General features: G+C 73.6%; 100 protein-coding genes (2 of these 100 only partly in view). 41 read left to right on the top strand and 59 right to left on the bottom strand.

Annotated features, from left to right (window positions below; translation table 11 throughout):
- Positions 1-770: the 5' portion of a glucosamine-6-phosphate deaminase gene (gene nagB / locus AB0A69_RS12915; RefSeq protein ID WP_361419391.1), read on the bottom strand. Its footprint begins 16 nt before the window's first position; only the first 770 of its 786 coding nucleotides appear in the window; its start codon is at positions 768-770; its stop codon lies beyond the left edge, outside the window.
- Positions 771-881: 111 nt separating this feature from the next.
- On the opposite strand from nagB, the gene AB0A69_RS12910 reads away from it, so the two are divergent.
- Complete coding sequence (locus tag AB0A69_RS12910; protein WP_361419803.1) at positions 882-1,931, top strand: SIS domain-containing protein; 1,050 nt, start codon at positions 882-884, stop codon at positions 1,929-1,931.
- A gap of 18 nt (positions 1,932-1,949) precedes the next feature.
- Here AB0A69_RS12910 and AB0A69_RS12905 read toward each other — a convergent pair whose 3' ends face one another.
- Positions 1,950-2,702 carry an SDR family oxidoreductase gene (locus tag AB0A69_RS12905; protein ID WP_361419388.1) on the bottom strand — a complete coding sequence of 251 codons (753 nt, stop codon included), beginning with the start codon at positions 2,700-2,702 and terminating at the stop codon, positions 1,950-1,952.
- A gap of 83 nt (positions 2,703-2,785) precedes the next feature.
- On the opposite strand from AB0A69_RS12905, the gene AB0A69_RS12900 reads away from it, so the two are divergent.
- Complete coding sequence (locus tag AB0A69_RS12900; protein WP_361419385.1) at positions 2,786-3,379, top strand: TetR/AcrR family transcriptional regulator; 594 nt, start codon at positions 2,786-2,788, stop codon at positions 3,377-3,379.
- Positions 3,380-3,727: 348 nt separating this feature from the next.
- On the top strand, positions 3,728-5,197 hold the full coding sequence (locus tag AB0A69_RS12895; protein WP_361419800.1) for a PAS domain-containing sensor histidine kinase: 1,470 nt from the start codon (positions 3,728-3,730) through the stop codon (positions 5,195-5,197).
- A 160-nt stretch (positions 5,198-5,357) separates the two neighbouring features.
- On the opposite strand, the gene AB0A69_RS12890 is transcribed toward AB0A69_RS12895, so the two are convergent.
- On the bottom strand, positions 5,358-5,615 hold the full coding sequence (locus AB0A69_RS12890; RefSeq protein ID WP_003953983.1) for a WhiB family transcriptional regulator: 258 nt from the start codon (positions 5,613-5,615) through the stop codon (positions 5,358-5,360).
- Positions 5,616-5,932: 317 nt separating this feature from the next.
- Positions 5,933-6,901: a diacylglycerol kinase family protein gene (locus AB0A69_RS12885; RefSeq protein ID WP_361419382.1), complete on the bottom strand. Its 969-nt coding sequence runs from the start codon at positions 6,899-6,901 to the stop codon at positions 5,933-5,935.
- Positions 6,902-6,992: 91 nt separating this feature from the next.
- Between AB0A69_RS12885 and AB0A69_RS12880 the strand changes: the two genes are divergently transcribed.
- The gene (locus AB0A69_RS12880; protein WP_361419379.1) at positions 6,993-7,424 is read left to right on the top strand and encodes a hypothetical protein; all 432 of its coding nucleotides are present in this window, start codon (positions 6,993-6,995) and stop codon (positions 7,422-7,424) included.
- Positions 7,425-7,481: 57 nt separating this feature from the next.
- Here AB0A69_RS12880 and AB0A69_RS12875 read toward each other — a convergent pair whose 3' ends face one another.
- The 3 genes from AB0A69_RS12875 to AB0A69_RS12865 all read right to left on the bottom strand — a co-directional run bounded on the left by AB0A69_RS12875 (position 7,482) and on the right by AB0A69_RS12865 (position 9,434).
- Entirely contained in the window at positions 7,482-8,510 is a 1,029-nt protein-coding gene (locus tag AB0A69_RS12875) for an RNA polymerase sigma factor SigF (protein WP_361419376.1), read from the bottom strand.
- On the bottom strand, positions 8,507-8,920 hold the full coding sequence (locus AB0A69_RS12870; protein ID WP_031076871.1) for an anti-sigma regulatory factor: 414 nt from the start codon (positions 8,918-8,920) through the stop codon (positions 8,507-8,509). The genes AB0A69_RS12875 and AB0A69_RS12870 overlap by 4 nt, the downstream gene beginning before the upstream one ends.
- Before the next feature lie 253 nt (positions 8,921-9,173).
- The gene (locus tag AB0A69_RS12865) at positions 9,174-9,434 is read right to left on the bottom strand and encodes a UBP-type zinc finger domain-containing protein (RefSeq protein ID WP_361419373.1); all 261 of its coding nucleotides are present in this window, start codon (positions 9,432-9,434) and stop codon (positions 9,174-9,176) included.
- A gap of 108 nt (positions 9,435-9,542) precedes the next feature.
- On the opposite strand from AB0A69_RS12865, the gene AB0A69_RS12860 reads away from it, so the two are divergent.
- Positions 9,543-11,144, top strand: a complete 1,602-nt coding sequence (locus tag AB0A69_RS12860; protein WP_361419370.1) for a Na+/H+ antiporter — start codon at positions 9,543-9,545, stop codon at positions 11,142-11,144.
- On the opposite strand, the gene AB0A69_RS12855 is transcribed toward AB0A69_RS12860, so the two are convergent.
- Both AB0A69_RS12855 and AB0A69_RS12850 read right to left on the bottom strand, forming a co-directional pair.
- Entirely contained in the window at positions 11,117-12,058 is a 942-nt protein-coding gene (locus AB0A69_RS12855) for a pyridoxal-phosphate dependent enzyme (protein ID WP_361419367.1), read from the bottom strand. The two genes, AB0A69_RS12860 and AB0A69_RS12855, sit on opposite strands and share 28 nt — an antisense overlap.
- Positions 12,059-12,196: 138 nt before the next feature.
- The gene (locus tag AB0A69_RS12850; protein WP_361419364.1) at positions 12,197-12,787 is read right to left on the bottom strand and encodes an N-acetylmuramoyl-L-alanine amidase; all 591 of its coding nucleotides are present in this window, start codon (positions 12,785-12,787) and stop codon (positions 12,197-12,199) included.
- Positions 12,788-13,016: 229 nt separating this feature from the next.
- Here AB0A69_RS12850 and AB0A69_RS12845 point away from each other — a divergent pair, with 229 nt between their 5' ends.
- From AB0A69_RS12845 to AB0A69_RS12830, 4 genes are all read left to right on the top strand, one after another.
- Positions 13,017-14,432 carry a family 2B encapsulin nanocompartment shell protein gene (locus AB0A69_RS12845; protein WP_361419361.1) on the top strand — a complete coding sequence of 472 codons (1,416 nt, stop codon included), beginning with the start codon at positions 13,017-13,019 and terminating at the stop codon, positions 14,430-14,432.
- Positions 14,429-15,490: a family 2 encapsulin nanocompartment cargo protein polyprenyl transferase gene (locus tag AB0A69_RS12840; protein WP_361419358.1), complete on the top strand. Its 1,062-nt coding sequence runs from the start codon at positions 14,429-14,431 to the stop codon at positions 15,488-15,490. Before AB0A69_RS12845 ends, AB0A69_RS12840 begins: the two co-directional genes overlap by 4 nt.
- A gap of 131 nt (positions 15,491-15,621) precedes the next feature.
- Complete coding sequence (locus AB0A69_RS12835; RefSeq protein WP_361419355.1) at positions 15,622-15,855, top strand: hypothetical protein; 234 nt, start codon at positions 15,622-15,624, stop codon at positions 15,853-15,855.
- A gap of 62 nt (positions 15,856-15,917) precedes the next feature.
- Positions 15,918-16,364 (top strand): DUF6304 family protein, encoded by a 447-nt coding sequence (locus AB0A69_RS12830; RefSeq protein ID WP_361419352.1) that lies wholly within the window; start codon positions 15,918-15,920, stop codon positions 16,362-16,364.
- Between the two features lie 46 nt (positions 16,365-16,410).
- On the opposite strand, the gene snpA is transcribed toward AB0A69_RS12830, so the two are convergent.
- Entirely contained in the window at positions 16,411-17,055 is a 645-nt protein-coding gene (gene snpA / locus AB0A69_RS12825) for a snapalysin (RefSeq protein WP_361419348.1), read from the bottom strand.
- A gap of 219 nt (positions 17,056-17,274) precedes the next feature.
- Here snpA and AB0A69_RS12820 point away from each other — a divergent pair, with 219 nt between their 5' ends.
- Positions 17,275-18,228 carry a LysR family transcriptional regulator gene (locus AB0A69_RS12820; RefSeq protein ID WP_361419345.1) on the top strand — a complete coding sequence of 318 codons (954 nt, stop codon included), beginning with the start codon at positions 17,275-17,277 and terminating at the stop codon, positions 18,226-18,228.
- A gap of 31 nt (positions 18,229-18,259) precedes the next feature.
- Here the strand turns inward: AB0A69_RS12820 and AB0A69_RS12815 are convergent, their stop codons facing one another.
- The 5 genes from AB0A69_RS12815 to AB0A69_RS12795 all read right to left on the bottom strand — a co-directional run bounded on the left by AB0A69_RS12815 (position 18,260) and on the right by AB0A69_RS12795 (position 23,589).
- Positions 18,260-20,152 (bottom strand): KedN5 family methylcobalamin-dependent radical SAM C-methyltransferase, encoded by a 1,893-nt coding sequence (locus AB0A69_RS12815; RefSeq protein WP_361419342.1) that lies wholly within the window; start codon positions 20,150-20,152, stop codon positions 18,260-18,262.
- Positions 20,153-20,193: 41 nt separating this feature from the next.
- A complete protein-coding gene (locus AB0A69_RS12810; protein WP_361419339.1) occupies positions 20,194-20,802 on the bottom strand; it encodes a LysE family transporter in 609 nt (202 codons plus the stop codon).
- Between the two features lie 3 nt (positions 20,803-20,805).
- The gene (locus AB0A69_RS12805; RefSeq protein ID WP_361419336.1) at positions 20,806-21,567 is read right to left on the bottom strand and encodes a phenylalanine--tRNA ligase beta subunit-related protein; all 762 of its coding nucleotides are present in this window, start codon (positions 21,565-21,567) and stop codon (positions 20,806-20,808) included.
- A gap of 283 nt (positions 21,568-21,850) precedes the next feature.
- Positions 21,851-22,951 (bottom strand): hypothetical protein, encoded by a 1,101-nt coding sequence (locus AB0A69_RS12800; protein WP_361419333.1) that lies wholly within the window; start codon positions 22,949-22,951, stop codon positions 21,851-21,853.
- A 29-nt stretch (positions 22,952-22,980) separates the two neighbouring features.
- Complete coding sequence (locus tag AB0A69_RS12795) at positions 22,981-23,589, bottom strand: helix-turn-helix domain-containing protein (RefSeq protein WP_361419330.1); 609 nt, start codon at positions 23,587-23,589, stop codon at positions 22,981-22,983.
- Positions 23,590-23,681: 92 nt separating this feature from the next.
- Between AB0A69_RS12795 and AB0A69_RS12790 the strand changes: the two genes are divergently transcribed.
- Positions 23,682-24,152: a hypothetical protein gene (locus tag AB0A69_RS12790; RefSeq protein WP_361419327.1), complete on the top strand. Its 471-nt coding sequence runs from the start codon at positions 23,682-23,684 to the stop codon at positions 24,150-24,152.
- A 414-nt stretch (positions 24,153-24,566) separates the two neighbouring features.
- On the opposite strand, the gene AB0A69_RS12785 is transcribed toward AB0A69_RS12790, so the two are convergent.
- From AB0A69_RS12785 to AB0A69_RS12775, 3 genes are all read right to left on the bottom strand, one after another.
- Positions 24,567-24,947: a hypothetical protein gene (locus AB0A69_RS12785; RefSeq protein ID WP_361419324.1), complete on the bottom strand. Its 381-nt coding sequence runs from the start codon at positions 24,945-24,947 to the stop codon at positions 24,567-24,569.
- A 394-nt stretch (positions 24,948-25,341) separates the two neighbouring features.
- Complete coding sequence (locus AB0A69_RS12780; protein WP_361419321.1) at positions 25,342-25,872, bottom strand: NUDIX domain-containing protein; 531 nt, start codon at positions 25,870-25,872, stop codon at positions 25,342-25,344.
- A gap of 1 nt (position 25,873) precedes the next feature.
- The gene (locus tag AB0A69_RS12775) at positions 25,874-27,229 is read right to left on the bottom strand and encodes a tetratricopeptide repeat protein (RefSeq protein WP_361419319.1); all 1,356 of its coding nucleotides are present in this window, start codon (positions 27,227-27,229) and stop codon (positions 25,874-25,876) included.
- A 223-nt stretch (positions 27,230-27,452) separates the two neighbouring features.
- On the opposite strand from AB0A69_RS12775, the gene AB0A69_RS12770 reads away from it, so the two are divergent.
- The 4 genes from AB0A69_RS12770 (at position 27,453) to AB0A69_RS12755 (ending at position 30,501) form a co-directional block, all read left to right on the top strand.
- Positions 27,453-28,202, top strand: a complete 750-nt coding sequence (locus AB0A69_RS12770; RefSeq protein WP_361419316.1) for a hypothetical protein — start codon at positions 27,453-27,455, stop codon at positions 28,200-28,202.
- Positions 28,203-28,281: 79 nt separating this feature from the next.
- Positions 28,282-29,193 (top strand): aminoglycoside phosphotransferase family protein, encoded by a 912-nt coding sequence (locus AB0A69_RS12765; RefSeq protein ID WP_361419313.1) that lies wholly within the window; start codon positions 28,282-28,284, stop codon positions 29,191-29,193.
- 1 nt (position 29,194) lies between these two features.
- Complete coding sequence (locus tag AB0A69_RS12760; protein ID WP_361419310.1) at positions 29,195-29,887, top strand: class I SAM-dependent methyltransferase; 693 nt, start codon at positions 29,195-29,197, stop codon at positions 29,885-29,887.
- Between the two features lie 35 nt (positions 29,888-29,922).
- Positions 29,923-30,501, top strand: coding sequence for an HAD domain-containing protein (locus AB0A69_RS12755; protein ID WP_361419307.1), 579 nt, complete (start codon positions 29,923-29,925; stop codon positions 30,499-30,501).
- Between the two features lie 86 nt (positions 30,502-30,587).
- Here AB0A69_RS12755 and sodN read toward each other — a convergent pair whose 3' ends face one another.
- On the bottom strand, positions 30,588-30,983 hold the full coding sequence (sodN, locus tag AB0A69_RS12750) for a superoxide dismutase, Ni (RefSeq protein ID WP_020130742.1): 396 nt from the start codon (positions 30,981-30,983) through the stop codon (positions 30,588-30,590).
- A gap of 141 nt (positions 30,984-31,124) precedes the next feature.
- On the opposite strand from sodN, the gene sodX reads away from it, so the two are divergent.
- Positions 31,125-31,550 (top strand): nickel-type superoxide dismutase maturation protease, encoded by a 426-nt coding sequence (gene sodX, locus AB0A69_RS12745; RefSeq protein WP_361419302.1) that lies wholly within the window; start codon positions 31,125-31,127, stop codon positions 31,548-31,550.
- On the opposite strand, the gene AB0A69_RS12740 is transcribed toward sodX, so the two are convergent.
- Positions 31,454-32,083, bottom strand: coding sequence for a CGNR zinc finger domain-containing protein (locus tag AB0A69_RS12740; protein ID WP_361419299.1), 630 nt, complete (start codon positions 32,081-32,083; stop codon positions 31,454-31,456). The two genes, sodX and AB0A69_RS12740, sit on opposite strands and share 97 nt — an antisense overlap.
- A 73-nt stretch (positions 32,084-32,156) precedes the next feature.
- Here AB0A69_RS12740 and AB0A69_RS12735 point away from each other — a divergent pair, with 73 nt between their 5' ends.
- Positions 32,157-32,918 (top strand): class I SAM-dependent methyltransferase, encoded by a 762-nt coding sequence (locus tag AB0A69_RS12735; RefSeq protein ID WP_361419296.1) that lies wholly within the window; start codon positions 32,157-32,159, stop codon positions 32,916-32,918.
- A 54-nt stretch (positions 32,919-32,972) separates the two neighbouring features.
- Here AB0A69_RS12735 and AB0A69_RS12730 read toward each other — a convergent pair whose 3' ends face one another.
- Genes AB0A69_RS12730 through AB0A69_RS12720 form a run of 3 tightly spaced genes read right to left on the bottom strand, consistent with a single transcriptional unit; the run spans position 32,973 to position 35,702 of the window.
- Complete coding sequence (locus AB0A69_RS12730) at positions 32,973-33,734, bottom strand: amino acid ABC transporter ATP-binding protein (protein WP_361419293.1); 762 nt, start codon at positions 33,732-33,734, stop codon at positions 32,973-32,975.
- A complete protein-coding gene (locus AB0A69_RS12725; protein WP_361419290.1) occupies positions 33,731-34,663 on the bottom strand; it encodes an amino acid ABC transporter permease in 933 nt (310 codons plus the stop codon). Before AB0A69_RS12725 ends, AB0A69_RS12730 begins: the two co-directional genes overlap by 4 nt.
- A 46-nt stretch (positions 34,664-34,709) precedes the next feature.
- Positions 34,710-35,702: an ABC transporter substrate-binding protein gene (locus AB0A69_RS12720; protein WP_361419287.1), complete on the bottom strand. Its 993-nt coding sequence runs from the start codon at positions 35,700-35,702 to the stop codon at positions 34,710-34,712.
- 606 nt (positions 35,703-36,308) lie between these two features.
- Between AB0A69_RS12720 and AB0A69_RS12715 the strand changes: the two genes are divergently transcribed.
- The 7 genes from AB0A69_RS12715 (at position 36,309) to AB0A69_RS12685 (ending at position 43,553) form a co-directional block, all read left to right on the top strand.
- On the top strand, positions 36,309-37,538 hold the full coding sequence (locus AB0A69_RS12715; RefSeq protein ID WP_361419284.1) for an NADP-dependent malic enzyme: 1,230 nt from the start codon (positions 36,309-36,311) through the stop codon (positions 37,536-37,538).
- Positions 37,539-38,207: 669 nt separating this feature from the next.
- The gene (locus AB0A69_RS12710) at positions 38,208-38,780 is read left to right on the top strand and encodes a phosphoesterase (protein WP_361419281.1); all 573 of its coding nucleotides are present in this window, start codon (positions 38,208-38,210) and stop codon (positions 38,778-38,780) included.
- On the top strand, positions 38,777-40,330 hold the full coding sequence (locus AB0A69_RS12705) for an alkaline phosphatase D family protein (RefSeq protein ID WP_361419278.1): 1,554 nt from the start codon (positions 38,777-38,779) through the stop codon (positions 40,328-40,330). The genes AB0A69_RS12710 and AB0A69_RS12705 overlap by 4 nt, the downstream gene beginning before the upstream one ends.
- 54 nt (positions 40,331-40,384) lie before the next feature.
- Positions 40,385-41,350 (top strand): zinc-binding dehydrogenase, encoded by a 966-nt coding sequence (locus AB0A69_RS12700; protein ID WP_361419275.1) that lies wholly within the window; start codon positions 40,385-40,387, stop codon positions 41,348-41,350.
- A gap of 54 nt (positions 41,351-41,404) precedes the next feature.
- Positions 41,405-42,742 carry a cellulase family glycosylhydrolase gene (locus AB0A69_RS12695; protein ID WP_361419272.1) on the top strand — a complete coding sequence of 446 codons (1,338 nt, stop codon included), beginning with the start codon at positions 41,405-41,407 and terminating at the stop codon, positions 42,740-42,742.
- A 32-nt stretch (positions 42,743-42,774) separates the two neighbouring features.
- Positions 42,775-42,984, top strand: coding sequence for a helix-turn-helix domain-containing protein (locus AB0A69_RS12690; RefSeq protein WP_056794174.1), 210 nt, complete (start codon positions 42,775-42,777; stop codon positions 42,982-42,984).
- Complete coding sequence (locus tag AB0A69_RS12685; RefSeq protein WP_361419269.1) at positions 42,984-43,553, top strand: Clp protease N-terminal domain-containing protein; 570 nt, start codon at positions 42,984-42,986, stop codon at positions 43,551-43,553. The genes AB0A69_RS12690 and AB0A69_RS12685 overlap by 1 nt, the downstream gene beginning before the upstream one ends.
- A gap of 158 nt (positions 43,554-43,711) precedes the next feature.
- Here AB0A69_RS12685 and AB0A69_RS12680 read toward each other — a convergent pair whose 3' ends face one another.
- Both AB0A69_RS12680 and AB0A69_RS12675 read right to left on the bottom strand, forming a co-directional pair.
- Entirely contained in the window at positions 43,712-44,593 is an 882-nt protein-coding gene (locus AB0A69_RS12680) for a helix-turn-helix transcriptional regulator (RefSeq protein ID WP_361419266.1), read from the bottom strand.
- Position 44,594: 1 nt separating this feature from the next.
- Positions 44,595-45,434, bottom strand: coding sequence for a DUF4097 family beta strand repeat-containing protein (locus tag AB0A69_RS12675; protein ID WP_361419262.1), 840 nt, complete (start codon positions 45,432-45,434; stop codon positions 44,595-44,597).
- 154 nt (positions 45,435-45,588) lie between these two features.
- On the opposite strand from AB0A69_RS12675, the gene AB0A69_RS12670 reads away from it, so the two are divergent.
- The gene (locus tag AB0A69_RS12670; RefSeq protein ID WP_361419259.1) at positions 45,589-46,461 is read left to right on the top strand and encodes a hypothetical protein; all 873 of its coding nucleotides are present in this window, start codon (positions 45,589-45,591) and stop codon (positions 46,459-46,461) included.
- Here the strand turns inward: AB0A69_RS12670 and AB0A69_RS12665 are convergent.
- The 5 genes from AB0A69_RS12665 to AB0A69_RS12645 form a co-directional block, all read right to left on the bottom strand.
- Positions 46,379-46,564 (bottom strand): DUF6104 family protein, encoded by a 186-nt coding sequence (locus AB0A69_RS12665; RefSeq protein WP_031076920.1) that lies wholly within the window; start codon positions 46,562-46,564, stop codon positions 46,379-46,381. The genes AB0A69_RS12670 and AB0A69_RS12665 overlap by 83 nt on opposite strands.
- Positions 46,565-46,649: 85 nt before the next feature.
- Positions 46,650-50,540 (bottom strand): multifunctional oxoglutarate decarboxylase/oxoglutarate dehydrogenase thiamine pyrophosphate-binding subunit/dihydrolipoyllysine-residue succinyltransferase subunit, encoded by a 3,891-nt coding sequence (locus AB0A69_RS12660; RefSeq protein ID WP_361419256.1) that lies wholly within the window; start codon positions 50,538-50,540, stop codon positions 46,650-46,652.
- 269 nt (positions 50,541-50,809) lie between these two features.
- Entirely contained in the window at positions 50,810-52,000 is a 1,191-nt protein-coding gene (locus tag AB0A69_RS12655) for a HAMP domain-containing sensor histidine kinase (protein ID WP_361419253.1), read from the bottom strand.
- The gene (locus AB0A69_RS12650; RefSeq protein WP_355366417.1) at positions 51,997-52,734 is read right to left on the bottom strand and encodes a response regulator transcription factor; all 738 of its coding nucleotides are present in this window, start codon (positions 52,732-52,734) and stop codon (positions 51,997-51,999) included. The genes AB0A69_RS12655 and AB0A69_RS12650 overlap by 4 nt, the downstream gene beginning before the upstream one ends.
- Positions 52,735-52,831: 97 nt before the next feature.
- Positions 52,832-53,506 carry a spermidine synthase gene (locus AB0A69_RS12645; RefSeq protein ID WP_361419250.1) on the bottom strand — a complete coding sequence of 225 codons (675 nt, stop codon included), beginning with the start codon at positions 53,504-53,506 and terminating at the stop codon, positions 52,832-52,834.
- A gap of 193 nt (positions 53,507-53,699) precedes the next feature.
- Between AB0A69_RS12645 and AB0A69_RS12640 the strand changes: the two genes are divergently transcribed.
- Entirely contained in the window at positions 53,700-54,497 is a 798-nt protein-coding gene (locus AB0A69_RS12640; RefSeq protein WP_361419247.1) for a rhomboid-like protein, read from the top strand.
- A 63-nt stretch (positions 54,498-54,560) separates the two neighbouring features.
- Here the strand turns inward: AB0A69_RS12640 and AB0A69_RS12635 are convergent, their stop codons facing one another.
- Positions 54,561-55,046, bottom strand: a complete 486-nt coding sequence (locus AB0A69_RS12635) for a YfbM family protein (RefSeq protein WP_361419244.1) — start codon at positions 55,044-55,046, stop codon at positions 54,561-54,563.
- On the bottom strand, positions 55,043-55,492 hold the full coding sequence (locus AB0A69_RS12630) for a DUF4259 domain-containing protein (RefSeq protein ID WP_361419241.1): 450 nt from the start codon (positions 55,490-55,492) through the stop codon (positions 55,043-55,045). Before AB0A69_RS12630 ends, AB0A69_RS12635 begins: the two co-directional genes overlap by 4 nt.
- Positions 55,493-55,665: 173 nt before the next feature.
- Here AB0A69_RS12630 and lon point away from each other — a divergent pair, with 173 nt between their 5' ends.
- On the top strand, positions 55,666-58,086 hold the full coding sequence (gene lon / locus AB0A69_RS12625) for an endopeptidase La (protein ID WP_361419238.1): 2,421 nt from the start codon (positions 55,666-55,668) through the stop codon (positions 58,084-58,086).
- Positions 58,087-58,169: 83 nt separating this feature from the next.
- On the opposite strand, the gene AB0A69_RS12620 is transcribed toward lon, so the two are convergent.
- Together AB0A69_RS12620 and AB0A69_RS12615 are read right to left on the bottom strand one after the other, a co-directional pair.
- Positions 58,170-58,955, bottom strand: coding sequence for a GntR family transcriptional regulator (locus AB0A69_RS12620; protein ID WP_361419235.1), 786 nt, complete (start codon positions 58,953-58,955; stop codon positions 58,170-58,172).
- Entirely contained in the window at positions 58,952-59,494 is a 543-nt protein-coding gene (locus AB0A69_RS12615; RefSeq protein ID WP_361419232.1) for a UTRA domain-containing protein, read from the bottom strand. The genes AB0A69_RS12620 and AB0A69_RS12615 overlap by 4 nt, the downstream gene beginning before the upstream one ends.
- Before the next feature lie 164 nt (positions 59,495-59,658).
- Between AB0A69_RS12615 and AB0A69_RS12610 the strand changes: the two genes are divergently transcribed.
- Together AB0A69_RS12610 and AB0A69_RS12605 are read left to right on the top strand one after the other, a co-directional pair.
- Positions 59,659-60,057 (top strand): ATP-binding protein, encoded by a 399-nt coding sequence (locus AB0A69_RS12610; protein ID WP_361419229.1) that lies wholly within the window; start codon positions 59,659-59,661, stop codon positions 60,055-60,057.
- A gap of 199 nt (positions 60,058-60,256) precedes the next feature.
- Positions 60,257-60,727 (top strand): MarR family transcriptional regulator, encoded by a 471-nt coding sequence (locus tag AB0A69_RS12605; protein WP_361419226.1) that lies wholly within the window; start codon positions 60,257-60,259, stop codon positions 60,725-60,727.
- 19 nt (positions 60,728-60,746) lie between these two features.
- On the opposite strand, the gene AB0A69_RS12600 is transcribed toward AB0A69_RS12605, so the two are convergent.
- Positions 60,747-60,887, bottom strand: a complete 141-nt coding sequence (locus AB0A69_RS12600; RefSeq protein WP_361419223.1) for a hypothetical protein — start codon at positions 60,885-60,887, stop codon at positions 60,747-60,749.
- Between AB0A69_RS12600 and AB0A69_RS12595 the strand changes: the two genes are divergently transcribed.
- Both AB0A69_RS12595 and AB0A69_RS12590 read left to right on the top strand, forming a co-directional pair.
- On the top strand, positions 60,871-61,374 hold the full coding sequence (locus tag AB0A69_RS12595; RefSeq protein ID WP_361419220.1) for a phenylalanine--tRNA ligase beta subunit-related protein: 504 nt from the start codon (positions 60,871-60,873) through the stop codon (positions 61,372-61,374). The two genes, AB0A69_RS12600 and AB0A69_RS12595, sit on opposite strands and share 17 nt — an antisense overlap.
- Positions 61,375-61,439: 65 nt before the next feature.
- Positions 61,440-62,363, top strand: a complete 924-nt coding sequence (locus tag AB0A69_RS12590; protein WP_361419217.1) for a hypothetical protein — start codon at positions 61,440-61,442, stop codon at positions 62,361-62,363.
- Between the two features lie 55 nt (positions 62,364-62,418).
- On the opposite strand, the gene AB0A69_RS12585 is transcribed toward AB0A69_RS12590, so the two are convergent.
- Positions 62,419-63,207 carry a hypothetical protein gene (locus AB0A69_RS12585; RefSeq protein WP_361419214.1) on the bottom strand — a complete coding sequence of 263 codons (789 nt, stop codon included), beginning with the start codon at positions 63,205-63,207 and terminating at the stop codon, positions 62,419-62,421.
- Positions 63,208-63,612: 405 nt separating this feature from the next.
- Here AB0A69_RS12585 and AB0A69_RS12580 point away from each other — a divergent pair, with 405 nt between their 5' ends.
- Genes AB0A69_RS12580 through AB0A69_RS12560 form a run of 5 tightly spaced genes read left to right on the top strand, consistent with a single transcriptional unit; the run spans position 63,613 to position 69,122 of the window.
- On the top strand, positions 63,613-66,345 hold the full coding sequence (locus tag AB0A69_RS12580) for a nitrate- and nitrite sensing domain-containing protein (RefSeq protein WP_361419211.1): 2,733 nt from the start codon (positions 63,613-63,615) through the stop codon (positions 66,343-66,345).
- Entirely contained in the window at positions 66,342-66,830 is a 489-nt protein-coding gene (locus AB0A69_RS12575) for a roadblock/LC7 domain-containing protein (protein ID WP_361419208.1), read from the top strand. Before AB0A69_RS12580 ends, AB0A69_RS12575 begins: the two co-directional genes overlap by 4 nt.
- Entirely contained in the window at positions 66,830-67,246 is a 417-nt protein-coding gene (locus AB0A69_RS12570) for a DUF742 domain-containing protein (protein ID WP_361419205.1), read from the top strand. The genes AB0A69_RS12575 and AB0A69_RS12570 overlap by 1 nt, the downstream gene beginning before the upstream one ends.
- Positions 67,227-67,856, top strand: a complete 630-nt coding sequence (locus AB0A69_RS12565; protein WP_361419202.1) for an ATP/GTP-binding protein — start codon at positions 67,227-67,229, stop codon at positions 67,854-67,856. The genes AB0A69_RS12570 and AB0A69_RS12565 overlap by 20 nt, the downstream gene beginning before the upstream one ends.
- Positions 67,857-67,886: 30 nt before the next feature.
- Positions 67,887-69,122, top strand: coding sequence for a styrene monooxygenase/indole monooxygenase family protein (locus AB0A69_RS12560; protein ID WP_361419199.1), 1,236 nt, complete (start codon positions 67,887-67,889; stop codon positions 69,120-69,122).
- Here AB0A69_RS12560 and AB0A69_RS12555 read toward each other — a convergent pair.
- From AB0A69_RS12555 to AB0A69_RS12525, 7 genes are all read right to left on the bottom strand, one after another.
- Positions 69,109-70,296, bottom strand: coding sequence for an NlpC/P60 family protein (locus tag AB0A69_RS12555; RefSeq protein WP_361419196.1), 1,188 nt, complete (start codon positions 70,294-70,296; stop codon positions 69,109-69,111). The two genes, AB0A69_RS12560 and AB0A69_RS12555, sit on opposite strands and share 14 nt — an antisense overlap.
- 76 nt (positions 70,297-70,372) lie before the next feature.
- A complete protein-coding gene (locus AB0A69_RS12550) occupies positions 70,373-72,571 on the bottom strand; it encodes a PQQ-binding-like beta-propeller repeat protein (RefSeq protein ID WP_361419193.1) in 2,199 nt (732 codons plus the stop codon).
- 2 nt (positions 72,572-72,573) lie between these two features.
- A complete protein-coding gene (locus AB0A69_RS12545) occupies positions 72,574-74,820 on the bottom strand; it encodes a serine/threonine-protein kinase (protein WP_361419190.1) in 2,247 nt (748 codons plus the stop codon).
- Between the two features lie 73 nt (positions 74,821-74,893).
- Positions 74,894-76,945 carry a serine/threonine-protein kinase gene (locus tag AB0A69_RS12540; protein WP_361419187.1) on the bottom strand — a complete coding sequence of 684 codons (2,052 nt, stop codon included), beginning with the start codon at positions 76,943-76,945 and terminating at the stop codon, positions 74,894-74,896.
- 28 nt (positions 76,946-76,973) lie between these two features.
- Complete coding sequence (locus AB0A69_RS12535; protein ID WP_361419185.1) at positions 76,974-77,261, bottom strand: hypothetical protein; 288 nt, start codon at positions 77,259-77,261, stop codon at positions 76,974-76,976.
- A 10-nt stretch (positions 77,262-77,271) separates the two neighbouring features.
- Positions 77,272-78,015, bottom strand: a complete 744-nt coding sequence (locus AB0A69_RS12530) for a TetR/AcrR family transcriptional regulator (protein ID WP_361419182.1) — start codon at positions 78,013-78,015, stop codon at positions 77,272-77,274.
- A gap of 38 nt (positions 78,016-78,053) precedes the next feature.
- Positions 78,054-78,989: a diiron oxygenase gene (locus AB0A69_RS12525; protein ID WP_361419179.1), complete on the bottom strand. Its 936-nt coding sequence runs from the start codon at positions 78,987-78,989 to the stop codon at positions 78,054-78,056.
- Positions 78,990-79,148: 159 nt separating this feature from the next.
- Between AB0A69_RS12525 and AB0A69_RS12520 the strand changes: the two genes are divergently transcribed.
- Positions 79,149-80,276 carry a ferritin-like domain-containing protein gene (locus tag AB0A69_RS12520; protein WP_361419176.1) on the top strand — a complete coding sequence of 376 codons (1,128 nt, stop codon included), beginning with the start codon at positions 79,149-79,151 and terminating at the stop codon, positions 80,274-80,276.
- 121 nt (positions 80,277-80,397) lie between these two features.
- Positions 80,398-81,225: a hypothetical protein gene (locus AB0A69_RS12515; RefSeq protein WP_361419173.1), complete on the top strand. Its 828-nt coding sequence runs from the start codon at positions 80,398-80,400 to the stop codon at positions 81,223-81,225.
- A gap of 18 nt (positions 81,226-81,243) precedes the next feature.
- Here AB0A69_RS12515 and AB0A69_RS12510 read toward each other — a convergent pair whose 3' ends face one another.
- From AB0A69_RS12510 to AB0A69_RS12485, 6 genes are all read right to left on the bottom strand, one after another.
- On the bottom strand, positions 81,244-81,711 hold the full coding sequence (locus AB0A69_RS12510; RefSeq protein ID WP_361419170.1) for a DUF3291 domain-containing protein: 468 nt from the start codon (positions 81,709-81,711) through the stop codon (positions 81,244-81,246).
- Positions 81,712-81,724: 13 nt separating this feature from the next.
- Entirely contained in the window at positions 81,725-83,230 is a 1,506-nt protein-coding gene (locus AB0A69_RS12505; RefSeq protein WP_361419167.1) for a penicillin-binding transpeptidase domain-containing protein, read from the bottom strand.
- On the bottom strand, positions 83,227-84,627 hold the full coding sequence (locus tag AB0A69_RS12500) for an FtsW/RodA/SpoVE family cell cycle protein (RefSeq protein ID WP_361419164.1): 1,401 nt from the start codon (positions 84,625-84,627) through the stop codon (positions 83,227-83,229). Before AB0A69_RS12500 ends, AB0A69_RS12505 begins: the two co-directional genes overlap by 4 nt.
- A gap of 147 nt (positions 84,628-84,774) precedes the next feature.
- Positions 84,775-86,085 (bottom strand): HAMP domain-containing sensor histidine kinase, encoded by a 1,311-nt coding sequence (locus AB0A69_RS12495; RefSeq protein ID WP_361419161.1) that lies wholly within the window; start codon positions 86,083-86,085, stop codon positions 84,775-84,777.
- On the bottom strand, positions 86,082-86,774 hold the full coding sequence (locus tag AB0A69_RS12490) for a hypothetical protein (protein WP_361419797.1): 693 nt from the start codon (positions 86,772-86,774) through the stop codon (positions 86,082-86,084). Before AB0A69_RS12490 ends, AB0A69_RS12495 begins: the two co-directional genes overlap by 4 nt.
- A 150-nt stretch (positions 86,775-86,924) precedes the next feature.
- The gene (locus AB0A69_RS12485; RefSeq protein WP_361419158.1) at positions 86,925-89,135 is read right to left on the bottom strand and encodes a PBS lyase; all 2,211 of its coding nucleotides are present in this window, start codon (positions 89,133-89,135) and stop codon (positions 86,925-86,927) included.
- A 188-nt stretch (positions 89,136-89,323) separates the two neighbouring features.
- Here AB0A69_RS12485 and AB0A69_RS12480 point away from each other — a divergent pair, with 188 nt between their 5' ends.
- Entirely contained in the window at positions 89,324-90,130 is an 807-nt protein-coding gene (locus tag AB0A69_RS12480) for a nuclease-related domain-containing protein (RefSeq protein WP_361419155.1), read from the top strand.
- Here the strand turns inward: AB0A69_RS12480 and AB0A69_RS12475 are convergent.
- The gene (locus tag AB0A69_RS12475; RefSeq protein ID WP_361419153.1) at positions 90,127-91,029 is read right to left on the bottom strand and encodes an ATP-dependent DNA ligase; all 903 of its coding nucleotides are present in this window, start codon (positions 91,027-91,029) and stop codon (positions 90,127-90,129) included. The genes AB0A69_RS12480 and AB0A69_RS12475 overlap by 4 nt on opposite strands.
- Entirely contained in the window at positions 91,026-91,910 is an 885-nt protein-coding gene (gene ligD / locus AB0A69_RS12470) for a non-homologous end-joining DNA ligase (protein WP_361419151.1), read from the bottom strand. Before ligD ends, AB0A69_RS12475 begins: the two co-directional genes overlap by 4 nt.
- Positions 91,911-91,960: 50 nt before the next feature.
- Between ligD and AB0A69_RS12465 the strand changes: the two genes are divergently transcribed.
- Positions 91,961-92,989: a Ku protein gene (locus AB0A69_RS12465; RefSeq protein ID WP_361419149.1), complete on the top strand. Its 1,029-nt coding sequence runs from the start codon at positions 91,961-91,963 to the stop codon at positions 92,987-92,989.
- A gap of 34 nt (positions 92,990-93,023) precedes the next feature.
- Here AB0A69_RS12465 and AB0A69_RS12460 read toward each other — a convergent pair whose 3' ends face one another.
- A complete protein-coding gene (locus AB0A69_RS12460; protein ID WP_361419146.1) occupies positions 93,024-93,626 on the bottom strand; it encodes a TetR/AcrR family transcriptional regulator in 603 nt (200 codons plus the stop codon).
- A gap of 53 nt (positions 93,627-93,679) precedes the next feature.
- On the opposite strand from AB0A69_RS12460, the gene AB0A69_RS12455 reads away from it, so the two are divergent.
- Positions 93,680-94,573, top strand: a complete 894-nt coding sequence (locus AB0A69_RS12455) for a DUF2867 domain-containing protein (protein WP_361419143.1) — start codon at positions 93,680-93,682, stop codon at positions 94,571-94,573.
- Positions 94,574-94,583: 10 nt separating this feature from the next.
- On the opposite strand, the gene AB0A69_RS12450 is transcribed toward AB0A69_RS12455, so the two are convergent.
- The 7 genes in view from AB0A69_RS12450 to AB0A69_RS12420 are tightly spaced (at most 3 nt apart) and all read right to left on the bottom strand, a layout consistent with a single transcriptional unit that may run on beyond the window.
- On the bottom strand, positions 94,584-95,813 hold the full coding sequence (locus AB0A69_RS12450; protein ID WP_361419140.1) for a cytochrome P450: 1,230 nt from the start codon (positions 95,811-95,813) through the stop codon (positions 94,584-94,586).
- A complete protein-coding gene (locus AB0A69_RS12445; protein ID WP_361419137.1) occupies positions 95,810-97,768 on the bottom strand; it encodes a beta-ketoacyl synthase N-terminal-like domain-containing protein in 1,959 nt (652 codons plus the stop codon). The genes AB0A69_RS12450 and AB0A69_RS12445 overlap by 4 nt, the downstream gene beginning before the upstream one ends.
- Positions 97,769-97,771: 3 nt before the next feature.
- Positions 97,772-100,954, bottom strand: coding sequence for an amino acid adenylation domain-containing protein (locus AB0A69_RS12440; RefSeq protein ID WP_361419134.1), 3,183 nt, complete (start codon positions 100,952-100,954; stop codon positions 97,772-97,774).
- On the bottom strand, positions 100,951-105,000 hold the full coding sequence (locus AB0A69_RS12435; RefSeq protein WP_361419131.1) for an amino acid adenylation domain-containing protein: 4,050 nt from the start codon (positions 104,998-105,000) through the stop codon (positions 100,951-100,953). Before AB0A69_RS12435 ends, AB0A69_RS12440 begins: the two co-directional genes overlap by 4 nt.
- The gene (locus tag AB0A69_RS12430) at positions 104,997-109,547 is read right to left on the bottom strand and encodes an amino acid adenylation domain-containing protein (protein WP_361419128.1); all 4,551 of its coding nucleotides are present in this window, start codon (positions 109,545-109,547) and stop codon (positions 104,997-104,999) included. Before AB0A69_RS12430 ends, AB0A69_RS12435 begins: the two co-directional genes overlap by 4 nt.
- The gene (locus AB0A69_RS12425) at positions 109,548-110,834 is read right to left on the bottom strand and encodes a MupA/Atu3671 family FMN-dependent luciferase-like monooxygenase (protein WP_361419125.1); all 1,287 of its coding nucleotides are present in this window, start codon (positions 110,832-110,834) and stop codon (positions 109,548-109,550) included.
- A protein-coding gene (locus AB0A69_RS12420; RefSeq protein WP_361419122.1) for an amino acid adenylation domain-containing protein crosses the window boundary here: on the bottom strand, positions 110,825-114,157 show its 3' portion. It continues 165 nt past the right edge of the window; 3,333 of the gene's 3,498 nt are visible here — the last part of the coding sequence; its start codon lies beyond the right edge, outside the window; its stop codon occupies positions 110,825-110,827. The genes AB0A69_RS12425 and AB0A69_RS12420 overlap by 10 nt, the downstream gene beginning before the upstream one ends.

The following is a 114,157-nucleotide window of genomic DNA, read 5'->3' as shown; positions in this document are numbered from 1 at the left end:
GCGGGCTTGTTGGCGTAGGTGTGCCGGAAGTAGTCGGCGAGCTTCAGCTTGGACGCGGCGGCCTCGTCGACGACGACCGTGGCGTGCGGGTGCAGCTGCAGCGCGGAGGCGGGTACGAGCGCGGCGACCGGCCCCTCGACGGTCTGCGCGACCGCCTCCGCCTTGCCCTCGCCGGTGGCGAGGAGCACCAGGTGGCGGGCCTCCAGGATGGTGCCGATGCCCTGCGTGATGACGTGGTGCGGCACCTGGTCGATGTCACCGTCGAAGAAGCGCGCGTTGTCCACGCGGGTCTGCTCGGTGAGCGTCTTGATCCGGGTGCGGGACGCGAGCGAGGAGCACGGCTCGTTGAAGCCGATGTGCCCGTCGGTGCCGATGCCGAGGATCTGCAGGTCCACGCCGCCCGCCTCGGCGAGCGCCCTGTCGTACGCCTCGCAGGCGGCCTGGACGTCCTCGGCGGAGCCGTCGGGGCCCATGAAGGCGTCGGGGCTCAGCCCGAGCGGCTCGACGACCTGGCGCAGCACGGTCGAGCGGTACGACTCGGGGTGGCCCGCGGGCAGCCCCACGTACTCGTCCAGCTGGGCTATGCGGGCGCGCGAGGCGTCCACGGCCCCGGAGCGGACCTTGGCGATCAGCGCGTCGTAGATGGGCAGCGGGGTCGAGCCGGTGGCCACGCCGAGCAGAGCGTCGGGCTTGCGGCGCAGGAGGGCGGCGATGCCCTCGGCGATGAGCTCGCCGCCTGCCTTGGCGTCCTGGACGATGACAACTTCCACGCTGGGCCTGCCGATCTGATGGGTGACGGATGACAAGGTGGTATAGACCAATCTAGCAGAATGGCCCTCTCCGCTGGCGGCTTCTCGGCGGCCCGTGTTCGACTGGTGCGCATGAGCGAGCAGCCGGGGCGGATCATGGCGGGGGAGATGGCGGAGCAGCCCGCGGTGCTGCGACGGATCCTCGACCAGGGCGCGCCGCGGATCCGCGCCGTGGCCCAGGCGATCCGGGAGCGCCGTCCGCGCTTCGTCCTGCTGACGGCGCGCGGCACGTCGGACAACGCGGCGCTGTACGCCAAGTACCTGCTGGAGATCCGGCTGGGCATGCCCTGCGGCCTGACGTCCATGTCCACGACCACGGCGTACGGCGCCAAGCCCGACTACACCGACGTCCTGGTCGTCACCGTCAGTCAGTCCGGCGGCTCCCCGGACCTCGTCGCCTCCACGCGCGCGGCCCGGGAGGCGGGGGCGATCACCCTGGCGGTCACCAACAACCCGGACTCGTCGCTCGCGGCGGTCTCCGAGCACCACATCGACATCCTGGCGGGTCCGGAGAAGGCGCTGCCCGCCACCAAGACCTACACCGCCTCGCTCCTCTCGCTCTACCTCCTGGTCGAGGGCCTGGCCGGGGACGGCGGACCCAGCGCCGCCGCGCCCCTCCCGGACCGGGCGGCGTCCGTCCTGGACCGGCGCGATGAGGTCCGCGCCCTCGCGGCCCGCTACCGCTTCGCCGAGCGGATGGTCATCACCTCACGCGGTTACGGCTACCCCACCGCGAAGGAAGCGGCCCTGAAGCTGATGGAGACCAGCTACATCCCGGCTCTCTCCTACTCCGGCGCCGATCTGCTGCACGGCCCGCTCGCCATGGTCGACAACATCTCGCCCGTCATCGCGGTCGTCCCGGACGGCAAGGGCGGCGAGGCCCTCCAGCCGGTCCTCGACCGCCTCCGCGGCCGCGGCGCGGACCTGGTGGTCGTCGGCCCCCGCCCCCAGGTCGCGGCGGCCTCCGCGGGCTTCGTCCTCCCGACGGAGGGCATCCCCGAGGAGCTCCAGCCGATCCTGGAGATCCTCCCGCTCCAGCTCCTCGCCTACGAGGTCACCATCGCCCGCGGTCAGGACCCGGACGCCCCGCGCGCCCTGGCGAAGGTCACCGAGACCCGCTGAGCGGTCCGGTGAGCGCTTCTACGGCAGGGAGCCGTTGGTCGCGTCCAGCCAGTGCCCCGTTATCGCGCGGGCGTCGTCCGACGCCAGGAACGCCACCACGTCCGCGATGTCGGCGGGTGCGCCGACGCGCCCCAGGGCCGAGAAGGATTCCGCGCCCGCCCACGCCGCCTCATCGGCGCGCAGCCACGCCGCGTTCATGTCCGTGTCGACGATGCCGGGCGCCACCGTGTTGACGGTGATGCCCCGCGCGCCCACCACCTTCGCCAGGTACCGCGTGAAGGTGTCGAGCGCGCTCTTGCTCATCGCGTACGCGATCGCGTCCGGCATCACCGCCGCCTGGGTCAGACCCGTCGACACGTTGACGACCCGGCCGCCGTCCCGCATCCGCTCCAGGCCCAGCCGCGTCACGAAGAACGGCGCCTTCGTGTTGACCGCGAACACCCGGTCGTACTCGGCCTCACCGATCGCGCCGAACGGCTCGGACGGGCCGATGCCCGCGTTGTTGACGAGGATGTCCAGGCCATCGGCGTGCCGGTCGAAATCCGCCCACAGTGCTTCCGCGTCCCCCGGGACGCCGAGCTCCTGCCCGATCGCGAAGGCGGAGCCGCCGGCCGCCTCGATCGCGGTGACCGTCTCCTTCGCGACCACCTCGTTGGTGCCGTAGTGCACTGCGACCCGTGCCCCGTCGCGGCCGAGCCGCTCCGCGATGCCCCGCCCGATGCCCCGGCTCCCGCCCGTGACCAGCGCGGTCTTGCCCGTGAGTGCGCCCATGACGCCACCCCCCGAATTTCTATAGCGGTCGGTACAGAAAGACGGTACCAGACTTTCTTTAGTGTGCGCTATAGAATGAAGCCATGGCGACGAAACAGCGCGGCAGGCCCCGCTCCTTCGACCGTGCCACGGCGCTGGAGAAGGCGGTGATGGCCTTCTGGGAGCACGGGTACGAGACGACGTCGGTGGCCGACCTCACCCAGGTGATGGGGATCGGCGCGCCGAGCCTGTATGCCGCGTTCGGCGACAAGAAGACGCTGTTCGAAGAGGCCCTCGACGTGTACGTGGAGACGTACGGCTCCTTCGTGAGCCATGCCCTGGACGCCGAGCCCACCGCCCGCGCCGGCGTCGCGCGGATGCTGCGGGACGCGGCGAGCGAGTACACCGACCCGGCGCACCCGCGCGGCTGCCTGGTGATCTCGGCCGCGATCAACTGCTCGACGCCCGAGGTGGAGCAGGACCTCCGCGAGCGCCGCAACGCCAACCTGGCCGGCCTGGAGTCCCGCATACGCGCCGACGTCGCGGCGGGCCGCATCCCGGCCGACACGGACGCCGCCGCGCTGGCCCGCCTCAGCGGAGCCGTGCTGCAGGGCATGTCGCAGCAGGCGCGCGACGGCGCGACGAAGGAGGAGCTGGAGGCGGTGGCCGAAGCCGCGATGCGCGCCTGGCCGGCGTAGCGGCCTGCGCGCACCCTGGGCGCGTGAACACGGCCCCGAAAGCACCCGCGGGCCGCGGCGCCCGACGGGACCCTCAACCCGTCCGGCACCGCAGCCCGGAGTTGCCCGGCCGTCGGGTGTGCGGTCCCGCGGCCGTATGGGAGGTCCCGGGCGCAGTCAGGGCAGAGAGCGCCGGGTCCTCGATCCACCCTCCTGTGCGGGGAGGGCGGAGGTCGTGTGTCGCATTGTGGACTAGACCAATCGGGTCTGTCCATCGGTAAGCAGATGGTAATCCCGCGCCCATCCTCCCTCACCGGCCGACAGAACACCAGGCGCGGCCGCACGGGTACGCTCGCACACGTGCCCTCCATGAACGACCTCGTACGCCAGCACACCGCCCTGAGCGACTCCGACCTCGAGTGGCTCCACCTGCTGGTGTCGGAGTGGCAGCTGCTCTCCGACCTCTCCTTCGCCGACCTCGTCCTCTGGGTCCCCACCCTCGACGGCACCCGCTACGTCTCCGTCGCCCAGATGCGGCCCAACACCGGCCCCACCTCCTACCAGGACGACATGGTCGGCCACCTGGTCCCGCGCGGCCGCCGCCCCCTGCTCGACGCCGCCCTCGACGAGGGCCGCATCGTCCGCGAGGGCGACCCCGAATGGCGCGAGGAGGTCCCGGTCCGGGTCGAGTCCATCCCCGTACGCAGGGAGGGCCGCGTCCTCGGCGTCATCGCCCGCAACACCAACCTGCTCACCGTCCGCACGCCCAGCCGACTGGAGCTCACCTACCTCCAGTCCGCGTCCGACCTCGCCCAGATGATCGCGAACGGCACCTTCCCCTTCCCGGGGCAGCAGGTCGACATGGACGCCTCGCCCCGCGCCGGCGACGGGCTGATCAGGCTCGACGCGGACGGCGTCGTCCAGTACGCGTCACCCAACGCCCTCTCCGCGTACCACCGCCTGGGCCTCGCCGCCGACCTCGTCGGCCAGCACCTCGGCCAGATCACCGCCGAACTCGCCCCCTCCCGCGGCCCCGTCGACGAAGCGCTGGTCAAACTGGCCAGCGGGTACGCCCCGCGGGAGACGGAGGTCGAGGGCAGCGGCGGCGTCATCCAGTTGCGCGCCATCCCGCTCAAGCCCAAGGGAACCCGCATCGGTTCGCTCGTGCTGCTCCGGGACGTGACGGAACTGCGCCGCCGGGAGCGCGAGTTGATCACCAAGGACGCCACCATCCGGGAGATCCACCACCGGGTGAAGAACAACCTCCAGACGGTCGCCGCGCTCCTGCGCCTCCAGGCCCGCCGCATGGACTCCGACCGGGGCCGCGAGGCGCTCAACGAGGCGGTGCGGCGCGTCGGTTCGATCGCGATCGTGCACGAGACGCTCTCGCAGAACCTCGACGAGCGCGTCGAGTTCGACGACATCGCCGACCGGGTCATCTCGATGGTCGCGGAGATCTCACCCGGCAAGGTGACCTGCCGCCGCAACGGCCGCTTCGGCATCCTCGACGCCGAGGTCGCGACCCCGCTGTCGATGGTCCTCACCGAGATTCTTCAGAACGCCCTCGAACACGCCTTCGCCCCCGGCGAGCTCGGCACCGTCGAAGTCTCCGCGGTACGCGGCGACTCGCGCGCCGCCGACGCCCGCATCCTGATCACCGTTCAGGACGACGGGCGCGGGCTGCCGGAGGACTTCGATCCGCAGCGCGCCGGCAACCTCGGTCTGCAAATCGTACGGACGCTGGTGGAGGGGGAGTTGGGTGGCACGTTCGACATGCAGCCCGCACCGGGTCGCGGCACGCGCGTGGTGCTCGACGTCCCCGTAAAAGCGCAGAAGTAGAGGAAGTAGCGAGCGGGAACAGCAGCGAGCCCCGGACCGTGGGAACGGTCCGGGGCTCGAACGCTTTGGGGTTACTGCTGCGCGCTGCGGCTCGGGAGGCGGGTGGGTGCGTACTCGCTGTACGCGCCGCCGGGCCTCAGGCTCGTCGCGGTGGCGTCGCTCAGGCGCTGGCGTTGCGCGCCCGGTTGCGGGCGGCGCGGCGCTTCATCGCGCGGCGCTCGTCCTCGCTGAGGCCACCCCAGACGCCGGAGTCCTGGCCGGACTCGAGCGCCCACTGCAGGCACTGCTCCATGACGGGGCAGCGACGGCAGACAGCCTTGGCTTCCTCGATCTGCAGCAGCGCAGGACCGGTGTTGCCGATGGGGAAGAACAGCTCGGGGTCTTCCTCACGACAAACGGCGTTGTGACGCCAGTCCATGGCTGCTACCTCTCCTTGGTGTTGCATTCAGGTTGCTTGTGAATGTGAACGCTTTCACGAATCCCTCAACAAGTGAAGGGCCTACCGCCGGGTGGGCGTGTGGTCCTGTGATTTGAGGAGGGGTTCTGGCTTTCCCTGGAGGCCGGTTCTGCGGGCCGTCCCGATCGCCATGTAGAGATTCGCAAACCTCGGCTGCGGATACAACCCCTTCCGGGAAGTTTTTTTTGATTCCTCGGTGTCGGCTAGGTCACAGCCGTACTTCTATGGGGTGGATCCTGGCCCATACGTTCGAGATAAAGGGCCCGGGGCTCTTCCACTCACACAATCACACGCAGTGCACGACGAACGCCTGTGAACGTCACGCTCGTCCGCAGCCCCAGGTGGTCTCCGTCCATCTGGAACGGCAGCGGGACCTTCGAATGCAAGGTGAAGTCGGTCAGGTCGTGCAGGGAGACGGCGTGCTTGCCGCGCGGTCCGCGCTCCGGGGTCGAGGTGAGCAGCTGCGTCGCGTACCGCGCCACCGCGGCCGTCGACAGCCTGCTCAGACCGAGCACGTCGAGCCCCGTGTCGAAGGACGCCTCGGGCGCCGCGTACACCGGGCGATTGCCCAGGTAGGTCCAGGGGGCGGTGTTGCAGACTATCGACAGCGCCAGGTCGTGGACCGGGTCCGCGCCGGGGCGCTCCAGCGTGATCACGCCCTGTCGGCGGTGCGGCTCGTCCAGGAACTGGCGCATCGCCTGCCGGATGTACAGCGCGTGCGTCGATCTCCGGCCGCGCTCCCGCTGCTGCTCGACGCGGCCGATCACGCCCGCGTCGAAGCCGAAACCGGCACAGAACGTGAACCAGCGGGCCGGCACCGCCTCGTCCTCGGAGCCCGGGGTGCCGGAGGCCAGCCCGAGTCCCACGGTCCGCTCGCGCCGCTCGCCCAGCGCGTCCAGGATCGCGCCGGTCGCCTCCACGGCGTCGTTCGGCAGCCCCAGCGCGCGGGCGAAGACATTGGTGGAGCCTCCGGGCACCACCGCGAGGCGCGGCAGCCGGTCCGGATCCGGGCCGTGGTGCAGCAGCCCGTTGACCACCTCGTTGACCGTGCCGTCGCCGCCGAGCGCGACGACCAGGTCGATGTCGGCGGACTCGGCCGCCCGCCGCCCCACGTCGCGGGCGTGGCCCCGGTACTCGGTCGTCACCGCCTCCAGCTTCATCTCGCTGGCCAGCGCGTGGATCAGTACGTCACGGGTGCGGGCACTGGTGGTGGTGGCTGCCGGGTTGACCACGAGAAGTGCGCGCATGCCCGCCAGGTTACCTACCGCGCGGTACCGGGCACAGGCGCTCCCGACCCCTGTCCAGTACGTGGACGGGCCCGGCCGCTACCCTGCTGGGGTGAGCAGTACGGAGCCGAACCCCGCCCAGACCGCCGCCGACGCCCAGCGCCCCGCCCGGGTCACGGCCGCAGCGGCCGTCGCCGGGCTGGAGGCGCTCGCCCTGTTCGCGGGCGGCGCCTACCTGCTCGTGACGAGCCTCACGGGCAAGCCCGACGGCCTCACCCAGGCCCTGACCGGCGGTGTGACGCTCATCGCACTCGGCCTCATCCCGTTCTTCGCCGCCCGGGGCCTGCTGCACTGCCGCAGCTGGAGCCGCGGCCCGGCGATCATCACGCAGCTGATGGCCCTGCCCGTCGCCTGGACCCTGCTCCAGGCGGACAGCGCCGCCATCCCGGGCGGCATCGCCCTGGCCGCCGCCGCGGTCACCGGCCTGGTGCTGCTGCTCCACCCGGAGACCCCGAGGGCTCTCGGCATCCGCGGCCGGGCCTGACCACCTCCGCCGGGCCTGACCAGCTCCGCCGCGCCTGACCCCCGCCGGGCCCGGGTCCTACTCCTCCACCAGGAGCTTCTCCCGCAGCTGCGCCAGCGTGCGGGCCAGCAGCCGGGAGACGTGCATCTGCGAGATGCCGACCTCCTGCGCGATCTGCGACTGGGTCATGTTCCCGAAGAACCGCAGCAGCAGGATCCGCTTCTCGCGCGGAGGCAGGTCCTCCAGCAGCGGCTTGAGCGACTCGCGGTACTCGACGCCCTCCAGCGCCTCGTCCTCCGCGCCCAGCGTGTCCGCCACCGCCGGGGACTCGTCGTCCGTGTCCGGGACGTCCAGCGAGAGCGTCGAGTACGCGTTGGCGGACTCCAGGCCCTCCAGGACCTCCTCCTCCGAGATGCCGAGCCGCTCGGCCAGCTCGTGCACGGTCGGCGAGCGGCCGTGCAGCTGGGACAGCTCCGCCGTCGCGGTGGTCAGCGACAGCCGCAGCTCCTGGAGCCGGCGCGGCACCCGAACCGCCCACCCCTTGTCCCGGAAGTGGCGCTTGATCTCGCCGACCACCGTGGGGGTCGCGTACGTCGAGAACTCGACGCCCCGCTCCGGGTCGAACCGGTCCACCGACTTGATCAGGCCGATGGTGGCGACCTGCGTCAGGTCGTCCAGCGGTTCGCCGCGGTTGCGGAACCGGCGCGCCAGGTGCTCCACGAGCGGCAGGTGCATCCGGACGAGCTGGTTGCGCAGCTCGGCCCGCTCGGGGGAGCCGTCCGGCAGCTCACGCAGCCGGATGAACATCGCCCGTGCGCCGCTGCGGTCCTGCGGGTCGTGCTGCGCCGCCTGCCGGGGCCGCTCGGGCCGCTCGTGCGACTCCTGGGGCTCCTGTGGCTCGTGCTGCTCGCTCATCCGGTCCACCTGATCTGCCCGCGCCGTAGAGGCCCGGGCCGTCGTGGCCCGCGCCGTGGCGGCCCCCTCCGACGTCTCCACGAGACCGTCCACCGGGTGGGGCCGCGCCTGCTGTTCCGGGATGCCCTCCGGCGAGCTCAGCGCCCGGGGCCCGCGCTCCTCGTTTCGCACCGGACCGTCCCCGTTCCTCACGCCGGCCCGGGTCCCGCGCCGCGCTGTTTGTACAGGTTGATGGAGACCGTCCGGTCGTCGGCGACGGACGAGTCGACCTTGCCGGCCAGTGCCGAGAGCACCGTCCAGGCGAACGTGTCCCGCTCCGGGGCCCGGCCGTCGGTCGTGGGCGCCGAGACGGTCACGTCCAGGGAGTCGTCGACGAGGCGGAACACACAGCTCAGGACCGAGCCGGGCACGGCTTGCTGGAGCAGGATCGCGCAGGCCTCGTCGACAGCGATGCGCAAGTCCTCGATCTCGTCGAGGGTGAAGTCCAAGCGCGCCGCGAGGCCGGCCGTGGCCGTACGCAGCACGGACAGGTAGGCACCCGCAGCGGGCAGCCGGACTTCCACGAAGTCCTGGGTCCCGGGCTCGCCTGCGATCTGGGACACCCTCACCTCCAAGGTGGCACAAGCTCATTCGGGGCTCGGCTCGCGGAAGGAAGCTCCTCCCGGGGCCGGGCCGTGCGGTATACGCGGGTGTGCGTAGTCCGCCGTGACGCTATCGCGATTCCATCGTGCCGTGTCGCCGGGGCCTCCTGCTCCGACGCCTGTCACTCATGGTAAGCACATGAGTACGGACAGTGGCTAGGGGTTTGCGGCACCCAATCGCGAGAAACCGGCGGAGGGTTGACGTACCCAGGCCTCAGACGATCGAACCGTCGACAAAGCACCAACGCCATCTCTCGCCGGGTTCGAGGGTCCGCATCACCGGGTGGCCGGTGTCCTTGAAGTGCCGTGTGGCGTGCCGCCCCGCCGAGGAGTCGCAGCAGCCGACGTACCCGCACACCAGGCACAGCCGCAGCTGGACGGGGTGCGTACCGTCGGCCCGGCACTCCGGGCAGGTCTCGCTCAGCGGCACCGGCTCGGGGCGCGGCAGTTCGGCGACGTGGGGGCACTGGCTCACGATGGCCAGGTTACGACGGGGGCGCGCGTTCCGGCCGCGCACGGACGAGCCCCGGGTGACGGACGAGTCGGCACGAGCGAGAGCGGGGAGACGATGAGCGGTGGGGCGATGGACGTGCTGCCCCTGGTGGGGCTGGTCGCGGCGAGCGCCGCGATCGCCGGGGCGGCGCGCAGGACACCGGTCCCGGCGCCGCTGCTGCTGGTGGCGGCCGGGCTGGCCGCCGCGTACGTACCGGGGGTGCCGGACTACACGCTGGACCCGCACATCGTGCTGCCGCTGGTGCTGCCGCCCCTGCTGCACACGGCGGCGCTCGACTCCTCGTACCTCGACCTGCGCGCCAACGTCCGGCCCGTCGCGCTGCTGTCGGTCGGCTACGTGCTCTTCGCGACGCTGGCCGTGGGCTACCTCGCGCACCTGATGGTGCCGGACCTGCCGCTGACCGCCGCGCTCGTGCTCGGGGCGGTGATCGCGCCGCCGGACGCGGTGGCCGCCACCGCCGTCGCCCGGCGCCTCGGGCTGCCGGGCCGGATCACCACCATCCTCCAGGGCGAGTCCCTGGTGAACGACGCCACCGCCATCACCGCCTACAAGGTCGCGCTCGCGGCGGCGCTCGGCGCGTCCATCGGCTGGGCGGGCTCCCTCGCCGAGTTCGCCCTCGCCGCCATCGGCGGCATCGCGGCCGGGCTGGTCCTCATGGTGCCGATCCACTGGCTGCGCCGGTGCCTGCGCGCACCCCTCCTCCAGAACACCCTCTCCCTGCTGATCCCGTTCGTGGCGTACGCGGCGGCCGAGCGTGTCCACGCCTCCGGGGTCCTCGCGGTCGTCGTGGTGGCCCTGTACCTGGGGCACCGGTCCTGGCAGGTCGACTTCGCGACCCGCCTCCAGGAGGAGGCGGTGTGGAAGGTGGTCGCCTTCCTGCTGGAGTCGTCCGTCTTCGCGCTGATCGGACTCCAGCTGCCGCACGTGGTGCGGGGGCTCGATCCGTACGGCGCCGGGGAGGCCGTCTGGTACGCGCTGGGGGTCTTCGCCGCGGTCGTCGTCGTGCGGTTCGTGTGGGTGTTCCCGGCCACCTACCTGCCGCGGTGGCTGTCGCGGCGCGTGCGCGAACGGGAGCCGGGGGTCACCTGGACCTCGCCGGTGATCGTCGGCTGGGCGGGGATGCGCGGGGTGGTCTCGCTGGCCATCGCGTTCTCCATCCCGGTGGCCATGGACGGCGAGCCGTTCCCCGCGCGCGACCTGGTCCTCTTCCTCACCTTCACCACCGTGATCGGAACCCTGGTGGTGCAGGGCCTCACCCTGCCGCCGCTGATCCGCGCCCTGAAGCTGCCCGGGCGGGACGCCACCGCCGAGACCCTCGCCGAGGCGCAGGCCCAGAGCGAGGCGTCCCGGGCCGCCGAGCGGCGGCTGGAGGAGCTCCTCGCCGACGAGCGCAACGCGCTGCCGCAGCCCCTGGCCGACCGGCTCCGCACGGTCCTGGAGCGGCGGCGCAACGCCGTCTGGGAGCGGCTGGGCGCGGTCAATGCGCTCACCGGGGAGTCGGCGGACGACACGTACCGGCGTCTCGCGCGGGAGGTGATCGACGCCGAGCGCGAGGTCTTCGTACGGCTGCGGGACGCGCGGCGCATCGACGACGAGATGATGCGCACGCTGCTGCGCCGGCTCGACCTGGAGGAGGCGGCGGCCTACCGGGAGGGGACCTCGTCGGGTTGAGTGGGCTCGGGGCGGCCGGTGATCACGGCGGCGAGCGTGGTGCCGCGCGGGAAGGCGCCCTCCGCGGCCAAGGCGAAGAGTCCGTACAGCATTTTGGCGACATATATGCGCTCGATGGCGAGTCCATGCCGCTGGGCGAAGTCGTCGGCGAAGTCGTCCAGGTCGGGCGTTCCGCGGGCGTAACCACCGCAGTGGAACCGTTCGTCGAGGCTCCAGTCGCCCGAGGGGCCGCCGAACGCCCGCTCCTGTAGGGCCCGTATCTCCGCGCCGAGGAACCCGCCCTTGAGCACCGGTATGCCGAGCGCGCGCTGTCCGGGGCCCAGGCCGGCGGCCAGGCCGGCCAGCGTCCCGCCCGTGCCGCAGGCCACCGCCACCACGTCCACGTGCCCGTCCGCCCCGGCCGGTGCGCGCAGTTCGCGCCCGAGCTCCACGCAGCCCCGTACCGCGAGCGCGTTGCTGCCGCCCTCCGGTACGACGAAGCACCCCTCGGGCGCTCGCTCCAGCAGTCGCGCGAGCACCTCCGGGTCGTCCTTGGCGCGGTACGTCGCCCGGTCCACGAACAGCAGCCGCATCCCGTCCGCCGCGCACCGCGCGAGGGACGGGTTCAGCGGGCGGTCGGCGAGCTCCTCGCCCCGTACGACCCCGACGGTGGGGAAACCCAGCAGGCGGCCGGCGGCGGCCGTGGCCCGCAGGTGGTTGGAGTACGCGCCGCCGAAGGTGAGCACCGGGCGGCCGGCCGCGGCGTCCAGGTTCGGGGCGAGCTTGCGCCACTTGTTGCCGACGAGGTCCGGGTGGATCAGGTCGTCCCGCTTGAGCAGCAGCCGTACGCCGTGCCGGGCGAGGCGCTCGTCCTCGACGGCCCCCAGGGGGGAGGGGAGCAGCGGGCCGAGGGAGGGCAGGTCGAGCACGGTCACCCGGCCATTGTCACGCAGCCCCCGGCCCGGTCCATCGGCCCGGTCCATCGGCCTGGCCCATCGCCCGGCCCGGCCCGGCCCGGCTCCTGGCCTGGTACCCGGGCCCGGGCCACCAGCCCCGGCCACCGGCCCGTGCGCTCAGTTCAGCCGCTCCTGGATGCGCGTCCGCATGGTGTTCATCGAGAAACCGCGCGGATCGATCTTGCCCGGCTGCCACTCCTTGTGCCCGATGACCGAGCGGGCCGACCAGCCGTGGCGGCGGCAGATCGCGGCCGCGGCCTTCTCGATCGCCTCCAGCTGGACGGCGGGCCACGGGTCCTCGCCGTCGCCGAGGTTCTCGCACTCGAAGCCGTAGAAGTACCGGTTGCCGTCCCGGTTCCCCTCGTTGTCCCGGGGCAGCGGCCTCTCCGCGATCACGGCGCGCAGGACGTCGTCGTCGCCCTTGCCCGCGTGGTTGGCGCGGCCGTAGCCGACGAGATGGACACGGCCGTCCTTGGTGATCACACCGTGGCACAGCGGCCCGGGGAGCCCCGGGCGGCCCTCCCGGCAGACGCGGACGGTCTGTTCGCCGCCCTTGGAGGCGGTGTGGTGCAGCATCACGCCGTGCACCGGCCCCCACGGCCCCTTGTGGTTGCGGTTGTGGGTGCGCCAACCGCCGACCTCCACGACCGTGAGGCCTTCGTCGCGCAGTGCGTCGAGAAAACTGTTCGCGGACAGGGGTGTGGCCACTCCGCCTCCTTACGTGAGCGAGCCGTACCGGGGCTCCTGTCGGAGCCATCCCCAGCCGGCCCCGCCCCGCGGCGGCGTTCGGACGGCGTACGAACCGATCCGGACATGAAACGTGTGTCATGCCCCGTGACGGATGATTCAGTCTCGCTCATTTGTGTAATGGCGTGACTACGCCACGTGCTGAAAGGCTTTTCCTCGGAAGGTCGGACAATGATCGAGAGGGAAGTACATGTCGGTTGGTTCGGTTGGCGAGGACGTCCGCACCGAGCAGCAGGCGCCGCAGCAGAGTCTCGGCACCGCCGCCGCGCGGAACCTGGCGACCACCACCAAGTCGGTCCCGCAGATGCAGGAGATCACCTCCCGGTGGCTGCTGCGCATGCTGCCGTGGGTGCAGGTGCAGGGCGGTACGTACCGGGTGAACCGGCGCCTCAGTTACGCGGTCGGCGACGGACGGGTCACCTTCGTGCAGACCGGCGAGCGCGTCGCCGTGATCCCGAACGAGCTGCGGGAGCTGCCCGCCCTGCGCGGGTACGAGGACGACGCGGCGCTCGCAGAGCTGGCGCAGCGGTGCGTCCAGCGGGAGTTCGCGCCCGGTGACGTCATCGCCGAGGCGGGCGCGCCGACGGACCGGGTGTTCCTGCTGGCGCACGGCAGGATCGAGCAGATCGGCACCGGTCCGTACGGCGACGAGGCGATCCTCGGCGTCCTCGCCGACGGGGCGTACATCGGCGACGACTCCCTCACCGACCGGGACGCCACCTGGGAGTGGACGGCCCGCGCGGCGACCGCCTGCACCGTCCTCGAACTCAGCCGCGCGGACGTCACCAACCTCGCCGAACGGGCCGAGTCCCTGGCCGGACACCTCGCCGGCCTGGCGGCCCTGCCGCAGCAGCGGACCAACAAGTACGGCGAGAAGGCCATCGACCTCTCCGCCGGCCACGTCGGCGAGGCCGTCGTCCCGCACACGTACGTCGACTACGAGGCCTCGCCTCGCGAGTACGAACTGAGCGTCGCGCAGACCGTGCTGAAGGTCCACAGCCGTGTCGCCGACCTCTACAACCAGCCCATGAACCAGACCGAGCAGCAGCTGCGGCTCACCGTCGAGGCGCTGCGCGAGCGCCAGGAGTACGAGCTCCTCAACAACCGCGAGTTCGGCCTGCTCGCCAACTGCGACTACGGGCAGCGGCTCCAGCCGCACGACGGCGTACCCAGCCCCGACGACATGGACGAGCTGCTCTCCCGCCGCCGGGGCAACAAGCTCTTCCTCGCCCACCCGCGCGCCATCGCCGCCTTCGGGCGCGAGTGCAACAGGCGCGGGCTCGTCCCCGACACCGTCGACGTGGCGGGCCACCAGATTCCGGCCTGGCGCGGCGTGCCGATCTTCCCGTGCAACAAGATCCCGATCTCCGAGGCCCGCACCACCTCGATCCTCTGCATGCGTACGGGCGAGGCCGACCAGGGCGTCATCGGCCTGCACCAGACCGGCATCCCGGACGAGATCGAGCCGAGCCTCTCGGTGCGGTTCATGGGCATCGACGAGCAGGCGATCATCTCGTACCTGGTGACCGCCTACTACTCGGCGGCGATCCTGGTTCCGGACGCCCTCGGCGTGCTGGAGAACGTCGAAGTCAGCCGCTGGCGATGACCATGACGAGCACGGACAGGGGCGCCACCGCGGAGGCCGCGGAGGCCGCGGCGTCGCTCCTCGACCGCACCCGTACCGTCGTCCAGCCCCAGCTGCGCGCGACCGTGGAGTCGCTGCCCGGCCCCATACGGCGGGTGGCGATGTACCACTTCGGCTGGGAGCACGCCGACGGCAGCCCGGCCGCCGGGCAGCAGGGCGGCAAGGCGATCCGGCCCGCGCTGGTGCTCGCCGCCGCGCGGGCCCTGGGCGGCGACCCGTACGCCGCCGTCCGGGCGGCCGCCGCCGTGGAGCTCGCGCACAACTTCACGCTGCTCCACGACGACATCGTCGACGCGGACTCCACCCGCCGCTCCCGGCCGACCGCGTGGACCGTCTTCGGCATGCCGGACGCGCTGGTCGCCGGGGACGCCATGCTCGCCCTGGCGCTGCGGCTGCTCGCCGAGGACGGCCACCCGGCGGCCGCGCGGGCCTCGGCCCGGCTCGCCGCCTGCGTGATCGAGCTGTGCGCGGGCCAGCAGGCGGACTGCGCCTTCGAGGGGCGCGGGCCCCACGAGGTCTCGCTGGACGAGTGCCTCGCCATGGCGACCGCCAAGACGGGTGCGCTGCTCGGCTGCGCCTGCGCCCTGGGCGCGCTGTACGCGGGCGCGGCGGAGGAGGAGGTGGCGGCGCTGGACGCGTTCGGGCGGGAGGCCGGCCTGGCGTTCCAGCTGATCGACGACCTCATCGGCATCTGGGGCGACCCGGAGCGGACGGGGAAGCCCGCCGGGGCCGACCTCGCCGCGCACAAGAAGTCGCTGCCGGTGGTCGCCGCGCTCGGCTCCGGGACGCCGGCCGGGGCCGAGCTGGCCGAGCTGTACGGGCGGCCCGCCCTGGACGAGGACGGCGTACGGCGCGCCGCCGACGCCGTGGAACGGGCGGGCGGCCGCGACTGGGCCCAGGCGCAGGCCGCCGACCGGATGGCCCGGGCGGTGCACCAGCTGTCGCGGGCCGTGCCGGACCTGGCGGCGGCCGGGGACCTGCTGGCCCTGGCGGAGTTCGTCACCCGCCGTACGCGCTGAGGCGCCCCGGCGTGCCCGTCCGGAGCCTTCGGGCCCACCGGACGGGCACGCTCCCGCCCCTTCCGCGCGGATCTCGCCCGGCCGGCCGTACCGGCCTGTGCGGCCGGCGGAAACCGCCCTATCCTGAGTCCATGGGCAGCAGCGAAGGACGCCCCACCGTCCGCCGCCCCCGGGAAGGGCCCGAGCACGTGTGCCCCTCCTGTGGACAGCCTGTCGGTACGGCGCTCAAACGACGCAAGATCCTCGGTGTCTGGGCACCCGTGTGGCAGCCCCAGCCATGCCGCAACCCCGGCTGCGGCCTCTCCCGCGAGTCCCGCGAGGAGGGTTCCGCGGACGAGTCGGGCAAGACGGCGAAGACCGGCTGAAGTCCGGCTGAGGGGGTGTCCGGCCGCACGTCGGAGGCAGTCATACCGCTACAGTCCGCGCCATGTCATCGGAGTCGACGGAAGTCTGGACCGGCTGGTACCGGGACCGCCGGGGTGCGGAAGCCATCACCATCACGTCCGACGGGAAGCGCATCGCCACCCGTATCAGGGGCGTGGAGTACGCGGGCGCGAGCTGCGCCGCGCTGCGGGCAGCGGAGGAGAACGGCGGCCTGCCGTTGGCGGGTTGCGTGCTGGAGTGGGACCTGCCACTGCCCGTCGTCATCGACGGCACGCCCCAACAGTCCACGCTCAGCTGCCTGTTGGCGCTCGGTGAAGCCCTGTCCGACGGCTCACCCGAGCGGGTGGATCTTCAGCTGACCCTGCACTTCGGCGGCGCGGCGTACGAGTCCGGCCTGGCCGGCGGCGACTTCGACCTGGCGCTGGACCGCATCCTGCGTCAGCTGCCGCCCGGGGCGCGGTTCGACCGGCGGCTCCTGGAAGCCGCCTGACGGCGGACGGGGCGCCCCGCGAGGCCGCGGGGCGCCCACCGGAGGGTCAGGAGGCCTTCGCCGCCGCGACCGCCGCCGCGAGGCCGTTGCGCCACAGGTAGTCCACGCGGCTGCGCTCCTGCGCGTTCGGCTGCGCGTTCTGGCAGGACGGGCCGGGTCCGCCGCCCGACATCAGCTCGCTGCACGGACCCGAGTAGTGGTCCGGCAGGCCGAGGACGTGGCCGGTCTCGTGGGCGGTGACCCGGGTGGAGTTGTAGATCTGGTTCTGCCGGTAGTCGAGGAAGATGTAGCCGTTGCCGTGCCCGTCGGTCGACGCGTACGAACCGCGCGAGTCGTTGCCCTCGTAGTACCGGAAGTCCGGGTTGCTGCCCTCCTGCAGCTTCACGTTGCTGACGGAGCTGTTCCAGATCTGCGTGGAGCGGGCTATCTGGGTGCGGAAGCTCGGCGCGTTGGCCGCCGAGTAGACGACGGTGACGGCGAGCGCGCCGGGGTCGGCGGCGCGCTTCTCGGCGACCGAGCGCATCACGGCCTCGTAGAACGCCTTGTTGGCCTTGGCGTTCTCGGCCGACCCGGCGTACGCCGCGTAGCCGGGGGCCGGGGAGGGCGCGGCGGTGGCGGTCGTGGCGGGTACGGCCGCCAGAGCCGCGGTCAGGCTCAGGGCGGCGGCCAGTACGGCCTTGCGGTGTCTCATGGGGGGCTCCTACTCGCTCCCGAACGGTTGGGTGGACGCGTTCGGTCGGATGTCGGACCGACGCCGGCGGGACGTCGGTGGGACAGAGTGTCGAGGAGCCCACCGCGCGTACGGATGATGTCAACGGGCGATAGGACGAGCGCATCGCCCCTCAACAGGCCTTTTCCGCCCGGTCCTTGAGTCTGGTGTGACGCCAGGGGCCCGCCCTACCCTCGGGGCATGGAGCTGGAGGTGAGGCATCTGCGGGCGCTGTGCGCCATCGCCGACACGGGCAGCCTGCACAAGGCCGCCCGGCACCTGGGCATCAGCCAGCCGTCGCTGACGACCCAGTTGCGCCGCATCGAACACGCCCTTGGCGCCGAGCTCTTCGCCCGCGAGCGGACCGGCTGCCGGCCGACCCCGATCGGCCTCGCCGTACTGAGCCGCGCCCGCCCCCTGGTGGCGCAGCTGGACCGGCTCGTCAGCGAGACCCGTGCCGCGGCCGCGCGTGCCGACGGCACGGCCCGGCTCCGCATCGGCTCCACCGCCAGCCGGGCGCTCGCGGGCTGGCTGCGGCGGCTGCGCGGACGGCTGCCCGGCACGGACATCTCGCTGCACATGGACGTCTCGGCGGGCGCCCTGCTGCACGACCTCGCGGCCGGGCGGCTCGACGTGGCCTTCGTCCACGAGGTGGAGGGCTGTCCGCTGCGCGTGCCGGAGGGGCTGGAGCGGCGCGTGCTGGTCGAGCGGGAGCCGCAGTTCATCTCCCTGGCCCGGGACCACCCGGCGGCCGCCGCGCCCGTCGTGGACCTCGCCGACCTGGCCGGCGACCGGTGGATGGTCGACCCGACCGTGGACGGCGAGTGGGACGGGTTGCGGCGGGTGCTGTGGGCGGCCGGGATCGACCCGCCCGTGCTGCACGGCGACTACCACACGGCCGCGTCGCTCATCGTGGCCGGCGAGGTCGTGGCCCCGTGCCAGCCGACCTCGGGGCCGCGCGACGACATGGCGATCCGCCCGTTACGCGACGACCCCCTCGCCGTACGCCTGCTGCTGTACCACCGGCCGGGCGCCGAGGCCGCCGAGGCGGCGTACGCGGAGCTCGCGGCCGCCTACCGCGAGGCGGCCCTGCGCGCGGCCCCGTACCGGCAGTGGCTGCTGCGCCACGGGAACCCGCTCCCGCACGCCGCCTGAGAGCGCGGCTCGGCTGAGAGCGCGGCGCGGCTCAGGCCGGCACGGGAACGCGGGCGGCACGGGTGAAGTAGTGGGCGCCGGTCTCGTGGTTGTCGAGGTGCTGGTAGAAGCCGCGCAGGCCCCGGAACACATAGCGGGTCTCCTCCGCGCGCGGCGGCGTGAGGTCCCCGGCGGCGACGGCGTCCAGGAGCTCCGCCATGGGGTACGGGAAGGCGACCTCCTCGCTCTCGTACGTACCGTCCCCGGCCTCGCGCCATCCCGCCGGCAGCACGGCGCCCGGCGGCTGGTAGACGGGCCGGCTCCAGCGCTCGAAGGCGTACATGTACCGGCCCGCGTCCGCCCACTCCGCCGGGAAGCGCTCCACGACCGTCTCCGTCCACCACCGTTCGATCTCGCGGTCCAGCAGCGGGTCGCCGTAGAGCATGCGGTGGCCGGCCGCGACGGCCGGCGACTCGGCGATCACCGGGAAGCCGTCACGGAAGGCGGCGACGGAGGGGTGGTCGGAGGCGTCGATCCACTCCAGCAGCGAGTGGACGACCTGCGACTGCGTCATCCCGGCCAGCCGCCGCGCCGGGTGCCACAGCCGCTTGACGTACTGGTTCTCGCCGAGGATCCGCGCCAGGTACATGAAGCGCTGCATGCGGAAGTTCTCGTCGAGGGTGGAGCTGCGGTTGGCGAGCACGTACTCGAAGTCGTCCGACTGGCCGCGTACGGTCACGAAGCCGTGGAGGTCGCGCTGCTCGCTGTAGGCGGTGTTCGGCAGGAGCAGCAGCGGATAGACGGCGATCCGGGGGACCTTCTCGGCGAGCCGGTCGTACCCGTCGAAGAAGGACTCCGTCGTCTCGCCGGGGGCGCCCCAGATGAGCTCGACGAACGCCTCCATCTCCTCCTCCGCCAGCCAGTCGGTCAGCTCCTCCCACTGGTTCAGCTTCATGTTGCGGCGCTTCATGTCGGTGAGCGCCTCGTCGGAGAGGGTCTGGAGCGCCAGTGTGAAGGAGCTCTTGAAGCCGCGCTCCTTGAGAGTGCGGACGATGCGGTGGAAGCGCTCGGACTTGTTCTTCGCCCAGTTCGCCTCCAGGGCGGTGGGGAAGCCGTACTTCTCGTTCATCCGCAGGAGGTCCTCGGTGAACTCCTCGTCGGCCTGGAGCATGCCGAAGTTGGCGTCGCAGAGGAAGACGGTGGGGACCTCGTGGTACCCGAACAGGTCGAGTTCGGCGGCGAGCCGCTCGCGCGAGAAGGACCGGACGCGCTGGCCGGTGGCGCCGCCCCAGTAGCAGAAGGAGCACTTGTACGGGCAGCCACGGTTGGTCTCCAGGAGGGCGAACTCGTACGGGAAGTGCCCATCGCGGTCGAGGAGCGGGATCGCCCCGGTGAGGAACGGCGAGGGGATGACGTCCAGGTCGTCGATCCGGTCGCGGTCCGCCGTGGTCACGCAGCTCGTGCCGTCCTCCGGCGACCGGAAGGAGAGCCCGGCGACACCGGCGAGGTCCGGCCGGCGGCGGTCGGCGAGCAGGGCGGCGGTCAGGTCCCGGAAGGTCAGCTCGCCCTCGCCGTTGACGACGATGTCGACGGCCGGGCACTCGCGGAACACCTTGGTGCCCTGGTTGCTGACGTGGTTGCCGCCGAAGACGGTGACGCCGTCCGGCTTGAGCTGCTTGAACAGCTCGGCGAGGCAGGCGAAGTTGCGGTAGTTCCAGCCCAGTACGGAGAAGGCCAGGACATCCGGTATGTCGCCGTCGCCGAAGATGATGCGCGCCATCTGCGTGATGGACCAGCCGCCGCGCAGGTTGTGGATGCGCACGTCCGTCTCGGGTCCGAGGTCGGAGTCGGCGTCCAGCACGGCCTTCAGGTACCCGGCGGCGAGCGGCATGGAGTCGATGGGGAGGTCCCAGGCGCTCTGCTGCACTAAGCCGATCTTGAGCATGGCGAAATCCCTTCCGGTGCGTAAGTGCGTGGGTGCGTACGTCAGGAACGGAGGAGTTCGAGGGCGAAGAGCCCGGCGAAGAGCAGGAGCAGGGCTCCGGAGACCCGGTCGATCCACATCCGGCGGTACGGCGTCAGCCAGCGCCGGAGCGTGGCGGCGCCCAGGGCGAGGAGGGTGAACCAGACCCACGAGGCGCTCACGGTGCCGGCGGCGAAGACGGGGCGCAGGGCGGGGTCCTGGGCGGCGATGGCCACGCCGAGGATGCCGACGACGTCCAGCACCGAGTGGGGGTTGAGGATGGTGACCGAGGCGCACTGGGCGACCACCCGCCGCCAGCGCATCTCGGGGGCGGCGGACTGGTCGAAGTCCTCGGGCCGGACGCGGAACGACTTGACCGCCAGGTAGGTCAGGAAGACCACCCCGGCGGCCAGGAGGAACGTCTTGAGGCCCGGTATGCGGGTCAGGACCGCCGAGGTCCCGGCACCGCCGAGGGATATCAGCACGGTGTCGCAGACCCCGGCGGCCACGACCGCGACGAAGACGCGCGGCACGCCGAAGGTGAAGCCCTGGTTGATGAGGAAGATGTTCTGCGGCCCGATCGGTGTGATCATGGCCAGCCCGAGCAGCATCCCCGCGAAGTAGGTCTCCACGGGTCAGCGTGTGGGCGACCAGGCGACCGTCGTCTCCCGGGCCGGGTCGAAGGCGTGCAGGGTGACCGACGCGGCGTACGGGGCGACCCGGTCGGCGAGCTCCCGCTGCGCCCGCTCCAGCACCTCCGGCCCGATGGCGGGGGAGATGCCCTCCAGGAACAGCACGGCGTCGACGGTGGCCTCCGTGACCTTGGTGTTGTCGGCGTCCCGGTGGTTCCAGTGACGCGTGAGCACCTGGCCGCCGTCCGCGTACACGATCTCCCCGGGCAGCGGGGTCTCGCGCACGTCCGGCTGCCCCAGGGGGATGTGTACGTCGCCGGGGCGGGCGTAGCGCAGTGTGAAGCCGTGGCGGATGTGGTCCAGGTCGTAGCCGCCGGTGGGCAGGGTGTACCGCAGGGAGACGAGGTTGCAGGTGTCGACGAGCGGCGAGATCCGCGGCAGCCGCCCGGACTTGGCGAGGCGCCGGCCCAGCGCGTCGACGCTCGGCCGCATCCGCCGCGGATTGGTCCCGAAGCTGCGCAGCAGGCTGTGCCAGGCGGCGATGGCCGGGTGGTCCTCGCCGGGCATGGCACGCCGGCCGTCGGCCACCTCGGTCTCGAGGGCGGCCAGCTCCGACTCGGTCCGCGTCCACGGGCGGGAGTTGTCCACGCCCAGCGCCAGGACGACGGCGGTCCGGCAGTCGGGGTAGCGGTCGGCGATCTCCGGGTCGATCCCGAGCGTCAGTCGGCGTTCGGCGAGCTGGGTGGTGACGGCGTCGGTCGTCATGCGGGCGGTTCCTGACGTCGGTGGGACTGGGGGTGCGTACGTGCGCACTGTCCAACGTGTGGGAGGAGGCGATGTCACCACACACGTGTGTGGGAGCGGCGCGGGCGCGTCCTCGTGAGACGCGGCAAGGCGGCGGGCCCGCGCCCCAGTTCAGTCGATGACTCGTCGCACCTTCAACCGCCCGCCGGGGGGATGGCGGGTTCCGTCCCGCGATGTGGCCGAAGTCCTGCGGGACGGGCGGCGGCGGCTCCTACGGCGACGCCGGAGTCAGGCCCCGGCGGTGTCAGGCCCCCAGAGGCCAAGCCCCCGAGAGCAGCCGCTCGGCCTCGGTGACGATCGCCTCCGCCAGGTGCTCGCGGCGGCTCGGCGGCTGCGCCGCCCAGGCGTTGTACGCGTCGACCGCGTCGACCAGGGGCCTGAGCCCTTCGGGGTGGCCGAGGGCGGCCCAGCCCTCGTGCTTGACCAGGTCGCCGCCGGGGCCGGGGGCCAGGCTGCCGGACACCATGAGGCGGAGCCACCAGTGCACCAGCTGCCGGCGGGCCGCTTCGGCGGAGAGGTCCTGAACCAGGTCCAGCTCGGCGAGTACCTCGTCGAAGAGGGCATCCGCCTTGTCACGCTCGGCGCGCAACAGGCCGGCGAGCAGTGGGAGGGACGGGGCCTCGACGTCGAGGACCAGGGCCGTGAGGCCGGCTTCGATCAGCTGCTCCGGGGAGGGGCGGCGGCCGATCAGGCGTTCCAGCGCCAGCATGCGGAGGCACTCGACGGCCTCCGGGACGGTCGCGGCGTACGGGGCGTACGGCGTGGGCGCGGTGGCGTCGAAGTCGGGGCCGCCCTCGACGAAGTACGACCAGAAGTCGACGGTCGCGCGGGCGGAAAGGGAGCCTGCGCGGCCGGTGAACTCGTGGCGGATGTAGTCGGCGAGGTCGTTGCCGTACAGGATGATGTCGGTCTGGTGGACGGACAGAACGGGATGACCGTGCTCGCCCGCCGTGCCGGGCAGGTAGCGGTGGCTGTAGACCGGGACCAGCTGCGGCACGCTCGCCAGCTCGGCCCTCGCGGCGCGCAGTGCCTCGGCTGTCTCCGCCGGCCTCGACGGCCAGGCGGGATGCCAGAACCCGTTGTGCTCCACGTCGAAGAGCACCCCCTCGACCGGTCTGGCCAGCCGCTCGGTCAGGTCCTCGGGATCGCCGTGGCGCCAGTCGGGCCAGTGTCGCGATCCCCGCGGGAGACCGGCCGCCAGGAAGACCCGGTGGTCCGCGGCGAAGGTGAAGCCGAACCGCTCCTCGACCGCGTCGAGCTCCGCTTCGCTGAGACCGGGAGCGATGTCCGCCCCGAGCATGTGGTGGAGGGTCCTGGCGGTTTCCAGGGTCAGCTGGGTGGTCATCTTCGGCGGCTTTCTGTCGGCAGCGGTGGTCACGCCGGCGCGACGGGCGGTGCCGCGGCGGGCAGAAGGGTGTCGACGAGCGCGGCGACGCGGTGCTCGCGGGTGCCGCGGAGGGCCCCGGGGCCGGCGAGGTGCTCGGTGTAGGCCTGGAGGTCGGCGGCGCCGCACAGGGTGATCGCCAGGGCGTAGGGGTCCGCTGAGGGCGTGATCTGCCCAGCGTCCTGGCACGCGGTCAGGTAGGCGGTGATCTGGTCGATGGCCAGCTGCAGACCGGTGCCGTGAGCGGCGTCGGCCTCGCGGTGCGCGGCGAGCAGGTCGTGGTCGGCCTGGGCCATGGCCAGGAGGGGCAGGGCGGCCGTGTAGTAGTCGATGCCCCGTGCGATCAGGTCGGTGAGCGCGGCGCGCAGGGGGCGCCGGCCGGGCGGGGTGGCCGCAGCCTGCCAGGCACGCAGTTCCGGGAGTTCTTCCGAGAAGAGGGCTCGGAGCAGCCCGGCCTTGCCACCGAAGTTTTTGGTGATGCTGCCCTCCGCCGCGTCGGCGGCCTCGGCGATCTGCCGGGTGGTGAGCCGGGCGACACCGTGCTCGCGGATGAGGCGTGCGGTCGCGTCGAGGATGCGCTGCCGTGCGGGCGGGACCATGGGGCTGGGCCTCCTTTGACAAGTGACGTGAGCGCGCACCGCACTACCGCGGACCGAGTGCGGTGCGCGCTCACGTTATTTTGGGCGGTTCCATGGATGCTCTGCTGCTCGCCTTCGAACGACTCGCCCGGGGTGTCGTCGCCGCCGGGGGCCTGGTCATGGCCACGGCGGTACGCCCGCTGCTGCTGGCGGCCCAGCGTCCCGGCGGCGACCCGGCCGTCGCGTCCGCCGCCGAGCAGATCTCGGTGGGCGCCTGGACCCGCTACAACCGCCTGGCTCTCATCGCCGCGCTCGCCCTGGCGGCCACCGAGTCCGCCCGGCTCCTGGCCGGGGGCCGCCTCGCCGTCCTCTACCTCTGCGGCGGGCTGGTCATGACCGCACTGCTCGCGGTCAAGCTGCGCGTCGACGCGACCCTGGCCGCCAGGGCCCGATCCGGCGCCGACGCCCGGCGCGGCGGAACGGGGACCGACCTCGATCGCCTGCACAGGATCGTCGAACTGCTGTCGGCGCCGATCCTGATCATCGCCGCCGCCCTGCTGCTCCTACCTGTCCCCGCCCGCTGACCCGGTGCCGTTGGGCGCCCGCGCGCTGTTCCCCCTGGCGTACGCCGGCTGGCCCCGTCGGTGATCAGGCCACAGAGATGAGCGGAGGCCGTCGCCCGTCGTGCACGGCGGGCGGGCGGTGGGGTCGGCGAGGGGGCGGGCGAAACCAGGCCGCACCCGGCCCCCATAGGAGGCTGGGTGCGGTCTTTCGGGAAAAGAGGGACCTGAGGTCAGGCCTTCTTCGTCTCCCAGTAGCGGGCCAGCTGGTGACCTGCGGTGGTGACGGCCGCAGGTCGCTGACCTGGCCTTTTGTTGTTGGGTGGCGATGGGGAGCGACGGTCTTGATCGGGTGTCCTGCGGACTGTGGGCGGACTGGCTGGGCTGCCTTTGGCTGAGGTAGTTGCCGATCAAGGCGGAACATGGCCCGTCGGGAAATTAGGGGGCCAGGTTCCAGACGGTCACCTCTATCTTGATCACATTGCTGGCTGCCGGTGCTGAAATCACCCGGACGTAAGCCGTTCGTCCTTCGTCCGTGTGCATGCAGAACTGCCGTCCCGAGATGAGATTGTCTAGCTCGTAGGAGGCGTTCCGTCGAACGGCTTCACCGCACGCGGCGGCCGTGGGCTTGGGGGACCCTTGAGGTAGTGGTGCGAGCCGGTCCTCAGCAGGGGGTGCGAAGAACTTAGTGCTGGCGTTTGTGCCGTCGCCGGCTGACGTTGCGGTGAGATCTGAGCCCTTTCCCGAAGCCAGTGGCATTGGTTTCGACGAGTCCAGTTCCAGGTTCGAGCCGTAGGCGCTTACCTTGACTGCGATCACTTCCGGCCCGTACATGATGCTCGGAGTCTGCTGTAGGTCGGGTGCCGGTAGCCTCTCCGAGTCGGAACTCCCCGTGGGAGGCTTTCCGCTGTCTCCGCGAGCTTCTGGGGTCGGATCGCCCGTTCCGTTGGCGAGTAGTGTGACGAGAATGCCGATGATGGGGATGACAATCCCAACGACCCACCACGCCCAGCGTGGTTGTCCAGATCCAGCATGGTTTCCACCTGTTTGGGGAACAGTGCGAACCTGATCTCGATCACTGCCTATTGTCACTTGGGTTCCTCATCGAAAGAGCTCACTGTTGGCCAAGGACTCACCCTACGAGTGACGGTAAGTCAATCGCTGGCTCTTTTGGGCGAGTGGCTTTCAGATGTCCAAGACGACGAATGCGCCGCTATTGCCAGCCATCGAGGGAAACCTCCGGACCTCCCGCGAGGTAGCGGTGGAGGGCGCTGGCGGTTGTGTCGACGAAGTCTCCGGGGATGGATGCGGCGTCAACCCAGCGGACTTGGGCGTGCTTGTGCGGTTCGCGGTTTTCGGGTTCGCTGGTCCACTCATGGGCGGCGAAGACGACGGTGAGGAAGCCGTTGGGAGCTTCGACGCCCCGGGCGCCGTGGATGATGTGGGCGACCTTGAGGGACTCGGGCTTCACCGTGAGGCCCGTCTCCTCGTAGAGCTCGCGGACCGCGGTTTCGGTGATGGGCTCGCCCGGCTCGCTCTTGCCGACGGGGAGGTCCCACATGCCCTGGGCGAACTTGGCGTTTTCGCTGCGCTGGAGGAGGACGACGCGGTTGGTGGCCTTGTCGTGGACGATGACGGCGGCGACCAGCAGGGTCATCGATTCGAGCGCCGGCTTGAGGGTCTTCGGCTGGTCGTCGGTCTGCTGGGCCACGGTGTTCCCTTCGTCGGGCGGGTTGTTGGGCATGTTAGGCGAGGGCCTCGCGGGCGCGGCGGGCGAGATCGGCGGCACCGGGAACGCGGCGGCGCTGGTAGACCGCGAGCGTGGAGCGGATCGAGGTGATCGCCTTGCGGGTGCGGTCGGACGTCATGCCTTCCATGAGGGCCAGGGCTTGGGTCCAGGAGGCGACGGCTTCGTCGGCGCGGGCCTGGGCGGCGAGGCTGTCGCCGAGGTCGGCGTGGGTGAGCGCGTGGACCCGCTTGTACTTCTCGGGGTCCCAGCGGGTGAGGGCGTCTCGGTGCTGTTGCTCGGTGCCGATGTGGTCGGCGAGGTCGGTCAGGGTGCGGGCGGTGTGGCTGGCCACGGTGCCAGCGGCGGGGCCGCTCACTCGGGAGTAGCTGGGCTGGGGGCCGTCGTCGCGGAGGAGGGCGTCTTCGGCGGCGAGCAGGGCGCGCGCGGCCAAGGGATTCTCGTTGACTGCGGCGTAGGCGCGGGCGTGGGTGATGTGGAGGAGGGCTTCGGTCTGGCCGTCGACATGGCCGAGACCTGTGCGGAGGGCGCCTTCGACGAGGTCGACGCAGTGGTGGGGCTGCTTGAGGCTGAGGGCCTGGTGGGCGAGGGCGCGCATCATCCAGGCGGCGTGGCCATGGGGGTCGGCTTCGCAGGCGAGCTTGTAGCCGACCTGGTAATAGCGCTGGGCGGCGCCTTCCTGGCCGAGGTCGTGGTGCTTCCACCCTGCGAGATAAGCGAGTTCGGCGACGGCACCGAAGGCTGCCCGGCGTAAGGCTTCATTGGGGAAGCGTCCGCGCAGCATGGGGGCGGCGGTGTCGGCGAGGTACGCGGTGACGGTGGTCAGGCCGTGGCCGCCGCCGAGGCGCTCGTCGGCCGCGCTGAAGGCCGCGGTGATCTGGCGTACGACGTCCACATCCTCTGCCCCGACCAGGGACGTGCCGGTGCGGGCGCGGAGGATGCGCGCGGTGGCTTCATGGTCGTATCCGAGAGGCATGGCGACGCCGACGGTGGTGAAGGCCGCGATGGCGAGGAAGCGGCGGCGCTCGACGTCGGCGCGGCCCAGGTCGGTGGCGGCGAGGACGGGGTCGGATTCCGCCGGCTCCTCGGCATCACCGACGGGCAGGCCGATCTCGGTCTGGGTGACTGTGCGCCCCGCTCGGCGGGACAGCGCCTCGGCGAGGTACTGGCCTACCCGGCCGGACGGGACCCTGGTGCCGTTCACCCAGTGGGAGATGGCCGACTTGTTGGTCTGGAGGACCTCGCCATTCTCGGCGGCGATGCGCCGCACGTCTCTGGAGAGGGCCTCGTAGGTGCAGGCGACCGCCGCGATGACTTCACGCAGACGGGAGTTGGGTTCTCTCGGCGCCGCCACGATCGCCTCCGTCCTGGAGCTGTAAACCGCGTATACCGCTCCAACTGCCTTCCACCGTACCCACTGAGCGTGACCACCGGTTCACTTGTCAGTAGCCGCCCGGAACGGCGCGACCGTGATCCAGGCTCCCCCTTGGTCCGGGCGGCACCCCGAAGTTCCGTACGCCCACACCGGGCTCGGGCATTCCTGTGCCCGAGCCCGGCCGATCAGAGACGGAGACACGGTGACCACCATCGACACCACGGCCATCACGGTCGAGCTGCCCGAGGCGTTCGACCCGCGCTGGAGCCGCCTGCCCGGCATCCAGGTCGACGGCCGGCGCATCACCATCGACCCGGCCGAGTACTTCTTCCGCTTCGAGTCGAACACCTGGCTCGTCGCCGACTGGGAGCTGGTCAAGTCCCAGCTCCTGGACGTGGACGAGACGACCGAGAGCGCGGTCGAGCAGCTCGCACTCGACTTCATCAAGCAGCACAGCGAGTCCACATCCGACGCGGCCCGCGTCCTGGCCACCGCGTACGAGGTGTACGCGTACCTCTTCCGTGAGGAGCACCTGGCCGGCCTCGGCCTGCCGCAGATCACCGCCGACCACCTGCGGATGCTCCGCGAGGCCGCCACGCTCATGGCGCTCAACAAGGTGGAGCTGGACGGACACATCTCCAACGTCGGCCCGTGCTGGTTCTTCCCCGCCGCCACCTCCGTCGTCTTCGACCTGGACGACGACATGGGCGGGATGCTCGACGAGGTCTACCACGGCGGCTGGTTCAACGAGCACCGCCGCATCGAGTCCATCAAGGCCCACGCCGCCCTCGGAGGCCGGCTCGTGCACGGCTGCCAGTCCGTTCCGGATCAGACCGGCGGCGTGGTCGCGCCCTACGGTGCCTCGATGGCGAACTTCCGTGACGACCTCGCCGCGTTCAAGGCGGGCTGGATCGAGCAGGTCTACGCACACCGCGTGAACCCCGCCGCGTAACCCACCACCCGATCAGGCTCCGGGGCGGACCGGCATCCCTCGCCCGCCCCGGACGCCACCATCTCCCCGGAGCCCCCACGTGACCACGAACCCCAGCGCCGAACTGCTCGGCAACCTGCTCACCGCGTCCGGCCAGACCACCGCTGCACGGGAGGAGGTACGCGTGTGGTCCATGTCCGGCGTCGAGCGCGTCACCTTCCCCGACAGCACCACGGCCATCTTCAAGTACGCCAAGAAGCCGTTCGACAGTGAGGACCAGGCCCTTCGCCTGGCCCGCACGCTCGGCGTCCCCGTCCCCCAGGTCCACGCCTCCGCCGTCCTGGACGGCTGGCTCGGCATGCTCATGGAGGACCTTGGACCGTCCGTCCGCGAGGCCGACGACCTCGACGGCGTCGCCGCGGCCGTGGTCCTGCACGGCACCCGTACGGCTCCGCCCTTGCCCGTCCTCGACCAGGAGCGCCTGCGCATGCTCCCGGCCCGGGCACTGGAGCATCTCGAACGGCTGCGCAAGGCCGACCGGTGGCAGGACGCCGACGACGTCGAGGACGCGCTCGACAGGATCGCCCAGGCCGCCGAGGCCCGCTCGGCCGGAGCGACGATGGAGCCCTTCGGCTGGGTGCACTCCGAGTTCCACCCCACGAGCCTCCACATCGGGGAGCGCGGCTGGCGGCTGCTCGACTTCGCTCGTGCCTTCACCGGTCCCGGTCTGCTCGACCTTGCCAGTTGGCACGGCACCATCGAACCCCCGCATCCCGTACGTCTGCGTGTCTTCCTGGAGCAGTATGTGACCGCCGGCGGCACCCCCGACGCCCTCGCTCCGCGCGGCGGGCTCACCGCCGAGAACTGGGCCCTGGGCTGGCACCGTATGTGGGCCGTCGAGTGGTTCATGGAGCAGGCCATCCGCTGGATCAACGACCCGGCCACCGACCCCGCCTACATCAAGGCCGTCCGCCGCCACCTCACCGACGTCCTCCACCTCCTGGAGGTCTGACGTGCTCGCCCAGGCTTCCCCGTGGCACGCCCACGCCCTCCAACGCACCGCCGCCGGACGCGCCGAACCCCTGTCCGTACCCGCCCGGATGGAATGGACCACGAGGCCCGGCCAGGGGCCCGGGGTCGAGATTCTCGACCCCGATCTGCGCGGCAAGCGGCTCCTGGAACTCGGCTGCGGCCCCGGTCACAACGCCGCACACCTCGCCACCCGCCACGGTGCCCACGTCACCGGCGTCGACCTGGTCGGCCTCCAGGTCCGCCGCGCCCGCTCCCACTACGGACGGCTGAACAACCTCACCTTCGTGGCCGGCCACGCCTTGCACTACCTGCACGCCACCGCCGAGCAGTTTGACGCGATCTACTCCGTCTTCGGAGCCATCGGCCTCGTCGCCCCCGAACTGCTGCTGCCAGCCATCGCCCAGCGCCTCACGCCCGGCCGGTTGCTGGCCTTCTCCGTCCCCCACCCGCAGCGCGGCGGCCGAAGCCCCTCGGGGGACGACCGGCCTCGCCGCGACTACGTCAACCTTCCCGACCGCACCCGGCTCCCCGTCGCCCGCTGGGAGTTCTCCACGGACCGGTGGGAGAAGCACCTCAGCCGAGCGGGTTTCTGGCTCACCTCTGCCCAGGAGTTCCACGACCCCCGCATGGGCCACTGGCCCACGACCCTGCTGATCCACGCTCGCAAGCTCTGATCAGCCATTCGCCCCGGCTTCCCATGGAGGAACCGATGCGCTCGCCCTACCTGCTCCTCGACATCGACGGCGTCTTCGTACCCTTCCCCGACGTGCACGGCTCGATCCCGGCCACCCACGTCCGCCACGACGTCGTCCCCAGCGGCCGCACCGCCGACACCCCGGTCACCGTCTGGCTCCACCCCGACCACGGCCGCCTGCTCATGGACGTCATCCGCACCGGCTTGGTCACCCCGGTCTGGTGCACCAGCTGGCGGCAGGACGCCACCACCCTGATCGGCCCTCTCCTGGGTCTCCCAGACCTGCCGTACGTCGACCTGCCGCGCCCCCAGATCACCACCAGCCACCCCAACGGCTACCTCTGGAAGCGTGACCACGTCGGCGCCTGGCTGGCAGACGCCCCCGCCGTCTGGATCGACGACGACTTCACCGGCCTCGACCACGCCTGGGCCGCGGAGCGCACCACCCGTGGCTCGGCGACCCTGCTGCTCCAACCTGATCCCCGCGCCGGGCTCCAGGCTGAACACCTGGCCGAGGCCCGGGCGTGGGCGGAGCGGTTGCTCGCTGTGCGGACCGCTGAACCCGTTGGGCCGAGCGACATCGAGGAGGCCTGACGCGAACCGTGGCCGGGCGAACAAGGCCGCACCCGGCCCCCATAGGAGGCCGGGTGCGGTCTTTTCGGGAAAAGAGGGACCTGGGGTCAGGCCTTCTTCGTCTCCCAGAAGATCTTGTCGATCTCGGCGATGAGCTCCAGCGCCTTCTCACCCGTCTTCGGGTCCGTGGAGGCCTTCGCCGCCGACAGGGCCTTCAGGGTGTCGTTGACCAGCTGGTGCAGCTGCGGGTACTTCTCGAAGTGCGGGGGCTTGAAGTAGTCGCTCCACAGCACCGAGACGTGGTGCTTGGCCAGCTCCGCGCGCTGCTCCTTGATGACCGTGGCGCGGGCCTGGAAGTGCGGGTCGTCGTTGGCGGCCATCTTCTCCTGGACGGCCTTGACCGACTCGGCCTCGATGCGGGCCTGGGCCGGGTCGTAGACACCGCAGGGGAGGTCGCAGTGCGCGCTGACCTTCACCTTCGGGGCAAACAGGCGGGAGAGCATTGAGCTGTCCTTCCTCGTGATCGTCTTCTCAGGTGGGACATTACTCCGTGGGGGACCGGTTTTCGCGGGCGCCCCCGGGTGCTTAGGACAAAAGTCCAGGGTCACCATGGGACTCGTGGAGGAAGGACCGGAGGTACCGGAATGGCGGAGCAGGGGCGGGGAACGAGGGTGTCGTTCGGGATTGCCGAGGTCACCGGGGTTTCCATGGTGCCGACGCTCCGGCACGGGGACCAGCTGCTGGTGCACTACGGGGCGGAGCTCAGGGCCGGGGACGTGGCGGTGCTGCGCCACCCGCTCCAGCAGGATCTGCTCGTCGTGAAGCGGCTGGCCGAGCGGCGCGCCGACGGCTGGTGGGTGCTGGGGGACAACCCCGACGCGGACGTGGTGGACAGCCGGGCGTTCGGCGCGGTGCCCGTCGAGCTCGTGCTGGGCCGGGTGCGGATCCGGTACCGGGGCATCCGGCCCGGGCGTCAGCGGTCGCTCGGGGTGGTGCTCGCCTGGCTGGTGTCGGCGGTGCGGCCGGTGCCCGCCGACCGCTCGGTCTCCAGGCGCTTGCGGGCCCGGTAGGCGGCGACGTTGGCGCGCGTGGCGCAGCGGTCGGAGCAGTAGCGACGCGAGCGGTTGGTCGAGGTGTCCAGGTACGCGTTGCGGCACGGCGCGGCCTGGCACAGGCCCAGCCGGTCGGCGCCGAACTCGGTCAGGTGGATGGCGAGGCCCATCGCGGCGATGGCGGCGTACCCGGCGGTCGCGTTGGACGGGTGGTCGGCCAGGTGGAGGTGCCAGCGCGGCCGGCCCTCCTCGTCGAGGTAGTCGTGGCCGGAGATCTGCGGGCTGACCGGGAACTCCAGGAGCAGTGAGTTCAGCAGGTCCACGGCGTGCGTCTGGTCGCCGGCGTCCGCCGCCGTGAAGACCGCGCGCAGCCGGGCCCGTACGGAGCGGAATCGGGTCACGTCCGCGTCGGTGGCGCGCCGCGCCATCTGCGACGCCTCGCCGAACAGCGCGCGTACCGCCTCCACCGAGGTGAGGGAGTCCTTGTTGCGCGCCGGCTCCTCGGTGTTCACCAGCCGAACGGCGTAATCCGAGTAAGAGGCCAGTTCCACTTGTAGTCCTTACGCCAGCGGTCTAAGGTCCTGTAAGAGACCCATCTCCTACGAGGGTATTACGGAGGTCGTGGTGACGGAGGCGTTCACGGGCACGGACTGGCGGGCCTGGCAGGAGAGCTGGGACCGCCAGCAGGAGTGGTACATGCCCGACCGTGAGGAGCGGTTCCGGGTCATGCTCGACATGGTGGAGGCGTGCGTCGGCCCGGCGCCGCGGGTCCTCGACCTCGCGTGCGGTACGGGGAGTATCACGGACCGGCTCCTCAGAAGGTTCCCGGACGCCACCAGCACCGGCGTCGACCTCGACCCCGCGCTCCTCACCATCGCCGAGGGCTACTTCGCCGGAGACGACCGGGTCCGGTTCGTCCGGGCCGACCTGACCGACCCCGCGTGGACCGAGGCGCTGCCGTACGACACGTACGACGCCGTCCTGACCGCCACGGCGCTGCACTGGCTGCGGACCGAGCCGCTCGCCGCCCTCTACGGGCGGCTCGGCGGTCTCGTCCGCGAGGGCGGCGTCTTCATGAACGCCGACCACATGCGCGACGCGTCCACGCCCCGCATCAACGCCGCCGAGCGTGCCCACCGCCACGCCGCCATGGAGCGCGCCAAGGCCGCCGGCGCGCTCGACTGGACCCAGTGGTGGGAGCTCGCCGCCGAGGACCCCGTCCTCGCCGCGCCGACCGCCGAGCGGTTCGCGATCTACGGCGAGCACGCCGAGGGCGACACACCCTCCCTGGAGTGGCACGCGCGCACCCTGCGCGAGGCCGGGTTCGCCGAGGCCAGGGCCGTGTGGGCCTCGCCCTCGGACTCGCTCGTCCTGGCGCTGAAGTAGACCGGACGCGACGAAGGGCGGTACGGGTGTCCCGTACCGCCCTTCATCCGCGTACTACAGCACCTTCGACAGGAACGCCTTCGTCCGGTCGTGCTGCGGGTTGGTCAGGACGTCGCGCGGGTTGCCCGACTCGACCACCACGCCGCCGTCCATGAAGACGAGCGAGTCGCCCACCTCGCGGGCGAAGCCCATCTCGTGGGTGACCACGACCATGGTCATGCCCGACTCGGCGAGGTCCCGCATGACGTCGAGGACGTCACCCACCAGCTCCGGGTCGAGCGCCGACGTCGGCTCGTCGAAGAGCATGAGCTTCGGCTCCATCGCCAGCGCGCGGGCGATGGCCACGCGCTGCTGCTGGCCGCCGGAGAGCTGCGAGGGGTAGTTGCCGGCCTTGTCGGCCAGGCCCACGCGGTCCAGCAGCTTGCCGGCCCGCTCGCGGGCGACGGCCTTCGCCTCGCCCTTGACCTGGATCGGCGCCTCCATGACGTTCTCGAGGGCCGTCATGTGCGGGAAGAGGTTGAAGCGCTGGAAGACCATGCCGATGTCGCGCCGCTTGAGCGCCACCTCGCTGTCCTTCAGCTCGTACAGCTTGTCGCCCTTCTGGCGGTAGCCGACGAGCTCGCCGTCGACGTACAGCCGTCCGGCGTTGATCTTCTCCAGATGGTTGATGCAGCGGAGGAAGGTCGACTTGCCGGAGCCGGACGGGCCGATGAGGCAGAACACCTCGCCCGCGGCGACCTCCAGGTCGATTCCCTTGAGGATGTGAGCGGCGCCGTAGGACTTGTGGACGCCCTCGGCCTTCACCATGGCGGTCATCGGGCCACCTCCGGGCGGCGGAACGTGGAGAGGGTCGTCTTGACCTTCTGCCAGGGGGTGGGCGGCAGGCTGCGGCTGGAGCCGCGCGCGTAGTACCGCTCCAGGTAGAACTGGCCGACGCTGAGCACCGAGGTCATGATCAGGTACCAGGCGGCGGCGACGAAGAGCATCTCCACCGGGGCACCGGACGTCTGGCCGATGTCCTGCGCGTTGCGCAGCAGCTCGTAGTACTGCACGGCCGCCACCAGCGAGGTCGTCTTCAGCATGTTGATGACCTCGTTGCCCGTGGGCGGCACGATCACGCGCATCGCCTGCGGGATGACGATCCTGCGCAGCGTCTTGCCGTGGCTCATGCCCAGGGCGTGGGACGCCTCGGTCTGGCCCTCGTCGACCGCGAGGAGGCCCGCGCGGCAGATCTCGGCCATGTACGCGGCCTCGTTGAGGCCGAGGCCCAGCAGCGCCGTCAGGAACGGCGTCATGAAGTCGGACCACTCGTCCTTGTAGACCGGGCCGAGGTTGATGTACTCGAAGACCAGGCCCAGGTTGAACCAGAGGAACAGCTGGACCAGGACCGGGGTGCCCCGGAAGAACCAGATGTAGAACCAGGAGATGGAGGAGGTCACCGGGTTCTTCGACAGCCGCATCACCGCGAGGATGATGCCGCCGACGATGCCGATCGCCATGGACAGGATGGTCAGCAGGAGCGTCTGGCCGACGCCCTCGATGATCCGGTCGTCGAAGAAGTAGGTGGGGACGGCGTCCCAGTTGATCTTGCCCTGCGAGAAGGCGTAGACGATCGCGACGAAGGCCGCGATGGCGACGAGCGCGGTGACGTACCGGCCGTAGTGGCGGACCGGGATCGCCTTGAGGGCTTCCGGTCCGGCGGGCGGCGTGGCGTCCGCCGCGTCCGTCTTCTTGATGTCAGTCACGGTGGTGCCTTTCAGAGGCCTACGCGGTGCTGGTGTGGCCGGCTGGTCAGGAACCGCCGTTGATCTTCGCTTCGGTCACCGCACCGGCGGCGACACCCCACTTGTCCAGGACCGTCTTGTACTCGCCGGTGGCGATGATGGTGTCCAGGGCCGCCTTGATGGCGTCGCGCAGCTGCGCGTTGCCCTTGGCGACGGCGATGCCGTACGGAGCCGCCTCGACCTGCTCGCCGACGATCTGGAAGTCCTTGCCGCCGCCCGAGGTCTTCACGGCGTACGCCGCGACCGGGTAGTCCGACGAACCGGCGTCGGCGCCGCCGGACCGCAGGCGGGTCTGGGCCTGCTGGTCGGTGTCGAAGGCCTCGATCGCGATCGGGCCCTTCTTCGCCGCGACGCACTTCGCGGACTCGCTCTTGGCGAGGTCCTCGGAGACGGTGCCGCGCTGCACGACGAGCTTCTTCTCGCACAGGTCGGCCCAGGTCTTGATGCCCGTGTCGACGCCCAGCTTGGTGTAGATCGAGACGCCGGCGCTGAAGTAGTCGACGAAGTCGACGCCCTCGCCGACCTTCTTCTTCGTCTCGGAGTCGATACCCATCTGGCGGTCCTTGGTGTCCGTCATCGCCGACATGGCGATGTCGTAGCGCTTGGCGCGCAGACCGGTGATCAGGGTGTCGAAGGTGCCGTTCTCGAACTCGAACCGCACGCCGAGCTGCTTGCTCAGCGCGTAGGCGAGGTCCGGGTCGATGCCCGTGATCTTGCCGCCCTTGTCCTTGAACTCGACCGGCGGGTACGCGATGTCCGAACCGACCTTGATGACGCCCTTGTCGCGGATGTCCTTCGGGAGGAGGTGGGCCAGCGGGTGCGGCACGGCCGGGGCGGCCGCGGCTTCCTTGCCGCCGGACTTGGCGCGGTTGGTCTGGTCACCGCAGGCGGTCAGCAGCATGGTGCCGGCGACCGCGATCGCGGCGACCGCGGCCATTTTGGACGCGTGCGGCGTCCGGGCCCTCGCTGCGGTCGTACTGCGGGTGGTGCTTGCGGTCATGGTCGGTTTCCTCCGGCTCAAAAGCGGCGTATGAGGGGTGGCCCATCGTCGGCACGGTGGTCGGGGCACGCACCTTCGGGTGTCGCGACCTCGTGTGATTACCGGCATCTTGCCATTCGGACTAGCCCGAACAGGGGCCTCCGCATGTCAAAATCGGATAACGGGAGACCCCCGAACCCCAACAGGCCGGTACATCAGGGCCGGACCTTCTACGGGGTTGCCTTCATCCGGCCGGAAAATCTCCGGTTGATCTCGTCATATGGACGGGATTGCGGTCGCAATCCGGGTGGCGTGCGGACTTGTCCAGATATTCGGTCATGAGTCGCACCTTCGCCACCTGGGGGAATACAGAAGCGGCGGCGTCCTCCGATTGTCCGGTGTCTTGGCTCACCGGATACCGACTCGTCCACGGACAGGTCCGTCCGGTAAGAAGGACCTTTACACCCCTCATCCGGGGCTCAGGGCGCGTGTGCGGCGCGTCCGACGCGTCCGTACCTCCTCCCGGCAGGGCAGTACGCCCGGCCGGGGCGCGGACGCGGTGCCCGCCCACCCCTCCTCAACCAGGAGTGGCCACCCTCAACTGTAAAGACTTAAGGGGTCAAACAAATGGCAGCGGAGATCGTCAATCCTCGCACCGACAGCGGTGCCGGTGCGGAGGGCTCGGCCGACGAGTCCTTCGACCTGGACATCGACCCGGCATTCGCCCTCCACCGGGGCGGCAAGATGGCCGTCCAGGCCACGGTGCCGGTGCGGGACAAGGACGACCTGTCCCTCGCGTACACACCCGGCGTCGCCAAGGTGTGCAGCGCCATCGCCGAGCGTCCCGAGCTCGTGCACGACTACACCTGGAAGTCCCAGGTCGTCGCCGTCGTCACCGACGGCACGGCCGTACTGGGACTCGGTGACATCGGTCCGGAGGCGTCGCTTCCGGTCATGGAGGGGAAAGCGATCCTCTTCAAGCAGTTCGGCGGCGTCGACGCGGTGCCGATCGCTCTCGCGACGACCGACGTCGACGAGATCGTCGACACCGTCGTCCGCCTCGCGCCCTCCTTCGGCGGAGTGAACCTCGAGGACATCTCGGCGCCCCGCTGCTTCGAGATCGAGCGCAAGCTCCAGGAGCGCGTCGACATCCCGATCTTCCACGACGACCAGCACGGCACCGCCGTCGTCACCCTCGCCGCGCTGCGCAACGCCGCGAAGCTCACCGGGCGGACGCTCGGCGACCTGCGCGCCGTCATCTCCGGCGCCGGCGCGGCGGGTGTCGCCATCGCCAAGATGCTGCTCGAGGCCGGTCTCGGTGACGTCGCCGTCGCCGACCGCAAGGGCATCGTCAGCCGCGACCGCGACGACCTCACGGACGTCAAGCGCGAGCTCGCCGAGCTCACCAACCGCGCCGGGATCACCGGCTCGCTGGAGACCGCGCTCGCCGGCGCGGACGTCTTCATCGGCGTCTCGGGCGGCACGGTGCCGGAGGCGGCCGTCGCCTCCATGGCGCCGAACGCCTTCGTCTTCGCCATGGCCAACCCGAACCCCGAGGTTCACCCGGACGTGGCGCACAAGTACGCGGCGGTCGTCGCGACGGGCCGCTCGGACTACCCGAACCAGATCAACAACGTGCTGGCCTTCCCCGGCATCTTCGCCGGTGCGCTGCAGGTCCGGGCCTCCCGGATCACCGAGGGCATGAAGATCGCCGCGGCGAACGCGCTGGCCGATGTGGTCGGCGACCAGCTGGCGGCCGACTACGTGATCCCGTCGCCCTTCGACGAGCGCGTGGCCCCGGCGGTCACGGCGGCCGTCGCGGCGGCGGCGCGCGCGGAGGGCGTGGCCCGGGCGTGACGCTCGCCGCGTGACGCCTGCCGCTGTGGCGTAGCTGGTTTCGAGGGCCGTGCCGCATCCCTGCGGGGGTGCGGTACGGCCCTTTCGCGTGTCCGCGGGTGCTGCGCGGTGCGGTGCGGTGCTTGCTGTCCGGTGGGCTTCGGGCGGGTGCCGGGGGCTCCGGTGGGGGGTACTCGGGCTCTCGTTCACCGCGCTTCGCGCGAGTTCAGTCGTTTTACGCCCGAGCACCCCCCACGCTCCGCCCCCGTCCCCCTCACGTGGTCGGTCCATCCCTCCGTGGGTGGGGCCGTCAGCCCGGTGGGCGGCGCGCAGCTGTCGCGCTCCGGGTGTGGGGGCGTCAGCCCTCACGTACACCTCCCCCCTCGGGGTCTGGGGGCGCAGCCCCCAGTTACGGAAAGTGGGGGTCCCCCCGCGCCCGCAGGGCGTAGGGGGAGGGGTGGGCGAAAGTCCCGCACCGCCCCGGGATCCGGCCCCGGCCGTTCCGGGGTGCGTGGGCGCAGCCCCGCCTTTCTCAGGGGCCCTGGCACCTGCGCCGGCGCCGTGGGGCTTGGACTTTCCGTAGGGGTCCTTGGACCGGGTTCGCAATGTTCGTCCGTGGGCTTCCGTCGGTTCATGTGCGGCTGCTGTGATGCAGCGCGCCAAGCCCCACCCGACGCAGAGGAGGCGCGAGTGAACCTGGTCGTCAACGGTGACGCCGAGAGCGGGCCCGGAGGGACCGCCGAACCCGTCGGGGCCGTGACCGGCTGGCGGGTCGTGCAGGGCGCGCCCGCCCTCGTCGCGTACAGCTACGGCGGGGGCTACCCCACCGCCTCGGACCCCGGCCCCGCGCAGCGCGGGAGCCGGTTCTTCTCCGGCGGGAACGCGCCGCGCACCGCGCTGGTGCAGGACATCGTGCTGCCCGCGACCGGCGCCACCGGCCACGCGGCCGTCGACGCGGGACAGGTGCGGTACGCCGTCGGCGCCTGGCTCGGCGGATACGCGTCGCAGGAGGACGGAGCGCGGCTCTCCGTGGAGTTCCGGGACGCCAAGGGGACGCCCGTCGCGCTCAGCGTGCTCGGGCCGGTGACGGCCGCCGAGCGCAAGGGGCGGACGGGGCTCGTGGAGCGGAAGGCCGCCGCGGCCGTGCCGCCCGGCGCCAGGACCGCGCGGGTGCTGCTCGTCCTGACCCGTACCGGGGGCGGGACCTCCAACGACGGGTACGCCGACGGGATCACGCTCACGCTCACGGGGGTACAGAAGTGACGCTCGACCGACGCACCCTGCTCAAGGCCGCCGGGGCCGCCGGCGCGCTCAACGTGGTCTGGCCGCTCAGCGCCGGCCTCTCGCCGGCGCAGGCCCGCGAGGCCGCCGAGGTGCTCGGCGCGGAGTACGACCCGGCGCCCTTCACCCTCGGCGTGGCCTCCGGCGACCCGCAGCCCTCCGGCGTCGTGCTGTGGACGCGCCTCGCGCCCGAGCCGCTCGCGGCCGAGCAGCGGCTGCCCGAGGTCGTCGAGGTCGAGTGGGCGGTGGCCGAGGACCAGGCCATGAGCCGGATCGTCGCCAGAGGCAGCGCGCCCGCCTCCGCGACGCTCGGGCACAGCGTCCACGTCCCGGTGCAGGGCCTGAGCGCGGGCCGCCCCTACTGGTACGCCTTCAAGGCGCTGGGCGTGACGAGCCGGGTCGGCCGGACCCGGACCGCGCCGGTCGGCGCCGTCGCGCGCGTACGGTTCGCCGCCGCCAACTGCCAGGCGTTCCACGACGGGTACTACGCCGCCCACCGCGGCATCGCCCGCGAGAACGTCGACTTCGTGGTGCACCTCGGCGACTACATCTACGAGCACGGGCCGGTCGGCGGCGACCACGTACGCGACCACGAGGGCCCCGCGGTGTTCACGCTCGCCGACTACCGGCGCCGCCACGCCCTCTACAAGGGCGACGCCTCCCTGCGCGAGGCACACGCCGCCCACCCCTGGTTCCTCACCTGGGACGACCACGAGGTCGCCAACGACTACAGCGGTACGGGCGGCGGCGCGCCCTTCCTCCAGCGGCGGGCGGCCGCGTACCAGGCCTGGTACGAGAACATGCCGCACCGGGACGGCGGCGAGTCCGCGCTGCCGGACCCGGTGATCCACCGCACCCGCCGCTGGGGCGACCTGCTGGAGCTGACGGTCCTCGACCTGCGCTCGTACCGCTCGGCGCAGAACCTCGCGGACGGCACCATCCTGGGCGGCGCCCAGAAGGCGTGGCTCAAGGGGAACATCGACCGCGCGCCCGACTCCTGGCACGTGTGGGCGAACTCCATCATGCTCAGCCAGCTGCGGGGCCGGCCGGGCGGCTCGTACATGTTCACCGACCAGTGGGACGGCTTCCTGGCGGAGCGGAAGGAGGTCCTCGGCCATGTGCACAGCAGCGGGCTGGAGGACCTGGTGGTGATCACGGGCGACTGGCACTCGGCGTTCGTCGACGACGTCCGGGTGGACTTCGACGACACGTCGTCGCCGCTCGTCGGGACGGAGTTCACCGCCCACTCCGTGACCTCGGGCGCGTACTCCGCCGACTGGAACGCGACCAACGGCCCCCTGATGGGCAAGGCCAACCCGCACCTGAAGTACTTCGAGGGCAATCGGTACGGCTACGACGTCTACGAGGTCACGCCGGAACGCTTCTCCGCCCATATGCGGGTGATCGCCGACCGCCGCGACCCGGTGTCACCGGTGACGACGCTGACCTCCTTCCACGTGGACCGGGGGAAGGCCGGCTCGTACGAGGACCCGGCGACGAAGTCCTCGCCGGCGCAGTGGCGCAGGGACTGACATCACACCGGTGCGCGGTTCCGCCGCGCACCGGTACCGCCCTAACCTCGGGTCATGTTCGCTGCCTACGCCGCCAAAATCGACCGCGACCAGCCCCTGAACGGCCTTGAGCTGGGCGAACGCCCGGAGCCCGAGGTCCGCCCCGGCTGGACCACCGTCACTGTCAAGGCCGCCTCCCTCAACCATCACGACCTGTGGTCGCTGCGCGGGGTGGGGCTCGCCGAGGACAAGCTGCCGATGATCCTCGGCTGCGACGCCGCCGGCATCGACGAGCAGGGCCGGGAGGTGGTCCTCCACTCGGTCATCGGCCAGAGCGGGCACGGCGTCGGACCGGACGAGCCCCGCTCCATCCTCACCGAGCGCTACCAGGGCACCTTCGCCGAGCGCGTCACCGTCCCGGCGTGGAACGTCCTGCCGAAGCCGAAGGAGCTGTCGTTCGAGGAGGCCGCCTGCCTGCCGACCGCGTGGCTGACGGCGTACCGGATGCTGTTCACCAACGCCGGTGTCCGGCCCGGCGACTCGGTCCTCGTGCAGGGCGCGGGCGGCGGCGTCGCCACGGCCGCCATCGTGCTCGGCAAGGCGGCCGGGCTGCGGGTCTTCGCCACCAGCCGCGACGAGGCCAAGCGCGCGCGGGCGCTGGAGCTGGGCGCGGTCGAGGCGTACGAGCCCGGCGCGCGGCTGCCGCAGCGGGTGGACGCGGTCATCGAAACCGTCGGCGCGGCCACCTGGTCGCACTCGGTGAAGTCGCTGCGGCCCGGCGGCACGGTGGTGATCTCGGGCGCGACGAGCGGCGACCGGCCCTCGCACGCCGAGCTGACCCGCATCTTCTTCCTGGAGCTGAAGGTCGTGGGCTCCACCATGGGCACCAAGGACGAGCTGGAGGACCTGCTCTCCTTCTGCGCTGCGACGGGCGTACGGCCGGTCATCGACGAGGTGCTGCCGCTGGACCGGGCGCGCGAGGGCTTCGAGAAGATGGCCGCCGGGGACCTGTTCGGAAAGATTGTCCTCACCACGTCTTGATGGAGCGTCAGCCGCGCTGATGGGATCTCCGGCACCCGATGCCGGAGGTCCCCCATGCGCGCTCTCGCACTCGCCCTCTCCGCCCTGCTGGCCCTCGCTCCGGCCGCGCACGCGGATACGGACACCACCGACATACCCCGCCTCACCGACGACCGCGGCCGCGTCCTGACCCTGCGCGGCTGGAACGTCGAGGACAAGACGCACCGCGGCGACGCCGCCCTGTCCGCCATCACCGAGAAGCACTTCCGCGACCTGCGCGCGCGGGGCTTCAACTTCGCCCGCCTGCTGGTCTTCTGGGACGACCTGGAGCCCCGGCCCGGCCGGTACAGCGAGGCGTACCTGCGCAAGATCGAGCGGATCCTCGACTGGGCGCACAGGTACGACGTCCACGTCGTCATCGACGCCCACCAGGACGTCTTCGGACCGGCCTTCGGTCACCGCGGCATCCCCGAGTGGGCCACGCGCACCGACGGGCTGCCCTTCACCCCGCACCCGGACGACTGGTTCGCCGAGTACTTCGAGCCCGCGGTCCAGCGGGCCTTCACGCACCTGTACGAGGACGAGGACCTGCGGCGCGCCCAGGCGAGGATGTGGCGGGTGCTCGCCGACCGCTTCAAGCACCATCCGGCGGTCCTCGGCTACGACCTCATCAACGAACCCATGGGTGAGCTGCGCGAGGGCGAGGACCTGCCGGCGGCCGCCCGCCGGATCGAGCGGGAACAGCTCACCCCGATGTACAACCGCCTGGCGGACGCGGTCCGTTCGGTCGACGACCACACCTGGGTCTTCGTCGAGCCGACCCCGATCGTGGGGGAGGGCGTGCCGACGGGGCTGGGGCGGGTCGAGGACCCGAAGGTCGTCTACGCGCCGCACTTCTACAACACCGCGATGGAGGCGGGCGCGGACTACGACCCGGAGGCCGGCTGGATCGAGGCGTACGAGGCGGCGGTGACGGCGTACCCGAAGGAGTACCGGGTGCCGGTGGTGGTGGGGGAGTGGGGCCCGCTGAACAACTCCCTGCCCAACATGGGCCGCTTCTACCGCGAGGCGCTCGCCTCCCTGAACCGCTACAGCTCGGGGTGGGCGGGCTATGTGTGGTGTTACGGCGGCGGCTACTGCGCCGTCGACTCCTCGGGCGCCTGGCGTACGAACAAGGAGCAGACGGCCGCGCCGTACGCGGAGGCGGTGGCGGGCCGGGTGGTCGAGCAGAGCCCGTCCCGGCTGGTGTACGTCGCGGGTCGCGGCGGCGCCACGGAGCTGTCCCTGCCGAGCCCGAGCGGCTGGCGGGTGACGGTGGAGGGACGCGCGTGGGTGCTCCCGAGCCCGGCCGGGCGGGTGGTGGTGCGGGCGGTGCCGGGCGCGACGGTCACGGTGTCCGTCAACCGGGGTTGACGCTTCTGCTGATGTCAACGTAAGTTGACATCATGACGGAAGCAACCGATCTCGCCGCCCGCGCGGGCGACCGCGACCCCAGGGTCGGACTGCGTGCGGTCGCCGCGCTGCGGCGGCTGCTGGAGCAACTGGAAGCCGTACAGGTTCGCAGCGCCCGGGCCCAGGGCTGGTCGTGGCAGGAGATCGCGGCCGAGCTGGGCGTCAGTCGGCAGGCCGTACACAAGAAGTACGGGAGGCATTGATGTTCGAGAGGTTCACGAAGAGCGCCCGGACCGCGGTCACCGGCGCCGTCGCCCTCGCGGAGGGGGCCGGCGCGGACTCCGTGACGGAGGAGCACCTGCTGCTGGCCCTGCTGGACCTGGAGGGCGCGCCGTCCTCCGCGGCCTTCGCCGCCCTGGGCGTCGCGGGGCGCCGCGCGTCGGTCGAGGCCGGCCTGGCGGACGCCCGGCGGCGCGGCGGCCTGACCAAAGCGGACGCGGAGGCGCTGGAAGGCATCGGCATCGACGTGACCGCGATCGTCTCGCGCGTCGAGGCGGTGCACGGCGAGGGTGTCCTGGCGGGCGACCACGGCTCGAAGCGCTGGTGGTCGGGGTCCAGGCCCTCCTTCAGCCGCCCCGCGAAGGACGCCCTGGAACGCTCCCTGCGCGTCGCGCTGGGCCGCGGGGACCGCCACATCGGCGACGAGCACCTGCTGTTGGCCCTGACGGCCCGCCCGGGCGTGGTGGCGGACGTGCTGGCGGAGCACGGGGTGACGTACGCGGGGGTGGAGCGGGTGCTGGGAACTGCCGGGGGCGCGGCGAAGGCCGGCTGAGGCCTCCCCCCAGCCCCGGCCCCTGCGCCGGTCGGCGGTGCGGAGCCGGCCGCGCCCGGGCGCCTCACCCGTTCGCGTTCCGGGCCCCGGTGCGGCGGCTCCGCGCCGCGCGTTGCCGTCCGTGCCATGTGTGGCTCCGCGCCCGCGAGGCGCGGGCGTCAGTTGCGCGGCGCGCCGCGCAGCAGGGCCGCGATGTGGGCCGCCGCCGTCGAGAGGTGTCGGCGGGACTCGGCGAGCTGGGCCGGGGTGACGCCGTGGTCCCGGGCCGCGTCGCGGATGTCGTCGCGGAAGCGGTCCAGCAGGCGCTCCAGATCGCGGGCCGGGTTCTCCGTGGTCGGGATGTCCTGCCAGGCGGGCGCGTCGTCGGCCGGCTGGTCGTACGGGGGCCGGGGCGCGGTGGGAGCGGTCGGCGCGGCCGGGGGCGTACCGCCGAACAGGCCGCCCAGGCCGCCCAGGCGGCCCGTCAGGTCGGAGAGGGCCGCGGGCCACTCGCCCGTCGTCAGGTGGTCGTGGACCTGCTGCGCGAGGCGCTGGACCTCCTCGCGGGCCTTCTCCTGCGTCTCCTCGGCCTGGCGACGCGCCCACTTCGCCTCCTCGCGGGCCCTGTGGGACTCCTCCTTCGCCCGCCGGGCCTGCTCCCGCCAGGAGTCCTTGCGGGTCTCGCTCGCCGCCGCGCGCATCTCGCTGCGCAGCTTGCCCGCCGCGCCGCGCACGTCGGCGCGGATCTCGGCGGCGAGCTCGGAGACGGAGGCGCGGATCTCCTGCTCCAGGTCGGCCAGTTCGCCGCTGCGGCCGGCCAGCTCCGCACGGCCGGCGTCGGTGAGGGAGTACACCTTGCGGCCGCCCTCGGTGGTGTGCGTGACCAGCCCCTCGGCCTCCAGCTTGGCCAGCCGGGGGTAGACCGTGCCGGCCGACGGGGCGTAGAGCCCGTGGAAGCGCTCCTCCAGCAGCCGGATCACCTCGTAGCCGTGGCGGGGCGACTCGTCGAGGAGCTTCAGCAGGTAGAGGCGCAGACGGCCGTGGGCGAAGACGGGCGGCATGTCACAGCACCTTTCCGGGCGCGGACTCGGACGTGGTCTCGGGGCGGCGCAGCAGGGCGATGGAGCCGGAGACCGTGGTCGCCTTGAGGGTGCCCGTGCCCGCGCCGAGCGTGCCCTTGATGCTCTTGGAGCCCCACTGGCCGCCCACCCGCAGGTCGTCGAAGGCGCTGGAGAGTGCGCCGCTCGTGGTGTTCGCCTCCACCCGCGCGTCCGTCGGGTGCGGCATGCGGAGCGCGATCTCGCCGGAGACCGTGGTGAGCCGGATGTCGGTGCCCGGACCGGTGGGGTCGAGGTCGATGACCATGTCGCCGGTGACCGAGTCGGCGCGTACGGACGCGCCCGTGCCGTCGACGACCGTCAGGTCGCCGGAGACCGAGGAGAACCGCAGCCCGCCGGCGACCGCCTGCGCCTCCACGTTCCCGGAGACGGTCTCGGCGCGGACCGGGCCCGCGAGCCCGACCAGCGTGGTGTCGCCGGTGACGCCGCGTACCTCCGTACGCCCCCGGACGCCGGAGACCACGGCCTCGGCGCCCACGACGCCGACCTCCACGGAGGCGTCCGCCGGGACGGCGAGCGAGACGACGGCGCTGCGGTCGCGGCCCTTGCGGTCGAACCACTTGAGGAAGCCCTTCCAGGGCAGGTCCTCGTACGACACGGTGAGCGTCGAGCCGCGCTGGGTGACGATCAGCGGCGGGCCGTCGATCTCGGAGACCTCCAGCCGCGCCGGGCCCTCGTCGATGCCCACGACGTTGACCGTCCCGTTCACGACACGGACCTTCAGTGCGGTCACGGCGCCGTCGAGGGCGAAGGTGCGCGGCTCGGTGACGGACCACTCCGGCATGGGGCCTCCCTGGGGCATGACGCAACATATCGCGTCCGCTGTCGAAAACACGATATATCGCGGTGACGGTAAGTCAAGCGGCCCTCGCTCGGTGCGCGGCGGTGCGGCGTACGTAGCAGTACGAACCCGGGCGAAGTGGCCTAGCGTATGGGGCATGGACGCGACATCGACGGGCGCCCTGCTGCTGTGCCGGGCCGAGCCGGCGGTCGTACGGGCGCCGGCGCAGCTCCTGCGTGAACGCCTGCTCCTCACCGCCGCGGGCCAGGGCTGGAGCGTGCTCGTACCCGAGGGCCGGCCCTGGCTGGACGAGGGCGAACCGGTCGAGCGGGCCGCCGCGGGCTGGGCCGCGGCCCTGGGGGTCGCGGCGCCCTGGCCGGTGCTCGCGCTGTGGTGGGACCCGGACCGGGCGGGCTACACCCTGGCCTCCGGCTTCCGCCGTCCCGTCGGCTACACCTGGCTGGCCGACGGCACCCCCGCCGGCGAGGACGAGGCGATGCACACCTTCGCCGCCCGCCTGGGCCTCGACCCGGTCCTGGACGTCCAGGACCTCGAACCGCTCACGCGCCCCGACCGGGTCGCCGACGCCCGCGTCCGGCTGCTCGGCCTGCTCGCCGTCCTGGCCCGGCTGGACCTCGCACTGCCGCCCGGCCTCGCCCCCGGAGCACCGGCCGCCCGCCTGCGTACGGCCGCCGAGGAGCAGGGAGCCGACCCGGTGGAGTGGCCGGGCCTGCGCGAAGCCGTACGGGACGAGGTGCACACCCTCGGCGGCGCGGTCGGCGCCGACGACGGCTCCCCGGTCCCGAGGCTCCTCGCCGCCGTCCAGGTGGCGGCCGGTGTGCCGCTGCTCGCCTGGGCCCTGTCACGCCGCAGCGCCGGCTGGGCGGTCGCCAGCGCCCTGCTCATCGCCAACGGCGCACTGCTGAGCCTGTTGGCGTACGAGCGCTCTACAGGTCGTCGTCCTCGTCGTCGTCCAGCCGCGCCAGCCACGTCGCCAGACGCTCCACGGGAACCTCGAAGTCAGGGTTGAGATCGACGAACGTCCGCAGCTGCTCGGCGAGCCACTCGAAGGTGACCTCCTCCTCGCCGCGCCGCTTCTCCAGTTCCTCGATGCCACGGTCGGTGAAGTACATGCCCTCAGATTAAGTCAGTACGCCGGAGGGCCCGGCACCGCGATCAGCTCGCGGGGCCGGGCCCTCCGGTGCGTACGGGAACGGCTCAGGCCTCGAAGACCTCGTTGACCAGCTGGACCTGCTCGGCCTGGTGGCGCTTGGCCGAACCGACCGCCGGCGACGAGCTGTGCGGCCGCGAGATGCGGCGCAGGCGCTCGGCCGGGGGCAGGTCGGCGCCGACCGCCAGGTCGAGGTGGTCGATCAGGTTGAGCGCGATGAACGGCCAGGCACCCTGGTTCGCCGGCTCCTCCTGGGCCCACAGGTACTTCTCGGCGTTCGGGTACTTGGCGATCTCGGCCTGGAGCTCGGCACCCGGCAGCGGGTACAGGCGCTCGAGGCGGATGATCGCGGTGTCCGTCACACCGCGCTTCTTCCGCTCCGCGTCCAGGTCGTAGTAGACCTTGCCGGAGCAGAAGACGACCTTGCGGACCGCGTTCGAGTCCACCGAGGCGTCGCCGATCACCGGGCGGAAGCCGCCGGTGGTGAACTCCTCCGCCTTCGACGCCGCCGCCTTCAGGCGCAGCATCGACTTCGGGGTGAAGACGACCAGCGGCTTGTGGTGCGGGTTGTGCACCTGCCACCGCAGGAGGTGGAAGTAGTTCGACGGCAGGGTCGGCATGGCGACCGTCATGTTGTGCTGCGCGCACATCTGGAGGAAGCGCTCCGGGCGGGCCGAGGAGTGGTCCGGGCCCTGGCCCTCGTAACCGTGCGGGAGCAGCAGGGTGACGCCGGAGGTCTGGCCCCACTTCTGCTCGGCCGAGGAGATGAACTCGTCCACGACGGTCTGCGCGCCGTTGACGAAGTCACCGAACTGCGCCTCCCACATGACGAGCGACTCGGGCCGCGCCAGCGAGTAGCCGTACTCGAAGCCCATCGCCGCGTACTCGCTGAGCAGCGAGTCGTAGACGTTGAAACGGGCCTGGTCCTCGGAGAGGTACTGCAGCGGCGTGTAGTCCTCGCCGGTCACCTGGTCCACCAGCACCGCGTGGCGCTGGCCGAAGGTGCCGCGGCGGGTGTCCTGGCCGGCCAGGCGGACCGGGACGCCCTCCATCAGCAGCGAGCCGATGGCGAGGGTCTCGCCCATGCCCCAGTCGATCGTGCCGTCCTCGACGGAGGCCGCGCGGCGCTGCAGCTGCGGCATCAGACGCGGGTGGACGGTGATCCGCTCCGGGATGTTGACCTGCGACTCGGCGATCCGCTTCACGATCTCCTGGGAGACCGCGGTGGTGACGGCGACCGGGAACTCGGCCTGGACGTCCGGGACCGGCGCCGGCGAGGGCTGCGCGGTGGCCTCGCGGACCTCCGTGAACACCTTCTCCAGCTGGCCCTGGAAGTCCTGGAGCGCCTGCTCCGCCTCTTCCAGCGTGATGTCCCCGCGGCCGATCAGCGACTCGGTGTAGAGCTTGCGCACCGAGCGCTTCTTGTCGATCAGGGACACCATCTGCGGGTTGGTGAACTGCGGGTTGTCACCCTCGTTGTGACCGCGGCGGCGGTAGCAGATGAGGTCGATCACGACGTCCTTGTTGAACGCCTGGCGGAACTCGAAGGCGAGCCGCGCCACGCGGACGCACGCCTCCGGGTCGTCGCCGTTCACGTGGAAGATCGGCGCCTCGATCATGCGGGCCACGTCGGTCGCGTACATCGAGGAACGCGACGACTCCGGGGCGGCGGTGAAGCCGACCTGGTTGTTGATGACGATGTGGACCGTGCCGCCGGTGCGGTAGCCGCGCAGCTGCGACATGTTCAGCGTCTCGGCGACGACACCCTGGCCGGCGAAGGCCGCGTCACCGTGGAGGGCGACCGGCAGGACGGTGAAGTCCGTGCCGCCCTTGTTGATGACGTCCTGCTTGGCGCGGACGACACCCTCCAGGACCGGGTCGACCGCCTCCAGGTGCGAGGGGTTGGCGACCAGCGAGACCTTGATCTGCTCGCCGTCCAGGCCGGTGAAGGTCCCCTCGGCGCCCAGGTGGTACTTCACGTCGCCGGAGCCGTGCATCGACTTCGGGTCGAGGTTGCCCTCGAACTCCCGGAAGATCTGCGCGTACGACTTGCCGACGATGTTCGCCAGGACGTTCAGGCGGCCGCGGTGGGCCATGCCGATGACGACCTCGTCGAGGCGCGACTCGGCCGCCGAGTCGATGACCGCGTCGAGCAGCGGGATGACCGACTCGCCGCCCTCCAGCGAGAACCGCTTCTGGCCGACGTACTTGGTCTGCAGGAACGTCTCGAACGCCTCCGCGGCGTTCAGCCGGCGCAGGATGCGCAGCTGCTCCTCGCGCTCCGGCTTGGAGTGCGGGCGCTCGACGCGGTCCTGGATCCACTTGCGCTGCTTCGGGTCCTGGATGTGCATGAACTCGATGCCGGTGGTGCGGCAGTACGAGTCGCGCAGCACGCCGAGGATGTCGCGCAGCTTCATCATCGACTTGCCGCCGAAGCCGCCGACGGCGAACTCCCGCTCCAGGTCCCAGAGCGTCAGGCCGTGCTCGGTGATGTCCAGGTCGGGGTGCTTGCGCTGGCGGTACTCCAGCGGGTCGGTGTCGGCCATGACGTGGCCGCGGACCCGGTAGGAGTGGATCAGCTCGAAGACCCGCGCGGCCTTGGTGACGTCGTCGTCGTGCGACGCGTCGATGTCCTTCAGCCAGCGGACCGGCTCGTACGGAATCCGCAGCGACTCGAAGACGTCGTCGTAGAAGCCGTCCTCGCCGAGGAGGAGGTTGGCGACGATCCGCAGGAACTCGCCGGACGCCGCACCCTGGATGACGCGGTGGTCGTACGTCGAGGTGAGGGTCATCACCTTGGAGATGCCCAGCTTGTTGAGGGTGTCCTGCGAGGTGCCCTGGAACTCGGCCGGGTAGTCCATCGAGCCGACGCCCATGATGACCGACTGACCGGGCATCAGACGCGGCACGGAGTGGACGGTGCCGAGGCCGCCGGGGTTGGTGAGGGAGACGGTGACGCCCGTGAAGTCGTCCATCGTCAGCTTGTTGGCGCGGGCGCGGCGGACGATGTCCTCGTACGCCTGCCAGAACTCGAAGAAGCCGAGCGTCTCCGCCTTCTTGATGGCCGCGACGACCAGCTGGCGGTCGCCGTTCGGCTTCACCAGGTCGATGGCGAGGCCGAGGTTGATGTGCGGCGGCTTCACCAGGACCGGCTTGCCGTCCTTCTCCCCGAAGGAGTGGTTCATGGACGGCATGGCCTTGATGGCCTGGACCATCGCGTACCCGATGAGGTGGGTGAAGGAGATCTTCCCGCCACGGGCGCGCTTGAGGTGGTTGTTGATGACGATGCGGTTGTCGAACAGCAGCTTCACCGGGACGGCGCGGACGGACGTGGCCGTCGGCAGCTCCAGGGAGGCGTTCATGTTCTTCGCGACCGCGGCGGAGGGGCCGCGCAGCGGCACGTACTCGGGACCGGCGGGGGCCTCGGTCTCCGCCTTGGGGGCCGGGGCCGGGGCCGGGGCCGGGGCCTGGGCCTTCGGGGCCTCCGCCTTGGCGGCGGGCTTCGCGGCGGGCGCGGCGGCCGGGGCCTGAGCCGGGGCCTTCGCGGCGGGGGCGGGAGCAGCGGCCTGTGCGGGTGCCGCTGCTGCCGGCTTCGCCGGAGTGGCCGGGGCCGGGGCCTGGGCCTGGGCCGGAGCCTGGGCCGGAGTGGAGGCCTGGGCCGGGGCCTGGGCGGTCGGGGCTGCGGATTCCGTACCTGCTGCGGATTCCGTACCTACGGCCTCGCCCGCGGGCTTGTCCGCCGTGCCGGCGGCACCCGGCTTGTAGTCGGCGAAGAAGTCCCACCAGGCGCGGTCGACCGAATTCGGGTCCTGGAGGTACTGCTGGTAGATCTCGTCGACGAGCCACTCATTGGCACCGAAGGCGGCGGCGGGGCTCTGAGGCCCCTGGCCGTCTTGGTCGGTCGAGATGCTCGGGTTACTGGGGGACTGAGACGACACGGCGGCAACCGCCCTCTTCCGCTTCACAAGGTGATGGACAGCGGAAATAAAGGCTACGCCTCCCCGGCCTGGAGGTGCAGGCCGGGCGTGCCAACGTCGCGTACATCACATTGATCGTCGTGTTTCAGGGCGCGAAATGGCGGGAAACAAGCGTGGTTCCGCCGCATGCGGGTAGGCGCCATCGCGGCTGCGCCCCGCAGTGGTGCGCATCCTCGGACAGGTCCCGCACACGTCCACGCAGAACCCGTGCTTCCGGTTCGAACCCTACGTCAATTCCGTGGCTGCGGGATCCCCGGAAGAGTGACCTGAATCCGGCATCCACGTGCGGATTCGGCCACTCCGATGCGGCCGCCGTGCAGATCCACGGCCCAGCGGGCGATCGCCAGCCCCAGGCCCGTACCGCCGTCGCCGCCCGGACCGTGCGGGGAGGCGACGCTGCCGCGGTTGAACCGCTCGAAGACCTTGTGCCGCTCCGACTCCGGAATGCCCGGCCCCTCGTCCACGACCTCCAGGTCGAGCGACTCCGGCTGCGGCCCGCGCCGGGCCCGTACCGTCACCCGCCCGTGCGGCGGGGAGTGCTTCACGGCGTTGTCGATCAGGTTCGCGACGACCTGGTGCAGCCGCTCGGCGTCCGCGTGCGCCGTCAGCTCCGGCGGCGAGACGTCCAGGTGCAGGTGCACGTCCTTGCGGGTGTGGTTGCCGGAGCCCGAGCTCAGGGCGCGCTGCGAAGCGGCCAGGTTGGCCTCCTTCAGTACGCCCGAGAGGTACGGCCACACCTCGAAGCGCCGCGACCGGAGTGGTACGACACCGTTGTCGAGCCGTGACAGATCCAGCAGCGTCTCGACCAGCCGGCCCAGCCGCTCCGTCTGCTTCAGCGCCGTCCGCATCGTCTCCGGATCGGCCGCCGACACCCCGTCCACGACGTTCTCCAGCACCGCGCGCAGCGCCGCGATGGGCGTGCGCAGCTCGTGCGAGACGTTGGCGACCAGCTCCTTGCGGTGCCGGTCCACCGCCTCCAGGTCGTCCGCCATGCGGTTGATCGTGGAGGCCAGGTCGCCCAGCTCGTCGCGGCGGTCGGCGCCGCGCACCCGGCGGGTGTAGTCGCCGTGGGAGATCGACTTCGCGACCGTGTTCATCTCGTCCAGCGGCGCGGTGAGGCCGTGCGCCACGAACTGGGTGATCAGCAGCGTGGCTATCACCGAGAAGACGGTGATGAAACGCAGCTCGGTCTCGGTGCGCAGGGCCACCATCAGCAGCCCGGTCGTGATGAAGACCGAGACGACGACGAGCGTGCCCAGCTTGGTCTTGATCGAGATCGTGACCGGCCGGAGCCGCAGCCGCGAGCGGAGCCGGTGCCCGAGCGGCGGCCGGAACCCGGTCCGCGAGCCGGGCGGCGCGCCGACCCGCGCGCTGGTCCGGGCACCGGTCCGGACGCCCGGCCTCGCTGGCCGCCGGCTCATGGCGCCGGGGTCTCCAGCGCGTACCCGACGCCGTGGACCGTACGGATGCGCTCCGCGCCGATCTTGCGGCGCAGCGCCTTGATGTGGCTGTCCACGGTCCGGGTGCCGGAGGCGTCCGCCCAGTCCCACACCTCGGCGAGCAGCTGCTCGCGCGAGAGCACCGCGCGCGGTGTGTTGGCCAGGCAGACCAGCAGGTCGAACTCGGTCGGGGTCAGGTGCACGTCGTCACCCTTCACCCGGACCCGGCGCTGCGCGTGGTCGATCTCCAGCTCGCCGAGGCGGAGGATGCCGCTGCGCGGCGTCACCGCGGCCAGCGCCGCCCGCTCGACCCGGCGCAGCAGTACGTGCACCCGGGCCGCCAGCTCCCGCATCGAGAACGGCTTGGTCATGTAGTCGTCCGCCCCGACCCCGAGCCCGACCAGCATGTCGGTCTCGTCGTCGCGGGCGGTGAGCATCAGTACCGGTACCGGCCGCTGGGCCTGCACCCGGCGGCACACCTCCAGGCCGTCGAAGCCCGGAAGCATGACGTCGAGGACCATCAGGTCGGGCTGCCAGGCCTCGGCGGCGTCCACGGCCGCCGGGCCGTCCGTCGCCGTCTGCACCAGGAAGCCCTCGGCCCGCAGCCGGGCGGAGATGGCCTCGACGATGGTGGTGTCGTCCTCGACGACCAGCACGCGGCGCTGGGCACCCGGCGTGACCGCCGTACCGGTGTTGCTGGTGTGTGTCTGCTCCATCGCCCCGCCCCTGTTCGCATACGTCTCGCATACGTCGCGAACCGCGTGTAGATCCGTGTGTCAGGCCAGCAGCCTAAAGGCACCGACCGGCTCCCGGCTACGCAGGGCGAACGGCGAGGTGGACCACGTCCGGTACGCCCCGGGCAACCGGGATTTCTTCGGTTCTTACCCCGCTGAATCCGGCATTCCGCAATGACTCTTCGAAATCGGCGGACGGCTGCGCGGACCAGACGGCCAGGACTCCGCCGGGGTTGAGGCGGGCCGCGCAGGCCGCCAGACCGGCCGGTGAGTACAGACCGTCGTTGTCCTCGGTGACGGTCCAGTCCGGCCCGTTGTCGATGTCCAGGCAGAGTGCGTCGTACGTGTCCGGCGAGGTGCGGACGTGCTCGACCAGGTCGGTGTGGATCAGGACCGTACGGGGGTCGGCGAGCGCCGCGCCCGAGATCGCCGCGAGCGGGCCCTCGCGGTGCCAGTCGATGATCGCCTGTTCCCGCTCGACGACCGCGATGCGGCCCCAGACGGGGTTCGCGGCGGCGTGGGCGAGGGAGAAGCCGACGCCGAGGCCGCCGATGAGGACGGAGGCACCCGGACGCTCCCCGTGCGCCTGCAGCGCGGCGAGCGCCGCGTCGACGAGCAGCCGCTCCGAGCGGCCGTCGGAGGTGTCCATCAGGAAGGTGCCGTTGGCGATGATCTCGAAGTGGTCGTCGTCGCGTCGGCGCAGCACCACTTCGCCGTACGGGCCTTCGCGTCGGTCGAGCGTCGTTACAGCCATGGGGCCAGGTTAGTGAGTCGGGAGGGGCGGCGGAGGAAGTCCCGCCCCAGGACCGGGACTTGGGGCGGGTGGTGGCGCCGGTGTGACCCACGTCATGGACGGCCGGTTGATGATCGCCTCGGCTGATGGGGCAAGGTGTGGTTCGGGGGAGTGTCCAGGGGGTTGGTCGAGGAGAGGCGAAAGGCGGCCCGCGGTGCACCGGCTCAAGGCGGCGCGCGAGACGGACGACGGCGGCGTGGCCGCGCGGCTCGCGGACGACGGGTTCGCGCGGGGCGAGTTGCTCCGCGGCATTCCGCGCCAGCGCACAGCCGCCACCCGCGATGCGCCCGCTCCCCGTGAGCAGCGGCGGTGGTGGCGCGGCGCCGGCCGGCTGCTGCCCACGCCCACCGGTACGCCCTTCACCTTCTGCTACGCCCTCGTCCTCGTCGCCACCTCCCTCTTCGCCGAGTACGGCGACCCCGCCACCGTCTCGGCGCTGCTGCACGGCTCCAGCACGGACGTCGCCCACCTCTCCCGGACGCCGCTGCTCGTGCTGGCCGCGAGCGCGCTGTGGGTCGCGGGCGGGCTCTTCTCGCCGTACGCCATCGGCTTCGTCTTCGTGCTCACCGCGCTGGAGCGCCGCATCGGGGCCTGGCGGGCCGCCGCCGTGTTCCTGGTGGGGCACGTGGTGGCGACGCTGGCCACCGAGATCCCGGTGGCGCTGTCGGTCCTGGCGGGCCATCTGCCGCACACGTCCCTGCACCGCCTCGACTACGGCATCAGCTTCGGCCTGATGGCGAGCGTCGGCGCGCTGGCCGGACTGCTGACCCCGGTGGCGCGCGCCGTCGTGCTGGCGTGGGTGTCCGTGATGCTGCTCCACGACCTGCTGGCGCTCGAAGACCCCCTCACCAACTGGGGCCACCCTCTGGCGCTGATGGTCGGCGTCGGCGGATGGCCCCTGGTACGGCGGGCGGCCCGGCGCGGGCCGACGCGGCCGGGGCCCCGATTCTGACGAAACTCCTGGTGGGGTCCCCGCGCGGCGCCCGCGCCCCGGGCCGTACCCGTGTCACGGCCCTTACGAGATCCAGACCAGGACCGCGTCGCCCGCCTCCGCCGCCTCGCGGAAGAAGGGCCGCAGCGCCTCGTAGTGGAGGACCACGTTGTCCAGGGGTTCGCCGCGCTCCCAGATCATGGCCGGGTAGACCTGCTCCCGCGCCAGGTCCGCCGGACCGACACCGGCCGTCAGGCGGCCGCCCTCCGTCGCCGCCAGGACCTCGGCGGCCGTCCGGACCTGGTCCGGAGTCAGATAGCGGGGCGGTCCGTACCCCCAGTCCTCGTCCCACGGCACCGCCTGCTCGCCGTGCACGACGTCGACGGGGAAGCCGGCACGCCGCGTGAGGAAGCGGACGGCGTCCCACGCCTTGTCGGTGCTGTGGCACCGCGCGTCGCCCGGTTCCGCGTCGAGCAGTTCGTCGACGAACTCCCTCGCCCAGGCGGGGTCGCCGAGGATGCGCTCCAGCTCGGCGGGGGACAGTCGGACGTATGTTCCCAGCATGCTCATGGGTGGATGCTAGGAGTGCCCACTGACAATGCGAGCTGCTCGCCGGGCGGTGGCGGGAGGAGCGTGTTCCGCATGCGCTCGATGCGCCTGCGCCAGGGCGCGCCGTCCCGCCCTGCCCAGAGCTCCAGCAGCTCGGACGGCTCCGTCACGACCCGGTCCAGGGCTTCGAGGGCGAGGCCGCGCAGCGGTGTGAGGTCGGGGAGGGGTTCCTCCGGGCCGTAGACCGGGTGGGCGGGTTCTCCGCCGGGGCACTGCGCGGCGACCAGGGCGGCCGCGGCGACGGCCGTGTCGGCCACGTCCGCGTCCAGTTGACCGGTGGTGTCGGCGGCGCGGAGGAGGGCGCCGCGGATCAGGCCCTCGCGCTCGTCCTCCGCCGCCTCGTCGAGGTCGTCGGCGAAGTCCGCGGCGGTGTCGCTGTCGAAGGGTCCGGTGCCCCAGGTGCCCATGCGGCTCTCCCCAGTGTGGTGGTGTCCGCGCAGGGTGGCAGGCGCCTCTGACAACCGCGGGCTGCGGCAGCGTCGCGCAGGTGATCGCTGACAGCGAACGCGGACCGGGGAACACCCGGCGGCTGGCAAGCATTGAGTGGGTACAGCTCAACTTGACTGCCGAAGGGGAGATCATGGCTTCGTCGTCCACACCGCTCACCTTGCCCGTGCTGCCGCTCGATGACGAGGTCGTCCTGCCGGGAATGGTGGTGCCCCTGGACCTCACCGACAGTGAGGTGCGCGCCGCCGTCGAGGCCGCTCAGGCCGCGGCCCGGACCGAGGGGGACGCGAAGGGCAAGCCGAAGGTGCTGCTGGTGCCGCGTATCGACGGCACGTACGCCGGTGTCGGCGTTATGGGCACGGTCGAGCAGGTGGGCCGGCTCTCCGACGGTGACCCCGGCGCGCTCATCCGCGGCCGGCACCGGATCAAGATCGGCGCCGGGACGACCGGACCGGGCGCCGCCCTGTGGGTCGAGGGCGCGCAGGTCGAGGAGAAGGTCCCGGATCCGCTGCCCGGCGCGGTCACCGAGCTCGTCAAGGAGTACAAGGCCCTCGCCACCAGCTGGCTGAAGAAGCGCGGCGCCTGGCAGGTCGTGGACCGCGTCCAGCAGATCGACGGGGTGTCCGCCCTCGCGGACAACTCCGGCTACTCGCCCTTCCTGACCACCGCTCAGAAGGTGGAGCTGCTGGAGACCGAGGACCCGGTCGCCCGGCTGAGGCTCGCCACCGAGCAGCTGCGCGAGCACCTCGCCGAGCAGGACGTCGCCGAGTCCATCGCGAAGGACGTCCAGGAGGGCGTCGACAAGCAGCAGCGCGAGTTCCTGCTGCGCCGTCAGCTCGAAGCCGTACGCAAGGAGCTGCGCGAGCTCAACGGCGACTCCGGGGACGGCGACGAGGCCGACGACTACCGGACCCGGGTCGAGGCCGCCGACCTCCCCGAGAAGGTGCGCGAGGCGGCGCTGAAGGAGGTCGCCAAGCTGGAGCGGTCCTCGGACCAGTCGCCCGAGGGCTCCTGGATCCGCACCTGGCTGGACACGGTCCTCGAGATGCCGTGGAACGAACGCACCGAGGACCGGTACGACATCAAGGGCGCCAAGGAGACGCTGGACGCCGAGCACGCTGGCCTGGAGGACGTGAAGGAGCGGATCACCGAGTACCTCGCGGTGCGCAAGCGGCGCACCGACCGCGGCATGGGCGTCGTAGGCGGGCGGCGCGGGGGCGCGGTGCTGGCGCTGGTGGGGCCGCCGGGCGTCGGAAAGACCTCGCTGGGCGAGTCCGTCGCGCACGCGATGGGCCGGAAGTTCGTGCGCGTCGCCCTCGGCGGCGTACGCGACGAGGCGGAGATCCGCGGCCACCGGCGTACGTACGTGGGCGCGCTGCCGGGCCGGATCGTACGGGCCGTCAAGGAGGCCGGGTCCATGAACCCGGTGGTGCTGCTCGACGAGATCGACAAGGTGGGCTCCGACTTCCGCGGCGACCCGGCGGCGGCGCTGCTGGAGGTGCTGGACCCGGCCCAGAACCACACGTTCCGCGACCACTACCTGGAGGTCGAGCTCGACCTGAGCGACGTCGTCTTCCTGGCCACGGCCAACGTCCTGGAGGCCATCCCGGAGGCGCTGGCCGACCGTATGGAGATCGTCCGCCTCGACGGCTACACCGAGGACGAGAAGATCGTCATCGCCCGCGACCACCTGCTCCCGCGCCAGCTGGAGCGGGCGGGCATCGAGGCGGGAGAGGTCGCCATCGACGAACCGGCGCTGCGGAGGCTGGCCGGCGAGTACACGCGTGAGGCGGGCGTACGGAACCTGGAGCGGTCGATCGCGCGGCTGCTGCGGAAGGTCGCCGCGCAGCACGAGCTCGGCGAGCGGGAGCTGCCCTTCACGATCGGCGAGGGTGATCTGCGCGGGCTCATCGGGCGGCCGCACCACGTGCCCGAGTCGGCCCAGGACCCGGCCGAGCGCCGCACGGCCGTGCCGGGCGTGGCGACGGGTCTCGCGGTCACCGGCGCGGGCGGCGACGTGCTGTTCGTCGAGGCGTCCCTGGCCGACCCGGAGACGGGCGCGGCCGGCCTGACCCTGACCGGCCAGCTCGGCGACGTCATGAAGGAGTCCGCGCAGATCGCGCTGAGCTTCCTGCGCTCGCACGGCGCCGAGCTCGAACTGCCGGTCACGGGCCTGAAGGACCGGGGCGTGCACATCCACTTCCCGGCGGGCGCGGTGCCGAAGGACGGCCCGAGCGCGGGCATCACCATGACGACGGCGCTCGCCTCCCTGCTGAGCGGCCGCCTGGTCCGCACGGACGTCGCCATGACGGGTGAGGTCTCGCTGACCGGGCGCGTCCTGCCCATCGGCGGCGTCAAGCAGAAGCTGCTGGCCGCCCACCGGGCCGGGATCACGACCGTGATCATCCCCAAGCGGAACGAGGCCGACCTGGACGACGTCCCGGCCGAGATCCTCGACAAGCTGGAGGTCCACCCGGTGACGGACGTCCGCCAGGTGCTGGAGCTCGCCCTCTCCCCGGCGACCTCGGAGGTCCCGGTGGAGGCGGCGGCCTGACCCCACCCGGCACCGAGGGCCCGCTCGCCGTACCCCGGCGAGCGGGCCCTTGGCATGCCGAAGTCCGGGAGCGTTCGCCACGCTCACCCGTCGGTGAACTCGTACTGCACCTCGTACAGATGGCCCGCCTTGACCATCACGGTGGCCTCGATGGGCCGGTCATGGTCGCTGTAGACGACGCGCAGTGTGCGCAGTACCGGTAGGTCGCCCGGCAGTTGGAGCGCCCGGTACTGCGCCTGGGTGGGGACGCGGGCGGAGACACGGTCCACGCTCAGCCGGGGCGGGAAGCCCAACTCGGCCAAGAGGGTGGGCGTGCCGCCCTTGATCCGGCGCCGCTCCGTGAGGGGTGTGCCGCGAGCGATGTCCAGCGGGTAGTACGACGTGACCAGTTCGGCGGGCTGGTCGTCCAGGGTCAGCAACTGGGTGCGCAGGGCGGCCTTGCCGTCGGCCGACAGGCCCAGTGCGTCGGCGACGTCGGCGGGTGGGATCGCCTCCCCGACGTCGAGGAGCTCGCTGTTCGCGCGGGCGCCGAGCTTGGCGGCTTCTGTCAGCCAGCGGTAGGGCTCACCGCTCTCGGCCGGCGCCATGTACGAAGCGGGGCGTATGGTCCGCTGACGGTGCTCGCGCACGGTCACCGCCGCACCGGCGCGACCAATGACGAGCTGCTCGTTCTTGAGCAGCTGCAACGCCTTCTGCACGGTGGCGTTCGAAGCGCCGAATCGGTCCTTCAGCTGTGCGGTGGAGGGGAGCCTGGCGCCCGGTGCCAGATCGCCACTCATGATTTCGTCGCGCAGATCGGCGGCGATCCGCTCGTGCAGGGAACGGCCGTCGAACTCGCCCCCGTCGGCGTCGGTCATCGGCACGGTCATCCGATCCTGATCTCGTAGCGCAGTCGCTGCATGCGGGCGGGCATGGTCATCATGTCAACCTGTACGGGGCGTTCGTCGCGATCCCAGGTGAGTCGAGTGAGGTGGAGCACCGGCTCGTCCGTGCCCAGTCGGAGCGCTGCGCGCTCTTCGTCGTCCGGCATGCGGGCGACGACGTCCTCTTGGACCCGAGCGCCCTGATGGCCGAGCTCGGCGAGGAGGGTCACGGCACCGCCCCGGATCTTCGCGGTGCCTGCCAGAGGCGTACCCCGCGCGATGTCCACGGGGTAGTACGTGTCGGTCAACTCGCAGGGCTGGTCATCGAGGTACATCATTCGCCTGCGCACCACAACGGGTCGCCCCTCGCCGATCCCCAGGAGCTCCGCGACGGTGAGGGGCGCCGCGACCTCCCCGGCGCTGAGAATGCGCTGGCTGCCGCGGCGACCACGGGCCTCCGCCTCGGCCTTCCACGGGTCACCGCCGTCGGCGGTGCGCGGCGTCACGTACGGCATTGAGGTGCTGACCCACTCGCTGCTGTTCATGCCGCATCCTCCCGTGCCGCTGTCCCCACGCCCGGACCTTGCCGCCTACACGGTAAGCGACCTCGGCGCGGCGATATCGGCAGGCCGGCAACCTTGCTGCATTTCGCGAATAGCGATACGGTCTCGGTGCTCGCACAGCCAATGGAATGAGGCGGTGGTTCACCGTGTCCCTGTCCCGGCGACAGCGCTTTCCCCGGTCGCGTAGATCTGTTCCGGCCGCTCGAAGGTTCACCGGCGCCACCCTGGCGGAGTGGGGCCGTACGGAGCGGGAGTACGACATACGGCTCTGCGTGTCAGAGCTCGTCACCAACGCCCTGTTGCACGGCGTGCCCCCGGGGCGCGAGATGTGCGTATCGCTTACTGCCGACGATGAGGTCCTTCGGGTGGAGGTGCGCGACAGTGGCGACGGGGATCCGCAGGTCCGTCACCTCTCCGCCGAGGAGTGCACCGGTCGCGGGCTGTGGGTCGTGCGCGAGCTCGCCGACGACTTCGGCGTGAGCGAGCATGTGGTGGGCAAGACGGTTTGGGCGGTTTTCAAGGTGAGCCCGCCGCTGGGGCAGTGAACGTGTCGGGGCCCGCGCTGCTTCGTGGAGGCGGGCCTCACCGTGAGGCCACCCGCATGTGCAGGGCAGGCTCAGCCGTCGGTCCCAGTACCGGGGAGCGCCGTTGGTCTACGCCTGCGAAATACTGTGCACGCTGCGGCGACGCCCTGCCGCCGGGAGAAACCTTCAGACTCAGTAGGCAAGCGCGAGGGGTGCTGACGTGCACGGAAGCGGTACGGGAAGCGAAACGGGAGCGGACCAGGAATTCCTGGCCCTCGAACGGGAACTGTCCGTCTTCCTGCGCCGTGCCCGCGCCCAGTCCGGTGAGATGGCCCGCGAGGTCCACCCGGAGCTGGAGCCCGCCGCGTACGGGCTGCTCGTACGCCTCGACGCCACCGGCAGCCAGCGCGCCACCGACCTCGCCGCGTACTTCGGCGTCGGCAAGGCGACCATGAGCCGCCAGCTGCGCGCCCTGGAGGACCTGGGCCTGGTCACCCGCGAGCCCGACCCCGACGACGGCCGCGCCTCGCTCGTACGCCTCACCGACGAGGGGCGCGCCCGCTTCCGCCACGTACGCGACGCCCGCCGCGCCCGCTACCGCCGCAAGCTCGCCGGCTGGGACCGCGCCGAGGTCGCCGAGCTCGCCCGGCTGCTGCACCAGCTGAACGCGGGCGGCGAGGAGGCGCCGTAGCCCTGCGGGGCGGCGGCCGTCAGGTCAGCTCGCGCAGGGCCGCGCCGATGAGCGCGACGCCCTCGCCGACCGCGGTGGGCGTCCCGGCGGCGTAACCGAGGACCAGCCCCGGCGGGCCGGGCGACTGGCGGTGCCAGGACCGGATGGGGCTCAGGCCCACGCAGTACCGCTGTGCCTCCGAGTCGTTGCTGCGGCGGCTGCGCAAGGACGGTTCCCTGCCCCGGATCCACCCCCTCATCGACCTGTGCAACGCCGTGTCCGTCGCGTACGCCATCCCCGTCGGCGTCTTCGACGTCTCCGCGCTCGCGCTGCCGCTGGAGGTGCGGTACGCGCACGGCGACGAGACGTACGTGACGTTCGGCGGCGAGAAGGAGAACCCGGCGCCCGGCGAAGTGGTCTTCGCGGACCGGGAGGGACAGGCGCACGCCCGGCGCTGGACCAACCGGCAGAGCGGCGCGTCCGCCGTGCGGGAGGAGACGAGCCGCGTCCTCATCGTCGCCGAGGCGATGCACGAGACGGGCACCGAGGACGTACGGCGCCTCGCCGAGACGCTCGCCGGCGAACTGGCGGCGCTGTGGGACGCGACCCCGAGGACGGGCCTCCCGACCCGGACGGACCCGCGCTTCCAACTCCCCCACTCCCGCTGAGTTTTTGCGAAGTCCTCACCGGCCGCCGGTGGTCGGAAGCACTCCCTCCCGTCCATCATCGACTGATGATCAAGAAAGCGCTGAGCGCGGCCCTCGCGGGCGCCGCGCTCCTCACCCCCACCGCTCACGCCACCACTCACCCCACCACCCACGCCGTCGGCTGGCAGCGCGTGGGCCACGACATCACCACCGGCATCAGCGGCATCGCCGTCGACTCCACCCGCCGCGACGGCACGGCGGAACTGCTCGCGGTGCGCGACAACAAGGAGCCCGGCGAGAACCGGCTCGTCGCCCTGAGCTACCGCCCGGGCGCCCAGCCCCGGCAGCGTCCCGTGGCCTGGAGCGGCGAGCCCGCCGTGGACCTGGAGGCCATCGACGGCGTCCCGGGCCGGCCGCACGAGTACGTCGCGCTCGCCAGCGACGGCACGGCGTACCGCATTCGCTGGGAGGGCGCCACCGCTCGGGTGCTGGCGGCGTTCCCCGTGCCCGGCGTCTCCCCGGACGACAACTACGAGGGCTTCGCCCTCACCGCCGCCCGGAACGGCACGATCATCGCCGTCTGGGCCGACCGGGGGCAGGACGAGCGTCCCGCCACCCTCTTCGCGGCGGAGTGGAACCCGGCCGGGAACGCCTTCGGCACGCCGGCCTCCGTCGTGTTCCGCGTCCCGTACCCGGCGCACGACGTACGGCACATATCCGACGTCGAGGTGTCCGCCACCGGCCGTGTCACCGTCTCGTCCGCGTCCGACCCGGGCGACGACGGCCCGTTCGACTCCGCCCTCTTCGACGCGGGCCGCGTGACCGCGTCGCCGGGCGGCGACGACCGGGTCCACCTGGCCGTCCACCGCTCCCCGCGCCGGCTCGCCACCTTCCCGGGCCACAAGATCGAGGCCCTCGCGTGCCTGCCGCACTCCCGCAAGGGGGTCGTCGCCACGGACGACGAGAACGAGGGCGGGTACGTCGCCGCCGCGGAGTTCTGCCGCCCGTGATCCGTACGCGTGAGTGAGGTGCCGCCGCCCTTGCCGTCCCAGGGGCGGCCATGCCTCACGGCTCCACGGATCCGAGCTCCACGAACACCGCCGTCGCGTCGTCGTGCCGCTTCCCCCGCCGCGGCGGATGCGTACGCTCCAGCTCCCGTACGCGGGTGATCAGGCCGCGCGGGCCCTCCTTGCGGAGCACCGCGAAGCAGGCCTCCCAGTCGCCCGCGCCGAACACCTCCGTCCAGCGGGTGGCCCCGTCCGTCAGGGCCGCGAGCGCCCGCACCCCGCTCAGGGGCGTACGGCCCGTCACCGCCCGGGCCGCCACGGAAGGGTCGGCGGCCGCGGTGAAGAAGCCGCCCTCCCGGTTGCGCACGGTCGCGTCGGCGATCGCGTTCGAGGCGAGCGAACCGGGCGGCAGCCGGTCCAGCCGGTCGTCCACCACGGCCCGCACCGACCCGTCCCAGCCCTCCAGCAACAGTACGGAGTCGGAGAGCACCAGATAGTCGACGGCCTCCGCGTCCCAACGCGCCACGACCACCGTCGCCTGAGGCGTACGGACGTGAGAAAGGTCACACCTGTCGCGGTGGGCGTCCGCGGTGCGCCGGATTGCCTCCGACAGGACGGCGGTCAGTGTCATGTCCGGCCGCGAAGCGGACAGTTCGGTCAGCGCGCCGCCGAGTCGGGCCGTGAACCACGGGACCGGATGCACACAACCGACCGCGCTCTCCGGTGGCGTCACCCCGTCCAGCGCGACCGCCACGCCACCCCGCCCCGACGCCGGTACGACCACGGAAGCCCAGTCCTCGTTGGGGCGTTCCCGGTCGCCCGGGACGCAGGAGATCTCGGTGTGCATGGCGCCCAGTCTGCCGGACCGCACACGACTCCTTCACAGGGCCCACAAGGAGCGCGAAGTGGCCTGTACCCGTGGGCCCGCGCCGCTGCGAGCGGATGCGGTACGCGTGGAATGCCCGACTCCGGGAAGGTGCGGGCGCGCATCCTGCCAAAGCCCGCGCCGAAGATCCAGCCCGGTGCGCGCACGGCCGGACGCCGGGCCTCCGGGCGAGTTGTTCGCCAACTCCGGAGTGTTGTTCACTCGTTCGGGTGGCGGAGTGGCCGATGCGTGCTGCCTACCCAAAAGCGCTGGAATGGTCGGAAGCCGTACCAGGGGTACGTGAGGTACCAGGGGTGGGCCATCGACGCGGGTGAGCGGCCGTCACCTCTGCTTCATGGGTGGACGAGTTCAAGAATGTGAGCACCGGTGCAGAAGCGCAGTGACACTCCCGGCGACCCTCAGCAGGCACCGGGCGGCCGCCGCGTGCGGGTCCGCAGCCGGCTCGTGGCCGGCGTGGCGCTCGTCGGCATCACCGTCATCGGGGCGGGCACCCCTGCCGTCCTCACCGCCTCGGCGGACCTCAACGACTCCCAGCGGCTGGTGACGCTCGCCCAGCTCAACCGGCAGGCCGTCACCCTCGCCCACTCGCTCGCCGACGAGCGCGACGAGGTCACCGCGTACCTCGCGGGCGGGCGGGAGGAGAAGGACCAGGGCAAGGCCGTCGGCGCCGAGCACACCGCCCGCGTCGACCGGCAGATCGACGAGCTCACCGCCGACGGCTCCGACGCGCCCGCCGACCTGCGCCGGCAGCTCGACGCCGTGCCCGCCCTGCGGAGCGCCGCGCTCACCGGCAAGGGCACCGCCATGGAGGCCTACCGCGCCTACACGGAGGTCATCGTCCGCCTCCAGGCGCTCGCCGCCGAGCTCGCCGACAAGACCCCCGCCCGCGCCGCCGACGCCGGGACCCGCGCCGCCGCCCAGCTCGGCCACGCCACCGAACAGGCCTCCGCCACCCGCGGCCTGCTCCTCGCCGCCCTCGCCGTCCCCGGCGAGAAGAACGGCGGCACGACCGTCTACGACCCCGCCACCGGGCGTTTCGTCGAGCGGGAAGACCCCGCCGCCGCCGAGGCCGACCGCACGCGGGACGCGCTCAGCGCCGCCGCCCAGCAGGCCCGCGTCCGCGAGCAGGCGGCCCTCGCCGACTTCGGCCGGGACGCCTCGCCCGCCGCCCGTGACCGGCTCGCCGGCACCGTCACCGGCCCCGAGGTCAAGAGCGCCGAGGACTACCTCGACCGCCTCACCGACCAGCCCAAGCTGTCGGGCGCCGACCGGAAGACCGACGCGGAGAAGGCCGCCGCCGCGCTCACCGCCCGCATCGAGCAGATGCGCGGTGTCGAGTCCGCCCTCGCCACCGGCGAGGTCGCCCGCATGGAACGGCTGCGCGACGACGACGTCACCGCGCTGGAGCTGCGCATCGCGCTCCTCGGCGGCTGCCTGCTGATCGCGATCGGCGTCTCCACCGCCGTGGCCCGCACGCTCACCCGGCCGCTCGCCGTGCTGCGCATCGGCGCCGCCCGCGTCGCCGCCGCGCCCGAGGTCGAGGAGCCGGTCCGCTTCACCGGCCGCAACGACGAGTTCGCCCAGGTCGTACGGTCCCTCAACGCGCTGCACGGCAAGCTCCTCGACCTCGGCTCGCGCGCCGAGGCCTTGGACGCCGAGCGCGCGGACGCGGTCGCCGCCCGCGAGGCGCTCGCCGCCGAACTGGCCGGGCAGCGCGCCGAGCTGCGCGAGCGGACCGCCGAGGTCACCGCGGAGCTGGAGCGGCTGCGGCACAGCGTCCACCACACCTTCGTCAACCTCTCGCTGCGCACCCTCGGGCTCGTCGAGCGGCAGCTCGGCGTCATCGAGAAGCTGGAGGAGCGCGAGCAGGACCCCGAGCGGCTCGCCACCCTCTTCAAGCTCGACCACCTCGCCACGGTCATGCGGCGCCACAGCGAGAACCTGCTGGTCCTCGCCGGGCACGAGCACAACCACGCCCACCAGGGCCCGGTGCCGCTGGTGGACGTGCTGCGCGCCGCCGTCAGCGAGATCGAGCGGTACGAGCGCGTCACGATCCAGTCGCTGCCGCCGCACGCGTACGTCGCCGGATTCGCCGCCGACGACCTGAGCCACCTGCTCGCGGAACTGCTGGAGAACGCCACCTCCTTCTCGCCGCCGGACGCCAAGGTCCAGCTCTCCGGCTGGCTGCTGGAGAGCGGCGAGGTCATGCTCTCCGTCCAGGACGAGGGCATAGGGATGACCGAGGGGCGGCTCGCCGAGCTCAACGCCCGCCTCGCCGACCCCGACCCGGCCGACGGCCACGACCCGGAGGCCGAGGAGGGCGAGGGGCTCGGGTTGCGGGTGGCCGCGCTGCTGGCGGCGCGGCACGGCGTCCGCGTACAGCTGCGTGAGCAGAAGCAGGGCGGTGTCACGGCGGTCGTCGTGCTGCCGAAGGCGCTGCTGCCCACGGCACCGCAGCCCGTCGCGGGGCCCGCGGCCACGGTGAACCTGCCCGGTTCCGTCGCCGAGGCCAACTCCAACGCGCTGCCGGGCGGCCGGGCCGCCGTCCGCGACGTACCGGCTGCGGCTCCGGACACGGCTCCGGAGGCCGATCCGCTGGTGGAGGCGGCGGAGTCGGCCATCCGCGAGGCGGAGGAGACCGAAGAGGCCGAGGAGGTCGAGGAGGCGCGGGAGCCGCAGGAGACGGACGCGGTGGACCAGTACCTCACGGTCGCCGAGGCCACCCTTCAGGTGCGCGCCCCGCGCCCGCCGGACGACGAGGCATCCGACGAGGAGCCCGACGAGGAATCCGACGAGGCATCCGCCGATGCGGACGACGAGCCGTACGACGAGACGGACGGCGAGTCCCCGCCCCAGCGCCTCACCGACAAGGGCCTGCCCAAGCGCACACCCAAGATCGTGACGACGTCCGAGCCGCGTACCGAGCGCAAGGGCGGCGTCGACGCCGAGGCGCTCCGCCGCCGGCTCGGCGGGTTCCACCGGGGCGCCCTGGAAGGGCGCCGCGACGCCGAGGCCGAGATCGCCGAGGCGGCAGTACGTACAGGAGACAACAACCAGACCGAACGGACGGGGGACACAGTCGAGGAGGCACGCAGTTGACTGCGACGACCGGCACACCCGGGCTGAGCAGCGAAGCCCGTAATCTGCACTGGCTGCTGGGGAACCTCGTCGAGGAGGTGCCAGGAGTCCGTTCCGTAGCCGTGGTCTCGTCCGACGGGCTGCTCCTGCTCTCGTCCGACCCCGAGGGCACCACCCCCGCCGCCCCCTCCCCGCGCCGTTCCGACGGCCCGCGGGGCTCCAGCGCGGACCTCGCCACCATCGTCTCCGGCCTCGGCAGCCTCACCATCGGCGCCGCGAAGCTCATGGACGGCGGCGGGGTGAAGCAGACCATGATCGCCATGGAGGAGGGGAGCGTGTTCGTGATGTCGATCAGCGACGGCTCGCTGCTCGGCGTGCACGCCACGCCCGACTGCGACATGAGCGTCATCGCGTACCACATGGCGCTCTTCGTCGGCCGCGCCGGACACGTCCTCACCCCCGAACTCCGCAGTGAACTGCGCAAGTCGATGGAGGCCGCCCAGTGATGTCCGCCGCTGCCGCGTCCGCCGCCGGCAAACTCCCGATACGCGGCGAGGGCCGGCGCCCCGCCCGTGTCCGCCCGTACTCGCTGACCGGCGGCCGCACCCGCTTCGGTCACGTGCTGCTCGTCGAGACGTTCGTCGCCGCGCTCGAAGCCTCGGAGGAGCGAAAGCAGCTCGCCAACGGCGGCCCGGGGCTCCGGGTGATGCCGGAGATGCGGGCCATCGTCGAGCTCTGCCGCCGGATGCGTACGGTCGCGGAGATCTCCGCGCTGCTGAAGATGCCGTTGGGGGTCGTCCGGGTGCTGCTCAGCGACCTGGCCGACCAGGGAAAGATACGTGTGTACGGGACCAAGCACGGCACCGGCCGGCCCGACCGCGCACTGCTCGAAAGGGTGCTGGGTGGACTCCGCCGTCTCTGACGTCGTCCGCGACGACACGCTCCGCGACGAGGGGCTCCAGGCCTGGGAGCTCGACCGGACCCGCGCTCCCATCGCCACCAAGGTCGTCGTGGCGGGCGGTTTCGGCGTTGGCAAGACGACCTTCGTCGGGTCGGTCTCCGAGATCACCCCGCTCCAGACCGAAGCGCTGATGACCCAGGCCAGCGCGGAGACGGACGACCTCGCCGCCACGCCCGGCAAGACCACGACGACCGTCGCCATGGACTTCGGCCGCGTCACGCTCGACGACGACCTCGTCCTGTACGTCTTCGGTACGCCGGGCCAGCAGCGGTTCTGGTTCATGTGGGACGACCTGGTGCGCGGCGCGATCGGCGCGGTGGTGATGGCCGACACGCGGCGGCTGACGGACTGCTTCCCGGCGCTCGACTACTTCGAGAGCTGCGGGCTGCCGTACGTCGTGGCCGTGAACCACTTCGAGGGGACGGAGCTGTTCGAGGCCGAGGACGTACGGGAGGCGCTGACCGTGCCGCCCGACGTGCCGGTCGTGATCATGGACGCCCGGAAGCGGAACACGGTCGTCGAGTCGCTGCTGGCGCTCGTCGCCCGCGCGCTCGAAACCACCCCCGAGTAACCCCGAGCAACGAGTAAGGAACCCCTCCCGATGCGGAAGATACTCATCGTCGGAGCCGGTCAGTCCGGTCTCCAGCTGGCCCTCGGACTCCAGTCGCAGGGGTACGAGGTCACCCTGATGTCCAACCGCACGGCGGACGAGATCCGGGCCGGCCGGGTCATGTCGACGCAGTGCATGTTCCACACGGCGCTCCAGCACGAGCGGGACCTCGGGATCAACTTCTGGGAGACGCAGGCCCCGAAGATCGAGGGCCTCGGCGTCTCCGTCGCGGGGCCGGAGTCCCAGAGGGTGATCGACTGGGTCGGGAAGCTCGACGGGTACGCGCAGTCCGTCGACCAGCGGGTGAAGATGGCCGGCTGGATGGAGACCTTCGTCCAGCGCGGCGGCCAGCTGGTCGTCCACGGCGCGGCCGTCTCCGACCTGGACTACTTCGCGCGCACGTACGACCTGGTGCTGGTCTCGGCCGGCAAGGGCGAGCTCGTGTCGATGTTCGAGCGCGACGCCGCCCGCTCCCCGTACGCCGAGCCGCAGCGCGCGCTGGCGGTCGCGTACGTGCACGGGCTCGGCCCGCGCCCGGAGCACCCGGAGTTCGAGGCCGTGCGGTGCAACCTGGTGCCGGGCGTCGGCGAGATGTTCATCATGCCGACCCTCACCACGACCGGCCGGGCCGACATCCTCTTCTGGGAGGGCATCCCGGGCGGACCGCTCGACGTCTTCCAGGGCGTCAAGGACCCCGGCGAGCACCTCGCGCTCACGCTGGAGCTGATGGAGAAGTTCCTGCCCTGGGAGTACGCGCGGGCGACGAACGTCGAGCTGACCGACGCCGGCGGCACGCTGTCCGGCCGCTACGCCCCGACCGTCCGCAAGCCGATCGGCCGGCTGCCCGGCGGCGGCCTGGTGCTCGGCGTCGCGGACGTCGTCGTCGCCAACGACCCGATCACCGGCCAGGGCTCCAACTCGGCGTCCAAGTGCGCGGCGTCGTACCTCGACTCGATCGTGTCGCACGGCGACCGGCCGTTCGACGAGGCCTGGATGCAGCAGACGTTCGACCGCTACTGGGAGACGGCGCAGCACGTCACCAAGTGGACCAACGCCATGCTGGGCGTCCCGCCGGAGCACGTGCTGAACCTGATCGGCGCGGCCGGGCAGCTCCCGCCGGTGGCGGACCGCTTCGCCAACGGCTTCAACGCCCCGGCCGACTTCGAGAACTTCTTCTACGAGCCGGAGAAGACCGCGGCGTACCTCGCCTCGGTCAGCGGGTCGTAGCGTCGTAGCCCTCGTCCGAGCCCGTCGACGCGTCCGTCGGCAGGCTCGGCGGGGTGTACGCGCGCAGGGGGCGGGCGTCCGGGTCCGGGCGGACCGCGCCCAGCAGGGGGTTCGCGGCGAGCGGGGACACCTTGACGCGGGCGCCGGGGCGCGGGGCCTGGATCACCTTGCCGTCGCCGAGGTAGATCGCCACGTGCGTGGCCTTCGGGAAGTAGATCACCAGGTCGCCGGGGCGCAGCGCGCGCAGTGGGACCTTCGGGAGGGTGCGCCACTGCTCCTGGCTGGTGCGCGGGATCGGGCGGCCCGCCGTGGCCCAGGCGCGTGAGGTGAGGCCCGAGCAGTCGAAGGAGTCCGGGCCCTCGGCGCCCCACTCGTACGGCTTGCCGATCTGTCCGGCCGCGAACTCCAGCGCCTCGTCGCCCTCCTCCGACGGGGTCAGGGCGGCGTCCGGCGCGCCCGCCGCGAGCAGCTCCTCCTGGGCGTCGGCGGTCTGGGCGTCCTCCAGGGCCGTCACCTCCGCCAGTTGCTCGTCGGTAAGGGAGGCGAGCAGCTCCTCGACCTCCCGCAGCCGCGCCACGGCCTCGTCGCGGGCCTCGCGCTGCCGCTCGGCGAGGGCCCGTTCGCGGTCCAGCGCGCGGCGCGACTCCGCCGCCAGCGCGTCGGCCCGCCGCTCGCCGCGCTCCAGGCGCGCGACCGTCGCGGCCTGCTCGCGCGCCGCGCGCCGCATCACGTGGGCCTGGTCGAGCGCGTGGTCCGGGTCGCGGGCGAGCAGCAGCCGCAGGGAGGCGGAGAAGTCCGTACGCCCCTGGTACTGCGCCCGCGCCAGCCGTCCCGCGTCCGCCCGGCCGCGCGCCAGCTCCTCGCGGGCCTTGTCCAGATCACCGGTCAGCCGCCGGGTCTCGGCGGTGTGCGCCGCGAGCGCCTCCTCGCCGGCGTTGTACGCCTCGGTCGCCTCCTCCGCCCGCTGGTACAGGGTGCGCAGGCGGGCGAGCAGTTCGGCCACCCCCGGTTCGGCGGCCGTCGGCTCGTCGGCCGTCGGCGCGTCGGCCGTTGACCCGGCGGCCGTCGGCTCGTCGGGTACGGGCTCGGCCGCGACCGGTGGGGCGCCGGCGGCCATCAGCACCGCCGCCGCCACCGCCGCCGTACAGACGCTCCGCAGCAATCGTCCTGACACGTCGTCACCTCCGCCGCCCATCCTGCGGCGGCAATGGTGCGAATAACTGATTACTGGGCGTTCCGGGGCATCGTGTTCACCCGACAGGCAGCGCCGAGACCGTCGCGCCGTGCGCCACGTACAACGTCCCGTCCCCGAGCAGCAGTCCGCCGATCGCGCTGCCGTCCGGCGTCGTGGGGCGGAAACTCCACGGGGGCCGGTGGGTGCGCGTGTCCACCGCGAGCAGTGGCTGACGGGGGTCGGCGGTGCCGACGTACACCATGCCGCGATGGACCACCGGAGCCGTGTCCACGTCCGACGGCAGGGCGTACTGGTGGCTCCACAGGGGCCTGGCGGTGGCGGCGTCGAGGGCGATGAGGCTGTACATCCACTCGCCCGGGACGCCCGGCCGCGCGCCGTCGATCGCGACGACGTACAGGACGCCGTCCGCCACCCTCGGCGCGCCGTAGAAGTGCTGAGCCGGCTGGGGGTCGACCGCGCGGTCCGCGCCCCAGCGCCACGCGATCCTCCCGGTCGCCGCCTCCAGGGCGACGATGTCGGGGCCGGCCACGTGGACCCGGCCCGCCGCCGCCGTGGCGGGACCCAGCGTGTCGAGCACGGCCATGCCCGCGTCGGCAGATGTGAAGACCGTTCTGCGCCAGCGCGGCGAGCCGTCGCTCCGATCGAGGCCGACCACCCCGTGGTCCCCGTCGGAACAGACCAGCACATCCTGTGCGACCGCGGCCGGAAACGGGCGCGGAGCGTCCCTGCCGGTGAAGCTGCGCAGCCACAACCGCCGTCCGGTGCGTACCTCGTACGCGGCGACGTCTCGGCTGGGCCTCACGTCGATCACGGGTCCGCTCGTGGTGAGGTACGCCACCTCGGGGTCGCCCGTCGCCGCGATCCAGGGCGTGAGGAGCGGCGGCTCGCGCAGCTCCCCGCTCGCCGGTGACAGCTTGCCGGTTCTGGGCGCGAGGATCAGTACGGCCGCCTCCAGCGACGTCACGTGCCGGGCCAGCAGCCGGTCGCCGAGGACGGTCACCGTGCGCGCCGGGCCCTGCCACAGCTCCTTGCCGGTCCGTGTGTCGACGCCGTACAGCGCCTCCTCGCCGGAGAGCACGAGCACCCCGTCGGCCAGCGCGACCGGTTTGACGTCGTCGTCGGCGCGGTACGTCCACCGCGGCTCGGGGCCGAGGCCGGGCGCCCGCGACGGCTTCGGCGATGAGCGGCCGCCCGCGCCCGCGCCCGGCCGCGTGAAGCGGTACGCGGCCCACGCCGCGCCGCCCGCCGCCGCGACGGCGATGCCCCCGCCCACCAGCAGCCGGCGACGCGAAAGCCCGCGCGGCGGCTCCTCGCCGGGCACCGGCGGTACGGCCCCCGGCTCGGGCGCCGGCAGCCGTACCGGTGCCGCGGCCTGCCACACCGCGGCCGAGCGCCGTGCGATGTCCGCCAGCACCGGCCCCGGCAGCAGCTCCGCGAACGGCTCCGCAGGGGCGGCGAGCAGCCCCGCCAGCTCCCCCGGGCCCGGCCGCTCGCCGGGCTCCTTCGCCAGGCACCGCTCCAGCGGCGCCCGCAGCGCGTCCGGCAGCCCACGCAGGTCGGGGTCGCTGTACCGGATGCGGTAGAGCACGTCCGCCGCCTCCTCGCCCGGGAAGGGGCCGTGCCCCGTCGCCGCGTACACCAGCACCCCGGCGAGCGCGAACACATCGCCGGGCGGCCCGTGTTCGCGCCCCGCCGCCTGCTCCGGCGACATGTACGACGGTGTGCCGAAGACCTGCCCGGTCCTGGTCAGCCGCCGCGCGCCGAGCGCCCGCGCGATGCCGAAGTCGATGACGCGCGGCCCGGCCACCGTCACCAGCACGTTCGACGGCTTCAGGTCCCGGTGGACGAGCCCCGCGCGGTGGATGTCGTCGAGCGCGCGGCCCAGCGCGGCGCCCAGCGCCCGGACCGCCGCCTCCGGCAGCGGGCCGTGCACCGCGACCGCGTCGGCCAGCGCCGGGCCGAGGACGTAGTCGGTGGCCAGCCACGGCAGCGCGCCCTGCGTGTCGGCGTCCACGACGGCCGCGCCGTGCCGGGCGCCGATGACGCGGGCGGCCGCCGCCTCCAGCCGGAAGCGGGCGCGGAACTCCGGCTCCCGGGCGAACCGCGCGTGCACGGTCTTCAGCGCCACGATCCGGCCGCCCGCCGACCGCGCCAGGAACACCGTGCCCATGCCGCCCCCGCCCAGCCTGGCCAGCAGCGTGAACGGTCCCACGCGCTCCGGGTCGTCGTGGCGGAGGGGAGAGTGGAGCGACACGGTCACTCCAGGGAAAGCGCGTAGACGTCCAGGCCCTGCCAGAGCACCACCCGGTCGCGCAGGGCGACCCCGGACCAGGCCGACGTGAACTTCTCGCTCACGCCCACGAACTTCCACAGCACCTCGCCGTCTTCGGCGGCGAGCGCCGTGACGGACTGGCTGTCCCCGGTCAGCAGGGTGCGCCCGGCCGGGTCGGCGAAGAGCGTCACGCCGGCCAGCAGGCCCCCCGCGTCCGCCTCGCGCATGTCCTTCGACTGCCAGCGCTGTTTGCCGGTCCGCGCGTCCAGGGCGTGGACGTACGAGGTGCCGGAGGTGTAGACCGTGTCGTCGCGCGGCAGCACGACGCCGACGCTGTTCGCGCCCTCGCCCACCCACAGCTCCTTGCCGGTCGTGGCGTCGTACGCCCGCAGCCTGTCCACGTTCGCGTACACCCGCCCGTCGGGCACGGCCCACGCCTCGTGGAAGGCCATCACACGGCCCAGCGGCCGGCGCCACACCGGCTTTCCGGTGTCACGGCGGAACGCCGCGAACTCCGACGCGCCCTCGCCCGCCACCCCGTCCGGCTGCTCGCGGCGCACGAGGACCTGGCCCGGCTGCACCGCGCCCGTCACGCCCTTGGCGCCGTCGGCGCCCGGATAGCCCGGGGGCAGCGCCGCGCGCCACACCTCGCGGCGCGCGACGGCGTCGTAACAGATGAGGAAGGGGCCGTTGTACTTGCGGGCGCGGGCCTTGCTCACGGTGGCGGTCAGCCAGACGCGGGTGCCGTCCGTGCCCAGGAACTCGCCGACCTCCAGGACGCGGGCGGGCGTGGTGGCGGCGTACGCCGGGTCCGTGAAGCGGACGGTGCCGTCGGCCATGACCAGCTGGGCCAGTCCCCGCTGGGTGGGGAAGACGGCGAGTCCGCCGTCGATGAGGACGGGGCGCGCGCCGAGCGTGAAGAGCGGCTGCTGCCACGCCGGCCGCCCGGTCCGCAGGTCGAGGCCGATGACGGCTCCCGCCACCGGCAGGAGCAGGATCCTGTCCTGCCAGACGACCGGCTCGGCGAAGAGGCCGTCGTGGTCGGACTTGTCGATGCGGTAGTGCCACAGGGCGGGGGGCGGAGTCCCGGTGACCCGCTTCCGGCGCCGCTTCGGCGGCGCGGCGGCGGGCTTCTCGTCACCCTTCAGGGTCCAGGCGCCCGCCGCCCCGGCCGTGAGCCCCGCCACCCCGGCGAGCGCGCCCGCCAGCAGCTGCCTGCGCGTCGCCGGGCGGAGCGCCTGGCGGCCGGCAGCCGCCGTCTTGGGCGGGTGCGCCGGGCGAGGAGGCGCGGGAGGCGGCACCGCGGGCAGCAGCCCCGTACCCGCGCCCTCGTCCGGCCCGTCCAGCGCCATCACCTCGGCCGCCTCCGCCGCGACCCGCGTCACCAGCGCGGCCGGCAGCCAGCCGTCGTCCTCCCGCAGCAGCGCGGCCGCGCCGCCGGGCGCCAACCCGGCCGCGACCACCTCGGCCGTGGGCCGCAGTGCCGGGTCCTTCTCCAGGCAGCGCGCCAGCAGCGGGCGCAGACGGGGCGGTACGGCCCCGAGGTCGGGCGGCGCGTCGGCGACACCGCGCGCCGGGTCGCCGCCGTCCGGGAAGGGACCGCGCCCGGTCGCCGCGTACACCAGCAGCATGCCGAGCACGAAGATGTCGGACGCCGGGCCGGGCGCGGCGCCGCGGACCTGTTCGGGTGTCAGGAAGTCGAGTGTCAGGGCCGGCCGGCCGCCCTCCGCGACCGTGGCGGCGGAGGCGGCGGCGAGCGGTCCGAAGCCGCTCAGCCTCGGGCCGTCCGCCGTGAGCAGCACCGTGTGCGGGGCGAGCCCCCGGTGGGCGCCGCCCAAGCCGGTGTGCAGCACGGCGAGCGTCTCGGCGAGCGCCGCGCCCAGGCAGCGCACGGTCAGCTCGGGAAGCGGGCCGTGCGCGCCGACGGCGGTGCCCAGCGGCACTCCGGGGACGTACGCGGTGGCCAGCCAGGGCTCGTCCGGGTCGGGCCCGACGTCCAGGACGGGCACGGTCCAGCCGCCGGTGAGCCGCCCGGCCAGCTCGGCCTCGGCGCGGAATCGCTTGCGGAAGGCTGTGGAGCCCATGAGCCGGGCGTGCGGCACCTGGAGCGTCGCGGTGCGCCCGGCGGCGTCGCGGGCGAGGTACTGCCGGGTGGTGGCGGACTCGCCGGCCCTGGCCAGCAGGGTGTACGGCCCGATCTCACGCGGATCCTCGTCCCGCAGCGGCTCCACGTGCCCCTCCAGCCCCAACGCCCCTGCACATCCGGGTGGTTGACCGGACGTCCCCACGATCAGCGAGCGTACGTCAGAACGGCGGCAGTGCGTAGAGCCGGGCTCCGCACTGCCACAGCACCGCGCCCCCGGCGGCCGTCCCCGCCCATGCCGTGCCGGAGCCGGCGGCCTGGAAGCGGTACTGCTCCCGCCCGCCGCCCAACGGCAGCGCGACCACGCCGTCCGCCACGTCCGCGAGCGGCAGGTACACGCCGCCGGCGACCGTGAACGGCGCGGTGGCCGCCGCGTAGACGCCACCGTCGGAGGTGTGCTCCCAGACGTCGGCGCCGCTCGCCGCGTCCAGGCACCGCATGACGTCGCCGTCCGTCACGTACACCCGTGTCCCGACGACCAGTGGCGCGCCGAACCCGCCGGGCGACGCCGGTGCGACCCGCCACCGCTCGGCGCCGTCGCGCAGCGCGACCGCCCGCAGCGCGGGGCCGCCCAGGACGGCCGTGTCCGTGCCGTACGCGGGTGGCAGGGCCCGCGCACCGGCGGTGAGGGTCCAACGGGTGGCACCGGTACGGGAGTCGAGGGCGTGTACGCGACCGTCGGCGTCCGCCAGCAGCAGCGCCTCACGAGGCACGGCGCGCGCCGCGGCACCGTCGTCGGCCGTGGGCGACGGGGTCTGCCAGAGCCGGGAGCCGTCCCCGGTGCGCACGGCGACGATCCGGTGCGAGGCGTCGAGCGCGTACACGGTGTCCGGGCCGGCCGCGAGGAGCCGCGTGAGCCCGCCCGGGCCGCGCCAGACCTCCTCGCCGGTGCGGGGGCCGAGCGCGAGCAGCGTCCCGTCCGCGCCGAGGAGCAGCGGGCGGGGAGCGGCGACCGGGGGCCGGGCGGCGGCCCGGGTCCAGCGCCGCTCGCCGGTGCGCGGGTCGAGCGCGACGACGGCGCCCGGCGCGGCGGCCAGCACCACGTCCCCGGCGGCCGTGGGCCCGAACGGCGGCTCGGGGTCCAGCGTGTCCAGCGACCACAGCGGGCCGGGCACCTTGCCGGGCGCGCCCTTCCAGAGCGGCACCCCGGGCGGCGGTTCCGGGTCGCCGGAGTCGCCGGTGCCGCCGGGGCCGCCGGGGCCACGGGTGAACCACCACCAGGCCCCGCCGCCCGCGCCCGAGCCGGCCAGCAGGGCGGCGCCGCCCGCCGCGAGGAGACGCCGCCGCCCGGGCCCCGCGCCGGGTGCCTCGGTGACGCGTACGCCGCTGAGCTCGGCCGCCCGGTGACGCAGCGCCGCGATGTCGTCCAGCACCGGCTGCGGCAGCCAGCCGCCGCCCCGGGGCGGCTCGGGCCACTCCGCGGCCAGCTCGGCCGCCGTCGGCCGCTCGCCCGGCTCCTTGCGCAGGCAGCGCCGTACCGGCTCGCGCAGCGCGGCGGGCACGCCGTCCAGCGCCTGCGGCTCCTCGTGGGCGATGGCGTACGCCGCGAGGTGCTGCCCGGCGCCGAAGGCGTGGTGACCGGTGCTCGCGTAGGTGAGCAACGCGCCCAGGACGAAGAGGTCGGAGTGCGGCCCGAGTTCCCGGCCCAGCACCTGCTCGGGGGACATGTAGCCCTCCGAGCCGGGCAGCTGCCCGGTGCGCGTCAGCGACGTGGCGTCGAGACGCCGCGCGATGCCGAAGTCCACGACCCGGAGGCCGTCGGCCGTCAGCAGGACGTTCGACGGCTTCAGGTCCCGGTGCACCACCCCCGCCCGGTGCAGGGCCACCAGCGCCCGCGCCAGCATCCCGCCGAGCGCCCGTACGCCCGGCTCCGGCAGCGGGCCGCGCCCCTCGACGCACGCCTCCAGCGTCGGCCCGGCCACGAACTCGGTCGCGAACCACGGCACCGGCCCGTCCAGGCCCAGCTCCAGCACCGCCGCCACATAGCGGCTGCGCGCCGCCCGCGCGGTCTTGGCCTCCCGCCGGAAGCGGGCCGTGAAGTGGGCGTCGCCCGCCAGCTCCGCGCGCAGCGTCTTGACCGCCGCCAGCCGGCGCCCGTGCCGCCCCAGGTGGACGGTGCCCATCCCGCCCTCACCGAGCCGGCCGCACAGCTCCCAGCGACCCAGCCGCCGGGGGTCGCCGGGCAGCGGCGGCCGCAGCGGATTCCCCGTCACGCGTGTCCCCCCGTCACGGCGCCCGATCCTACGGCCGGTCGTCGCTCTGCCGGGGCGGCTTGGACCACGGCCACTTCAGCTCGCGCCGCTCCCGGCCCCCGGGCGCGTACTCGTACTTCCACCCCCGCTGCAGCCCGAGCCGCCTGGTGTACCCGGCCGGTACGCGGCGGTAGGCGTGGACCGTCGCCGGGCCGCCGTCCTCGGCGGGGACGGGGACCACGTACCACTTGGGCGGATGGCCGGTGAGGCCGGTCAGCACCGGCAGGACCCGGCCGTCCAGCGGACCGCCGTAGAAGGGGGTGTTCTCGCTTCGCACGCCCCCAGTGTCACAGCAGGTGCGCGGCCCCGCCCACCACGGGGAGCACGCGCCGCGCCAGCGTGCCCACCGGTCCGTCCGCCGTCTCGCGCGCCAGCAGCGCGGCCACCGCGCGCGCGGCCCCCTCGTCCGTCGCCGCCGTCACCGTCAGCAGCGCGACCAGCTGGTCGACCAGCCAGGCGCGCAGCTCGGCGGCGGGCGGCTGCTTGCCCTCGTCCAGCCAGATGAGCGACGCCGCCTCGACCGCCGCTATCCAAGTGCGCACCATCATCCGCAGCCTCGGCCCCGGTTCCGGCACGCCGAGGTGGAGGAGGATCTGCTCGGCGGCGGCGCGCCGCACCTCGTCCACGATCGCCGTCGTCCGGGACGTCTCCGCGACGCTGCCGCCCTGCAGCAGGGCGCTGAACCCGGTGTCGTGCCCGTCGACGAAGGCGAGGTACCGGTCGAGGACGCGCGCGAGCCGCTCGGTCGGCGGGCCCACGGCCGGTTCCGCGAAGCACAGCTCCAGCTCGTCGGCGGCCGACCGCAGGGCCGCCTCGTACAACTCCTGCTTGCCGCCGGGGAAGTAGCGGTACACGAGCGGCCGCGAGACCCCGGCGGCCTCGGCGACGTCGTCCAGCGACACGTCCTCGGGCGCCCGGTGCGCGAAGAGCGAGAGGGCGACGCCGAGGAGCTGGCTGCGGCGCTCCCCGACGCTGAGGCGTCGGTACGCGGGCGTGGCGGCACTGGACGCGGGCGTGGCGGCACTCGTCATGCCCGCAGCGTAGCCCCGTACGCCCGTTGCACCCCGGCTCAGGCGAGGAGTCCCGAGCTCTTCCAGAGCCTGCGGCCGGGGCCGCGCAGCACGCCGATGTCGTCGAGGAAGTCCGTCAGCCGCTTGGCGCCGGACTGCATGACCTCCCGGCGGTGGCCGCTGGCCCGGACCTGGGCGACGGCCTCGCGGCGGTCCAGGCCGACGTTCTCGTACACCTTCGGGTTGACGAAGCAGACGGAGAAGACGCGGGCCGCCTCGCCGCAGCTGAGCCGGGTGAACTCCTGCTCCCAGCGCGGCGCCGTCACCATCTGGCGGCGCAGCTCCTCGCGGGCGTACCGCACATGGCGGGCCTCCTCGACGACGTGGATGCGGGTGACGCCGCGCACCAGCGTCTGGACGCGCTCGTCGGGGAAGGTCAGGCGCTGCATCCAGTCGAGGATCTCCTCGCCGAGCAGCGTCGCCGCGAACGAACCGGGGGTGGTGGAGACGGTCTTCAGGACGCGCGCGAGGTTGTGGTAGAGCCGGGGCACGGGGTACGCCGGCGCCCCGCCCTTCTGGATCATGCGGGCGAACATCATCGAGTGGCGGCACTCGTCCGCTATCTCGGTGAGCGCGTACCGGACGTGGTTGCTGGTGACGGACTTGTCGTAGATGTGCCGCACCAGCAGCTGCATCAGGATGATCTCGAACCAGATGCCGAGGGAGGCGAGCGAGGCGGCCTCGTGGCGGGCCAGGTCCATGCGCTGTTCCTCGGACATCTTCCGCCACAGCGGGGTGTCGTAGAGGGAGACGAGCTCCGGCGGCCAGAACCACTTGCCCTCTTCGAGGGGGGCGTCCCAGTCGAGCTCCTTGTCGGGGTCGAAGGAGTGCTTGGCGGAGGATTCGAGCAGGCGCTCGGCGACCTGCTCACGGTCCCGGAGCGGGCCGAGCGCGTCGCGAAGGAGTCGTATGTCGCGTTCGGTCACGGTGGTCATGGTGGACGGCACCTCGCGCAGTTGGGGTTACTGGGGGTCATCCCTTATAAGACTGCGTGTCAGCAAGGCCGTCAATCCCCTGTGCGAGAACTTGTTGACCCGGCGTCTACCACCGTGTGAGCCTGCCAACCACCGCTTGTGCACAGGAAGGAGCCGTCCGTGTCGACGCACGACCTCTACACCGGGACCCCGGGGGAGCGCATATGGGAGGTGCCGGCCTCCGGTGCCGCGCGCTTCAGCTGGGAATACGACGAGGGTCGTGACCGTCTCCTCGCCCTCTACCAGAAGGGCAAGGACAAGCAGTGGGACGGCGCCCTGCGCATCGACTGGGACCTGGAGGTCGACCCGTACGACCCCCTCGGCACACCGGACGAGGCGCTCGCCCTCTACCACACGCCCCACTGGGCCAAGATGACCGAAAGGGACCGGTCGGAGCTGCGCAGGCACTACGCCTCCTGGCAGTTCAGCCAGTTCCTCCACGGTGAGCAGGGCGCGATGATCTGCGCCGCCCGGATCGTGGAGTCCGTCCCCGACATGGACGCGAAGTTCTTCTCCGCCACGCAGACGATGGACGAGGCGCGGCACGCCGAGATCTACGGCCGCTTCCTGCACGAGAAGATCGGGATGCTCTATCCCGTCAACGACAACCTGCAGGGCCTGCTGAACGACACCCTGCGCGACTCCCGCTGGGACATGCCCTACCTCGGCATGCAGGTGCTCATCGAGGGTCTGGCGCTCGCCGCCTTCGGCATGATCCGCGACACGACGAACAAGCCGCTGCCCAAGCAGATCCTCGCGTACGTGATGCAGGACGAGGCCCGGCACGTGGCCTTCGGGCGCATGGCGCTGCGCGACTACTACAAGCAGCTGTCGGACGCCGAACTGCGCGAGCGCGAGGAGTTCGTCATCGAGGGCTGCTACCTGATGCGCGACCGGCTGCGCGGGGTGGAGGTGCTGGAGAACTTCGGCGTCTCGAAGAAGGAGGCGGCGCAGGTCGCGGAGGAGTCCGGGACGCTGCGCCTCTTCCGCAAGCTGCTCTTCAGCCGGATCGTGCCCTGCGTCAAGGACATCGGCCTGTGGGGCGAGCGGCTCCAGAGGGCGTACCTCGACATGGGCGTCTTCGACCTCGGCGACTCGAACCTGGACCTGCTGATGACGCAGGACGAGGAGATCGCCGAACGGCTCGACCGCGAGCGCTTCGCGGCGGAGGAGGCGGAGCGCGTGGCCGAGGTGGCCGAAGCGATCGCCCAGGGCGAGGCCGAGGACGAGAGCGCGGGCGCGGCCTGAGCCGTGGGCGCGGGCACGGCCTGAGCCGTGGCCGTGGGCGCGGCCAGGGAGGGCGCGGCCCGAGCCGTGGGCGCGGGCGAGGGCGCGGTCTGCTGTCGTACCCGTGTCGTAGCCTGCGGGCATGAGCATGCCGCCTCCGCCGCACCAGCCGCCGCCCGGTCCGGGCCCGTACGGGCCGCCCCAGCCGTATCCGCCGCAGGCGCACCCGCAGGCGCACCCGCAGCCGTATCCGCCGCAGCCCGGCGCGTACGGCCCCGGGCCCTACGGCCAGGCGCCGGGCCCGTACGGGGCGCCGCCGCCCGCGCCCCGGAAGAAGCGGACCGGGCTCGTCATCGGGATCGCCGCCGGGTCCGTCGCCGTGCTCGGCCTGCTGGCCTGGGTCGGCACGCAGGCCGTCAAGGCCGTCTCCGAGGCCGGTGGCTCCTTCCCGGCCGCCGAGTACAAGCTGACGGCCCCCGTCACCGTGCTGGACGGCACGTACAAGCTGACCAGCGACACCTCCGAGAAGGACGGCAAGGACGTCGAGGCGGAGGACGCGAAGGACCCCAGCGTGCGGGTCACCAAGTCCGTCGTCGCCACCTACACCGGCGAGCCGGGCAGCGCGCTGGTGGTCTCCGGGTTCTACGGGCAGCTCAGGTCGCCGGACCTGACGCGGCGCCAGATCCTGGAGGGCGGCGCGACCGGGCAGGGCACCACCCTCGCCGTGCGGCCGAAGGACTTCAAGCCGTCCGGCGCGGACGTGACCATCAGCTGCCAGGTGACGCGCTCCACGGACATGGGTACGACGAGCACCCTGCCGATGTGCGCCTGGGGCGACGGCAACACCGCCTCCTTCGTCGCCCTGGTCACGCCGGAGATCGCGGAGCAGCAGCCGGAGGACGTCGACCTGGCCGCGCTCGCCGAGACGACCGCGAAGGTGCGCGCGGAGCTCCGCAAGCCGCTGGGCTGAGCCGGACGACTCGGGCCGTCAGCCCAGGTCCGCTCCCGGCGGGAAGGTGGTGCGCAGGGTGAAGGCGTGCGGTGTCGGGCCGTGCTCGCGGAGGTGGACGAGGCGCTTCTCGGCCTCCTCCACCGTGGGGCGGTGGCCCGCCTCCACCCACCACAGCGCGGTCATCGCCTCCTTGATCCGCTCGAACCACTCGTTGCGGCGGCTGAGCAGCTCCCGGTGTCGCCCCGCGTACATGAAGGCGGTCAGGGCGTCGACGTCCCGCCACACCGACAGGTTGACGATCAGCCACTCGTCCCCGAAGACCGGCACGTCCGTGGCGTTGCCGCCCTCGCTCTGCAGCCGCCACACGAAGCCGTCCGCCGCGTCGGCCACCGCGTTCACCGGGTCGAGCGCGTCGACGAAGTCCTTCAACTCGGGGGAGTCGAGCGGAGACTTGAGGCGGGAGATGTTCACCTGGGCGAGTTCGTACGCGGGTTCAGTCGACATGGGCGCACGATAATCACGGCGGGGACGGCCGCCCGGAGTCGTTCCGCGGAGCGAGACGATCACCCGCGCCCAGCGCCGCTCCCATCACCGCGCGGGCGATCGGCGCCGCGCTGCCGCTGCCGCTGATGTCCTCGCGGTTGGCGCTGGCGTCCTCCACGACCACCGCCACCGCCACCGCCGGACGGCCCGCGTTCGGCGCCTCCGCCCACCCGATGAACCAGGCGTACGGCGTGCCCGTGTTGCCCACGCCGTGCTGAGCGGTGCCGGTCTTGCCGCCGACCCGGGCACCCTCGATGGCCGCCTTGCCGCCCGAGCCGTGCTCCACCACGTCCAGCATCAGCTGCCGCAGCCGCATCGCCGTCACCGGCTGCATCGCCTGCCGGTAGGAGCGGCGCACGGTCTGGGCGACGGTCCGGCCGCCCGAGGTGGTGGTGCGCTCCACGAGGTACGGGTGGGCGAGGTCGCCGCCGTTGGCGACGGCCGCCGCGACCATCGCCATCTGGAGCGGGGTGGCCGTGGTGTCGTACTGGCCGATGGCCGAGAGCGCGAGCTGGTCCGCCGTCATGTCGCTGTCGAAGTTGGAGCGGGCCACCCGCGAGGGGATGCGCAGCGCGTCGTCGTTGAAGCCGAAGCGCGCCACCGCGTCCAGCATCCCGGCCAGCCCCACCTTCACCCCGAGGTGCGCCATGACGGTGTTGCACGACCAGCGGATGGCGTACGCGAGCGAGGCGTCGGCGCAGCCCTTCGCCTCGTTCGGGAGCGGCGTGCGGGTGTGGGGCAGCAGGTACGGGTCCGGGGCGCCCGTCGGCGCGTCGACGTCCGTGACGATCCCGGCGTCCAGCGCGGCCGCCGCCGTCACGATCTTGAAGGTGGAACCCGGCGGGTACGTCTGCCGGAGCGCCCGGTTGAGCATCGGCCGCCCCGGCGCCGCGTTCAGCCGCGTCCACGCGGCGGTCACCGCCTCCCCCGTGCCGGAGAGCAGCCCGGGGTCGTACGAAGGGCTCGTCACCAGCGCCAGGACCCGGCCGCTCGACGGTTCGAGGGCCACGACCGCGCCGCGCCGGCCGTCCAGCCCCTCGTACGCGGCCCGCTGGAGCACCGGGTCGACGGTGGTGACGACCTGGCCGCCGGGGCGGCGGGTGCGGCTGAGGTCGTTCCAGAAGGGGAAGGGCGCCAGCAGCGGGCTCGTACCGGACAGGACGGCGTCCTCGGCGTTCTCCAGGAGCGTGGTGCCGTACGTCTGCGAGGCGTAGCCGGTGACGGGCGCGTAGAGCGGGCCGTCGCGGTAGGTGCGCTCGTAGCGCAGCGTCTGGCCGGTGTCGCGCGAGCCGGTGACGGCCTGGCCGCCGACGACGATGTCGCCGCGCGGCTGGGCGTACCGGGCCATCGTGGGGCGGCGGTTGGCGGGGTTCTTGTCGAGCGAGGGCGCCTGGACGATCTGGACGCGCGCGGCGTTGAGGAGGAGCGCGACGAGCAGGACGAAGCTCAGCGCGGCGGCGCGGCGGATGTAGCGGATCACCGGGCGTCCTTCGGGGCGGTCGGGGCGGTGCGGGTGGCGGACGTCAGGGCCCTGTCCCCAGGGCCCCGCGCGGGTACGGGGGCGGGCTCCGGGGCCGGCTCGGCGGGGGCGCGCGCCGAGTCGCTGACCCGGATCAGCAGCGCCACGATGATCCAGTTGGTGACGACCGACGAGCCGCCCTGGGCGAGGAACGGCATCGCCATCCCGGTGAGCGGGATGAGCCCCATCACGCCGCCCGCGATGACGAAGACCTGGAGCGCCACGATGGAGGCGAGCCCGGTCGCGAGGAGCCGGCCGAAGGGGTCGTGCAGTTCGAGGCCGGTGCGGTAGCCGCGTGCGACGAGGAGCGCGTACAGCATGAACAGCGCGGTGAGGCCCGCGAGGCCCAGCTCCTCCCCGACGGTGGCGAGGATGAAGTCGGACTTGGCGGCGAAGCCGATGAGGGTCGACTCGCCGAGGCCCAGGCCCGTGCCGAGCACCCCGCCGGCGGCGAACGCGAACAGCGACTGGGCGAGCTGCCCCGGGCCCTGCCCCGCCTCGATGGAGGCGAAGGGGTCCAGCCAGTCCTCGACGCGCCCGTTGACGTGCGGCTCCAGGCTGCCGACGACGAAGGCGCCGATCCCGGCGAGCAGGACCCCGACCGCGATCCAGCCGGTGCGGCCGGTCGCCACGTACAGCATGATCACGAAGAGGCCGAAGAAGAGCAGCGAGGTGCCGAGGTCCCGCTCCAGGACCAGCACCCCGACGCTCACCACCCAGATGGCCACGACCGGGCCGAGGACGCGCCCGGCGGGCAGCCGGAGGCCCCGGACCCGGCCCAGTACCTCGTGGTTGACGGCGAGGTAGGAGGCGAAGAAGACGGCGAGCAGGATCTTGGCGAACTCGCCCGGCTGGAAGGACAGGCCGCCGATCCGGATCCAGATCTTGGCGCCGTTGACGGCCGGGAAGAAGATCGGCACGGAGAGCAGCACCAGCGCGGCGGCGACCGAGACGTACGCGTACCGCTGGAGCAGCCGGTGGTCGCGCAGGAAGACGACGGCGACGATGAACAGCCCGACGCCGAGGGTCGACCAGACGAGCTGGGTGGGCGCGGCGTGGTCGCCCGGGGTCTCCTGGTCGAGGCGGTAGATCAGGACCAGCCCGAGGCCGTTGAGCAGGACCGCGATGGGGAGGAACAGCGGGTCGGCGTACGGCGCGCGGAGGCGGACCGCGAGGTGCGCGAGGAGCGCGAGGAGGCTGAGCCCGGCGCCGTAGGTGGCGGTGTCCGGGGGCACGGCGCCGTGGCGGGCGAGGCCGACGGCGGCGTAGCCGTACACGGCGATGAGCGCGGCCGCGACGAGCAGCGACAGCTCCACGCCGCGGCGCTTGCTCGGGGGCGGGGCACTCTGTGCGGTCATGCTCCGCAACGTAGCAAGAGGTGGGGGGAATTTGGCGTTATGTCACATTTTGTGCCCTCGGGCGGTGTCGCCTCCCGCCGTGTCGCTTCCTGCCGTGTCGCTTCCCGCCGTGTCGCTTCCCGCCGTGATGCTTCCCGCCGTGTCGCCTCAGGCGGTGTCGTCCGTGAGGTCGACGTACTCCGGGAGGGTCAGGCGGGCCTCGGCGCCGCCGTCGGGGGCGTTGGCGAACGTCAGCTCCGCGCCGATGACGGCCGCCTGGCCCGCCGCGATCGTCAGGCCGAGGCCGTGGCCCTTGGTGCCGCTCTCCGTGCGGAAGCGCTGCGGGCCGTGCTCCAGGAGGTAGGGCGGATAACCGGGCCCGTGGTCCCGGACGGTCACCACCGGCCCGTCCACGGTGAGGGTGACGGGCGGCCGACCGTGCTTGTGGGCGTTGGCGACGAGGTTGCCCAGCACGCGCTCCAGGCGCCGCTTGTCGGTCTCCACGCGCGCGTCGCGGACCACGTGTACGCGCGTCTCGCCGCCCGGCGCGCGGGCCGCGCGCTCGGCGAGGGGGCCCAGGTCGTGGACGTCGAGGTCGACCTGCTCGGTGCGGGCGTCCAGCCGCGAGATCTCCAGCAGGTCCTCGGTCAGCGCGCGCATCGCCCGCACCCTGTCCCGCACGAGCTCCGCCGGGCGGCCCGGCGGCAGCAGCTCGGCCGCCGCCGACAGGCCCGTCAGCGGCGTACGCAGCTCGTGCGCCACGTCCGCCGTGAAGCGCTGCTCGCTCAGCAGCTTGTCCTGGAGGCTCGACGCCATCGTGTCCAGCGCCACCGAGACGGTCGCGACCTCGTCCTGGGGGCGCGACGGGTCCTTCGTACGGGGATCGTGGACGCGCGCGTCCAGGTCTCCCGCGCTGATCCGCCGCGCCACCTGCGCCGTGAGGTGCAGGCGCCGCGTGACCCGGGTGACCGCGAACGCGCCCACCAGCAGGGTCGCGCCGATCGCCAGCACCGAGGAGCCGACGATCGCCTGGTCCAGGCCGCTGATGGTGCGCGCGCTCAGCGAGTAGTCCACGCGCACGGCGAGCGCCCGGCCGTCGGCGGGCCCGGCCGCCCACATGGTGGGCCGGTTCTCGAAGTCCGCCACCACCGTGCCGCGGCGGCCGCTGGTGGCGAGGTCGCGCAGGGACGGCGGCAGGCCGGGCGGGTCCACGCCCGCGAACCGGGGGAGCGGCTCGCCCGCCTCGTAGGCGGCGGTGACCTCCTCCAGCCGGTCCAGGGCCTTCTCGCGGGCCGACTCGACGGTCTGGCGGCTCACGGAGACGTGGACGAGGGCGCCGAGGAGCGCCGCCAGGGCGCAGCACATGACGGCGATGAAGACGGCGGCCTTCCAGGTCAGCGTCGCGGTCCAGGCGGGGAGCCGGGGCCGGCGGGGCCGGCGCGGGGCCCCTCCGGTCCGGCGGGTGCGCTCCGCGGTCACGGGGTCTCCCCGGAGGGCACGGGCGCGGGTGTCGGCGGCTCCGACAGGCGCGGGGCCGCCGTGTCCGGGCGCGGCGCGGACGGCTTGACGCGGATGATCTCGTCGCGCGTCGGCAGCATCGTCCGCTGCTGCCCGTCCCACGTCCACGCCGTGCGGTACTCGTAGCCGGGGATGCCCGCCGAGACCACGCGCGTCACCAGGTCCTTGCCCGCGAGCTCCACGCTCACGATCTGCTCCACCGTCGACATGATCCGCGTGAGCCCGCCCCGCTCGGGCAGGTAGACGCGCAGCCCCAGCTGCTGGTCCGGCATCCGGATGCCGACGATCAGCTCCTCCCTGCCGTCACCGGTCAGGTCCCGGTAGTACGGCGTGAGGACCGGGCACGCCCTGGGCGCGCTGCCGCACCGCTCGATGGCCCGCGCCGTCTCCTCGTACATGCCGTCCGGGCCGCTGTACTGGTCCGGGTGGGCGGCCACCTCCGCCCGGACCACCGCCACCGGGTCCGCCTTGCGCACATCGCCGTCCGGGACGCGGATGCCGGGGACGCGCTCGGCGTCGCTCTCGCCGTAGTCGATCGGCGGTGCCGTCACCGGCGGCAGGTCGGGCCAGAGGCGGACCGGCCCGACCGCCGTCGGCGTGGGGCCCGCGCTCTCCAGGGCGCCGGGGTCGTCGCAGCCCGCCAGCAGCAGCGCGCCGAGCGAAGCGGCGGCGGGCAGCAGGAGCGCCGCGTACGCGGCGCGGCGGTGCGGGCGGCTCACGGTGGTCCTGGTGCTCCTGCTCTCGGCCGGGCGGCCTCTCGGCCGGGGGCGGTCTCGTCGACCTCGTTCGTCCCGTAAACCTTATTCGGAGGGAAGTCCTTTTTGTCGACCGGCGGCGGCCGGCCGGTGCCCCAGCCCCCGGCGGCACAGCGCCAGCAGCTTCTCGTCATGGTGGATGTCGTGGTCGCCGGAGCTGCCCTCCGAGACGTTGTGCCTGCGCTGCCGGGCCAGCTCGCTGCGCAGCAGCGGCGCGGCCGGCTGGGCCGCGACGGGCCCCAGCTCGGCGAGGCACTCGGCGATCTCCACCCGCGTGTAACGGTTCTCCCGCCAGGCCGCCACCAGCACCGGCAGCGCCTCCTGTACGTCCCCGGTCACCCGGCACAGCGCCACCGCCGCGTCCACCCGCAGCCACAGGTCCGGTGCCGTCAGGCAGGCGCGCAGCTCCGGCGCCGCCGCCCGGGCCGCCCCGCCGATCGCGCCCACCGCCCACGCCGCCTCCCGCCGCTCGTGCGCGTCCGGCGCCCGCAGCAGGGCTCTGAGTCTCGGCAGTACGGGCCCGGCGTCGCCGTCCACCGCCCACAGGGCCCGGGCCGCCATGCTCACCAGCCCCGCCGAGCCGCCGCCCAGCAGCGCCCGCAGGTCCCCCGCCACCTCACGGGCCGCCGGCCCGAACGCCGCCACCGCGCGCAGCGCCGACTCCACCACCCACTCGCGGCGGAAGGCGGGCGCCCCGCGCAGCACCCGCACCACCTCCGGCAGCGCCTCCACCGCCCGCAGGTGCGCCAGCGCCAGCAGCAGCGGCCCCGCCTGCTCGCTCAGCCGGTCGTCCAGCGGCAGCCCGGCCAGCCGCCGCCGCAGCGCGGGCGCGAGCGGCGCGGCCGCCTCCCCCAGGTGCGGCACCGCGTACATCAGGTGCACGTTGAGCTCGGGCTCGTCCAGGGCGCAGGCCAGTGCGGGCACCGCCCGGGCGTCGCCCGCGCGGGTGAGCGCGAGGAGCGCGCTGCCCAGCCACGCCGGGCCGCCCACCCGCTCCGGCTCCCAGGGCGCCGGATCCGCCGCCACCCGCGCCGCCAGCGCGTCGGCGGCCGGGCGCGCCAGCTCGAACAGGCCCTCCAGCCAGGCCGCGGCCGCGGTCCGCAGCCGCGGCTCGGGGTGGGTCAGCTGCGCCCCGACGAGCCGCACCACCTCGTCGTACGCCCCCCGCCACGTCTGGACCAGGCCCCCGCACATCCACACGGCGTCGGCCCGCTGCCCCCAGTCGGGGCTGCGCAGCTGGTACGTGACGAGCCCGATGCGGTCGTCGACCCGGTCGTCCAGAGCGCAGTGCAGCGTCCGCAGCAGGTCGTCCGCCCACGCCGTGCCGCATCCCGCCCCCGCCCCCGTCCCCGTCCCCGCCCCCGACCCGTGCGCGTCGTACTCCTCCCACGCGTACCCGGCCGGCAACGGGGACCACAGGGCGCGGCCGAACGGCTCGGTCTCCCGGGCCGGCTCCACCTCCAGGGCGGGCCACACCTCCAGCGCGGGCCTCACCTCCAGGGCGGGCTCCGTACGCGGTGTCCGCCGCAGCGCCGCCAGCAGCCCCGTCACCCGCCCCACCACGTCCGACGGCAGCCGCGCGGGCGCGCACCGCGCCAGCTGCGCCAGCGACGCCAGCCGCAGCGCCGGGTCCTGCGCGGCGTCCGTCAGCCAGGCGAGCCACTCGGCGGTCTCGTCGCGCAGCGACTCGTAGCGCAGGGCGATCCGGCCCACCGCCTCGACCAGCGCGAGCCGCACCTCCGTGTCGGTCTCGACGGTCAGCCGCTCCCGTAGCAGCACCAGCACCCGGGCCGGGTCGCCGTGCAGCGAGGCCAGCGCGCCGGGTGCGGCGAGCCGCACCTCGCGGTCCTTGTCGCCCAGCAGCCCGAGGAACACGTCCGCCCCGGCGGCGATGGCCGCCGACGCCATCGCGTAGTTGGCCGCGTCCTCGAACCCCTCGTCCTCCGGGTCCAGCGCGGCCACCTCGTCGTCGCCGCCCAGGTCGATGCCGCCGATGCTGGTCAGCAACTCGATGATGCAGCCGCGGTCCTGCACCTCCGGGGAGGCCACCAGCTCCAGCAGGAACGGGATGCAGGCCAGCGTCGAGTCGTACACGTCCCCCTGGTGGTGCACCGTTCCGTACATCCCGTCCAGCGCGGCCTCGCGCTCGGCCGGGTCGCCGGAGGCCAGCCCGCGCAGCAGCGCGGGCACGTCGTCGGCGGGTCCGTAGGCATGACCCAGCGAGGCCCAGTCGACCTCGTCGATCCCCGTGAACATGCCCATCCCTCCCCGTGAACACTGCACTTGGGGGCAATAGTGCACCACACGGGCGGCAACCATGACCCGCCAATCGGACACGCATCGCCACCCTTCCGACACGCGCGGCACGCGGCGCCGAAACCCGTCGTACCGCGTCTTGCCGCCCGTGAGCGGGGCTGTTCCCATGGGCGTGGGGGTGGTGCCGCATGAGCGGACTGCGGGTCACGCCGACCCGCCGGTACGGCCGGGACCGGCTGCACGTCAGCCTGCCCGACGGCCGGGCGGTCGCCTGGTACGACCGGGACAGCGGCCGGATCAGCCTGCTCCAGGACGCGTACGCCGACGCCGTCATGGCGGCCCTCGCACCCTTCGTCACCGGGACCGTCACCATCGGGCCGCCGCCCGTCCCCACCCCCGCCGACCTGCGGCGACTCTCCCTCCACCCCGACGACGACCTGGCGCCCAACCGCCCCGGCGAGGCCCTGCACCTGGCGCTCGGCCGGACCCCGCCGCGCCGCTTCGGGCGCGATCCGCGCCCCGCCGAGCTCGCGGCGCGGCAGCGCGTCGGCGATGCCCTCGACCGGCTGGACCGCGCCGGCTGGCGCGTCCTGCACTCCGTACCGCTGCCGGGCGCGTCGTACCTGGACCACCTGGCGATCGGCCCCGGCGGGGTGTTCGCGGTCCGCACCCTCGCCGCGCGCGGCCACCGGGTGCGGATCGCCGACCCGGACGTCGCGGTGGGCCGCGCCGAGCCGCGCCCGCACCTGCGGTGGCTGCGCCGCGACGCCGAGCGGGCCGCACATGCCCTGGCCACGGCGGTGCGGCCGCTCCTCGCGGTGGTGGACGCGGCCCGCCTGGACCCGGTCCGTGACGTGCGGGGCACGTGGGACGTTCGGGTGGTGCGGGACGGCGAGATCCCGTCGCTCGCGGCGCTCGGCGGTGTAGTGAAGCCGGCGGACGTGGAGGCGCTGTACGCGACGGCACGCGACCGCCGCACGTGGTTCCCCGTTTAGCCCTTCAGCCTGAGCACCGTCGTCACCGTGTGCCGCGTCGTGCCCGTCGCCACCTCCGCCGTCAGCTCCGGCGGTACGGACCGGTAAGCGACGTCGCCGATGCCGACGGCCTGCGCGGTCGCCGGCTCGCCGGGGGTGAGCTCCCGCAGCGCCGCGCCCGCGCGGGAGCGCAGGACGGGCGGCAGCGGGCTGGAGACCACCGGGACGTCGTCGTCCGGCAGGACCAGCACCAGCGCGGCCGGCCGCTCCCGCGCGCCCGTGAACCCGACGACCACCGCGTCCTTGGTGTCGGTATGCCGGTACTTGCGCCAGACGCGCTTGCCCGGCTTGTACGGCTGGTCGAGCCGCTTGATCACGAGCCCCTCCACGCCGATCTCGGGGAGCGTCTCGTACCAGGTCTCCGCCAGCTCCGGGTCGGTCGTCATCGGCACCGCCTGGATCGGCGGCCCGAGCTCCGCGAGCAGCTCCACCAGCCGTTCGCGCCGCCAGTCGTAGCGCACCGGTCGCAGGTCGGCGCCGTCCGCCGCCAGCACGTCGAAGGCGGCGTACGAGGCGGGCAGCCGCCGCGCGAGCCCGGGGGCGCGGCCGGGCGTGGCGAAGGCCCGGCCCTGGACGGCGGCGAAGTCGGTGCGGCCCTCGCGCCAGACCACCACCTCGCCGTCGAGGACCGTGCCCGCCGGGAGGTGCCGGGCGGCCGCGGCGAGGTCGGGGAACGCGGCGGTGATGATCCGCCCGGAGCGCGCCTGGAGCACCACGTCGTCACCGCTCTGGCGGAAGATCACCATCCGGTGCCCGTCGAACTTCGGTTCGTACGCGAGTCCCGCCTCGCGCGGCAGTGCGCCCACCGTCTCGGCGAGCGCGACCCGCACGGGCGGTCGCAGGGCGGCGGCCGTCGTCATGGCAGGACCCCGGCGCGGTCCGGGTCGAGCAGCGGCGCGAGGAGGTCGCCGTACCGCTGGAGGCGCGGCGCGAGGTCCTCGATGCGGAAGGCGAGCTGCGAGGGGTGGCCGCAGGCCTCGACCTCGTCCCAGGTGACGGGCGTGGAGACGACCGGCTCGCGGCGGGCCCGCAGGGTGTAGGGGGCGGCCGTGGTCTTGGCGGCGGCGTTCTGGCTGTGGTCGACGAAGACCTTGCCGGGTCGCAGCGCCTTGGTCATCCGGTGCACGACCAGCCCGGCGAGCTCCGCCTCCGCCTCGACGGCGAGCTTCTTCGCGTACGCCGAGACCCGTTCGGAGGGCGCGGGCTCCAGCGCCGCGTACAGGTGCAGCCCCTTGGCGCCGGAGGTCTTGGCGTACGCCTCCAGGCCGTCGGCGGCGAGCCGCTCGCGCAGCCAGACGGCGACGTGGCAGCACTCCACGACGGTGGCGGGCGCGCCGGGGTCGAGGTCGAGGACGAGCCGGTCGGCCTCGGCGGGGGCGTCGGCCCGCCACTGCGGGGTGTGGAACTCCACCACCAGGTTGGCCGCCCACATCAGGGAGGCCAGGTCCTCGACGACCACCTGGCGGGTGCCCTTGTCCTCCGTCCGGGGGACGGGCACGGTCCGCACCCAGGCGGGGGTGCCGGGCGGCGGGTTCTTGGTGAAGAACAGCTGGCCGTCGGGGCCGTCGGGGTAGCGCAGGAAGGACAGCGGGCGGCCCTGGAGGTGGGGGAGCAGGCAGGCGGCGGCGGTCGCGTAGTAGTGCAGGATCTCGCCCTTGGTGGTGCCGGTGGCGGGGTGGATGACCTTGTCCAGGTTGCTGAGCGCCAGCCGTCGCCCCTCCACCTCGGTGATCGGCGTCATACGATGAGAATCCCATGAAACCGGGACGAACGGGATGAAAGGGACGAACCGTGCGGTCCATTTGGAATGGTGCGATTTCCTTTGGCCTGGTCAGCATCCCCATCAAGCTGGTGAACGCCACCGAGAACAAGTCCGTCTCCTTCCGGCAGATCCACCTCGAGGACGGCGGCCGCATCCGCTACCGCAAGGTGTGCGAGCTGGACGGCGAGGAGGTCCAGACGTCGGAGATCGGCAAGGCGTACGAAGAGGCCGACGGCACGATGATCCCGATCACCGACGAGGACCTGTCCGCGCTGCCGCTGCCGACCGCCAAGACGATCGAGATCGTCGCCTTCGTCCCGTCGTCGGAGATCGATCCGCTCCAGATGGACGCGGCGTACTACCTCGCGGCGAACGGCGTCCCGGCCGCCAAGCCGTACACCCTGCTGCGCGAGGCGCTCAAGCGCAGCGACCGGGTCGCCATCGCCAAGTTCGCCCTGCGGGGACGGGAGCGGCTGGGCATGCTGCGCGTCGTCGACGACGTGATCGCCATGCACGGCCTGCTCTGGCCGGACGAGATCCGCGCCCCCGAGGGCGTCGCCCCCGACACCGCCGTCACGGTCCGGGACGCCGAACTCGACCTCGCGGACGCCCTGATGGACACGCTCGGCGAGGTCGACATCCACACCCTCCACGACGACTACCGGGAGGCGGTGGAGGAGCTCATCGCCGCCAAGGCGGAGGGCGGCCTGGAGGTCCCGGCGGAGCCCAAGAAGGAACGGGGCGGCCAGGTCATCGACCTGATGGCCGCCCTGGAGAACAGCGTCCGCGCCGCCCGCGAGGCCCGCGGCGAGCCCGCCCCCGCCGAGGCCTCGGTGACGGAGCTGTCCCCGCGGCCGCGCAAGAAGGCGCAGGCGGCGCCGAAGGAGACGGGCGCGAAGAAGTCCACCGCGAAGACCGCCAAGTCCGCCGAGTCGGGGGAGAAGAAGCCGGCCGCGTCCCGCAAGTCCACCTCCAAGACCGCGAAGGCGGCGGAGAAGAAGCCGGCGGCGAAGAAGGCCCCCGCCAAGAAGGCGACTCCGCGCAAGCGCTCGGCGTGACGGCGGTCAGGCCCGTGCCGCCGGCCCGCGCCCGTCACGCCTTCCGCAGCAGCGTCTCCAGCACCGACTCCAGGTACTCCGGGTCCCGCGGCAGCGCCCCCGGGGCCGCGTGCGTCAGATGGGTGTGGCCCAGGTACGAGGTGTAGGCCAGCAGTGCCCGGCGGGCGGCGGCGGCCGGGGGGAAGCCGAGTTCCTCGAAGAGCCGGGAGACGTAGGCGACGCGGCGCTCGGTCACGCGGTGCAGGACCGCCGCGACCCGGGGGTGGTCGGCGGTGGCGAGGAGGGAGACCTCCAGGGAGTCCTCCGCCGCCGAGGCCGTGGCGTTCAGGAACAGCGTGCGCAGCCGCTTCTCCGGGTCCGGTTCGGGGGCGAGGGCGGCGATGACCGCCTCGGTGCCGGTCTCCTCCCAGCGCAGCAGCGCCGCCTCGATCAGCGCCTCCCGGTTGGCGAAGTGCCAGTAGAAGCTGCCCTTCGTCGTGCCCAGGCGCGCGGCGAGCGGCTCCACCGCGACCGCCGCGAGACCGCCCTCGCCGATCGCGGTGAGGGCGGCGTCGGCCCAGTCGCGGGCGGTCAACCGGCGCCGGGAGGCGGGTGGTTGGGAGGCGGTCTGCCGGGGGGCGGGGCGTCGGGGGACCATGACCGTACGGTACCGTACGGAGAAACATACGCCCCCGTATGGAGGTGTGCGCCATGCGCACGGTACGGAACGTCCACCAGCGGATCATCGACGCGCCCGCCGACACGGTCGGCGCCCTCCTCGACCGGCTCGCCGGCGAGGACGACCCGCTCTTCCCGACGCCCGCCTGGACGGGCATGCGTTTCGACCGGCCGCTCGGCGTCGGCGCCGACGGCGGCCACGGCTCGATCCGCTACCGGGTCACCGCGTACGAGCCCGGCCGCGGCATCCGGTTCGACTCGGCCTCCCTGGGCGGCTACCACCGGTTCTCGGTCGAACCGCTGGACGGGGGCGCGCGGTGCCGGCTCGTCCACGCCCTGGAGATACGCGTGGGCTTGGCGGAAACCCTGCTCTGGGCGCTCGCCGTCCTGCCGGTCCACGACACCGTCATCGAGGAGCTCTTCGACAACGCGGAGCGCGCCGCCACCGGCCGCCTCACCCGCCCCGCCACCCGCTGGTCCCCACGGGTCCGGCTGCTGCACCGGCTCGGCCACCCCCGCCCCGCCGCCACCCCGGTCCCCGCCGCGGCGCGCCTCGCCCGGCACGCCTTCGACCGCCCCGACTTCGCCGACGCCTGCCGCCTGCCCCTCGAACGCGGCATGGACCGCGACCCGCGCGCCTGGCGCGGCGTCCTCCCCTTCCCCGTACAGGCCGCCGGGGAGAGCGAGTTGCTGCTGGGGAAGGACGCCGGGCACCTGGACTTCCGCGCCTCCGTCCTCGTCGGGGAGGACGACGTCACCCTCAGCACCGTCGTGAAGGTCCACAACACCCGCGGCCGCCTCTACTGGGCCCTCGTCCGCCACCTGCACCCGTACGCCGCCCGGCACGCGCTCCGCCGCACCCACCGGCGCCTCGCGCTCGCGGCGCCTTCCGCCGGGGAGCGCCACCGGAGCCGCGTCACCTCCTGAAGGCACGGCGTCACCTCCTGAACGCCACCGGCAGCGCGCTCACCCCCCGGACGAAGTTCGACGCCAGCCGCGGCGCCGGGCCCGTCACCTCGAAGGAGGACACCTGGGCGCGCAGTTCGGCCAGCATCGCCCGGATCTCCACCCGGGCGAGCTGCGCCCCCAGGCAGAAGTGCGGGCCGAAGCCGAAGGTGACGTGCCGGTTCGGGTCGCGCCCCACGTCGAAGCGGTCCGGGCCGTCGAACGCCTCCTCGTCGAAGTTGGCCGACGCGCACCACAGCGTCACCGCGTCACCCGCCGCGATCCGCGTGCCGTCCCCCAGCTCCGTGTCCGCCGTGGCCGTACGGCCCACGTGGGCCACCGGCGTCGTCCAGCGCAGGATCTCCTCGGCGGCCGGGCCGACCAGCGACGCGTCCGCCCGCAGCCGCGCCCACTGCTCGGGGTGGGCGGCCAGCGCCAGCAGCCCGCCCGCCATCGACAGCCGGGCCGTCTCGTCCCCGCCGATGATGAGGTTGTAGCAGTTGAGGAGGGTCTCCTCCTCGGTGAGCGGGCGCCCGTCGACCGTGCCGGCCACCAGCAGGCTGACGATGTCGGAGCCGGGCGCCTCGCGCCGCTCGGCCGCCAGCCGCAGGTAGTAGTGCAGGAGCTCGCTCTGCGCGATCCGCACCTCGACGGACGCCGAGGCGCTCTCCTCGCCCAGCATCGCCGCGTTCGTCAGCTCCAGCACCCGCGCCCGGTCCGCCGCCGGCACACCCAGCAGCTCGCAGATCGCCCGCAGCGGCACCTGCGCGGCGACCTCCGCCACGAAGTCGACGGACTCTCCCGAGCCACTGCGCGTCACCGCCTCCGCCAGCAGCTCCCGCGTCGCGCGCGTGATCGACTCCGTCACCGGCCCCAGCTGCCGGGGCCCGAACCCGCCGGACAGCAGCCGCCGCAGCGCCGCGTGCCGCTCCCCGTCCGTCACCACGAGCATCTTCCCGGCCCCGCGGTCGTACCCCTGGAGGAGCGTGGCCAGCATGTTCCCGCCCTCCGACGAGAACGTCCGCGCGTCCCGCAGCGCCCGCACCACGTCCGCGTGGCGCGTCACCACCCAGAAGCCCGGCACGGCCGCGCCCCGCGCCGGGTCCACGGGCTGCCAGCGCACCGGCTCACGGCGGCGCAGCTCCCGCCACACGCCGCGCAGGTCCTCCTCGGCGTGCACGCGCGGATCGAGCAGGTCCACCGCCGCCCGCCCCACGGTCACGCCTCCGACTCGAACTCGTCCAGCAACGCACCGAGTTCGTCGTCCCCCGACCGCAGCTCCACGATCCGGGCCGCCAGCTCGGCGAGCGTCAACTGCTCCAGGAACAGGTCGATCGGTACGTCGACGCCGAACTCGTCGCTCATCCGGGACACCAGGTGCACAGCGGTCAGCGAGTCACCGCCCGCCTCGAAGTACGTCCGGTCCAGGGCCGCTTCGGACGCGTCGAGCCCCAGCGCCTCCCGCAGCGCCCCCGCCACCGCCGCCTGAAGGTCCCCTTCCGGGTCGGCCTCCGCCGCGGCGGGCTGCTGTACGGGCCGTTCCAGGGTGAGCGCGCCGTGGCTCTCGCCCGCGAACGGGTACGTCGGCAGGCTCACCCGCCGCGTGCCCTCCGGCGCCTCCGGCCAGGCCACCTCCCCGCCCGCCAGCCACGCCTCGCCCAGCGGATGCGGGTCCCGCACCCCGGCGGCCAGCTTCTCCGCGGCCTCGGCCGGGCCGGAGGCGACGACGTACGTCCGCACCGGCAGGGCGGTGCGCCCGGTGCGCAGGGTGTGCGCCACCTCGGCGAGCGACGACGGCGCGCCCTCCGCGCGCAGCCACTCCGCCAAGCGCCGGGCGAGCACCTGGAGTTGCCCCTCCGTCCGGGCCGACAGCGGCAGGACGAACGGACCACCGGCAGGGGCGGGTGCCGGGGCCGGTCGCGGCGGCGCCTCCTCCAGCACCACGTGCACGTTCGTCCCGCCGATGCCGACCGACGTCACGCCCGCGAGCCGGCCCGAGCCGTCCGCCGGGCGCGGCCACACGGTGCCCGCCTCCGTGACCAGCCGGAACGGCGACGACTCCAGGTCCGGATGGGGCGACTCGACGTTGACCGTCGGCGCCAGCGCGCCGTGCTCCAGCATCAGCACCGTCTTGATGAGGGCGGCCACCCCCGCCGCCGCGTCCAGGTGTCCGATGTTCGACTTGACCGACCCCAGTCGCACGCCGGACGCCCCGGCGAACGCCGCGCCCGCCGCCGCCAGTTCGATCCGGTCGCCGAGCTCCGTGCCCGTCCCGTGCGCCTCCAGGTACTGCACCCGCGCCGGGTCCAGGCCGGCCGCCTCCCACGCCTCCGCGATCGCCGCCGTCTGCCGGTCCACGCCCGGGGCCGTGAACCCGACCTTCGTCGCCCCGTCGTTCGTCACCGCCGAGCCGCGCAGCACCGCGCGCACCGGGTCACCGTCCGCCAGCGCGTCCTCCAGGCGCCGCAGGACGACCACGCCGACGCCGTTGCCGGGCACGGTCCCGGCCGCCTTCTCGTCGAAGGGCCGGCACCGCCCGTCCGGCGCGTAGATCCCGCCGTCGACGTGGACGTACCCCCGGGGCCGTACGGCGTCGACCGAGACGCCGCCCGCGAGCGCGGTGTCGCACTCGCCCAGCAGCAGCGCCTGCGCCGCCAGGTGCACGGCGGTCAGCGACGTCGAACACGCCGTCTGGACGTTCATGCTCGGCCCGTCGAGCCCCAGCCGGTACGAGATCCACGGTGCCAGGAACTCCCGGTCGGTGAGGAGCCGCACCTGCGTCGCGCCGATCCGGGCCGCCGGCTCGCGGCCGGTGGCGGCGGCCAGCGCGTGCTCGGTGGGCGAGCCGCCGACGTACACGCCCGTGCGGGCGGGCGCCCGCAGCGGGTCGTACCCCGCGTCCTCCAGCGCCGCCCACGCCGTCTCCAGCAGCAGCCGGTGCTGTGGGTCGAGCGCGGCGGCCTCGGTGCGGTGGAAGCCGAAGAGGTCCGCCTCGAAGCGGTCGGCGTCCGCGAGGAGGCCCTTGGTGCCGACCTCGCCCGCCGGGGCGTCGAAGTCCGTGAGCGAGCAGACGCCGCCCCGGAGGTTCGCCCAGTAGGCGGCCAGGTCGGGGGCGCCGGGGAAGCGCCCGCTCATGCCGACGACGGCTATCGCGCCTTCGGGAACCTGCTGGTCCATCGTTCAGTGGCCTTTCCGGTTGCTGCGGAGCCTTCGTGCGGTGGCGGCGCGGTCCCGCCGCGGAGACGTCCCGCGGGCCGGCGGTGCGCCGCCGTCCAGGTGCGCGGCGAGCGCGGCGACCGTCGGGTGCCGGAAGAGGTCGACGAGGGTCAGCGCGTCCTCGCCGTACCCGGCGCGGCGCAGGGCCGCCAGGACGGCCAGCAGCCGCACCGAATTGCCGCCCAGTTCGAAGAAGTTGTCGTGCACGCCCACCCGGTCGAGCGTCAGCACCCGCGCCCACACCTCCGCGACGCGGCGCTCGGTGTCGCCGCCCGGCGCGGCGTACGACTCCGCCAACGGCGGCCGCTCGGCCGGGGGTTCGGGCAGGGCGGCCCGGTCGATCTTGCCGGAGCGGTTCAGCGGCAGCCCGTCCAGACGCACGAAGACCTCGGGCACCATGTAGCCGGGCAGCCGCTCCGCCAGCCGGGCGCGCAGCGCCTCGTCGGGCGCGTCCCCGACGACGTACGCCACCAGCCGGTCACCGCGCACGGCCGCGGCGGCCATCACCACCCCGTCCACGCCCGCCAGCAGCGCCTCGACCTCGCCGAGCTCGACGCGGAAGCCGCGCAGCTTCACCTGCGCGTCGCTCCGCCCGAGGTAGTGCAGCACCCCGTGCGCGTCGATCCGGCCCAGGTCCCCGGTGCGGTACATGCGGGTGCCCGGCGGACCGTACGGGTCGGCGACGAACCGCTCGGCGGTCATGCCGGGGCGTCCGATGTAGCCGCGCGCCAGCGAGGCCCCGGCCACGTACACCTCGCCCGTGACCCCGACGGGCACCGGCCGCAGCCGCGCGTCCAGCACGTAGGTGCGGGCGCCGGGCACGGCGTGCCCGATGACGACCGGTTCGCGGGGGCGCAGCTCGGCGGTGGTGGAGTACACGGTGGCCTCGCTGGGCCCGTACGCGTTGACGATCCGCCGCCCGGGCCCGGCCAGCCGCTCCACCAGCTCCGCCGGGCACGCCTCCCCGCCGACGGCGAGCGTCCGCAGCCGGGGCAGCGCGCCCCCCGCCCCCTCGGGCAGCATCATCGCGGCGGACGGCGGCAGGAACACGTAGGTGATCCCGCTGTCCCGCAACCGGGCGAACAGCCCGTCCCCGAGCCGCTCGTGCTCCTGCGCGACGTGCAGCTCGGCCCCCGCGACCCACGGGAAGAACAGGTCGGAGACGGCCACGTCGAACCCGAACGACACGAACTGCAGCACCCGGTCCTCGGCCGTGACCGGAAACACCGGCCGCACGGCGACGGCCAGGTTCACCAGCGCCCGGTGCGCCACGGCCACGCCCTTGGGCACGCCGGTGGAGCCGGAGGTGTAGAGGACGTACGCGAGGTCGTCGGGCCCGGGCGGGAGCACCGGCGCCGCTCCGGGCGCCGGGGTGGCCGCCTCCCCGTCCGGCTCGTCGACGTGCAGCGCCCGCACCCCCAGGTCCCGGTCCGCCGTCCCCGCCGCCACCAGCAGCAGCGACATGCCCGAGTCCCCGGCCATGTAGCGCAGGCGCGCGTCCGGGTTCGCCGGGTCCAGGGGAACATACGCGGCGCCCGCGCGCAGGACCGCGAGGGCCGCGACCGCCATGTCCGCCGAGCGCGGCAGCAGCAGGCCGACGCGGACGCCGGGGCGGGCGCCCGCGGCGCGGAGCCGGGAGGCCAGGGCGTCGGCGCGGGCCAGCAGCTCGCGGTAGGTGAGGCGGACCTCGCCGCAGACGAGGGCCGTGGCGTCCGGACGCTCGGCCGCGCGGTCCGCGACCAGGTCCGGCACCAGGCGGTCCACGGAAGCCGCCTCGGCCGTACGGTCGGCCGCCGCCACCACCCGGGCGCGCTCGTCCGCCGGGACGGCGTCCAGCAGGGACAGCGGCACGTCGGGCCGGGCCAGGGCGCTCGACAGCAGCGTCTCGAAGGACCGCGCCCACGCGCGTACCGTCGCCGCGTCGAACAGCCCCGCGCGGTAGATGAACTGCGCCGCCAGCTCCTCCCCCCACCGCTCCACGTGCAGGTGCAGGTCGAACTTGGCCGCCTCCACCTCCACCTCGGCGCGCGTGACCTCCGCGCCCGCCAGCGCCGCCGACAGCTCGGTGTCGTCGTCGTACGCGAACACCACCTGCACCACCGGGTCGTGGCTGGTCTCCCGGGCCGGCGCGACCGCGTCGACGACCGCCTCGAACGGCGCGTCCTCGTAGGGCCGGCCCGCCACCAGCCGCTCGCGCAGCCGGGCGACCAGCTCGCCGTACGAGGGGTCGCCGGACAGGTCGACGCGCAGCGCCAGCGTGTTGGTGAGCATGCCGACCGTCTCCTGGAGCTCGGGCCGGTCGCGCCCCGACACCGGGAACCCGATCACCAGGTCCTCACGCCCCGAAAGGCGCCCCAGGAACGCCGCGTACACCGCGAACAGCCCCATGAAGGGCGTGGCCCCGCGCGTCCGGGCCACCGCCGCCAGCCGCTCCCGCACCGCCGCGCCGATCCGGAACCGCACGCTCCCGCCCGCCGCCGACCGCACCGCCGCGCGCGGCCGGTCCAGCGGCAGCGCCACCGTGCCGGGCGCCCCGCGCAGCTGCTCGGCCCAGTGCGCCACGGCCCGGTCGTACGCGCCCCCCTCCATCCGCTCGCGCTGCCAGGCCGCGTAGTCGGGGTACTGCAGCGGCGGCTCGGGCAGCACGTCCGGCACCCCCTTCACCTCCGCCTCGTACGCCGCCGACAGGTCCCGCAGGAGCACCTGGAGCGACCAGCCGTCGCACACCAGGTGGTGGGCGACGAGCAGCACCCGGTGCGAGCCGTCGTCCAGCGCGTACACGGTGGCGCGCAGCAGCGGCCCGGCCGCCGTGTCGAACGGCCGCGCCGCCTCCGCCCGTATCCGCGCGTCCGCCTCGCCCACCGGGACACCGGTCTCCGCCCGCACCGCCGCCCGGCCGGCCGACGCGACGATCTGTACGGGCGCGCCCTCCGACATCCGGAAGACGGTACGCAGCGCCTCGTGCCGCGCCACCAGCGCGTCCAGCGCGCGGCGGAACGCGGCCACGTCGAAGGGGCCGCGCACGGTGAAGGCGGCGGGCACGTTGTACTGCGCGGAGCCCGGGTCCAGCTGGTCCAGGACGAGCAGCCGGCTCTGCGCGTCCGAGACCGGGAACTCGTACTCCTCCACCTCGTCGAACTCCGTCATGGCTTCCCCCGTAGTACGTCGTCGAGGACGGCGGCGACGGCCGCCGCCGGTTCCGCGTCCAGCACCTCGCTGTGGGCGCAGTCCAGTTCGTGGACGTCCAGCGCCGCCGCCCACGGCCGCCACGCCGCCGCCTTCTCCTCCGTCGTCGCCTCGGCCGCGCGCGTCGCCGAGAAGAGCGTCACCCGCCCGTCGTACGGCGACGGCCGCCAGGCGCGCGCCAGCCGGATGTGGTGGACCAACGAGTCCGCCACGGCCGCGAGCCGCGCGTCGTCGAACCCGGCGAGGACGCCGTCCCCCTCGCGTACGCGCGCGAACACCTCGGCCCGGACCAGCGGCCCCGCGCCCGGCGGCACCTGGTTGTTGCGCAGCAGCAGCCGCAGCGCCTCCCGCTCGACGGCCGCCGGGTCGAGCGGCCCGGCCGCCGCCGGCTTCGGCATCGCGTCCAGCACCGCCAGCAGTCCCACCTCCTCGCCCGCCCGCCGCAGTCGGACGGCCATCTCGTGGGCGAGCACCCCGCCGAAGGAACGCCCGACGAGGAGGTACGGGCCGTGCGGCCGCACGGCGCGGATCCGCTCGACGTACCCCTCCGCCATCGCGCCCAGATCGGCGGGCAGGTCCGTCCCGCCGCGCATGGCCGGGGACTGGAGGGCGAGGACCGGCAGGCCGGGGGAGAGGTGCGGCAGCAGCGCCGTGTACGCCCAGCCGAGGCCGAAGCCCGGGTGCACGCAGAACAGCGGCGTACGGTCCGGCCGCCCGGGGCGCAGGGTGACCAGCGGCCCGAACCCGTCGTCGGCGTCCCGGCCGAGGCGGTCGGCGAGCGCGGCCGGGGCCGGGGCCTCGAACAGCGCGGCGAGGGGGACGCGGACGCCGAGCGCCGTCTCGATCCGCGAGGCCAGCCGGAGCGCGAGCAGCGAGTGGCCGCCGCGCGCGAAGAAGTCGTCGTCGGGGCCGACCGCGTCCACGCCGAGCACCTCGGCGAACAGCGCGCACAGCGCCGCCTCCCGCCCGGGCCGGGGCGCGCGGCGCGATTCCGCCGGTGCCCCGGGCTCCGGCAGCGCCGCCCGGTCCACCTTGCCGTGCGCCGTCAGCGGTACGGCGTCGACACGCGCCCACAGCGACGGCACCAGGTGCTGCGGCAGGGCCCGCGCCGCCTCCTGCCGTACGGCGCTCAGCGCGGCGCCCGGCGCGAGGACGACGTGCGCGGCGAGCACCTTGCCGCCGCCACCACTGCCGCCGTCCGGACCCGTTGCCCGAGCGGTGACGACCGCGCGGACGACCCCGGCGCAGCGCCCCAGCGCCGCCTCGACCTCCGCGGGCTCGACGCGGAAGCCCCGCACCTTGACCTGCGCGTCGGCGCGGCCCTCGAACTCCAGCACCCCGTCGGGGCGGCGCCGCACCAGGTCCCCGGTGCGGTACATGCGGGCGCCGGGCGGCCCGTACGGGTCGGCGACGAACCGCTCGGCGGTGAGCCCGGGCCGGTGCAGGTAGCCGCGCGCGAGACCGGCCCCGGCGACGTACAGCTCGCCGGTGGTGCCGTCCGGGACGGGGCGCAGGGCGGCGTCGAGGACGTACGTACGGGTCCGGTCCAGGGGCCGCCCGATGCCCTCGGGCCCGGCGGTGGCGAACACGGTGGTCTCGGTGGGTCCGTACCCGATGACGACCCGGGTGCCGGGACAGGCCTCCCGCACGCGGCGTACGGCCTCCGGTGCCACGACGTCGCCGCCGGCCCACACCTCGCGCAGACCGGACAGCGCCTCGGGCGCGGCGTCGGCGACCACGCGGAACAGCTCGGCGGTCAGCCACAGCGCGGTGACGCCCTCGTCGGGCAGCAGCCGCTCGAGGAGGCCGGGCGTCACCGGCTCCGGGGGCGCGACGACGACGGTCCCGCCGGTGAGGAGCGGCACCCACACCTCGTAGGTGGCGGCGTCGAAGGTGTGCGCGCTGTGGAACAGCACGCGGCGGTGGGCCCCGCCCTCGAAGCGCCGGTCGGCGGCGAGTTCGACGATCGCGCGGTGGGGGACGACGACGCCCTTCGGCTCGCCGCTGGAGCCCGAGGTGTACATGACGCAGGCGGCGTCGTCGGGAGCCGGCGCGACGACGGCGGCCGCCGGCGAGCCCTGCGTGCCGGCCTCGGTGAGGCCCTGGCCCTGCCCGTCGGCCTCGGTAGGGCCCGGCGCGTCGAGGCGGAGTTCGGCCACCTCGCGCGGCAGCCACGGCGTGGGGCCCGCCGTCACGGCGAGACGCGCCCCCGAGGAGGCGAGGAGCCGGCCCAGCGGGGCGGACGGCTGGGCCGGGTCCAGGGGAAGGTACGCGGCGCCCGCCTTGACCACCGCCAACTGCGCCACCACCAGCTCCGGCGAGCGCGGCAGCGGCAGCGCCACGGTGTCGCCCCGCCGGACCCCGGAGGCGGCCAGGCGCCCGGCGAGCGCGTCCGAGGCGGCCGCCAGCTCGGCGTACGAGAGCGCGCCGTCGGGGGCGCGCAGCGCCACCGCCCCGGGGGCGCGTGATACCTGGTGCGCGAACCGCTCCACCACCGTCGCCGGTTCGGCGGGCGGACGCGCCGGCCCCGCCCCCGCCGCCCGCAGCGCGGCGCGCTCCTCGGGCGGCAGGACGTCCAGCCGGGCCACCGGGCGGCCCGGGTCGCCCGCGAGCTCCTCCAGGGCGTGCGCCAGCCGCGCCGCCACCGCGCCGGGCGCGATGCCCCGGCGGCAGCCGATGCGCAGCAGCATGCGCTCGCCCGCGACGACGGCCACGGTCACCGGGTAGTGGGTGGCGTCCCTCGCCTCGACGAGGCGCACGGCGGCGGCACCGTCCGCGCCGGAGCGCGGGAAGTTCTCGAACGCCAGCACCGTGTCGAAGAGGTCCCCGGCCCCCGCCTCCCGCTGCACCTCCGCGAGCCGCACGTGGTGGTACGGCGCGAGGCGCAGCTGCTCGGTCTGGAGGCGGGCCAGCAGCCCGCCCACCGGCTCGCGGTCGCGCAGCCGTACCCGTACCGGCAGCGTGTTGACGAAGAGGCCCACCATCCTCTCCACGCCCGGCAGGTCGTGCGGCCGGCCGGAGACCACGGCCCCGAACACCACGTCACGCGCGCCGCCGCCCGTCATGCGGTGCAGGACCAGCGCCCAGGCGGCCTGGACGACGGTGTTGACGGTGACCCCGCACGCGGCGGCCCGCCGCGCCACCGCGGTCGTGAGCGCGGCGGAGAGCTCCACGTCGTGGACCTCGGCCGCGTCGGCGGGGCCGGACGGGGACAGCAGCCGGGGCCGCTCCAGGCCCGCCAGCGCCTCGCGCCACGCCGCACGCGCCGCGTCGGCGTCCTGCCGCCGCAGCCAGGCCAGGTAGTCCCGGTAGGGGACGGGCGGCGGCAGCGGCCCGTCGGTGCAGAGCGCGGCGAGGTCGCGTTCCAGGAGCGGCAGCGACCAGCCGTCGAGGAGCAGGTGATGGAAGGTCAGGACGAGGTCGCGGCCCGTCACCAGGGCGCCCCGCACCAGCGGCGGCCGCCGCACGTCGAACCGCCGTGCCCGCTCCTCGGCCATCACCTCCCGTACGTCCCCGTCGGCGGGCTCCCGCCACTCGACCGCCACCTCGCGCGGGATCAGCTGCACCGGCTGCGCCAGCCGCTCGTGCCGGAAGCCCGCCTTCAGGTTCGGGTGCCGCTCCAGCAGCGCCGCCACGGCCTGCCGCACCGGGACCGGGGTGCCGGAGGCGACCCGGAAGCGCGCCTGCACCACGTACGGGTCCGGCTCGCCGTCCCCGGCGTCCCGTACGGCGTGGAAGTACAGCCCCTCCTGCGCGGGCGCCAGCGGCAGGACGTCCGCGATCCGCCCGCCACCGGACCCGCTGTCGGCTGTGGGGCCGGGCCGGCCGCTGTGAGTTCCGCCGACGGTTGCCGGGCCGGACCGGCCGACGGTTGCCGGGCCGGACCGGCCGTCGGCTGTGGGGCCGGACCGGCCGCCGTGGGCCCCGCTGCCGGCCATGGGGCCGGGCCCGCCGCCGTGCGCCGCGACCCGGCGGGCCCCGCCCCCGTGGTCCCCGCTCCCGCTCACCAGTCCCCTTCCAGCATCTCCAGCTGCTCCTGCGACAGCTCCACCAGGTCGAAGTCCGACGCCGTGTGCCCGCCCGCGCCCTCCCGGGCCGCCTCCGCGACCAGCGCCTCGACCGCCTCGCGCCACAGCTCCGCGAGCCGCCGCACCTCGCCGTCGGCCAGGACGCCTTCCGCGTACGACCACCCGGCGACCAGGCCCCGGTCCAGGGCCACCGCGTCGATCTCCAGCGCGTGCCCCAGCGGCATCGCCGCGGCCGCCGCGCCCAGCAGCTCGCCCCCGGCCACATCGGCCCCGCCCAGCCGCCCCAGGTAGTTGAAGCGGAGGTCGGGCACGGGCAGGGCCGCCAGCTTCGGCGCCGTGTCCTGGTTCAGGTACCGCAGCAGCCCCCACCCGAGGCCCCCGTCCGGCACCGCGCGCAGCTGCTCCTTGACGCGCTTCAGCGCCTCGCCCGGGGCCGCCGCCCCCGCCGCACCGCCCGCGTCCAGCCGTACCGGGTACTGGGTGGTGAACCAGCCGACGGTCCGGGACACGTCCACCCCGCCCACCCCGTCCGCCGGCGCCTCGCGGCCGTGCCCCTCCAGGTGCACCAGCACACCGGAGCCGCCGCCGCGCCACCGCTCCACGGCGACCGTCAGCGCGGCCAGCAGCACCGTGTCCGTACCGCAGTGGAACGCCGCCGGTACGGCGCCCAGCACGGCCTCCGTCACCCCGGCGCCGAACTCCACGGTGAAGCCGGCCCGGGGCGCCCCGGCACCGCGCCCGCCCGCGATCCGGCCGTCCGGACCGCCGCCCCACAACGCCCGCTCCCACCAGGGCGCTTCGGTGTCCACCCGCTCCGGCCGCGCCGACTCCTCGCGCAGCAGCTGCGCCCACCGCCGGAAGGACGTACCGCCCGCCTCCCGGACCGGGGACCCCGCCAGCGCGGCGGCCAGCTCGGGCCCGAGCACCCGCCAGGACACGCCGTCGACCGCGAGGTGGTGCACGGTCAGCAGCAAGCGGTCACCGTCCAGGACGGCCCGCAGCATCTCGCCCCGCGCCGGGTCCAGCCGCTCGTCCTCCGGAGCCGCACGCAGGACCTCCACCCGTACGTCCCCGACGGGCCGGACCTCCAACTCCCACTCCGCGCCCGGGCCCGCGTCCGGGCCGCCCCCGACCAGCCGCATCCGCAGCGCCCCGTGCCGGTCCACCAGCCCCTGCACGGCGGCGGTCACCCGCTCGTACGACACCCCGTCCGGTACGGGGAAGACCATCGACTGCGTGAAGGCGGCCGGATCACCGCCGTGTTCACGGAGTTGCTCGCGCCACCACCGCATGACGGGCGTGAGCGGCAGCCGCCCCACCCCGGAGTCCCCGGATGCCGGAGCGGCCTCCCGGGCCTCCCGCGCCACCCGCGCCAGCCCCGCCGGGGTCCGCGCCGTGAACACGTCCCGGGGCGTGAACGCGAGCCCCGCCTCCGTCAGCGCCCGCCCGGCCAGCTGGATCGCCATGATGCTGTCGCCGCCGAGCCGGAAGAAGTCGTCGTCCGCGCCGACCGACGCCCTGCCCAGGACGCCCGCGAACAGGCCGCACAGCACCTCCTCGCGCCCGGTGGCCGGAGCCCGTCCGCCCTCCGCCACCCCGCCCGGCTCGGGCAGGGCGTCCCGGTCCAGCTTGCCGTTCGCGGCGACCGGCAGGGCGTCGAGCACCACCACATCGGCGGGCACCATGTGCGCGGGCAGCCGCCCGGCCGCGTGCGCGAGCACGTCGCCGGCACCGAGGGAGCCGTTCGGCACCACGTACGCCACCAGCCGCCCGCCACGCGCCACCACCACGGCCCGCCCGACCGCCGGATGCTCCGCGAGCACGGCCGCCACCTCGCCCGGCTCGACCCGGAAGCCGCGCAGCTTCACCTGGTCGTCCGCGCGGCCCAGGCAGTCCAGCGACCCGTCCTCGCGCCACCGCGCCAGGTCCCCCGTCCGGTACATCCGCGCGCCCGGCGGCCCGTACGGGTCGGCGACGAACCGCTCGGCGGTCGGTCCCGGCCGCCCCAGGTAGCCGCGCGCCAGCCCGTCACCCGCCAGGTACAGCTCGCCGCGCACCCCCGCCGGAACCGGCCGCAGCCGCGCGTCGAGGACGTACGCGCGCGTCCCCGCCACCGGCGTCCCGATCGGCGGCGTCCGCCCGTCCGGCACCAGCGGGCCCGACGCGGTGGCGCCGACGGTCGACTCGGTGGGCCCGTACGCGTTGTGGAACCGCCGCCCGCTTCCGGGACCGGCCCAGCGGGCCACCAGGTCCGGCGGGCAGGCCTCCGCGCCCGAGGCGATCACCCGCAGGTCCGGGTACGCGCCCTCCGGCACGGTCGCCAGCACCGACGGCGGCAGCAGGGTGCAGGTGATCCGCTCCCGGGCCAGCACGTCCCCGAGCGCGGCCCCCACCAGCGGCCCCGGCGGCGCCACGACCAGCGTCGCCCCGGCCGCGAACGCCATCGCCGCCTCACCGACCGAGATGTCGAAGGCGGGCGACCCCAGTTGGAGCACCCGGTCGCCGGGCCCGAGCCCGAACCGCTCCGCGTAGCTGTGCCCCAGCGCGGCGATGCCCCGGTGCGTGACGACGACCCCCTTGGGCCGCCCGGTGGTGCCGGAGGTGTAGATGACGTACGCGGTGTCGTCCGCGCCCGCCTCCCGTACGGGAAGCGGCCCGTGCGCTCCGTACGCCCCCTCGTCCAGGACGAGCAGCGGCACCTCACCGGGCACGCCGACGTCCTGACCACCCGTCACCAGCAGCACCGGCGCCGCGTCCTCCAGCACGTACCGCACGTGCTCGGCCGGATAGTCGAGGTCGACCGGCAGGTACGCCGCCCCCGCCCGCTGCACCGCCAGCGCGGCCACCACCATCGCGGGCGTCCGCCCCAGCGCCAGCGCCACGAGCCGCCCGGGCCCGGCGCCGTGCGCCGCGAGCAGCCCGGCCAGCCGGTCCACCCGGTCGGCGAGTCCGGCGTACGTCAACGCGACGTCACCGCAGGCCAGCGCCACGGCATCGGGCGTACGCGCCGCCTGCCGCGCCACCAGCCCGGGCAGCGCGACCGGCTCCGGCCCCGCCGGTCCCGCCGAGGCGGCCAGCAGCCGTGCCCGCTCCGCCGCCGGCACCAGCTCGTGGTCGCGCACCGGCGCGTCCGGCGCCGCCGTGACCCGCCGCAGCAACTCCACGTACGCCTCGGCCCACCGCGCCACCGCCTCCGGCGCGAACAGCTCCGTCCGCACCTCGAAGCTGCCCGTCATGCCCTCGGCCGGGTCGGCGGCGTCCCGGACGATGCCGACCAGGTCGTGCTCACCGCCCGTGTGGATGCGCTCCGGTACGGCGAACTCGCTCAGCGCCCGCACACTGCGCTGCTGCGCCAGGTGCATGAACACCCACTGGAACAGCGGAGAGCGCCCCGCGTCCCGCTCCGGCGCCACCGCCGAGACGATCCGCCCCACCGGCACGTCGGCGTTGGCCATCAGCTCCGGGAAGTCGGCCGCGAACCGGCCCAGCACCTCCCCGAAGGAGTCCTGCGGCCCGATCCGCCACCGCGTGGGCACGGCGTTCATGACGTATCCGATGACCCGCTCCAGGCCCTTGGCGGCCCGGTTCGCGGTCGGCGTGCCCAGCACCAGGTCCCCGGCGCCCGACAGCCGGTGCGCGAGCACCGCGAACGCCGCCATCAGCACCACGTACACCGACGCGCCCCGCTCCCGCGCCAGCGCCCGTACCGCGTCCGCCGTCTCCCGCTCCACCCGGAACGGCACCTGCGCGATCCCGGGGCCGGCCCCGGCCGGCGTACCGGGCACGGTCAGCGCCCCCGGCGGCTGGGCGAGGTAGCGCCGCCAGAAGCCGAGCCGCGCCTCGAAGACCCCGGCGGCCTCCAGTTCGCCCTGCCAGGCGGCGAAGTCGGCGTACTGCACGGCCGGGCGCGTCAGCCGGGGCGCGGTCCCGTCCCGCACCGCCCGGTACGCCTCCGCGAACTCGCTCTGCAGCACGTCGAAGGACCACCAGTCGGTGATGATGTGGTGCAGGCTCAGCATCAGCGTGGACCGCCGGTCGTCGACCGTGACGAACCGCGCCCGCATCAGCCGGTCGCCCGCCAGGTCGAACGGCCGCCGCCGGAACGCCTCCAGCGCCTGCGCGATGTCGCGCCCCGTCCCCCGCAGGTCCTCCCGCTCCAGCACGAAGGGCCCCTCGTCCGGGAACTCCAGCCACAGGTCCCCGGCCCGGCCCCGGATCCGCGCCCGCAGGACGTCGTGGTGCCGCCGCACCAGCGTGAGCGCCGCCGCCAGGTGCGCGGGGTCGACCGGCCCGTCGAAGTGGTACGCCGAGCACAGGTTCAGCGCCGGGGTCCCCGGATACAGCGAGTCGTACACCCACAGGTCCTCCTGCGCGGGACCGAGCCGCACGGGCGCGCCACCGTCCCCGTCCCGGACCGGTACGACGGCGGGCACGGACCCGGCCCGCCCCGACTCCACCAGGCGCCGCATGAGCCGTACGCGCTGCTCGGAGCCGAGCGCGCGGAAGCGGTCAGCCGTCGACACCATCTAGAGCTCCTCCTGGAGTTCCGCCAGCCGGTGCAGCCCGGCCAGCACCTCGTCCCGGCCGAGGCCGAAGTCGATGAAGCAGGCGACCTCGTCGACGCCCAGCTCGCGCAGGTCGGCGAGCATCGTGCGGCAGGTCTCGGCGGAGCCGAGCAGGGAGCCCCACGTGAGATAGCGGCGGAAGGCGAACTCGGCCATCAGCGCCGTCTGTTCGTCCGTGAGCCCGGCGGTGCGCCGGTCGGCGGATCGGTTGGCGGAGGTCTGCCGCACGTACGACCGCAGGTACGCGGTCAGCGGCTCCGCCACCAGCCGCCGTACGTGCGCGTCGTCCTCCCCGACGAAGGTGTGCGCCATGAGCGTGACGCGCCCACGAGCCCCGAAGCCGCGGTGCGGGGCCCCGTTGTGCGGGCTGCCGCCGTGCCGGACCTCGTTGTGCGGGCTGCCGCCGTGCCGGACCTCGTCGTGCGGGCTCCCGCCGTGCGGGCTGCGGCTCTGCCGGGCCCACTCCTGCTCGGTTCCGCCCGGCCCGGTCCCGTCCTGCTCGGGTGCGGCTGCGGCTGCAGCGGCGTGCGCGGTGGCGAAGGCCGCCCGGTAACGGGCGATCTTCCCGGCCAGCTCGTCCCGGCTCTGGCCCACGGTCGCCCCCAGCACGCCGGCCCGCAGCCGCCCGGCCGTCTCCCAGGTCTCCGGGCTCCCGGAGGTGGTCAGCCACAGCGGCAACGCGTCCTGCACGGGCGCGGGCGTGGGCCGCACGGCCACCGCCTCGCCGGCGCCGTCCTCGAACTCCACCGCCTCCCCGGCCCACAGCCGCCGCAGCAGCGGCACGTCCCGCAGCATGCGCTCCCGCCGGTCGGCGTACGCGCCGGGGGAGACGACGAAGTCGGCGGAGTGCCACCCGGTGGCGACGGACAGCCCGACGCGCCCGCGCGACAGGTTGTCGACGACCGCCCAGTCCTCGACGACGCGCAGCGGGTGGTGCAGCGGCAGTACGACGCTCCCGGCCCGGATCCCGATCCGCTCGGTGGCGACGGCGAGCGCGGCACTGAGTACGGGCGGACTGGGGAACACCTGCCCGACCTGCTGGAAGTGCCGCTCGGGCGTCCACACGGCGTGGAACCCGAGCCGGTCGGCGGCGCGGGCGATGGCGAGGATGTCGTCGTACGCCCCCACATGCCGCCCGCGCCCGGCTCCCGTCCCCGCGCCGTTCGCCGACGCCTCCGCGCCACCCGCCGGCGCGTCCGTCCCACCCGCCGGCGCGTCCGCGCCGAAGAACATCACGCTCAGGTCCACGACCGCTCGCCCCCCTGCCGGTCCTGGTCCTGGTCCTGCTCCGGCTCGGGTCTCCGCTGCCGGGGCACCCGGGCCCGGCGGGGGATGGGTGCGTCGGCGGGGCGCTCGCGGCCCGCCGCGGCCTCCAGGGCGGCGGCCAGGCCGGCCACCGTGGGGGTCTCGAAGACCTGAGCCGCGGTGACGGCCCCGCCGCCGAGCCCCTCGTTCGTCAGGCGCGCGGCGACGCGCACCGCGCGCAGGGAGTTGCCGCCCAGCAGGAAGAAGTCGTCGTGGGGACCGACCTCCTCGACCCCGAGTACGTCCCGCCACACCGCCGCGACCCGCCGCGCGAGCGCGGCGTCGGGAGCCGGGTGCGGCGCGGGCGCCGGGACGGGCCGTCCGGGCTCGGCGGCCGCGGCGCGGGGCGGCTCGCCGAGGCCCAGCTGCGAGAGCCGGACGTCGGGGTCCGCGGCCGCGGCGCCCAACACCCCCACCAGGGCGTCGGCGAGCCACTCCACCACCGCGCGGTCCAGCGCGGCCGTGCGGTACTCCAGGGTGAGGTCCACGCCCTGTGGCGCACCACCCGCCCCGTAGCGGTCCGTCACGTCGACCAGCAGCTCGAAGCGCGCCGCGCCCGTGCGGACGACCTCCACCGAGGCGTCGACGCCCGGCAGGTCCACCTCCGCGCGGGCGTTGTTCTGGAGGGCCAGGACCACGTCCGTGAACGGCTGCCGCCCGGGCCGCCGCGCCGGGTTCAGCGCGTCGACGACCTCCTCGAACGGCACGTCCTGGTGCGCGAGCGCCGACAGGTCCGTGTCCCGGACGCGCGCCAGCAGCTCCCGTACCGTCGGGTCGCCGGACGCGTCGGCCCGCAGGACCAGCAGGTTGACGAAGAAGCCGACGACGTCGTCGACGGTCCCGTCGTTCCCGCGCCCCGCGACCGGCGCGGCGACCGCGGTGTCCTCGCCCGCGCCCGCCCGGGCGAGCACGGCGGCCAGCGCCGCGTGCAGCACCATGAAGAGCGTGGCCCCGTGCGCGCGGCCCAGCTCCACCAGCCGCCGGTGCGCCTCGCCGTCCAGGCTCCGTACGACGGTGCCGGCGTCACGCCCCCCAGCGCTCCGGCCGCGCCACGGCAGCTCCGGCGGCCGTACGCCCGCCAACGCCTTCTCCCAGTACGCCAGCTGCGGTTCGCGCAGTTCCGCCAGCCGCTCCCGCCGGCGCCGCGCGTGCTCGGCGTACCCGACCGGCAGGGCGGGCGGCGCCGTACCCGCGTACGCCCGCGACAGGTCGCGGAAGAGGGGCGGCAGCGACCAGCCGTCCGCCGCGATGTGGTGCAGGACCAGGAGCAGCGCGTGCTCGTCGGGCCGCTCCCGCACGGTGAACAGCACGCCGCGCACGGGGAGTTCGGCGCTCAGGTCGAACCGGTGCCGCGCCTCCTCGTGGATCCGCCGCTCCAGCTCCTCGCCGCCCACGACCAGGTGCCGGTACGGCGGCCGGGCCGCGTCCCCCGTCAGCACGCGCCGCACCGGCTCGCCGTCCACCGCGTCGAACACCGTCCGCAGCGCCTCGTGCCGCGCGACGACCTCGCCGAGCGCGGCGCCCAGCGCGCCGGGGTCCACGGGCCCGCGCAGCCGGGCCAGCATGGGCATGTTGTACGCGACGCCCGCGTCGAGCCGGTCCAGGAACCACAGCCTGCGCTCGGCGTACGACACCGACGTGCCGTCATCAGGGGCGGCCGGCTCCACGGGGGAGACGGCCGCCAGCCGGGGCGCCAGCGCCGCCGGCGTCGGCGCCTCGAACAGTGTCCGTACGTCGACCTCGGCGCCCAGCTCCGCGTGGATGCGCCCCAGCAGCCGGGCCACGAGCAGCGAGTGCCCGCCCAGCGCGAAGAAGTCGTCGTCCGCGCCGACCGACTCCACGCCCAGCACCTCGGCGAACAGTCCGCACAGCGCCGCCTCGCGCGCGTCACCGGGCACCCGCCCCCGGCCTTTCACCACGGCCCCCGGAGCGGGCAGGGCGGCCCGGTCCAGCTTGCCGTTCCCCGTCAGCGGCAGCGCGTCCAGCGTCACGAACGCCCCCGGCACCAGGTGCCCGGCCAGCACGCTCTTCGCGTACGCGCGCAGCCCGGCCTCCAGCTCCGCCTGCCGACAGCCCTCGTTCCCGACGACGTACGCCACCAGCTGCCGCTCCCCGGAGTGGTCCTCGCGGGCGACGACCGCGACCCGGCGGACGCCCGGGTGGCTCCCCAGGACGGCCTCGACCTCGCCGGGCTCCACGCGGAAGCCGCGTATCTTGACCTGCGCGTCGGCCCGCCCCACGAACTCCAGCGCACCGTCCGCCGCCCGCCGCCGCACCAGGTCCCCGGTGCGGTACATCCGGCCGCCCGGCGGCCCGTACGGATCGGCGACGAACCGCTCCGCGCTCGCCCCGGCCTGACCGGCGTACCCGAGCGCGAGCCCGGCCCCGGCGGCGTACAGCTCGCCGACGGCCCCGTCCGGCACGGGCCGCAGCCGCTCGTCGAGGACGTATACCCGCTTGCCCGCCAGCGGCCGCCCGATGGGCACGGACGTCACACCGTCCCGCACATCGGCGGGCTCGACGCGGTGGGTGGTGAGGAAGACCATGCCCTCCACGGGCCCGTAGCCGTTGCTGATCCGCAGCCTGGGCCACCGCTCCAGCGCCCGCGCCACGTGCGCCGCCGACAGCGCCTCGCCGCCGACGACGAGTTCGCGTACACCCTCCAGCGCGCGCGGATACTCGTCCACGATCACGTTGAACAGCCCGGCGGACAGGTACGCGGACGTGACGCCGTGCTCGGCGACGAGCCGCCCCATCACCACCGGGTCCGGCCGCTGGCCGGGATGCAGCACGCAGGTCCCTCCGCCCAGCAGCGGACCCCACAGCTCCAGCGCGAACGCGTCCCACGACACCGGCGCGCACTGCAACCACACCGCGCCGGGCCCGAAGGAGGCGAAGTCCTGCCCGGTCAGCGTGGCGGTGACGGCGTGGTGGGAGGCGACGATGCCCTTGGGCCGCCCGGTGGACCCGGAGGTGAACATCACGCACGCGGCGTCACCCGCGTCCCCGTCGCCCGCGTCCCCCGCGTCGCCGCCGACGGGGGCGTACGCCCCGCCCTCGGCCACCACGGCCGCCACGTCGACGGACGGCCCGTGCCCCCAGCGCGCGCCCGCCCGGTCCACGACGACACCGACACCCGCGTCGGCCGCCATCGCCCGCAGCCGCGCCGCCGGGAAGTTCGGGTCGAGCATCACGTACGCGGCGCCCGCCTTGAGCGTGCCGAGCAGCGCTACCACCATCGCGGCGGACCGCTCCAGGTACACGCC

It is taken from the genome of Streptomyces sp. NPDC045431, assembly GCF_040646655.1.
GTDB lineage: Bacteria > Actinomycetota > Actinomycetes > Streptomycetales > Streptomycetaceae > Streptomyces.
The sequence above is the reverse complement of the archived record's forward strand: the minus strand, read 5'-3'. Positions and strand labels throughout refer to the sequence as shown.

Coding starts and splice junctions, on each gene's coding strand:
- AB0A69_RS12510 (WP_361419170.1), bottom strand. CDS start 81,711: ATGTCGACTGAACCCGCGTACGAACTCGCCCAGGTGAACATCTCCCGC.
- lon (WP_361419238.1), top strand. CDS start 55,666: ATGGCTTCGTCGTCCACACCGCTCACCTTGCCCGTGCTGCCGCTCGAT.
- AB0A69_RS12700 (WP_361419275.1), top strand. CDS start 40,385: ATGTTCGCTGCCTACGCCGCCAAAATCGACCGCGACCAGCCCCTGAAC.
- AB0A69_RS12460 (WP_361419146.1), bottom strand. CDS start 93,626: ATGGTCCCCCGACGCCCCGCCCCCCGGCAGACCGCCTCCCAACCACCC.
- AB0A69_RS12830 (WP_361419352.1), top strand. CDS start 15,918: ATGTCATCGGAGTCGACGGAAGTCTGGACCGGCTGGTACCGGGACCGC.
- AB0A69_RS12895 (WP_361419800.1), top strand. CDS start 3,728: ATGAACGACCTCGTACGCCAGCACACCGCCCTGAGCGACTCCGACCTC.
- AB0A69_RS12440 (WP_361419134.1), bottom strand. CDS start 100,954: ATGACGGAGTTCGACGAGGTGGAGGAGTACGAGTTCCCGGTCTCGGAC.
- AB0A69_RS12570 (WP_361419205.1), top strand. CDS start 66,830: ATGTCCGCCGCTGCCGCGTCCGCCGCCGGCAAACTCCCGATACGCGGC.
- AB0A69_RS12445 (WP_361419137.1), bottom strand. CDS start 97,768: ATGGACCAGCAGGTTCCCGAAGGCGCGATAGCCGTCGTCGGCATGAGC.
- AB0A69_RS12720 (WP_361419287.1), bottom strand. CDS start 35,702: ATGACCGCAAGCACCACCCGCAGTACGACCGCAGCGAGGGCCCGGACG.
- AB0A69_RS12905 (WP_361419388.1), bottom strand. CDS start 2,702: ATGGGCGCACTCACGGGCAAGACCGCGCTGGTCACGGGCGGGAGCCGG.
- AB0A69_RS12900 (WP_361419385.1), top strand. CDS start 2,786: ATGGCGACGAAACAGCGCGGCAGGCCCCGCTCCTTCGACCGTGCCACG.
- ligD (WP_361419151.1), bottom strand. CDS start 91,910: ATGACGCCGATCACCGAGGTGGAGGGGCGACGGCTGGCGCTCAGCAAC.
- sodN (WP_020130742.1), bottom strand. CDS start 30,983: ATGCTCTCCCGCCTGTTTGCCCCGAAGGTGAAGGTCAGCGCGCACTGC.
- AB0A69_RS12820 (WP_361419345.1), top strand. CDS start 17,275: ATGGAGCTGGAGGTGAGGCATCTGCGGGCGCTGTGCGCCATCGCCGAC.
- AB0A69_RS12730 (WP_361419293.1), bottom strand. CDS start 33,734: ATGACCGCCATGGTGAAGGCCGAGGGCGTCCACAAGTCCTACGGCGCC.
- AB0A69_RS12485 (WP_361419158.1), bottom strand. CDS start 89,135: ATGTTCACGGGGATCGACGAGGTCGACTGGGCCTCGCTGGGTCATGCC.
- AB0A69_RS12515 (WP_361419173.1), top strand. CDS start 80,398: ATGAGCATGCCGCCTCCGCCGCACCAGCCGCCGCCCGGTCCGGGCCCG.
- AB0A69_RS12615 (WP_361419232.1), bottom strand. CDS start 59,494: ATGAACAGCAGCGAGTGGGTCAGCACCTCAATGCCGTACGTGACGCCG.
- AB0A69_RS12480 (WP_361419155.1), top strand. CDS start 89,324: ATGAGCGGACTGCGGGTCACGCCGACCCGCCGGTACGGCCGGGACCGG.
- AB0A69_RS12630 (WP_361419241.1), bottom strand. CDS start 55,492: ATGGGCACCTGGGGCACCGGACCCTTCGACAGCGACACCGCCGCGGAC.
- AB0A69_RS12685 (WP_361419269.1), top strand. CDS start 42,984: ATGTTCGAGAGGTTCACGAAGAGCGCCCGGACCGCGGTCACCGGCGCC.
- AB0A69_RS12840 (WP_361419358.1), top strand. CDS start 14,429: ATGACCATGACGAGCACGGACAGGGGCGCCACCGCGGAGGCCGCGGAG.
- AB0A69_RS12835 (WP_361419355.1), top strand. CDS start 15,622: ATGGGCAGCAGCGAAGGACGCCCCACCGTCCGCCGCCCCCGGGAAGGG.
- AB0A69_RS12845 (WP_361419361.1), top strand. CDS start 13,017: ATGTCGGTTGGTTCGGTTGGCGAGGACGTCCGCACCGAGCAGCAGGCG.
- AB0A69_RS12455 (WP_361419143.1), top strand. CDS start 93,680: ATGCGCACGGTACGGAACGTCCACCAGCGGATCATCGACGCGCCCGCC.
- AB0A69_RS12805 (WP_361419336.1), bottom strand. CDS start 21,567: ATGACGACCGACGCCGTCACCACCCAGCTCGCCGAACGCCGACTGACG.
- AB0A69_RS12890 (WP_003953983.1), bottom strand. CDS start 5,615: ATGGACTGGCGTCACAACGCCGTTTGTCGTGAGGAAGACCCCGAGCTG.
- AB0A69_RS12560 (WP_361419199.1), top strand. CDS start 67,887: ATGCGGAAGATACTCATCGTCGGAGCCGGTCAGTCCGGTCTCCAGCTG.
- AB0A69_RS12780 (WP_361419321.1), bottom strand. CDS start 25,872: ATGCCCAACAACCCGCCCGACGAAGGGAACACCGTGGCCCAGCAGACC.
- sodX (WP_361419302.1), top strand. CDS start 31,125: ATGGCGGAGCAGGGGCGGGGAACGAGGGTGTCGTTCGGGATTGCCGAG.
- AB0A69_RS12790 (WP_361419327.1), top strand. CDS start 23,682: ATGGATGCTCTGCTGCTCGCCTTCGAACGACTCGCCCGGGGTGTCGTC.
- AB0A69_RS12680 (WP_361419266.1), bottom strand. CDS start 44,593: ATGCCGCCCGTCTTCGCCCACGGCCGTCTGCGCCTCTACCTGCTGAAG.
- AB0A69_RS12715 (WP_361419284.1), top strand. CDS start 36,309: ATGGCAGCGGAGATCGTCAATCCTCGCACCGACAGCGGTGCCGGTGCG.
- AB0A69_RS12665 (WP_031076920.1), bottom strand. CDS start 46,564: ATGTACTTCACCGACCGTGGCATCGAGGAACTGGAGAAGCGGCGCGGC.
- AB0A69_RS12800 (WP_361419333.1), bottom strand. CDS start 22,951: ATGACCACCCAGCTGACCCTGGAAACCGCCAGGACCCTCCACCACATG.
- AB0A69_RS12525 (WP_361419179.1), bottom strand. CDS start 78,989: ATGACCACCGTGACCGAACGCGACATACGACTCCTTCGCGACGCGCTC.
- AB0A69_RS12645 (WP_361419250.1), bottom strand. CDS start 53,506: ATGGCTGTAACGACGCTCGACCGACGCGAAGGCCCGTACGGCGAAGTG.
- AB0A69_RS12635 (WP_361419244.1), bottom strand. CDS start 55,046: ATGAGCATGCTGGGAACATACGTCCGACTGTCCCCCGCCGAGCTGGAG.
- AB0A69_RS12530 (WP_361419182.1), bottom strand. CDS start 78,015: ATGACGAGTGCCGCCACGCCCGCGTCCAGTGCCGCCACGCCCGCGTAC.
- snpA (WP_361419348.1), bottom strand. CDS start 17,055: ATGAGACACCGCAAGGCCGTACTGGCCGCCGCCCTGAGCCTGACCGCG.
- AB0A69_RS12910 (WP_361419803.1), top strand. CDS start 882: ATGAGCGAGCAGCCGGGGCGGATCATGGCGGGGGAGATGGCGGAGCAG.
- AB0A69_RS12815 (WP_361419342.1), bottom strand. CDS start 20,152: ATGCTCAAGATCGGCTTAGTGCAGCAGAGCGCCTGGGACCTCCCCATC.
- AB0A69_RS12620 (WP_361419235.1), bottom strand. CDS start 58,955: ATGACCGTGCCGATGACCGACGCCGACGGGGGCGAGTTCGACGGCCGT.
- AB0A69_RS12475 (WP_361419153.1), bottom strand. CDS start 91,029: ATGACGACGGCCGCCGCCCTGCGACCGCCCGTGCGGGTCGCGCTCGCC.
- AB0A69_RS12885 (WP_361419382.1), bottom strand. CDS start 6,901: ATGCGCGCACTTCTCGTGGTCAACCCGGCAGCCACCACCACCAGTGCC.
- AB0A69_RS12675 (WP_361419262.1), bottom strand. CDS start 45,434: ATGCCGGAGTGGTCCGTCACCGAGCCGCGCACCTTCGCCCTCGACGGC.
- AB0A69_RS12795 (WP_361419330.1), bottom strand. CDS start 23,589: ATGGTCCCGCCCGCACGGCAGCGCATCCTCGACGCGACCGCACGCCTC.
- AB0A69_RS12755 (WP_361419307.1), top strand. CDS start 29,923: ATGCGCTCGCCCTACCTGCTCCTCGACATCGACGGCGTCTTCGTACCC.
- AB0A69_RS12500 (WP_361419164.1), bottom strand. CDS start 84,627: ATGACCGCACAGAGTGCCCCGCCCCCGAGCAAGCGCCGCGGCGTGGAG.
- AB0A69_RS12595 (WP_361419220.1), top strand. CDS start 60,871: ATGGGGCTCAGGCCCACGCAGTACCGCTGTGCCTCCGAGTCGTTGCTG.
- AB0A69_RS12585 (WP_361419214.1), bottom strand. CDS start 63,207: ATGCACACCGAGATCTCCTGCGTCCCGGGCGACCGGGAACGCCCCAAC.
- AB0A69_RS12590 (WP_361419217.1), top strand. CDS start 61,440: ATGATCAAGAAAGCGCTGAGCGCGGCCCTCGCGGGCGCCGCGCTCCTC.
- AB0A69_RS12650 (WP_355366417.1), bottom strand. CDS start 52,734: ATGGAGCAGACACACACCAGCAACACCGGTACGGCGGTCACGCCGGGT.
- AB0A69_RS12670 (WP_361419259.1), top strand. CDS start 45,589: ATGGACGCGACATCGACGGGCGCCCTGCTGCTGTGCCGGGCCGAGCCG.
- AB0A69_RS12430 (WP_361419128.1), bottom strand. CDS start 109,547: ATGGTGTCGACGGCTGACCGCTTCCGCGCGCTCGGCTCCGAGCAGCGC.
- AB0A69_RS12695 (WP_361419272.1), top strand. CDS start 41,405: ATGCGCGCTCTCGCACTCGCCCTCTCCGCCCTGCTGGCCCTCGCTCCG.
- AB0A69_RS12655 (WP_361419253.1), bottom strand. CDS start 52,000: ATGAGCCGGCGGCCAGCGAGGCCGGGCGTCCGGACCGGTGCCCGGACC.
- AB0A69_RS12860 (WP_361419370.1), top strand. CDS start 9,543: ATGGACGTGCTGCCCCTGGTGGGGCTGGTCGCGGCGAGCGCCGCGATC.
- AB0A69_RS12690 (WP_056794174.1), top strand. CDS start 42,775: ATGACGGAAGCAACCGATCTCGCCGCCCGCGCGGGCGACCGCGACCCC.